The sequence below is a fragment of the Staphylococcus sp. GDY8P119P genome, from assembly GCF_017892075.1.
Classification (GTDB): Bacteria; Bacillota; Bacilli; order Staphylococcales; family Staphylococcaceae; genus Staphylococcus; species Staphylococcus ureilyticus.
The window spans coordinates 403,699-519,041 of sequence record NZ_JAESKJ010000001.1 but is presented as its reverse complement, the minus strand read 5'-3'; the positions used below and the strand labels follow the sequence as shown (position 1 = coordinate 519,041).

Here is a 115,343-nt window from a genome sequence, read left to right as displayed (position 1 = left end):
GATGTTGACGACGATATTTAACACGTTTTGGTAGTAACATTATTATTTTCCTCCTTCACTAGTGTTCTTAGTAGGAAGAACTTCTCCACGATAAATCCACACTTTGACACCTAACTTACCATAAGTTGTGTCTGCTTCTGCGTGTGCATAGCCTATGTCAGCACGTAGTGTATGAAGTGGAACAGTTCCTTCTGAATATTGTTCTGCACGAGCGATATCAGCACCAGCTAAACGACCAGATACTTGTGTTTTGATACCTTTAGCGCCTTGTTTCATCGCTCTTGTAATAGCTTGTTTTTGTACACGACGGAAAGATGCACGATTTTCTAATTGACGCGCAATGTTTTCCGCTACCAATTTAGCATCTAAATCTACTTTTTTGATTTCAATTACGTTGATGTGTACTTTTTTATTTGTTAATGAATTTAATTTGTTACGAAGTTTTTCTATTTCTGAACCGCCTTTACCGATTACCATACCAGGTTTACCAGTGTGAATAGCGATGTTGATACGATTAGCAGCACGTTCAATTTCTACATGAGAAACTGAAGCTTCACTTAATGCGTTATCAATAAACTTACGGATTTTTAAATCTTCGTGTAATAATGATGCGAAGTCTTTTTCTGCATACCATTTAGCTTCCCAATCACGGATTACACCGACACGAAGTCCAATTGGATTAATTTTTTGACCCACAGTGTTCCCTCCTTAAGATTTTATTAAGCTTCTTTAGCTTCTTCTTTACCGTCACTTACGACGATTGTAATGTGGCTTGTACGTTTGTTGATCGCACTTGCACTACCTTGTGCACGTGGACGGAAACGTTTTAAAGTTGGTCCTTCATTAGCATAAGCTTCTTTAACTATTAACTCATCTGTGTTCATGTCATAGTTATGTTCTGCATTAGCTAAAGCGGACATTAATAATTTCTCAATTACTGGTGATGAAGCCTTGTTTGTTAATTTCAAAATCGCTATCGCTTCACCAGCGCTTTTGCCTCTAATTAGATCTAATACTAATCTAACTTTACGAGGTGCGATTCTTATTGTTTTAGCAACCGCTTTTGCTTCCATTCCAATTTCCTCCTCTACCTGTTAGATATTATCTTCTTGTTTTTTTATCGTCTGCAACGTGACCTTTAAATGTACGTGTTGGTGCAAACTCTCCAAGTTTATGACCAACCATATCTTCTGTTACAAATACAGGCACATGTTTACGTCCATCATATACAGCGAATGTATGTCCGATGAAATCAGGGAAAATAGTTGAACGACGTGACCAAGTTTTGATTACTTGTTTTTTCTCGCTTCCGCTTTGAGCTTCAACCTTTTTCATTAGGTGATCGTCAACGAAAGGTCCTTTTTTAATACTACGAGCCATAGTGGCGCCTCCCTTCTTATTATGTGCGTGCAGCGGTTAAGCCGCACACCCAAATAAGTTATTTTTATTTTTTCTTACGTCCACGAACGATAAGTTTATCTGATGATTTTTTACCGCGACGTGTTTTCTTACCAAGTGTTGGTTTGCCCCAAGGTGACATTGGAGAAGGCATACCGATTGGTGCGCGTCCTTCACCACCACCGTGTGGGTGATCGTTAGGGTTCATTACAGAACCACGAACTGTCGGACGGATACCTTTCCATCTTGAACGTCCAGCTTTACCAACGTTAACAAGTTCGTGTTGGATATTACCAACTTGTCCAATAGTAGCACGGCAAGTTGAAAGAATCATACGTACTTCGCCAGATCTTAATCTGATTAATACATATTTACCTTCTTTACCTAATACTTGTGCACTTGCACCAGCAGAACGAGCGATTTGTCCACCTCTACCAGGTTTCAACTCGATGTTATGAATAACAGTACCTACTGGAATATTTTGTAGTGGTAGTGCATTACCTACTTTAATATCTGCTTCTGCACCACTTTCAAGTGTTTGACCTACTTTTAAGTTTTTAGGTGCAATAATATAACGTTTTTCTCCATCAGCGTAAAATAACAATGCGATATTTGCTGAACGGTTTGGATCATATTGAATTGAATCAACTTTTGCTTGGATACCATCTTTGTTACGTTTGAAATCAATTACACGATATTGACGTTTGTGTCCACCGCCATGATGGCGTACAGTCAATTTACCTTGATGATTTCGTCCCGCTCTTTTCGGTAGCGGTTGTAATAGTGACTTTTCAGGAGTAGTTTTCGTAATTTCAGCGAAATCTAAACTAGTCATATTACGACGACCGTTAGTAATTGGCTTATATTTTTTTAGAGCCATTGTCGTTTACCTCCTTATTGGTAATTTTTTAGTTAAATAGATCGATTGATCCTTCTTTTAATTTAACGATTGCTACGCGTCGTTTGTTTGTATAGCCTTGGTAACGGCCCATACGTTTTTTCTTTGGTTTGTAGTTAATAATATTCACATTATCAACTTTTACATCAAAGATTTCTTCTACAGCGATTTTTACTTGTGTTTTATTCGCACGAGTATCAACATCGAATGTATATTTGTCTTCAGCCATTGCAACTGAAGATTTTTCAGTGATTACGGGGCGCTTAAGAACGTCTCTTGCTTCCATTATCCGAGCACCTCCTCAACTTTTTTAGCAGCTGCTTCTGTGATTACGACACTGTCAGCGCTTGTTAAATCTAGAACGTTTAAACCTTGTGCAGTTGTTACTTGAACACCTGGGATGTTACGTGCTGAAAGTGCAACATTTACATCTTCAGATTCAGTGATCACTAACACTTTTGTAGGTTGTTCTAAGTTAGAAAGTACAGTTTTGAATTCTTTTGTTTTCGGAGTTTCAAAACTTAATGTATCTACAATTGTTAAGCTATTTTCTTGTGCTTTGAAAGATAATGCTGAGCGTAAAGCTAAACGACGCATTTTCTTAGGCATTTTGTAAGCATAGCTTCTTGGTGTTGGTCCGAATACGATACCACCACCACGCCATTGTGGCGCACGAATAGTACCTTGACGCGCACGTCCTGTACCTTTTTGTCTCCATGGTTTACGTCCACCACCACGTACTGCTGAACGGTTCTTAACAGCATGTGTACCTTGGCGTAATGAAGCACGTTGTAAATTAATTGCTTCAAAAAGAACGTTGTTGTTTGGTTCGATTGCAAATACTGCATCGCTTAATTCAACTGAACCTGATTTAGTTCCATCTACTTTTAATACATCATAATTTGCCATTATGCATTTCCTCCTTTCGCTCTATAATTATTTATTACCTTTAATTGATGAAGAAATTTCTAAGAATCCTTTTTTCGGACCTGGTACGTTACCTTTTACTAAGATAACTTTGTTTTCAGCGTCAACTTGAACTACTTCTAAGTTTTGGACTGTTACTGTGTTTCCACCCATACGTCCTGGCATTTTTTGTCCTTTGAAAACTTTTGAAGCATCAGATGCCATACCTACTGAACCAGGTGATCTATGGAAATGAGAACCATGTGACATTGGTCCACGTGCTTGGTTATGGCGCTTGATAGCACCTTGGAATCCTTTACCTTTAGATACGCCAGTTACATCGATGATGTCACCAGCTTCAAATGTTTCAACTGAGACTTCTTGACCTACTTCGTATTCATCAACATTGACGTTTCTGAATTCACGAATGAAGCGCTTAGGTGCTGAGCTCGCTTTTTTAGCGTGACCTTCAGCTGGCTTATTAGCATATTTGCTTGATTTGCTTCCTTTTTTGTAAGCTGCTTTATCAGCATAACCTACTTGGATTGCATTATAGCCATCTACTTCTTCAGTTTTCTTTTGTAATACTACGTTTTCACTAGCTTCTACTACTGTTACAGGGATTAAATCACCGTTTTCTCCGAAAACTTGTGTCATCCCGATTTTTCTTCCTAAGATTCCTTTGGTCATCGAAAGTCCACCTCCTAAATTTTTCTATTATAATTTGATTTCGATGTCTACACCAGATGGTAAGTTTAAGCCCATAAGAGCATCTACTGTTTTAGGTGTAGGGTTAACAATATCGATTAAGCGTTTATGTGTACGTTGTTCGAATTGTTCACGTGAATCTTTATCCTTATGCACGGCACGAATTACAGTGTAAACTGATCTTTCAGTCGGTAACGGAATTGGTCCAGAAACATCTGCACCAGAACGTTTTGCTGTTTCAACAATTTTTTCTGCAGATTGATCGATAACTCTGTGATCATAAGCTTTTAATCTGATTCTGATTTTTTGTTTTGCCATAATTTTCCCTCCTTATTCGTCTACATTTAAGTGATAGACTTCTCCACGAAAACTATCTCACACAGCGCCATGGCAAAGCGGCCGGGTGTGTCAGTAACCTTTCGCTTCATCGCGTGTTCTTAAAGTCCAACATTAGATATGTTACATGAAAAGCAGTGATTTATCAAGCTTTTCTGCAAAAGTTTTTACTATTTGCCTAACACATACCTTGTTATTATACTTGAACTACTTATTCAGTTCAACCTCTTTTCGGAAATTTTTGATGTTTGTAATTTTAATTGATTATTTGTTCTTTTTTATTTCTATTTCATTTATTTCGTTTATACTATTATTTAGTTAGGAGTGAATATTAATGAAAAGTGGTATTCGTACAACGCTTATGATTTTGAGTTTAATATTAATTGTTGGTGAGTTTATATATGGTATTCCGTTTTTAGGTGGGAGTATTATTTTTAGTTTTGGTTGGCAACCTTTATTAATCAATGCATTGCTCTACTTTGTAATCGTGATTATATTAGTCGTCGATAAACAAAATTCTATTAAACCAATGTTAGTGATTCCTTTATTAGGTGTTTTTGGTTCCTTTTTAGCATTTGTACCTTTTGTTGGTATGATTGTGCATTGGATTTTATTCTTTTTAATGTTGTTCTTTGTGTTAATTATTTTTTCGACACCACTTTATGTTCCAAACAAACATGCAAAAGTTGTTTATACACAACACAAACAAGAGAATAAGAAGTTTTAAAAATATATAGTTATGATAGCTATATTATAATGAAGAAACACATCCTTTTTTATAAAATTTTTATTAGTAATAAGTGCTTACAAAAAAATCCTTTTGCTGCGATACGAAACGCTGCAAAAGGATTTTTTATTTAGCCGTGAACAAATACAAAATATAATATAAACAATATCATTAAAGCATACATGATTGGGTGGACTTCTTTATGTCTTTTAGAAATCAACATTGTGATTGGATAAAAGATGAAACCACAAGCAATACCAGTTGCGATTGAATAGGATAATGGCATCATAATAATCGTGATAAATGCCGGTACGGCAACTTCGAATTTTTTCCAATCTATTTCCGCAAAGTTGGCAGCCATCAACACGCCCACGACTACAAGCGCTGGTGTAGTCACTGCACTTGTTACTACTTCCATTAAAGGACTAAAAAATATAGCTAATAAGAAACAAAAACCTGTAACAACACTAGCAAATCCAGTACGCGCCCCTACAGCGACACCTGAAGTAGATTCAATATAGGAAGTTGTTGTTGTCGTACCAAAAATTGAACCAACTATCGTTGCTAATGAATCAGAAAATAATGCGCGTCCAGCTCTCGGTAATTTATTATTCTTCATCATACCTGCTTGTGTTGCTACTGCAACAAGTGTACCTGCAGTATCGAAGAAATCTATAAATAAAAACGTTAAAATTACAATTAAAAATTGCACAGTGAACAACTGACCGGGATCTTTGAATGCTTCAAAAGCGGCTCCAAAAGTAGGTTCAATACTTGGTACTTTGCCTACAATGCCACTTGGTGTATGTATTAATCCTGTAAGCATACCTAAAATAGATGTTAGTACCATACCAATAAATATAGCACCAGGTACTCTAACAGCATACAGAATCACTGTTATTATAATTCCAAATATTGTTAACAATACTGGACCATCAGTTATATGACCCAAAGTCACTAATGTAGAATCATTATTAGTAATAATTCCTGAGCTTTGTAATCCTACAAAGGTAATAAACAAACCTATACCCGCTGAAACCGCCATTTTCATTTGATAGGGTATTGCATTAATAATGGTCTCTCTTAAACCTGTCATAGTCAGTATTGCAAAAACTACACCAGAGAATAACACACCAGTCAAACCTACTTGCCATGGAATTCCCATTGTTAACACCACTGTAAATGCGAAAAACGCATTTAAGCCCATGCCGGGTGCTAAGGCAATTGGATACCTAGCTATCAAGCCCATGAATAACGAACCAACAAACGCTGCTAGTGCTGTAGCAACAAAAATAGCACCTTGATCCATTTTCATATTTTCTGAAACACCTTTTACGCCTGCTAAACTTAGTACTTGAGGGTTGACAGCTAAGATATATGCCATTGACAAGAAAGTTGTAAGCCCACCAAGTATCTCTTTCTTATAGTTTGTTTTATGTTTTTCAAACTTGAAATACTTTTTCACGGTTTAGTTCTCCTTTTTTTAAAATACCTACACATTCTAATACCAATTTCACTATTTTACAATAGCAAACACGAACTTCTTGTCAAAATTAATGCTATTCGTTCGATTTATTTAAAATTTCAAACCTTTTAACGCATCTTGAAATGGATTGTTCTCTAAGCCATCATTGTTATTCATATATTTTTTTAAATCTTTTTTGTTTACTTTATCTGATTTTTTATTTTTATGACGTTTATCCATTTGTGCTTGTGTTTCAGTATGTCCGCACACACAACGATATACTGCTTCTTTTCCTTTTCCAAACAACATCATTTTTTTATGGCAATTTGGACAACGCGCATTGGTTTTTCTTTGAATATTCTTTTTAGTTTTACATTTCGGATCCTGACAAACCAGCATTTGTCCATTTTTAGTTTTAACTTTAATCATAAATTTGCCACATGTAGGACATTCCGTTGTGGTTAAATTATCGTGTTTATAATTCTGTTCGCTTTCTTTAATTTCACTGACAACTTCATGTGTGAAATTTTTCATCTCAGATATAAATTGATTGGCATTATATTTACCTTGTTCTATTAAAGATAGTTTTTCTTCCCACTCAGCAGTTAATAGCGGAGATGTTAATTTTTGTGGTGCAAGCTCTAGTATTTGTTTTCCTTTAGAGGTAACTTTGATTTTACCGTCACGTGATTCGATTGCATTCATATTAAATAATTTTTCAATGATATCTGCTCTAGTCGCAACAGTTCCAATTCCACCTGTTTCTTTTAATGTTTCATTATATTTTTTATTGTTTAATTTAAAGAATTTTTGTGGGCTTTCCATCGCTTTTAATAATGTACCTTCATTAAAATATGAAGGTGGCGTTGTTTCATGGTGCTCAATTTTAGCTTGTGTGATATGCAATTTGGATGATTTTGTTAATTTTTCTATTTGCTCGTTTACTGATGCTTCAGTTTCATAAATCGCTTTAAACCCTAATTTTTTAGTAATTTTATCTTTAAATTCGAATTTATATTTCTCACTTACAATTTGGATTGATACAGCCTCGTATTCGTGTGGCGGCATAAGATTTTCTAAAAATCTTTGAGCAATCATCAGATAAATTTTTGTTTCACGTTGGGTTAGTTGATTCATATCTGGACGTACTTCTGTTGGAATAATTGCATGGTGGTCTGATACTTTTTGATTATTTATAAATTTTTCATTTATTGAAAAAGATTGTGTTAATTGTTTTTTTGCAATTTCTTTTAACGATGTGCCCATGATAGCTTGTATTCTATCTTTTAGTGTATTTACCATATCATCAGTTAAATAATTAGAATCTGTTCGTGGGTATGTTACTAGTTTATGTCTTTCATACAAAGTCTGTAAAACATTCAATGTTTCTTTTGGACCAAAGTGATAACGTTTGTATGCCTCTTGTTGCAAATCTGTTAAACTGAACAGTTTAGGTGCATAGGACTTTTTATGTTTTTTATTAATACTTTCAATCAAACCGTCTTTCTCACTGATTTCACTTTTTATCTTTTCAAAAACTGATTTATCATTACTTGTCTCTGGCGTCACACATTGGAATGTAAGCCCCCCAGCAACAATATTCATTTTAAAATAAGTTTGTGGAGAAAAGTGATTAATTTCGTTTTGTCTCATTTGAACGAGTTGTATCGTCGGTGTCTGAACTCTACCGAGAGACAATTGTGCATCATATTTCGTAGTTAATGCACGCGTTGCATTGATACCAACAATCCAGTCTGCCTCACTTCGAGCAAGTGCTGCATAATATAAATTGTTAAATTTACGACCATCTTGTAATTTTGAAAAGCCATCTTTAATTGCTTTTTTTGTTACTGAACTAATCCACAACCTTTTAATCGGTTTCTTATTATGAGATTTATCCAAAATTAAACGCGCAACAAGTTCACCTTCTCTACCGGCATCTGTTGCGATAATAATATCTTTTGTGTTTTTGTTATTGATTAATGATTGTACAATAGAAAATTGTTTTTTGGTCTTACTTATGACAACCGTCTTCATACGGTTAGGTATAATAGGGAGATCGTTAAGTTTCCATTCTTTATAATTATTATCATATTGTTCTGGCGTAGCATTTGTAACTAAATGCCCCAATGCCCAAGTCACAATATATTTATTATTTTCAAAGTAACCATTACGTTTATCATTTATATTCAATGCTTGCGCAATATCTCTACCTACAGAAGGTTTTTCTGCAATAATGAGTGATTTCATAATTTCGTCCTTTCAGTTCAATGATATTCTTATTGTAACATGTATATAGCACATCAAAACTTCCATTTACATGAAAAAGTTCTTATAATTAACTTAATAGTTCATCATATGGAGGTATTATATGAAAACAACAAATCCGAACGATGTCGATCAAATCTTGGAATTTTTGAATAATGCTAACTATCAATCTGCTTCTTATTTGTACAAATTACCACAAATGCATAATGATATTAGGTCTGTTATTACCAATGCAATACAGGATCCTGGTGTATTTGCACAAGTGAACAATCAAGATGAAATTACAATGTTACTTTTAGCTTTAAAGTACGAAGATAATAAATATAAAGTATTAGGCCCATTTATACACAAAAATATTACGCCTACTATCGAAGAAATGACACAACTTTTTGATGCTTTAGCTCAAAGTAAACCTGATACTGCAAATTTTAATTTTTCTTTTGAAGAACATGAACAAGAATACTTGCCGTTTATGAAATCATTAGGTGCATCCTATAGCTTTACTGACTACTATCTCATTTCTACAAAAGATATTGGAAATGTTGGTAATGAACAAAATATTATTGAATATCAACCTGCGTTCTACCCTTATTTTAGTAAATTACATGATCAAACATTTAAACATGATGTAATGACTGCTGCTGAAATTGTAAAATCATTAGATGAGTACCATCGCCTATTTATATTCATGTCTGAAGGATTATTAAAAGGTTATTTATATCTTGAAATCGCTGAAAACAACCATATAGCTGAAATCAAATACTTTTCTTCGCACTCTGATTACAGATTAATGGGGATTGCTTTTGATTTACTATCATATTCTCTACATTTTGCTTTTTCAACTTTTGATATTGATAAGATATATTTTAAAATACGCAGTAAAAATACTACACTTGTTGAGCGTTTCAACGAATTAGGTTTTAACATTAATTATGAATATAAAAAATTCAAGTACGTAGCGGCATACATTTAAATTATAAGTGTTTTATATTTTTACATTTTTAATATCCATGTAGACTATTTTAAAAATTAAAAAGCTGAACTGTAATCTAATATTTTTACTATTCGATACCTTTACTTTAAAATGAGTGTCTAGGGCAATCTTCAGTGATTGTTTTATAAAGGGAAAGTAAAAATAAATAGAGAGTGAGTGAAGCTTAATTATGGATTTATTAATTGCCCTGCTCCCAGCATTATTTTGGGGAAGTGTTGTTTTAATTAATGTACTCGTTGGTGGTGGCCCTTACAATCAAATCAGAGGGACTACTTTCGGTGCACTTATCATAGGTATCTTATTATTACTTACTGGCAATACAAAATTCGATGACCCCATCGTCATTATTGTAGGTTTAATATCTGGTGCTTTTTGGGCATTAGGACAAGGTTATCAATTAAAATCAGTCAGTTTAATTGGCGTATCTAAAACAATGCCAATTTCAACAGGGTTACAACTTGTAGGTACTACTTTATTTAGTGCTATATTTTTAGGTGAATGGAGTACTGGCACACAAGTAATTCTTGGCCTAGTTGCAATGATTTTACTTGTTGGCGGTATTGCGCTTACTTCAATTAAAGGTAAAAATGAAGCTTCAGAAAGTACGAAAAACTTTGGAAAAGCAATTCCTATCTTGTTAATTTCCACTGTAGGTTATGTCGTCTATGTTGTGGTTGCACAAATTTTTGGTGTTGATGGTATGAATGCCCTATTTTTCCAATCTATTGGTATGGCAATAGGTGGATTAATATTATCAGCTAAACATGAAACTACGATTAGAAGTACAGTTTGGAACCTGATACCAGGTGTCATATGGGGTATAGGTAACTTGTTTATGTTCTATTCACAACCAAAAGTAGGTGTGGCGACAAGTTTCTCATTTTCACAATTATTAGTAATTGTTTCTACACTTGGTGGCATTTTCCTTTTAGGTGAACGAAAAGATAAACGTCAGATGATAGGCATTTGGACAGGTATCATTTTAATCGTTATCGCTGCATTTGTTTTAGGCAATATTAAAGCTTAATCAAGTATTATAAAATCTTATTCGACTAAACACTTTAATTCATCAAAATTTATGCCGAATAACTAGGAGGAATCTTAAATGTTTAAAGATTTAGCAGGAAAAGTAGTCATTATTACTGGGGCTGGTAGTGGTATTGGAAAAGCCATGGCAGAGCAGTTTGGTGAAGAACAAGCGAATGTCGTATTAAATTACAGATCCGAACGTCATATGGATGCTATTGAAGCCTCAATTGAATTAATTGAAAATGCTGGTGGCAAAGCATTAAAAGTTCAAGCAGATATCTCTAAAGAAAATGATATTGATCACCTCATTCAAACTACTGTAAATCACTTTGGTACATTAGATATCATGATTAACAATGCCGGATTTGAAAAAGCAATCCCAACACATGAAATGCCTTTAGATGAGTGGCAAAAAGTAATTGATATTAACCTAACAGGTGCTTTTTTAGGTTCCAAAGCAGCAGTTAATCAATTTCTCAAAGAGAATAAAAAAGGTGTTATTCTTAATACTTCAAGTGTACATGATAAAATCCCTTGGCCGAACTATGTGAATTACGCTGCTAGTAAAGGTGGTTTAAAATTAATGATGGAAACAATGTCTATGGAATATGCTCAATATGGTATCCGCATTAATAATATTTCACCAGGGGCAATTGTAACGGAACATACAAAAGAAAAATTTTCAGACCCAACAACACGGGCAGAAACATTAGAAATGATTCCGGCAAAAGAGATTGGCGAAGCAAATGAAGTCGCAAATGTAGCAAGATTTCTTGCCTCTGATTTAGCAAGTTATATTCATGGAACTACCATTTACGTTGATGGTGGAATGACTAATTACCCCGCGTTTATGGGAGGTAAAGGATAAAGTCATCACGCCAATCCAAACACATGCATTTAGTCATTAATACTTATGCTCGATATTTAAGGGTCCGGGACACCATTGATATGTCCCAGACCCTTATTTTTTATATTCAAATCGTTTCATAGTCTTCCAAAAATCAATTAAACAAATAACGCTTGATATACATACAATATAATAATGCTAATTAAAATCGTTAAATTACTCACCATTCCAACGAGTGGCAAAGTCTTATACTTAAATTGAATGGAATAAGGTATAATAGCAACACCTACTGGTAATAACCAAGCAACTTGTAGTGTTGTTTTAATCATATCATTATCAACTGGTAAAAAGAAGTAAACGAGCAATCCTGCGATAATTCCCAATCCATAATGTAAACCTAAATACTTTAAAGCAATAGGCAAGAAGCGTTTATCAATACTAAAGTTGAGCATCAAACCTAATAATATCATTGAAAGTGGCATATTAGCGCCAGATAGTACAGAGAAAAAATTAATTACAGGCTCTGGGAAGTGTATATTAAGCATATTTAATATAAACATAATGATATATGTCATTAAAGGAACCGATTTAAGTAAATTCTTTCCTAAATATTTAAAATCAAAATTATCACCTGCACTACTGAAATAACTGCCAACAAAGTATGTAACACCAAACATAATCATTGCGCCACCTATATCTGCCATTCCAAAATATATCATTCCTGTTTTAGGCCATATCGCTTCTACAAGTGGATAAGCAAATAAACCAATATTTAGCGAAGCTGTCATCATGCCAACTGTGCCACGTATGTGATTGTCATATTTTAAGAAAAACCAAATCACGATGATCTTAGCGATAACACCATACAATATCATCATTATCGGTAATATTGATAGTGACAAATCTAAACTTGCACCATTTAAATTAACAATCACTAAAGAAGGTAATGTTATGTTTAATACGAGTGTTGAAAAGACTTGACTATCGTTAGCTTTAAAGTAATTTATCCGTTTGAGTACATAGCCTAATGCAATGAGTAATATAATAATGATAAATTGTTGGGTCACATTATTCCTTCTTTCATCCAATCATCTGTTTTCATTCTATTTTCATACTTTAACATAAGTGGCAACCATTTTAGAAGCTTTCGAATCCATGTTATAATTCAACTTATATACGAAATGCTTACATTAAACAAAAATGGAGGTAATTGAATGGATTTAAATGATAAATTAGCGGAACTGAAATATGATTATGTTAGATTACAAGGAGACCTCGAAAAAAGAGAATCAGTTAATCAATCTGTGGATCCTTTAATAAAACAACTTGAAAAAATAGAGCAAGAAATGTCAGAGGTACGTTCAGAAATTAGACAAAAAGAAAATAAATAACATCCTAGTAAATCAATAACTTACATGCTAAGATTAAGGGCGAACATAGAAAGGATGTAATAAATGCAACTGTATCTTATATTTTTGCCAGTGTTATATTTAATCGTAAGTTACATAAGTATATTTAAAATGAACACCATTATAACGCGTATTTTACGTATTATTATGTCTTTACTTTTATTATTCGTGGTAGCTATTACAACATTATCGTTCCCAGCAATCAATTGGTGGGTCTTTATTGTCCTACTGCTTATCATAGGTAATGTAGAAATTACAGCTTTCAAAAACGGCAAAAAAGACCAAAAAGCCGTTCAAATTTTAAATATAATGAGCGTTATCTTATTTGTAATTTATGTTATTTTGACTTTAGTTTTATATTAAAAACCACTATTTTAAAATACTGTAACGTCACACATATAAATCAGCCCCGACAAGATTTCTGATTAAAAGAAACTTATCGGGGCTGATTTTATATATTCAAACATGTGCTCATATATATAAGTACGGACATACAAAATCTACAAAAAGCATGTCATCTCGTATGTCCGCATTTTATTTTACTTTCTTTTTCTCAAGATTTTTGACTTTAATGTAAATAATATTTCATATATTACTGGTACAACAATTAAAGTTAATAAGGTTGAAGAAACCAATCCACCTACTACAGTCGCTGCCATACCTTTTGAAATAATAATAGAACTGTCTTGACCAAATAACATTGGCAGCAACGCACCAATCGTTGCTAATGCTGTCATAAGTATTGGTCTGATACGCGTTCCTCCTGCTTCTAACAGTGCCGCTTGCATTGCCATACCTTGATGTTGTTTATTAATCACTCTATCAATTAACACAATTGCATTGGTTACAACAATACCAATTAGCATAAGCATACCAATCATGCTAGGTACAGATATTGTCTCACCAGTCACCACTAATGCAACCACTACACCTATCACTGTATATGGCAATGAGAATAATATGGTGAAAGGTGCCAAGGCGCCTTTAAATGTTAACACAAGTACTAAATAAACTATAATAATTGCTGCTAACATCGCCATAGATAATTGTGTTACTGCATTTCCTATATCTTCATTTGCCCCTCCCATGTTGACGTCTACGTTATTCGGCTTATCTATTTTATTTAACTGTGACAACACTTTCTGTGAAGTCCCGCCAACATCATCATTTGTCACTTTTCCGGAAACTTTTGACGTATAGTCTCCTGCTTTAGTTTCTATTTTGTTTGGCGTCGTTGTTTTTTCTAATTTTGCGATATCACTTAATTCAATAGATTGACCAGTAGCTGTTTGTATTTTAGTATTTTTAAGTTTTTCTTCTGTCCAATCCGTTTCTTTATCTTCTTTAATTTTCACATCTATCGATTTACCATTTTCCTTTACGGTTGTGACACTTTGCTCAGGTGTATTCTGATTTAATGTCATGGCTAATTGTGATGCAGACAAACCATAATTGGAAGCTTTATTTTGATCGACTTTGATATTATATTGTTCGTATGTTTGAGATAAATCAGACTTAACATTAGCAATGCCATGAATATGTTTCATTTCTTTTTCGACTTTATTGACAGTTCCTTTGATAGCATCAACAGATGGACCAGTAACAGTGATTGCTAATTCATTATTTGTACCACCTGTACCCATATCCTGATTTGCCCAATCTCCAGGATGATGATATTTGTTGATATGTTTTAATACTTTATCTGGTTCTTCATCAAAGTTAGGTGTATCACTCTCATATTCAACCATGATAGCCATACTATTTGAACTACCTGTAGGATCCGTTGGCGTTGCTCCACCTACAGAGTATTGAACTGTTTTCACCTTATCTTTAGTGTTCAAGTATTTTTGTACTTGTTCGGCATGTTCTAATACACCTTGCTCTGTCTCACCTGGTTCAGGAGTGTAAGTTAATGCCATGAATTTATCTTCTCCAGTTGAGATAAAACTAGTCCCTAGTTTAGCGGCCCCTAAACCGATACTAGCGATTAAAATGATTGTACTTAAAATCATTACAATCCATTTGTGCGCTAATGACCAGCGGAGTATACGTTTATATCCTCTTCCTACCAGACCTAATGTTTCTTCTCTCTGTTGTTTGACACCTTTTTTGAAGAAAGTAGCACTTAAAGAAGGTACGATGGTAATCGAAACAAGTAAAGAAGCTAGTAAACTAAATGCAATCGCTAATGCAAATGGCCTAAACATCTCACCTACTGAACCATTGACAAACGCCAATGGTAGAAAAACTATAATAGTAACGATTGTCGACGACATTATCGGTTTAAACACTTCACTCGTCGCACTAATAATGAGGTTGTTACCAGTTAATGTTTCTTTTTTATCTGATAAACGTCTATAAATATTTTCAACTACAACAATTGAATCATCAATCACTCGACCTATCGCAACTGTTAACGCACCAAGTGTCAATATATTTAACGACACATCTGTTAATTTCAATGCAACCATTGCAATTAATATAGACATCGGTATCGAAACGACTGAAATTGCTGTTGTTCTAATATTTCTTAAAAATAATAATATAACAATTATGGCAACAATCGTACCGAGTGCTGCTTTTTCAATCATTGTATATAGCGAGTCTTCTATTGGTTTCGCAGTATCCATAACTTTAGTAGCTTTGATATCTTTATTGTCTTTGGTAAATTCATCAATTTCTTTTTTCGTATCTTTTGCTACTTTAACAGTATTGGCATCTTGTGCTTTCGTCACTTGTACATTGACTGCATCTTTGCCATTTGTTTTAGAAATAGATTGTCGTTCATCACCAACTGAAATATTGGCAATGTCTTTGAGTTTAACAGAAGGCATGCTATTTTCGCCGTCTTGATCATCTGAGGTAGGCATTGCTGCTGCCATGTTACCCCCTTGTGATGAACTTTGGTCACTAGTACTTTGACTTGCATTTTCATCGTTGTTACCTTGAGTGCTCATACTTGAAGCTGATAATGGAATCTCAAGTTTTTCCAATGCATCTATTGAAGTAAATTGGCCATCAACCACTACTGACTTTTCAGTTTTACCGAACTGGAATAAACCTAACGGGGTTTCACTTGTGGCACCCTTTAAGAATTGTTCCACACTATCTACAGTCAATCCTCTGTCTTGTAATTTTTCTTGATCAAATTTAATTGAAACTTCTCTAGATGTTTGTCCATTCAATTGTGCATTTTGTACACCATCGATTGTTTGAAGTTTAGGTAGTAACTGATTGTTAACTTTTTTTGTTGTATCTTTTAAATTATTATCCTTTGTGGTAAAAGAATAAGCCACAATTGGAAAAGCATTCATTGAATTCCTTGTTAAGTCGGGGTCTTCCACACCATCATCAAACTTAATTTTATCAAGTTCTTTTTTTAAATCGTTTTCTGCCTTATCCATATCTGTACCATTTTCATATTCAACAGAAACCATAGAAGCATTTTGAATAGATTGTGCATTAACATTTTTCACACTTGCCATTGACCTTATTTGGTCATCAATTTTATCACTAATTTCTTCCTTCACCGTTTCTGGTGTAGCACCAGGCATGGTTGTTTGTACTGTAATCACTGGTGGCTCAACATCAGGTAATAATTCAAGTTTCATTTTTGCACTTGAATACACACCACCTAAAATGACCAGCAATACCATAAGAAAAATTGCAAACTTATTTCCAAGTGAAAACTGTAATAGTTTTTTAATCATATCTTTTCTCCTCTCAACTAGCAATTTAATGCGATACTTCATTTAATTTCATTACGCTTAATTATATATGTATTTTCTAAATTCATAAAAAATGCACGTTATAAAGTTTAAGTTGCATATTAAAACTTTATAACGTGTCTACTTTTTTACAAAATCACAAACAAAACTACTAACGTTTTAATTTACGTGAAAGTTTTATTTTAGCTTTAGTCAATTTAGGTTTAACATTTTCAATAACTTGATATAATGGTTTGTTTAACACATAATCAAATTCACCTATTTTTTCACTTAAATAAGTTCCCCATACTTTCTTAAATGCCCACAATCCATAATGGTCTGATTCCTTATCGGGATCATTATCTGTGCCACCAAAATCATATGTTTTTGCACCATGTGCTCGAGCGTATTGCATCATTGCAAATTGCATGTGATGATTTGGCAAGAAGTCTCGATAATCATTTGATGACGCGCCATACAGATAATAAGATTTATTTCCAGCAAACACAAGCAATGCACCTGATAAATATAATCCTTCTGGGTGCTTAGCTTCTAAAGCTTCCATCTCATTGATAAGTTCTTGCGTTTTTTTCATTTTATTGTCAGCATCGTTTATTTTATTTAATGTCTTTTTATCTTGTTTTTTTTCAGCTAGCTTTTCTTTTTCCTTTTCTAACTGCGCTAAATCTTGGCGTAAATCCTTAAGCACGGGTTTAGGCTCTAATTTCACTAAGAATAATTCTGCATCTCCATCGGGATGTAAAGTATCATATATATTTTGGAAATAGCTAATATCTCTCGTTAAAAAGCCATCTCTTTCACCCGTAATTTTCGTTAATTCGGCAAATGTTTTCAAACCTTCTCTATCAGAACGTTCTACTTTCGTACCACGTTTTAATGCCAATCTAACTTTTGAACGATTACGTCTTTCAAAACTTTGAATTAAAGCGTCATCGTTTTTATCAATCTGTGTTATCATTGTCATTCTTGGTTGGATATAATCTTTCGAAAGTCCTTCTTTAAACCCTTTATGTCTAAAACCTAATGCTCTTAAATGTGTAAGTGCATCAGCACCATTATCTACTTCAACATCAGGGTCGATTTTTATTGCATAAGCTTTTTCTTCTTTTGCTATCTGAATTGCGTATTCTAGTAATGTTTCTAATGCGAGTTTATTACTATAATCTGTTACAAAACCTCTTGAAATATAGCATAGCGTATAAGGCAATTTAGGAACCTTTTTAAATAATAACTGGGCCACTCCTAAAATCTCACCATCTTCACCTACTGCGATACGCTTTGAGTACCAGCCAGTCAATCGCTTTGTTTCTGCCCATTTTGTTAATTGTAATAGATCACCTTGCGGATGCGCTTTAACAAATGCATCATGAGCTTGATTTGTTATATTCATCTTTTCCATAAAAACTGATATCTCCTTTTACCATTACATACTTTGTTATTATACATTGCTTCACACATTCTTTCACATCATTTCCTATTATTTGCTATAATATGATACGAAATGAGGTGTTCTAGTGCGTAACATTATATTGTCATTACTCTTTTTAATCAATTTAATTTTTGTAATCCAAACATTTAGTACAACGTTTAATGTTTCATATCTAAGTTTAAGAATCATTCTCGCTGTTTTTACATTTGTAGCAACAGTGTATTTACTACTTTTATCTAATAAAAATAAATGGGGAACTTACTTAACTATTTTAACACTAATTACTTCTGTGATACACATCATCGTTATTGCACATAGTATGTATGTTTACATTTACTAATCCGCTTCAACTTTGTACTTAAGCCCTCTAATGATTAAAGTGTACGGTGAAGTTGTATGATCGTCTTTCAAAGTAACCGCTTTATAACCTGAATACTCACCATCGTAAATACGATATACAATATCATCGTTTTTCAACTTTAATGTTGTGAACGTTTCTGTATCATTCACGACTTCCATCCCAAACCACTGTTGCCATTTTTCAACCGTATGTGTTCTTTCTGTACTATTAATTTCAATCCCCTTGATACTAAAGGCGTTTTGCCGTAATGATGTTAGCTTTTCTTCTCTTGTTTCAATATTTTCATTCCATTGAATAAAAAATGGCGGTTTAACTCTATAATCTGGATCAGCTATATATAACAAGCGCCATGTAGTCTTTTCTCCTTTAGTATTTTCCCTTTCCATTTCTACAGGACCTATAACATCTATATTTTGTGCTTCAAGTTTTTCTTTTAGTTTAGTAATATCTTGCGTTTGAAATGCTATTGTTTTCAGTCCTTGTTTATACTGATCTTGAACGATTTTTGAAGGAAATGAGACTCGCCCTTCTTCACTTTTGACTATTTTTTGCAATTTTTCTGGTTTATAAATATCCAGTAATTCAATGTAAGCATTATTTAAGTACGCTAAACGATTATATGTGCCTAATTGATCATGCTTACCACCTTGATATAGCGTAAATAAATGGCCTGGGAATTTGAAATTATCTAATTGTTGTACATAATGAACGATATGATCTAATTTTAAATCTTGCAAACCTTGATCCCCCTACTTTTTCTTTATATTTATTCTAACAAATTGTTTAAGCGTTTACTTCTGATAACCTATGATTACGATTTAATTTACTTTTGTGAAATCATATTTATATAGTGATTAAAAATCATATTTTAAAAAATAGCTATTGATTTCCTTGGCAGAATAGACTAAAATATAACTTGTTTAAAAATAAGTTAGCTTTGCTAACTATTTTCGGAGGTGTGCATTCATGCAAAATAAATTTGTCTTTGATAATATCATTGCAATTTATAGACCATATACAAAACTATTCCAACCCATCTTTGAATCATTTGATCTCTATCCTGCGCAATGGCTCGTTTTAAAAGATATTTCCTATAATGCCCCAACCACTTTAGTACAAATTTCAAAACGACGTTCTATTGAAAAACCGACCACAAGAAAAATATTAAAAGTGCTTTCTGAAAAATCTTTATTAACTGTAGAAACAGGTACCGATAAACGAGAAAAATGGCTTTCACTTTCTCAAAAAGGAGAAAATCTTTATAAAAGCATTAGTACTCGCGTAGATAAAGTGCAAGATGAAATCATTAAAAATACAGGTTTGTCAAATTCAGAACTGGAGCATATCACACAATCAATACAACTTATTCACGCGAAAATTTTAGAGAAAGAGGAGTTTTAACATGAATCAATCAGCATCGATGAAGACACCAATTTGGACAAAGAATTTTAATATTAATTTCATAACTAATTTTTTAGTCTACTTATGCATGTATTTACTTATCGTTATCATAGCAAGTTATACAAAATCTGAATATCATGCCTCAGACAGTATGGCAGGACTTGTATCCGGATTATTTATTATCGGGTCTTTAATCGGACGATTTATCACTGGAAAGTACGTTAATAAAATAGGACCTAAACGGATTTTAATCATTGGTTTAATCTTATTAATCATCACACAATTGTTCTATTTTATAGAAGGTGCCTTAGCTATTTTAATGTTCACGAGATTAGTTAATGGTATTGCTACTGGGGTTACTACAACAGCGACAGGAACAATTGCTGCATATGCAACGCCTCAGGAGAGAAAAAGTGAAGGTATTAGTTTATTCTCTTTAAGCTTAGTTATCGGCGCTGCAATCGGTCCATTTTTTGGCCTTTTACTTATTAATACATTCCCAATTCAATTGTTATTTTTACTTTGTTTAATGTGCGGTATCATTAGTTTTATCATTTCATTTTTCATTAAGTTAAATATCGATACAACGCGTGATATCATAAAACCTCAAACTACTGTAAGTAAAAAATTTAATATTAATAACTACATCGCCAAAGAAGCATTACCTGTGGCAATCATAATGCTCCTTGCCGGGTTATCTTATTCGTCTATTCTGACATTTTTACAATTTTTTGCACAAGAAATTAATTTAGTTACAATATCTAGTTATTTCTTTATTTTTTATGCTATTGCATCACTCATCACAAGACCAATCGCTGGTAGAATGATGGATCTCAAAAATGAAAACGTCATCGCTTATCCTGCTTTCATCTTTTTAATACTTACCTTTTTAACGTTAAGTATTACAAATAATAGTTGGTTATTAATTCTTGCGGGATTACTCCTTGGTGCTGGTTACGGAAATATTTCTTCTTGTATGCAAGCAATTGCAATCAAAGTATCTCCACCGGCAAAATATGGAATAGCTACCTCAACTTACTTCATTGGTTTAGACTTAGGACTAGGCTTTGGTCCATATATATTAGGATTTGTAACCTCTGCAGTTTCATTCGCTCAATTATACGCTATTATGGGTGTACTGGTTTTAATTACTGGAGTTATTTATTACTTTGTTCATGGTAGAAAAGTAAAACACATGAACATCTAATCTTTTCATTAAACAATAAACTATATATCCGAAAAAGATTGGTTTTAGCTGTCAACAAAAGTATTGTTGGCAGTTTTTTTACATACTTTATGGATGAAGCGTCAATTCGTCTACATTTTACAATATTTAAAATTGAAATTTGTTTATTTATATTATAATTATTACTGAATTAGGTTTATTCTATATTTCAAATACATAAAAAAAACCAAATGCTATTTTAGCACTTGGCTTATTTCAAATTTATATTGTTGTTATTGATCATCATCTGATTGTAACCTTAATGATTAAGCAACTTTTATGTTTTCGATTTCTGTTATAATATCATCTATTACTTTTAACTGATCATCTGTGTAATAATAGAACACTTGTCTTTCATCTGTTTCTGATCGAACTTTTGAAATCAATTCTTTTTTGTAAATCTTTCTTATAATAACATCTATTTTACTAGTGTCCCATAACATTTCAAAATGTAAGGTATCTCTTAATTCTTTTCCGCTAATTTTATTAGCTTCATAAACCTTAAACAGAACTACAAACTCTTCGATAGATAAACGGTGAGCTGACTTCAACCAATGTTTCAACTGACTTAAAGCCCTCTCAGACGTAATATAAAATGATGCTTTACTTTCCATAAATTTGGCCTCCTCATGATTTACTTTCATTGTTAGTATTGGCTTTATATAATGAATAAGCTTTTAAAATATTATATAACACTTTCTTCATTAAATCTATTATTTTAAAAGAAACAGATAAATAAATTTTACTATTGTAAAGTTTTTATATAGCTACAATTGATTATGGTAATCTTTTTCTATTGTTCATTATCTTTAATCGTTAAAAAATTACTTATGTATAATACATTTTCATATAAAAATATCTTTCCTCATTTTTGAAATCATTTCACATAAGATATGAGTTCAAATTATAAAAAAAATGAGTAGGAGATAATTCAATTGAAATTTGAATTATCTCCTACTCTTAATATATTTTAGAATAACTTCATAAATGAATATAATTTTCGTATTATTAGTTATTTGAACTTCTTAAAAATTTAATAGCTATGAATGTTGTGATAAAAGTGCAATCTCCATAAACTATTGTATTTGATAAGTCAGCCACCAATATAGTTCATATTGATTTTTTTACGTTTTCTATTAGCTACTGTTTGTGCAGTACGTTCATCTGAATATCTATCATCTCTAATATTCCATAAAGCTTTAAATTGTTCAAACAGAGCTTCATCTGACACGCCTGATCGCATAAATGACTTTACATTAAATCCATCTACCGTACTAAATAGACAACCATAAAACTTACCATCTGATGATAATCTTGCACGTGTACATGTTGAACAGAATGATTCAGATACACTTGTGATAAGACCAAACTTAGCACCATTATCTTTATGTCGATAATATTTAGCTACTTCACCAAAATATTTAGGTTTTACAGGTTCTATATCAAATGATGACTCAACCATTTTTAACATTTCATCTTTTGTTACTACTTTACTGAAGTCCCAACCATTATCATTGCCTACATCCATAAATTCAATAAAGCGTATTTCAATATCTTTATCTTTGAAATATTGAATCATAGGTAAAATTTGATCATCGTTCACACCTTTTTGAACAACTACATTTACTTTGACATGAAAACCAATTGAGACCGCATAATCTATTTGCTGTAAAATTGTGGAAGCTTTGATATTCCGGTTGTTTATAGCTTGGAACACTTTGTCATCAATCGCATCTAAACTTACATTAATACGTCTTAAACCAGCATCATATAATCTTTGACCATGTTTTTTTAATAATAAACCGTTGGTAGTTAAACCAATATCCTCTATACCATCAAGTTGATTCAACTCGTATATTAATTTATATAAATCTCTTCGGAGTAGAGGCTCTCCACCGGTAATACGTATTTTTTTGACTCCTAATCGCGTATAAACTTTAGCAATACGGACCATTTCATCAAAAGTAAGTAATTCATCTTTGGGTAGGAAAACAAAGTCATCACCAAATATTTCTTTTGGCATACAATAGTCACAACGAAAATTGCAACGATCTGTAACTGACAATCTTAAATCTCGAATTGGACGCCCAAGTTTATCAGTTATTTGCTCTACCATCTGATCAGCCCCCTATCTATTCTTAATGTCGTGATGTAAATCTATTAAGTCTTGTTGATAGTTAATATTTTTGTACCAATAATCAGATGAACCAATTTCGTGCACATCTAACCAATCACTTTTGACTTTTGAATAGACATTCTTAAGGCTGTAATCACCTGATTCCAATGCTGCCTCTATAAAAGAAAGCGTATGTGGACTATAAAAAGCCATCGTTGGAATGGGCATGCCATCTTCTTGGAAACCGGCGATATCTAGTTGATCTTCTATTAAATGTTCAACCATAAATTGATACAATTTACTTATTGCTTTTTGTGTAATCATCGGTGTATCTACAGAAATCACAAAGAAAAGCGTTTCGTCAGTATGTTGTTTCATGACAGAGTAAATTCCAGCCAGCGGGCCTTTACCTTTGTTTTTAGCATGATCGATAACAATATTATCATAATCAAATTCATGTGCTAATATTTCATTTGTGCTAATAATTATTTCATTAAACATATTTGTAGCTTCTAAAACTTCAATGATACGTTTATAAAACATTTGTGAATGAATCTTTGCAAATGCTTTTGGTTTTCCAAATCTTTCTGATTGTCCACCAGCAAGTATGATTGCTTTCATATTTCCATTACCCTCCACTAACTGGTGGTATCAACGCTACAGTATCATTAGGTTTTACGATATCATCACCTTTGACAAATTCTTCATTAATCGCAATTTGAAACTTTTTGCTATTAATACTAGGATAACGCTCAAACAAATCTGATACAAATTCATCGACGGTAATATCATAACTTAAGTCAATATCTTCTGAACTTTTATCCAATACTTCTTTTATTTCCGCAAAGTATAAAACTTTCATAATTTTTTCCCTCCAACTGCATCCTCATGGTTACCATGTTGATGACCTTGCCATTCAGCACCATCTTCCCAAATTTCTTTTTTCCAAATGGGCACTACCTCTTTAATACGCTCAATTGCATATTCATTAGCACGATAAGCATCTTTTCTATGTGGCGATGATACACTTATCAATACCGCTATATCAGAAATAGCTAACGGTCCAATTCTATGGACAATGGCCGTTTTTGTCCCTGTCCATTTGTTTGAAATCTCATCACCTATTTGTGCCAACTTTTTCTCTGCCATAGGTATATACGCTTCATACTCTAAATACTCTGTTTTAACTCCTTTTGTCCACTCACGTACATGACCAGTGAAAACAACAACAGCACCTTGATGTTCATTGAGCACATATTGGCGATATTGTTCGGTTTCTATTGGCTTATTTGTAATTTCAAATTGTTTCATTTAATCCATTCCCTTTTCGTTAACGAAAGATAATAACCATTGCTCAAATTTTTGAAATGCTAATGGTTGACCAATATTAATATAATACTGAATATTTGTTAATTTATTTAACTGTTGGTAATCAGCATCATCACGATATATAAGCACTTTATCATAATTTGCCTCTTTAAAACCTTCAACTAAAATGATGTCACTGTCTATTGTAACAGATTTATCAATGATTTCATCCAACCTTTGTTTTTCAGTTCGTGTAACTGTTTGTTGTAGATGATGTCCTTGAACAATACTTTGATCTGCACCGGCATTAAAATGTTTCATGTGATCAACAGTATTTGCCTGCAGTTCAATATCTGACAAGTTTAAGTCATGTTGACCGTGGTGTTTAACCGTTGCTACACAAAAGCCATGTGATTTTAAAAATTTCACTGCGTGCGTCATCAAAGTGGTTTTTCCAGAATTTTTATAACCTACGATTTGTAATATCATAGCGTCGTATCCATTTCATATGCTTGTGATTCAGTTAAAATGACATCAACTGTGTGGCCTTTTTGATATCCTCTTGTACCACTTGGTAACACAATCATTGCATTGCTATGCGCAATCGCTACTACTGCGCCGGACTTATTAAATCCTGATGGCACAACCGTCATCTCTTTACCATTAAAAGTCACTGTTGCTCGAATAAATCTAGTAAATGGATTTGGTTTTTTAAAATCTTCCATGAGTGTGGCCTGCACAATTTGTGGATATATCGCTCTAGCGCCCATCATATGCTGTATTGCAGGTTTGACATAGAGTTCAAACCCGGTGAAACAAGCAGAGGGGTTACCTGATAATCCAAATAAATATTTGTTATTTGCAACAGCTACCGTAGTGACACTTCCGGGACGCATGGCGATTTTATTAAACAAGACTTTAGCGTTGACCGCTTCATAAATTTGAGGTAAATAATCGAAATCGCCTACTGACACACCTCCAGTTGTAATGACAATATCATGCTCAACCATTGCTTCACGCATCACTTGAATACTACTATTTAAATCATCTTGTTGAATTTTATATGCATTGACATCTAACTGATATTTTTTTGCTAATGCAGTTATCATAGGACCATTTGAATTACGAATTTTTCCCGGTTCTAAATCTTCGCTAACATCCAACAATTCACTTCCTGTTGCAATCACAGCCACGCTAGGTTTTTCAAAAACTGGAACTTCTGTATAGCCATATGTTGCCAAAACAGCGATTGCACCTGGATTAACACATTGTCCTTTTTCTAATACAATATCGTCAACTTTGGTTTCTTCACCCTTTAACGAAACATTCTCATTTTCGCTAAAAGTTTTTCTTATTGTAAAATCATGTTCACCTTCGACAGTTTGTTCAAGCATAACTACAGCATCGGCGCCTTCAGGTATTTGTGCACCTGTCATAATTCTTACAGCTTCAAATGCTTCAACTTTTTTAGTTGAAACTGACCCCGCTCCAATGTGGTCAATGACTTTAAATTTAACGCGATTGTCACCGCTCGCCCCTTTTGTATCAATACTTCTTAATGCAAACCCATCATATGGTGATTTATCAAACCTTGGTATCTCATGAGTTGCTACAATGTCTTCAGCTAAAATATAGTTTAAACTTTCTGCTAAAGGTAAAGTGATTCTATTCGTAAAAATATTTTGCTTTACCACACGTTGAATTGCTTCACTCACCGGAATCGGATTTCTTTTCTCTACAGGCATCGTAAATCTACTCCTTATAATTAATAATTTCATGATATACTAGAACACGATTAGGAGGGATACTTTGACTGAATTCACCCATATAAACAAACAAGGAAATGCGAAAATGGTAGACGTCTCTGACAAAAACACAACAAAACGCTCAGCTACTGCGCATTCTAGTATTACGGTAAATCCAGCGATTTATAAACAAATCGTTGATCATACTAACCAAAAAGGGAATGTGCTTAATACTGCTCAAATTGCTGGTATTATGGCTGCAAAAAACACATCTGATATTATACCAATGTGTCATCCATTACCTTTAACTGGTATAGATATTACATTTGATTGGCAAGAAAAAACACAAGCATACACTTTAAATATACAAGCAACGGTCTCTACAACTGGAAAAACTGGTGTGGAGATGGAAGCACTCACTGCCGCTTCAGCTGTAGCACTTACGGTTTATGATATGACAAAAGCGTTAGATAAAGGTATGGTCATTGGAGAAACTTATCTACTCTCTAAAACAGGCGGTAAATCTGGTGATTATCAAAGATAGTTGTCTTAAATATTAATATGCAAGAAATAGAGTCCAACAAACTTACAACGTTGGGCTCTAATTTATTTTGTAATCTCTTGCACTAAATGATTCAATTCTGGTTTAATGAGCTTATTTAATGCTAATTTAACCGCACCAGTAGAGCCTGGTATACTGAAAATCAATTTATTATTTACCGTGCCAGCAATTGCTCGAGATAACAACGCACGAGTTCCAACATCTTCTGTATAACTTAGATATCTAAATAATTCTCCGAATCCTTCAATTTCCTTCGTAATCAAACTGGAAACAGCTTCTATCGTTACATCTCTTTGTGCTATACCAGTACCTCCTGTGGTGATAATGACATCAATATCCTCTACTAGCCAACGCTTTAATTGCTCAGTTATTACAGTTTGTTCATCTTTAACAATTTTATAATGTGATTCTGTAATCGTAACGTTTAATGTTGAAAGTAACTCTTTAACTAATTTACCACCTTTATCGGTTTCATAATCTCTTGTATCAGAAACAGTTAATACTGCACATCTAATATTTCTATCAAGCTTTACATTTGTATGCATATTAAACCTCCTTAGCCGAATAATTGGTTGATCAACGTTATCGCTTGTTGTGGATGAGTCATACCATGAATTAATAATCTCCCGCCTTTAAAGCTAACAATTCTATGTTTTTTGTATTCAAAATGTAACATGTAAGGATTACGTTGAAATGGTATTTCTTGTTGTTGTAAAAATGCTTCTAACATTTCCTGGGAAATTTCTGGGTTTTCATATTGAACAGTATCTCTGCCACATAAACTTGCAAATTGTCTTTGTGTTGTATTGAGATAAGGATATGTCGGTTGTGTACCACAAGTTGTACAAGCACTATCATGCAGTTTACTAAAGCCAAATGTAAAGTGTGTACCTTCCCAAATATCACCGTAAGTAACTTTAGTCGCTATTGTTGCGCCAGTTAATATTTTTAATGCATCTCTTAATTGTAAACTGGTCGTCATAGTGACTGCTGGCTGAATAACACCTACTGTATCACAAGTCATATTAATTGCAGGTAACTGTGGAACTAAACAGTTAAAACATGGTGTTTGTTTAGGTATAAATGTTGCTTCCACATAAGTACTCTGTACGACGCCACCGTAAATCCATGGTATGGTATTTTTATAAGCAAAATCATTAATCAATTGTCTTGTTTCAAAATTATCTGTAGCATCTAGTATAAGTTCAACATCTTGCGCATATGTTTCTAGGAATAATCGATCAACATGTGCAATGTGTATGTGCAAGTTCAGATTTTGACGTATTGCCATTAGATTTCGTTCTGCTGCGATTACTTTAGGTAACTTATCTACTGCATCCATTTCTATATACATCGTCTGGCGCTGCAAGTTACTAAATTCAATATAGTCTCTATCGACAATCGTCAACTCACCTACACCAGCTCTCACAAGTCCTTCCGCAAGGTGTGTTCCTAAAGCACCCATACCAATAATTAGCACATGTGCATTCATAATTTTCTCTTGCCCAGATGTGCCTATATGCTTAAATAGCATTTGCCTTGAATAACGTTCTTCATTCACTTTGAAATCCCTCACTTTGCGTCATTATTTTCATTATAAATCTTGGCGTTCTCTGTAACAACGGTTTGAATTCATTAATCAAAAATCATGTACACCACTTTTATTCATATTACCCAAAAGGCAAAATAAAAGAGTAGGTACAAAATCAAAACTAGATATTGATTTCATAGTCCTACTCTTTATCGCAAAACAGTTTCAAAAAATATAATGATACATTTATGGCGATTGCTGATACTTTGATTTTTGGTATTAAAATCACTAATCATTATTTAAATTTGAATTTTCAATCCATCAAATGAAATGGTTGATTTTAAGCCATCTTCTTCTAATCGCTCTTCTAATTGTTTAATTTGTGCCTTCGTTAAACTTTCAGTAGCTTCAATATGAGTAAAATATGTATGCTTAGCATTAATAGTTTTAGCAATAGTCACGCATTCATCGAATGTAACCTCTCCTAAAGCATTTAACATACCTTCTGGATGAATACGTTCATTAGTTATAGGATTAACTTCATTGCTACCAAAAGGTAAAATAGCAACATCAACATTTTTCAACTTCTCCGTTGGTCGAAAGCCTTTAATTTCATCTGGAATAATAAGTATACGTTTGGTATTTGTAGTTAAATAAAAACCAAACGCGAATTGCTCTGCTAATTGAATCCACTCTACTGTTGTGTCTTCAAAACTAATTTCTGCATCATTGTCAACAATTACTAGGTTAATTACGCCTAATGATTCTAAATATTGAACATATTCCCAACGCGCAAAATATGCTTTAAAATCTTCCACTTCTTGAGTTGTAATATAAACCCTTGTCGTTTTGGACTTAGGTACTTTGTGAATAAAATCAAAATTGAGTGTTTCCCATATCCTCATCCCCATCGTGTGATCTGGATGCCAATGAGAATAAATGCCATATTTTATATCATAAATTTTTGATTGTCTTAGTTGTTGAAATATATCTTCCGAAGTGTCGATTAGTAATTGTAAATCATGAATGAAGATACCAGGCCCTGTTCGTTTTTGTGCATCTTTATGCTGTGAAACTGATTGATAAAGTGTTGGTACACCCCCAGAAGTTCCTAAACATTCGATTATCATTGTATCACCCCCTACTTATTTATAAATGTGATCATAATTCTTACGCAACCTCTCATAAATTATAGTTGCATATCATCCGATATTAATAATTTCATGTGCCAGTACTTCTGCTTCATATTGAGAATGAGTAACAAAAATAATAGGTATATTCCATAATTTAAAGATTCGTTTTACTAACAAAATACTTTCTGCTTTTGTTGTATCATCTAAACTAGAAAACGGCTCATCTAGTAACATCAAGTCTGGTTTAGTACTCAATGTTCTAGCTAATGCAACACGTTGGGATTCACCACCAGATAAACGTATTGGAAATTTATCCTTTAAGTGAACAATGTTTAATTGATTCATCAAATTGTCTATATGCTGTGAATACTGTGTCATAAAAGTGATGTTTTGAAACACAGTCATATTTGGAAATAATTGATAATCTTGAAATAAATAACCGATATTGCGTTTTTGAATTTTTACATCAACATTTGAAGTAGTATCTGTCAATATATGGTCGTTAATCTGTATATACGCTTGATCTGGTTGCTGTAGACCAGCAAGCATATTTAAAATTGTTGTTTTACCTATACCTGAAGGTCCTTTAATGGCATAAATTTTAGGTGTAGTATCATCTATTTTTACATGTAATTGTGTACTATTTAAAAGATGATTCAAAGATATATTAAGCATTAACGAACCTCCCGATAACCATCTTTATTCAATAGATTGATTGTACCAATTACAGTGATAGCAAATGCAACTAATACAATCACCCATAACCATGCTTGATTCTCTTTTCCCTGCTCTACTAAAAAATATATTTCTAAAGGTAACGTATTAGTTTTATTAGGAATATAACCTGCTACCATTAACGTAGCACCAAATTCTCCAATTGCCCGTGCAAAACTCATCATTACACCAGCAAGTATTGAGCGCTTAGATAACGGTAAAACTAATTTCATAAAAATTTTATTTTCACTTGCACCCATCGTTCTTGCAGTATTCAACATTTTAGGATCTATACTCCTAAATCCTTGTACAGTATGCTGATACATCAGCGGAAAGCTGACAATGATGGAGGCTATTATGGCACCAGTTAAAGTAAATACAACTGGCAAATGTAATACATCGCTAAAAAATCTTCCAACCACACTATGTGGTGAAAATACAATCAGTAAAATAAAACCCATCACTGTCGGTGGTAACACAATTGGTAAGACAATGAAACTTTCTAAAAGTCTCGTTATCAAGCCACGACGCTTATACAACCATCTTGATATAAAAACACCTAGTATCGTAACGATAATCGTACTGATAATTGCAACCCTTAATGATATCCAAAACGGCGTGACATCTGGCATTTCTGCTACCCCCTATACTTTAAATTTATATTTTTTTAAAATTTCTTGCGCTTCATCTGTTTTTAAAAATTCAATCCACGCTGTTGCTAATTTTTTATCTGAAACTGTCGCTGACTTATATGTGATTGGCTGTTTTAATTTAGCGGTTTGAATTTCTTTTACGTTACTATCACCATTTTTTTGACTTTGATATAAATCTGTTTTATAAACATAACCTAATTGAGCATTGCCTTTTTCAACATAATTTAATACTTGTCGCACGTCTTTTGCAAAAACTAAATGCGGTTTAACATCATCATACAATTGATGATCTTTTAAGTATTGCTCAGCATATTTCCCTGCAGGCACAGATTTAGTCTCGCCGATAGCTAATTTTTCACCTTGTTTTAAATCAGACACATTCTTATATGTACTATTAGTTTCACCTATAAGCACTAAGTCATTTTGTGCGTATTCATATTTATTTTGAGCTTGCTTACCTAAAGCATCTACATCTTTTGTATTTGCAGACATAAATACATCTACAGGTGCCCCTTTTTCTATTTGTTGTCTCAATGCGCCTGACCCACCATAATTAAAGGTGATTTTAGCATTTTTATGTTTTTTGTTAAATGCTCGTTCTAAATCTTTAGTGACATCTGTTAAACTTGCTGCAGCTGAAATATGTATTTCTTTCTTATGATCATCCTGAGTGCTAGCATCTTTTTCGCTCTGCTTCTTATCGCTATTAGAGCATCCAGTTATTAATATACATACCATAATCGTTGCAATCATTAAAAATTTCCAAGTGTTTTTCATTTGATTGTCTCCTTTTTCATATAATTATATGCCTATTTATTTCAAAAAAAAAGAGCGTATACAAAAGTAAAAGGTACTTCGTATAGCTCAATTTTCAAAATATTTATTGTAACGATGCTATAAATGTTTTAAATGCACTTTGGCCTTGTGATGTGTTTTTAAATACACCTGCGTCTTCAAGTACACGTTTGAATTTGAAACCAAGTTCTTTTTCAATAATTTCATTTACGTTTTTCTCATGAATATCATATCGTTGTGTCATGTCTTCTGCCCATGGTTGATGTATGCTTGGCACTTGTTGTTGTTCACCTAATAAAAATGCTTTAACCTGTTGTAATTCTTGTTTTAATCTACCAGGCAAAATGGCAGTCCCCATTACTTCTATTAATCCAATGTTTTCTTTCTTGATATGTTGAACGTCTTGATGGGGATGAAATATACCATCTGGATATTGTTCCGATGTTTGATTGTCTCTTAAAACAATATCAAGTTCATATTTTTGTTCCCTATAACGGGCAATCGGCGTTACAGTATGATGACGCTCACCATTTTTACTGTATGCTCTTATATCTACAGTTTCATCTGAATAACTATTCCATGCTTTTCTAATAAATTCTGCCGCTGCTACCAAATCATTTTTATCTTCACTTTTCAAACGAATAACACTCATAGGCCAATACAATGTAGAAGCCGTTACTGTTGAAAATTGTTTTAAGTTAAAATTGTTCATTTCCTTAGCATTATCCATCGGAAATGTGTGTCTACCCGATTGATAATGATTGTGTGTCAATATTGAACCGCCAACAAGCGGAATATCTGCATTTGAACCAATAAAATAATGCGGAAATTTATCTACAAAATCCAACAGTTGTACAAAAGTTTGCTTATCTATCTTCATAGGAACATGTGATTGAGATAACACAATACTATGTTCTTTGAAATAGGCATATGGAGAATATTGAAATCCCCATTGTTCTTGTCCTAAGTTCAATCTGATGATACGGTGATTTGTTCTCGCTGCTTGTATTACAGACCCTTTAAAACCTTCATTTTCCATGCATAGTGCACATTTAGGATAATCTGTTGCAGGCGCTTCTTTCGCTTTGGCAATTTGTTTAGCATCTTTTTCTGGTTTGGATAAATTGATTGTTATTTCCATATCACCATACTCACTTGCTGTGTTGAAATTTATATTATGCGCAATTGCATCTTCTTTCACATAATGATTGCGTTTGGTTATGTTATAAAAATAGTCTGTCGCTTTCTTTGGACTCTGTTGATATAATTCATAAAACTTATAGTTCAGTACAGATGGTCGTGGTGTGATTAAATCTAATATTTGTGCTTCAATGATTTCTTTGCTATATAAAGCGTCATCTATACATTTCGCATTGATTGCTTCTTGAATCCAATATTGCGTTATCTCAAGCGCTGTAGTCTCAGAATTAAATTTGGAAGATGTTGTGTCCTCTATGCCTGAAGCATTTAAAATACTCAGCAATCTATTTTGAATATAAATGGCATCTTCCACTTCATAATCTCCATGTGCTATAGCGTGAGATACAAATAGTTGGACAGCGTAGTGATTCAATAACATCCATTATACCTCCTGATACCCGTTGGGGTGCTTTTCATGCCATTGCCAAGCAGAACCAATAATATCGTGTATATCATCATGTTTAGGTTTCCATCCTAATACTTCCTGTGCTTTATTACTTGATGCAATTAATTTGCTAGGATCTCCAGCTCTTCTTTCACCAACAACTGCGTTTATTGTTTTACCTGTGACTTTTCTTGCTGCTTCTAAAATTTCAAACACTGAATAACCTTGGCTACTACCTAAGTTAAACGCACCTGATTCTCCACCATTTTTTAAATGTTGAAACGCTAAAATATGCGCATCTATTAAATCAACGACATGTAAATAATCTCGTATGCAAGAGCCATCTTCCGTATCATAATCATCACCAAAAACAGTTAATTCATCTCTTTGCCCTAACGCTACTTGTAATACAATTGGGATTAAATGTGTTTCAGGTCTATGATCTTCCCCTATTATGCCGTGTTCTTTAGCGCCTGCAACATTAAAGTATCGGAGTGCAGCAAAATTCACACCATATGCTTCATGACACCAATGCATCATTTTTTCCATCATTAATTTACTTTCACCATAAGGACTTGTTGGTGTTTTAGAATCATTTTCTGTAATTGGCACAGAGTCAGGTTCACCATATACAGCTGCTGTTGATGAGAAAACAATATGCATGACATCATGGTCATACATCACTTCTAACAATACTTGTAGACCATTAACATTATTATTAAAATATGTTAATGGTTTCTCTACAGATTCACCAACTAATGAGTATGCGCAAAAATGAAATACACCTTCAATATTTTCACTATTAAATACATTTTCTAAAAATGCTTTATCACGAATATCACCTTCGTAAAATTTCGCTTTATTGTGTATTGCTGCTTTATGTCCAGTGCCTAAATTATCTACAACTACAACATCATAGCCTCTATGAATTAATTGGTCTACGGCATGGCTTCCAATATAACCTGCGCCACCTAATACTAATACGCTCATGGAAAAATCCTTTCTTTTTCAAATTTATTTTAAATTGTTTTTACACCATCACTAATGCCCACATGATAAAACGATGGCTCATAGCCGATTTTTTCTATATATTTATTTGAGACTTCATCTTCTAGTGCTTGAATTTGATTTTTGTGCACTAAAGCAATTGCACATCCTGCAAAGCCAGCACCAGTCATTCTTGCGCCGAGTACGCCTTCCACTTGTTGCGCAGTTTCCGCCAATGTATCAAGCTCAATACCTGTTACTTCATAATCATCTTTTAATGAGGCGTGCGAATCATTTAATAAATTGCCAAATTTTTCAAAATCATTAACAGATAATGCTTGATAAGCAAGTTTCGTACGTTCATTTTCTGAAACAGCGTGTTTTGCTCTTTTGCGTTTCACATCATCTTTAATAAGCATTTGATGTTTTTCAAATTGTTCCATTGTTAATTCACCTAAAGACTCAATATTTAATTTTTGTTGTAATGATGACAGTGCAGATTCACATTCACTTCTCCGTTCATTATATTTACTTTCAGTTAATGAGCGACGTTTATTGGTATTCATGATGGATATGACATAGTCTCCAAACTTAGCAGGTACATATTCATAATCTAACGTTGCAGTATCTAGTAATATGGCATGTTCTGCTTTCCCCATACCTATAATGAATTGATCCATAATCCCTGAGTTGACACCCATAAATTGATTTTCAGTACGTTGCCCTATCTTAATAAGCTCTAATCTCTCTAAATTCAAGTTAAATAACTGCTTTACCAACCAACCAGTTAGTAATTCGATTGATGCAGAAGATGAAAGGCTAGCGCCGTTTGGAATATTACCTTCTACCAAAATATCAAAGCCTTGATTAATTTCTGAAAAAGCTTCTACTAAATATTTAATAACACCTTTCGGATAATTCGCCCAATCATGCTCTTTATGAAAATCTAAATGTTCTAAGTCGAAGGAAATCATACCAACCGTTTCAAAATTATTAGAATATAGGCGAACCAATTTATCTTCTCTTTTAACAGCTAAACCATACGTACCTAATTCAATTGCTGCTGGAAACACATATCCCCCATTATAATCAGTATGTTCTCCTATTAAGTTAATTCTTCCTGGTGCAAATGCACTCACTTCAGGCTTCACGTCAAATAAACTTTCGAATTTCTCGCGCATAGCTTCTAACATAACGTCCCACTCCTTTAAAAATCGATATACACAAAAATCAAAACCCTTAGTAAACTTAAATAAAGTTTACTTGTTTACTAAATGTTTTGTCAATACACTTCACTTATTAACTTTAAAAGTCATCCTTTCTTTCAGTTGTGCTTCTGCAATTACATGAATAGCAATTTTCCTTGTTTTATTTATTCTCTCTTCTGCCATTCTTACTGCTATTTTTCCGAAGTCGTCTATCGGTATATGTACGCTACTTATAGAAGGAACCGCATACTGAATCACTTCCAAATCGTTAAAACTTATCAATTTGATATCATCAGGTAAAGTGTATTTTTTTAGTTGTAGTTGTTGCAATATGCCTAAAGCGATCATATCGTTACCTGCGATAAAAACTTGAGGTAGATGTTGATTTTGTAATACTTCGTTTACTGCATTTATACCATCTTCTTTATGCCAACCATTCATTAATACTTTACCTTTTCTTTGGTGCTTATTACACCAATCATTGAATGCGATATACCGTTTATCTTCAAAATTTTGATTATTTAGTGTTGGCATGCCTGCAAGGTTTTTTATTGTATGAGTACCACCTACGTAAACAATATCGTTTAATTCTGAATGATCTATATCATCTAATAGTTGAGTCATTGCATCATATAAATCCGAATACACTGCATCAACTGATTTAGGCGTGTTAGGGTTATTAATAACCACAATATTCTGATTGTAACTCTGCAATTCTAGAATAGCTTCTGCAGCAAAATTACCTACAACAATAATTGCGCCAGCTTTGGCTATTTTAGTAAAATCAATCGCATCATGTTCTCCATCAATGCGAAGTGTTCTTTTTAATGATAGATTTAAACGTTTTACTTCTGCTTCAATAGCTAATCTAATCTCACGATAATACGGATCAGACATTTCTTTGGCTCTTGATGCATAAGTAATAATTTGTATACTTTTATTTTTTCTTTCAGCTTTTTTATATTGAAAATTTTCTGCTATGTCGTATATTCTTTTTCTCGTTTCTTCCGCGACAGATAAGGTGGGATCATTATTTAATACGCGGGAAACCGTTCCTGGACTCACCCTTGCTTCTTTCGCAATATCTCTTATACTAGCCATTTGTCGAATCACCTCTCACTATTGTGTTTACTATAAGTTTACTTCTAAGTTTGGTATATATCAAACAAATATTGCAGTTAAGCTTTTGGATATAAATGCAATTTATTTTTTTGCAACAAAAAATACGCTAAAATAGATAGTGAATAGGAACTGGGGGATAAATACTATGAACGAAGATGTTTTAACAAACCAACATATTGTTAGATATGAAGAAGGTAAACTTATTGAAACAACAGATCACTATGTCACAGAATTCCCACTGACGATTATGGTCAATGGTGAAGAATTTGCAACGGTCATTTGCAGTCCAAATCATATGAAAGAATTAGTACTAGGTTTTTTAGCTTCAGAAGGTGCTATTTTAAAAAGTGATGATTTGAAATCAATCCAAATTGATGATAGTAAAGGCTTTGCACATGTCGAATTAACCAAATCACTTAATGACCGGTTTGAATATTCTACTAAACGGATGATTGCATCTTGCTGTGGTAAGAGTCGTGAATTTTATTTCCACAATGATGCTGCAATAGCTAAAACATCAATGTCTAAAATTAAACTCACCCCTCACCAAGTCCTTAACATGATGACACGTTTACAAAGTGCAAGTAAAATTTTCAAACAAACTGGTGGATTGCATAATGCTGCCATCAGTGATGGAGAGGCATTTTTTGAACATAGACAAGATATAGGTAGACATAATGCCTTAGATAAACTTTATGGTTATTGCATACAACATCATATACCTGTGCGAGATAAAGTATTAATATTTAGTGGGCGTATATCTTCCGAAATCCTTATTAAAGCTGCGAAAATTGGCGTTGGTGTGATTTTATCTAAATCCGCACCAACCACATTAGCTGTAACACTTGCCAATGATTTAAATATTACAGCAATTGGTTTTATTCGGGATGGTAATTTTAATGTTTATAGTCATCCAGAGCGCATAATATCATAATGTGTTAAACGCCCTTTACATCATAAAAATACCAAATTAAAGACAAATCTTAAGTGATGATTCACCTGAGGTTTGTTTTTTTTATCTATTAAATGATGCGCTTTGATAAAAGTATCTACACTCATTCAAAATTAATAATGTATTTAATGTTGGATGTGGGTTAACGCTAATACTTACAAAAAACATCAGCCAAATATTACACCATAAAACAGTACCTTCAGAAAATATGCATAAAAAAATGTCGACAAAGTTAATGGCTTTGTCGACAGTATAGTACGCTCACGTTGCGAGCATATTTTTTAATTAAAGTAAAAATGAGGCTTTTTCAAATATCTTCTTTTACAATGTGATAACAAAAACTGATAAAAACATAACCTTGCTTCACGTACATATCTTTAGCACTATCTTCTCCATCGGCGATCAAAATCAATGGTTTGGGCATGGCTAATTCTGCAGCAAAACTTTGCATCACACTACCGACGCCTTGTCTTTGATGGCATGTTAAAACACCAAATCCATCAATTTCCACAGTTGTCTCATCTATGATCAAATCTAATATACCAGCTGGAACACCCTGCCTATATGCTATAAGACGTGTTTTAGCATCATTAATATATTGATTTTTAATCATATTTGTACTTTCTTTAACATACCCCTCACCATATGGTGCTGCAAATTGACTATGAACACTAATATAATCATCTATAGTATGCGCATCCACTACTTTAACTTCTACTTCAGAGTCTATATACTTTTTGAATTTTTGAGGTTCAATCGCATATAACTCCATGAGTCCTAATTCAAATTGCTCTTGGCTAATTAATCCTAACCATTGTTGGTCTAATGCTACGTTTTCCGGAAAAGTAAAAGTTAAATGATTAGAGTTTTGTTGCTTATGAAAATCAGTTTGTGTAGTTATATCCGCTTTCCATTGTTGAATTGAAGGCATTTGTTTATACACCCATTTATTTGCATCAAATATTAAAGGCATTTGAGGAGTTAAATAAATAGTTTTATATGCATCTTCAACGTAAACATTCCCAGGTTGGAAAATATTACTCAAAGTTATGTTCACCATCATTTCTCCTCCTCTTTGTCTCAATTAATTCTACTTAAGTAATTGCTTGAATCGACTATGGTTTAACATGATATTGCCTATTAAACTAGCAATTAGCGCTTTAATAACATCTCCTGGCATAAAGACAAAAGATAACATGATTGATTTAGAAATTGGCAAATTTGTAATAAGTCCCATTATAATCGTACCCACAACATCTAACAAAACGACACCTATCAATACAGTTGTTATTAATAATACAATAAAGTTGATCTTTTTCAAATATAAGTCTCTTACAAGACCAATAAGATATGTAATAACAGGGTACATAAATAAAAAACCTGCTGATGGTCCTGCAAAAACACCAATACCACCACGGCCACCTGATAACAATGGTAATCCAGCAATAACTAAAAGTAATAAAACAACGACACTCAATGTGCCATATTTACGACCTAATAAAATGGCAGCTAGAAATATACCGATATTTTGTAACACAATTGGTACAGGCATTATGGGTAATGGTATTGCAGGTACAAAACCTAAAACTGCAATAATAGCAGTCATTAAAGCAGTATAAACTAAATATTTCGTTGACATCATCAAACCTCCTTCGATGAAAAAATTATACCACAAATGTAAACTGTTAAAAATAAAAAGTTTACAATTTAAATTTATAATCTTTTTCTAAACAAAAAAACATGAGCTTGAGACATCTTTGCTTTGTCACACGCTCATGTTTTATTTTGGTGATATTTATTTAAATCTCTAAAATACTACTGTAAATAATAGATTATGAATTCGTTTTTAAAAATTTCTCTTTCAAATCTTTTCTCATATATTCCAATGTATAAGGGTCGTTGTACCAATAAGTTTCTGCTTGCACTTCTATAACATGATTATTTTTAACTGCAGATAAGTTGTTCCATAGATCAGTTTTTTTATAACCTGGTTTTGATTTACCCTCACTCGTGGAAACGATATAATCACCAGCATAATCCGCTAGTTTTTCTTGTTTAATTTCAGCCCAGCCTTCTTTTTTAACTAGCTCATTGAGTTTGTTAGGCATCTTTAATCCAAATGCTTGGTACATAACTTCTCCTCCACGTCCCCAGTTAGGTCCGTAAGTGTAAAGTTTTTTATCAAATTCATCAAAAATTGACACTGTTGTATCTTCACCAATTTTCGCTTTGATTGCTTCACCATCTTTTTCAGTTTGTGATTTCCATTTTTCTTCCCATTTTTTTACTTTATCTTCTTTTCCAAGTAGTTTACCTAATTGTCTTTGTTGATCTAAATATTTATGTTTACCATAATCGTAAACAACAGTCGGTGCAATTTTCTTATACTTTTTAATGTTTTTATCTGTAGAGTAAACTACAATCAAATCTGGTTTTGTTTTTGCAACTTTTTCAACATCATTTTCTCCAACTTTTTCAACATCTTTAAATTTATCTTTTAAAATATGACTGTTATCGACTTGCTCATTGACAGCTACAATTTTACCTCCTAAATATTTTATTCCGCCTGCGTATGTAGGTGCAACAACTGCAATACGTTCAGGATTTTTAGGTATATCAATTTTCTTTCCGCTATCTAATGTATAAGCTTTTGTGTCTTCTTTGTTACTATCTGAGCCGCTTTCAGATTTTTTGCCGCAAGCTGCTAATATTAGAACCATTATAATTATTGGAAATATTAATTTTTTCATAAGTCTCCTCCATTGAAAATGATTATCGTTACCATTGAATTATATAATGATTATAAAATTTGTACAATAGAAAACCTAAAATTTTTATTATTTTAAAAAATAAAAAAAGGAATGAGTTAGAAAATCAACTTTAATCATTGATTTCATATACTCATTCCAATATAAATCGTTTATTCAAAGATTTCATTGACTATAAAGACAAGCCATGTTCTCGGCATTTATTTAAAGTGGCCTAATACACTATGCGCAATATTAGTATAGGCCATGTCTTCCATCGGCGGATTATGCAGACCAGCTCGCATATCTCTATAATAACGTTGCAATGGTCGTTCCATTTCTAAACTCTTAGCGCCCACAATTCGCATGGCAATATCTATTACTTCTAAACCTTGATTCATCACCAACACTTTACTTGCTGAAGTTTCATTCCAAATCGGTATCTCTTGTTGTTGGTTGTATAACGCTGCAGTACTCCATAAAAAGTGGCGTGCAGACAATAGTAATGATTCCATTTTACCAACATTTTGCTGTACAGTTGAAATATCGCCAATCACACCATCAATACTTGCAGGACTATAATTTTTTGCAAAATCTACGGCATAATCTCTCGCCGCTTGTGCAATACCTAGATATGTACTAGGGATATGTAGTATCCAGCCATTAGGTTGCTTGCCACCCGCACCTCTTATTTCTACAAAATTTTCTTCTGGAATGAAAACATCATTTAAAATCAAATCGTGACTTTCAGTTGCACGCATGCCTACCATATTCCAATTGTCTGCAATCTCCACACCAGGCGTATCTTCAGATATCAAGAAAAAACCAACAGTATCAATTTCTTCATAATAGGCACTTACAATAAAATGGCTTAATCTTCTACTCATTGAAGTAAAGGTTTTGACCCCATTAATCACAAAACCGTTATCTTTTTTTATTGCATGTGTAGCAGGTCTTGCGCCGCGTGTAGGACTACCTGTTTCGGCTTCACTGACAGCTCTGTTAACTAATGCACCTTTTTTCACTTCTACTGCAAAGCGCTCTAGCATATCTTGTTCCCAAGCATGTTGTTCATATAATTGCCCAACAACACTAAGGTGCCAGCCAACTGAAAGTGCAGTCGCACCATCTATTGCTCCTAAATATGTCTGTAGTACAACCATATCTTCAACAGTCGCACCCTCACCACCATATGCTTTAGGTAACGTTAATAACGTATAACCTTCTTTTACCAACCAATCAATATTTTCATATGGAAATCTTGAATGTTTATCATTATAATCAGCTTTTTCTTTAAACTGCGCTTTGATTGAATCAAATTTATCTATCCACTTTTTTTGTATCTCTGTATGTATTAATGCAGAATAATTCACAGTGTCCACCTCATTTTAGACTTTTCTCTATTAAACTTAGTGTAACACTCGCTTATAACGAATAAAAGCTATTAGATTACAAAATCTTACTTTACCGATAAGGATTAATGTGATACTTTGTACGTATTGATATTCTGGGGGTTTAAAATGATTACAGTTGAACATTTAATACATAAATATAAAAATCATACTGTTCTTAATGGCGTTAGCTTTTCACAAAATAAGGGAACTGTGACTGCTATCATCGGTCCAAGTGGATCAGGTAAAACAACGCTACTTAGAACATTGAACGCGTTAGCGATTCCAAAATCAGGTACAATTCAAATTGGTAATCAAAATTTTGTCGCCGATAAACATTCAAAAAAAGATATTTCACAGTTAAGAAAGAAATCTGCGATGGTGTTTCAAAACTATAATTTATTCAAAAACAAAACAATTCTTGAAAACATTACAGTTGGCTTGATACATGGTAAAAAAATGCCTGCTAAACAGGCAAATGAAATGGCCATTTCTTATTTAGAGCGTTTTAATTTATTAAACCAAAAAGATAAATATCCTTCACAACTATCTGGTGGTCAAAGTCAACGCATAGGAATCATACGTGCCTTAGCGCTTAATCCAGAAGTACTGCTATTAGATGAACCTACGTCTGCGTTAGATCCTGAATCAATTCAAGGCGTATTGTCACTTATCAAATCTATTGCACAAGAAGGCATGACCATGGTAATCGTCACTCATGAAATACAATTTGCTAAAGCAATTGCAGATCAAATTCTATTTATAGATGAAGGTAAAATATTGAAACAAGGTACACCACAATCAGTTTTAGAATCTTCTGATTCTAAAAGAATTAATCGTTTTTTAAACACCGTAGAAATGGAGCGTGACTTATTATGAAAAATAATAAGTTACGCATTTTAATCATTTCATTGTTGATTACGGTGTTATTTAGTGGATGTAGTCAAACACAAGAATCCACAAGTCATAATAATAAAAAAGAAATCAAAGTAGCAATTTCTGCAGAAGTTAATCCGCCTTATTTGTATACAAATAAACAAAATGAGTTTGCCGGTTTGGATATAGACTACCTAAAACTATTAGAAAAAAAGTTACCGCAATATCAGTTTAACTATGAAGTTGGCGAGGAAGAATCTAATCTTGTAGGTATTGGTGCTGGAAAGTTTGATATGGGAATTAACTGGTTTTTCAAAACGCCTGAACGCGAAAAACAATTTCTCTATCAAGACGTTCCTTATAGTTACGCATTGCCTTTAATTGTTGTTCATAAAAATAATTCTGATATACATTCACTCAATGACTTACCTGATAAAAAATTAACACCAATGGCACCGAGTGGCGGATTATACTCTATATTATCTCAGTATAATAATTCACATTCTCCAAAAATTGATATCGATACTATTCAAGAACCTTCTAACGGGGACAATTTAAAAATGGTTAGCAATAACAGACGTGATGCCATGATTTTAAACTGGAACACTTACAATGCGATTCAAAAACAAATCAATGCTGATGTTAAAATTGGCGGAATTATAAAAAAAGAATCATTGCATATTGTCTATAATAAAAAGCATCAAAAATTGCATGACGATATTGATCAAGCTACTCAAGAACTGATAGATGAAGGTGAATTACAAAAACTTTCTGAAAAATATTTTGATATCAATGTATTTGATGATTTGGATGAAATAAACAAGCAAAAAGATAAATTGGAGGTACAATCATGACAAATTCTGTTAACTGGGGTGATTTATTCGGCCAAGTTTTACAACAATTACCCATAACACTATTCATCTTTATATTGTCACTCTTTTTTGCCTTAATACTTGGGTGCTTATTAGCAACCATCCGTATCAAAAAAGTAAAAGTATTATCACCTATCGTCCGTATTTATCTGTCTTTTATTCGAAGTACACCTTTAATTTTACAACTTTTTTTGGCATATTTTGCTTTGCCGCAATTATTATTATTCATCCAAATCGATATCAATCATTTTAGCAGACTGTTTTTTGTAATTTTAGCGTTCACATTGCATACGGGTGCTTATCTTTCAGAGATTATACGGGCAGGATACCAATCAGTAGACTATAGCCAAATTGAAGCAGGACTATCTGTCGGTTTATCTTACCCACGGATTTTAGTAGATATTATAATTCCACAAGCGTTACGCAACAGTATTCCAAACTTGACGACACAAGTGATTGAACTAATTAAAGACACATCTTTAGCTTTTACAATTGGGATTATTGATATGATGGGACAAGTTAAATTAATTATTGGAAATAACTATGGACTAGGTATGTTAGAAGTTTATGTCGTCATATCTATTATTTACTGGATAATCGCTCTTATCATACAAACTATATTTGCACTCATCAATAAACGAGCCCAAAAACCATATCGTGTCTAAGGAGGTAATACTTTGTCATTTATACTTTATACTGTTTCAGAAGTGCTTAAGGGTGTACCAAATACAATTATTATTTCAATTGTAGCAATGATCGTAGGTTTAATTATCGGCACACTATTTGCTTTTATTCAAACTAAAAATGTTCCAATTCTCTCTCAAATTATAGTGATATATAATTCTTTTTTTAGAAGCACACCACTTATTGTCCAATTATTTATTATGTATTATGGCATACCAAAATTAGTGATTTGGAGTAATGCACAATTTACATTGACAATTAATCCTGATATTTTCTCACCATTAGTTATTGCATTTATTGTGTTTTCCTTACATGCTGTTGCATATTTGTCAGAATCTATTAAAGGGGGATTACTTTCAGTCGATACCGATCAAATTGAAGCTGCTCAAACTGTAGGACTTTCAACAATTAGAACTTACAAAGAAATTATATTACCGCAAGCATTCAGCTATGCGCTTCCCAATATTGAAAATCAATTTATAATGCTTATCAAAGGAACTTCTCTAGCATTCGCAGTACAAGTTACTGAGATTATGGCAGTTAGTCATGTTATTGCAAATGAAGGCTATCGTTTTATAACTGTATATAGTGTAGCAGCAATATTTTATTGGTTACTTGCCATAGTACTAGAATTGCTATTTTCTAAAGTTGAAAACCGTTCAGCACAATATATGACTTCAAAAACCACAGCATAAATCACAATAGAACAAAATCATTTTCATATAGACACTTATTTAAATTTTCTGTTTTATCGATTTCCAATACTCCATGTGCTTATCTATAATTTTAACCTTGACACATGTATACAAAACGACTTATTTTTTACAGTTAATATAATAGTTAGTCGTATGTACTGAACATTTATGATGCGTTTTCTTTTCAATCTCACAGTGACAAAAAATCAGCACTCAATATAAAATATGAGTATCAAAAAGGCCCGTAACTACATTATTTCAAAATGTAGTTACGGGCCTTGATATTGATATGGACGTTCCAGTCTTTTTAAGTTTTCATTTATTCCTATAACATTGTCTTTAATAGCTACATTGCTAAACTTTCGGCATACTGTCTTTTTCTTTTATAATAATTCTTAACCTTTTTAGGCATTCTACCATTTTGTAATTCATCTTTAGTTATAATAGGATAATTTTTGAACACAATAGATCCTAAGTAACCACAAACAGCACTTCCTATTGCACATAATAATGCAACGATAATCACAGTCAATGCATTATTAAAGCCAAACATCACCATTAAACCTGCAATTGGCGTTGCAGTGCCTGTTGCTTCATTAACAAGTCCAAACATAGCAATAATAACGCCCGATACAGCACCGCCTACAAAATTTGTAGCATAAACAGGAATTGGATTGGCAGTAACGATATCTGCTTGTGATAACGGCTCAATAGCCACAGAAATCGTTGTTTTACGATCACCGAACTTCATTCGTTTAAACAAAACAAAGTTCATAAACGATGATCCAAAAACTGCCAATGCACCAATTGCCATTGGTGTTCCTGTAAGTCCTAGTAACGCAGTCAATGCCATTGAGCTTAAAGGTGCAGTTGCTACAACTGTTATAATCCCCCCTAGTACTATCCCCATTAGTACTGGGCTTGAAGTTGTCGAATCTTTAATGATATTACCTATTTGCAATAATGTCGCATCTACAACAGGTGCTACACCAATTGCAATAATTCGTGTGATAGGTGCAATGATAATAATTGAACCTATTAAATCCAAACCATCGGGAAATTTTTGTTCTATCCATTTCATACCAAAACTGGCTATGTAACCTGCGACAAAACCTGGTAGTAAATCCATGTTACCGCATGCAACGGCAATAACAAAGGCATATACAGGAGAAACGCCCATTGCTAAAGCAACTAAACCAGCAGCAGCAACCCCGCCTAAGCCACCTGCCGCTTCACCTAACTGGCCTAAAAATGGAATTCCCATTAAATCTCCACCTACATATTTATGAAAGGCTTCGACTAAAAAAGAAGCAATTGCAGCATTTGCTAGCGCTCCCATTGCTTTTCCACCATTTGGTGCCTTACTTGTAAAAAGTGTAAACAAACATAAAACAATACCTAAAAATATAACCCCTAAAAGTAAATTCATAAAAACACCCTTCTAATATTTGTATGCGCTTTCATTTAACAAATATTAGTATATCACATTTAATGTTTTACTCAAATAATATTTTGGTTCAATATATAATTAATAAAATAAAATTACACTTTTCAGAATATTCGTTTTTTTATATATGTAACACGACTCATTTTCAAAAGTGAGTTACTTTAGGTAGTCTTGTAATGTTTTTATCATATGTTCAATTTTCTGACGTTGTGTTTCATTTATATATACAACAACTGTACGTTCGTCAATATCACTTCTCTTTTTACTCAAATAACCCATTTTAATTAATTTTTGCAATGCTTTCGTTAGGTAGTACGGTTTTAACTCTGAATATTGCGCAATTTCTTTTGCGGTAACCTCATAAGATTGACACTCATGTATATAATTCAAAATAAATATTTCTTCATAATTTAATTTGTGATATTTCTTAGTTTCTTTGAAAAACTGTTTCCCTTTTTGATACAAAGTTATTAATTCGTTTAGTTCACTTATTTCTTTTAATTTTTCCATAAAACCACTCCTTATGTTTTTTCATGTTGTTAATATATTTCAATGTGTGCCTGTCTTTATGTAATATAATTTTATCCTATTTATGCTATTGAATTCAATATGGCTTACTATGAAAAATATTAGGTTTTACTACTATTTTTTTAATATCACTTTTTATTATTAAAATTTAGTGCTACATATATCCTTTTTGTTACTAAAAATTCACTAATAGCTTATATAAATTTTTAAAATTATTAGCATTTGCTTTTAATTTAATAAATTGAAGATCACTAAAACCAACTAAAAATACTTCGGCATATCTAATAATAAGCATTGTTATATACGTCAACCAAACAACTATATTAACCAAACAAACTGCCTAATGTCATGGAGCTATGTTGTAGCACTCTCTCATTATAAACACATAAATATCAAATTATCATTTTCAAAGTGTAATGTCGTTTTTAAAACGAAATGTTTCAATTATCACTATTTACAAGTAATTTTCTCATAAAAAATCTGTATAAAAAACAACTTGAGACATTTATTAAAGTCCCAAGTTGTGTTAATTTTCATTTCTTATTTTTCTTTATTTAAAAAGAAACACTTTATCATATTGATATCTAGACGATACCTTAATGAATAATTATTTCTTTTTACAATCTAACGTATCTAATAAGCTAAGCGCTGCTAATCCTGTTAAATCAAGTGCATGTTTTGCACCTGCTTTACCATGTCCAGCTTCAAAGTGTTTATACGCTGCTACACCTAGCACAGTAATCGTCATTAACGAAGCAATACGTGATAATCTTTTACTTGCAAAGCTTAGCACGAAAAATACTGCACTTAATGATTCTAAAGCACCAGCTAAAGGTACTGCATTTGCAGGTAAATTAAATACTTCAGTAAAAGTATCTTTCATAGATTTGTCACCTTTTAATTTAGGTTTCGCTGCACCATATAATTCTTTTGCTAATTTTAAATTTGTTAAATAACGTAATATCATTTTTACTCTCCTTCTATTTGTTTTCAAAATATTTATCTACAATAGGTTTTACCCGCTCACCCAATAATTTAATGGTGTTTATTGTATGCTCATGTGGCATTGAACCTACAGGTGTATGCAACATAAAGCGAGATAAACCTAGTGTTTCAACAGTTTCAATAATTTTATTAGCCACAGTTTCCGGACTTCCAACATATAATGCACCATTCGGGCCTGCTTCACGAATGAAACTATTTTCATCATATAGTGGCCAGCCACGTTCCTTAGCTAATACATCATGGCTTGCTTTTACTGAAGGGAAAAATTCACGAAAAGCTTGTTCATCCGTTTCAGCAATATACCCCCAAGAATGCGTAGCAATCGGTAATTCTTTCACATCATGACCATAGGATTCGGCTATCGATTTATACATATCAATATTTCTGCGGAATCTTTTGGGGTCACCGCCAATTATAGCATAAGTGATGGGTAATCCTAATGCTCCTGCTTTCAATGAAGATTCAGGTGTTCCACCTGTAGCTATAGAAATAGGTAAAATACCATGCTCAACTCTAGGATAGACACCTAAATTTTGTATATTGGGTCTCAGTTGACCGGTCCAATTTACAATTTCATTTTGATTAATTTGCATTAATAATTCAATCTTTTCATTAAATAATTGTTCATAATCATTTAAGTTATACCCAAATAGTGGAAATGATTCTATAAATGAACCTCTTCCTACCATTATTTCGGCACGACCATTTGAAATTGCATTTAATGTTGAGAACCTTTCATAAACTCTTACAGGATCATCTGAGGATAGCACAGTTACAGCACTACTCAATTTAATTTGCTTTGTATTTCTAGACGCTGCAGCTAAGACTGTAACAGGATCAGAAACGGCATAATCAGGTCGATGATGCTCTCCTAACCCATAAACATCAAGACCATAGTCATCTGCAATTTCAATCTCTTCTATGATATTTCTTATTCTCTGAGCATTGCTAATTGCAGATGTTTTACCTTTATCGGTGAAAATTTCACTATTATCAGCAAATGATGTTAAGCCAATCTCAATTTTCATTAATTCACCTCGCTTACCAAGTATATTTTTTATACCTATTATCTTAAAACCTTTCAAATAAACTGTCAATAGCATTGCTCATGAACATTACAGCCTATTTGTATAAATTACTCTCAATTCTTTCAAAAAATAAATAATCTCTAACTTTAGAAAATAATATATTATTTAAATAACTAAATTTTAGCATTTATTAGCATTTGTAATTTTCTGTTATTTTACAGATTTGTAATAAATTAGAGTGCAAGATTACACATGAAATCATTAAAATGTGATAACAATGGGCGCTGAGAACTATATAAAACTAATGTTATTTGTTACATCTAACGATTAATTATTAGAGTTAAATTACAAAATGATAACATTGCACACAAACCGACCATTATCTGATAAAGTATTGCTTGTCGTTAAAAAACAACGAAAAAAAATATTTTAAACTATTGTCATTTAGAGACTGAGATAATAAATTAAATGCTTTATAATTATTAGGAGGATATTTTACAATGAAAAAAATCGCTACAGCTACAATCGCTACTGCAGGAATCGCTACTTTCGCATTTGCACAAAACGAAGCAGATGCTGCTGAAAATAATAATGGTTATAACCCTAATGACCCAACTTCTTATAGCTATTCATATACAATAGATCAACAAGGTAATTACCACTACACTTGGCAAGGTAATTGGAATCCAAGCCAAGCAGACCAAGCTCATTCAAATAACAATGGCTATGCAAGTAATGGTCAAAGCAGTAATTATGGTTCTACATATGGTAACGCTACTCAATCATATACAGCTAATAATAATACAACTGGTGGCGGTGGAGCTGCTTCAAATTCAACTTCAGACCGTAACATCAAAGTAACTACAACAAGCGCGCCATCAAGTTCATCAAGTTCTATTTCTAGCACTTCAGGTTCTTCTAACAACCTATATACTTCTGGCCAATGTACTTATTATGTATTTGATAAAGTCGGTGGTAAAATCGGTTCAACTTGGGGTAACGCTAACAACTGGGCAAGCGCTGCAGCTGCTTCAGGTTACACAGTAAACAATTCACCTTCACAAGGTTCAATCTTACAATCTTCAACTGGTGCTATGGGACACGTAGCATATGTTGAAAGTGTAAACAGCGACGGTTCAATCCGTGTATCTGAAATGAACTATGGTCAAGGTCCTGGTGTTGTTACTTCACGTACAATTTCAGCTAGCCAAGCTTCAAGCTATAACTACATTCACTAAATGTTAGCACATAAAAATAGCTAGACATAATCAAGCAGCAATTTCTATTGAAACGATATAGAAATTGCTGCTTTTTTATTTCACTTTTAGATTTTAACTGGATAATATCACTTACAATTATTCTAGATATATTTAATTAGTATTGTTTTTTCTAATACATACCAATATTAGCGATTTTGCAAAGTGATACGGACTTAGAAGTTATATGAAATTTATATAGTGTGTATAATTACTAAGTTGGAAACCTGTATTTTATCACAAGCCAGCTACATCAACGATCATCAACACATACGCTTTAAAATATAAAAAAACATACTAAGATTAGTTTTGAAGCGATCTTAGTATGTTTCATATCATCTTAGATGACTGTAACTTAGGTCACCATTTGGTACTTTTATCAATTCTAGTCATCTTTTATGTACACTTTTAAAGTGATAAATCTTCAATGATGCATCAGCTTATATCTAACAATTAGCAATATAATACTCACTTGTATCATTGTAAAAATAACATGACTACCATCATAGATTAATTTAATTTAGAGAATTAAAACCATTTAAATTATGGTTTGTGCAAGTATAACTATACATATACCATTTGTGTATTGTTAACATAAATCGGCTTTATACTGTACCATCGCTACAATATACAATATAAAACCGACTATAAAATAGATAATAGAAGGATATTTAAAATCTTTACCTATATTGAAATATTGATGTATTCCTATAACATAAAGTAATATCGCTACAATAATTACTAAATTCAATACGGAACCACCTCATCCATAGTTTTGTTTAGCCGAATTAGCTATCTCATAAACATATTATTAATAATTCCACTTAAATCTATCTAAAAAAGTAGTAATATAAACAAGTTTGCAACTTGAATACATTACTACTTTTTTCTTAATTTATTATCACAATGATACTATGTTACTTTTATTCTTCGCTAACTTTAGCTTTCTTGATGCCAATACCACTAAATCCATAAAATATTGCAAAAAAGACACATAAATAACAAGGCACTGCCCAAATAAAGAATTGATCGACAGAAACGCCTAATTGTTGGGTATAATAAATACCAGATGTTCCCCAAGGTATCAATGGTATAATCATTGTACCTGAATCTTCCAATGTTCTAGATAGATTTGAACGATCCAAGCCCATTTTATTATACATATCCATCATTAATACACCGACCATGATTATCACTACAGAAGCAACGCCTGCAGCTAACACCATCATTAATCCACCTACAACTGTAGCAAGAATTAAAGTCCCTACAGAATTAATATTACTAGATATTTTCTTCAAGATTACATCTAAACATCCTGCTTTTTCCACAATACCAGCAAAAGCATAGCCACAAAAGATCGTGACTACAATTTCTGTCATACTCATCATACCGCCCTGTTCTATTAAATTAATCGCTTTTTCGGATAATGAGCCATGTAAATTTGGTACCATACTTTTATTAAAACCATCAAATGTTGCTTTAAAGCCATCTGTCACTTTAAAACCATTATTAAATGCACCGATAACAATCGCACTGACACTAGAGATTAACATCGATGGCACTGTTGAAATTTTAAACAACAAGCATACAATAATAATGATTAACGGTAACCATACGAAAAAGTTAATGTTATAAATCGTTGATAGTTCCTTAAGCATCGCATTAACTTGTGAAGTATTCGCATTACCTTTAAATTGTAAACCGGCAAAATACCACACAATTAATCCGATGATAGACGCTGGAACCGTTGTCCATATCATCGCTCTTATATGCGAGAAGATATTCACCTTAGTAACTAGTGCTGCTAAATTAGTCGTGTCTGATAGTGGTGACATCTTATCACCAAAAACTGCACCTGCAATAATCGCACCTGCTGCCATACCAGCTGGAATATTTAATTGTGCACTTATCGCCATCAGCGCTATGCCTGCTGTAGATGCTGATCCCCACGCAGTACCAGTAGCAACTGATGTAATTGCACAAATAATAAATGCGGATACTAAAAACAAATTAGGATTTAAAAATTCTAAGCCATAATAAATCAGTGCGGGCACTGTTCCCGAATACATCCAAGTACCCACAATAATACCTACAGATAATATAATATATATCGCTGGCATAGCAGTCGCTAAACGATTAGTAATCCCTTCTTCTAAATCTTTCCATTTTAGACCTACGCGTCTCGCAATAATTGCAGCATAAGCTGAAGAAAGAATAAGTAATGCTTGAATTGGAATATCAAACACAACAAAACCAGTTATTACAATAATAATCATCACTATGATTGTTGAAATAGATTCTAAAAAAGTTGGTTGTCTTTTCATACACATTTCCCCTTATTTATATGAATGAATATTATAATTAGTACAATCCTAACTTATCTTTTCCTAACTCATCTATCGTTAATCCTTCTTCAAAGAAGTCACGTTCTAAAATTGTTGATGCAATAATGATAATCGCATCAATGTTAGGTGTTGGCACATCAATTTCTCTTCCTAAACTTGACCAAAGCACTAAACCATATGCAATATCTTCTGTTAAATAACGATTTTTTACATGATTAGGTCCTTTAATTTGAGAAAATACAGGACTCGTATTAAACAAACGATTGAGTGGTTCATCTTCATCTTGTCTTTCTAGATAACCACGTTCAATTCGAGCTTCTTTTGCAGAAGATAACTCAAATCCTAATTTTCGCCCTAGTGTTAGTCTCTCTAACTCTACTGCATGTAATAAACGCACAGTATGTTTTGTGATTCCCTCTTCATACAACGCAAATTCATCAGCATAATCTATTCTTCCTACATTTAATAATGTTGGTCCTGGATGAACTTCAGGATTACCATTTTCTAAATTTGTTTTCCATAAGCTTTCTTCTTTTACAATATGAGGATATAACTGCTCAATTGTATCAAAGCTATCACTTAACTCTTCTTTATCATATGTTGAAAAATGTACTTTTCTAACATTTAAAGATAAATCGACACGTGCTGCTTCAAAATCGACACGCGTACCATAAGTTAATGTATTTACTTCTGCAAACTTAGGCATTACATCAATATGCATATCTTCTAACACATTCATAAAACGTATTGATCCCATTGCAGCAGCAATATTAAAGAAAATTAACTGATTCGCTTTGATAAATGGCGCCATTGTGTGTGCATAATGTTCAATAAATGATGATGGTATCACAACTTGTATAACATCAGCACCTTCAAGCACGTATTCCATATCATCACTTATGTCAGTAAATTTTACGAAGGTTTCTTCACCTTCATTATTAAATGTAAATCCACCTTGTTCAATGGCTTTGTCAAATTTATCTATAGACTGATTTCTACAATATAACTTGACTTCATGTCCTTTATTAACCATATCAAGTGCTGCAGTAACAGCACCATTACCTGATCCTACAATAGCTATCTTCATAAACACCCTTCTTTCTTTAAACATTGAATTTTTTTCGTATTAAACATTACTCTCATGTATAACCTATTAAGAAAAATGATAAACACTGGTATACAACCTATCTAATTTTCTCAATTTAAAGGTACTTAAGTGCATTTCTATATTTTAACAATATCGCCACTTTGTAAACAGGCTTTTTATAAAATTTTTCAAATAATGTACAACTCATTTTGGGTTTTGTTATAGTAATAGTAAATTAAAAGGAGGAATAATAATGACTGAAGATTACGCAAATCGTGAAGTATTAAATCAAGAACCTAATAGTGATGCAAGATTGATGGCTACATTAATTTATGTGCTTAGTTTTTTCACTACATTTTTAGCGCCACTAGTCATTTGGCTTATTAAACGTGAAGATTCTGCATTTGTTGATAGAGCTGGTAAAAACTATTTTAATTTTCTAATTTCATATGTTATCTGGCTAACCGTTTCAACTATTTTGATGTTTATTCTCATAGGCTTTATTTTATTTCCTATTTTCGCAATTTTAAATTTTATTTTTACAATAGTAGCAGCCGTAAAAGCATATAATGGCGAAGATTATTTACCTCCGTTATCTATTAGATTTTTCAAATAATTTATATCAAAATTTTGTGATTCTTTACACCTTCTGTAATATACAAATTTAGTATATGTGTTGATAATCGTGTTAAACCTTATACTTGTGCAATTTATACTATATTACAACAATATTTGCTTTTGTAACCTCACGTGTTGTTTATTACAACAATATGTGAGGTCTTTTTAATTGTTTTACAAATACGTAACATTCCACACAAAGTGATAATCTTCTGTTATTGTATAAATTGTCGTTGAAACTAACGCAGTAATTATAAAAATAAATTTTATTAAAATAATAGATGAATTAAATTTTGGGAGGACTTTTTTATTATGAAAAAAATAGTAACAGCAACAACATTAACAGCAGGTATCGGCGCAGCAATTGTAGGTTTAGATCACGGAAATGAAGCAAACGCAGCTGAACAATCTACTCAAGCTAACCAAAACACTACTCAAGCTACATCAGGATCAAGTGCAAACTTGTACACTGCTGGACAATGTACATGGTATGTATTTGATAAAACAGGTGGTCAAATCGGCTCTACATGGGGAAATGCAAATAATTGGGCATCTGCAGCATCTTCAGCAGGATATACAGTTAATAATTCTCCAGAAGCAGGTTCTATCTTACAATCTAGTGAAGGTAGCATGGGCCATGTAGCATATGTTGAAAATGTAAACAGTGATGGTTCGGTTAATGTTTCTGAAATGAACTATAATGGTGGACCATTCTCAGTAAGTGAACGTACAATTTCAGCTGGTGAAGCTAGTTCATATAACTATATTCACTTAAACTAATATTGTCATTAAGTCATCACGATTGGGAGTCATACAAAACATAAGGTCTTATACTTATATCATGATTTTATGCGTATGATAAATACAGTTATTTATATTAAAAATGCCAATAACAATCTGTTTTTAATAACAAGTTGTAACTTATATAAGCGTCTGGGACATAAATCCCCATTCTTAAAATAAGAGGACCAATCCTTAATATGGATTGGTCCTCTTTATATTTAAAATTTTACGATTTTGACTGTGCGTAGTTGACTAGGGGGATTGTGCGAGCCTGTCGTCTCTCACTCATATGGATTCCCACGGGCGTTAGTACATAACAAAATCGATACAACTTATATTTTGTCATTCAAAAAATAAGATTTATACGTATCAATTAATAGCCACTATTAAATTAACGAGCGATATATGTATAAGATTATAACTTGACTCTACAAACACTACCAATGGAAACTTCAGTTCATTTTCTCACAAATGATATGTCACAACATATTAATGATTGAAATCGATAAAACAATCCCTGGAAATGTATTCGATGCATTTAAACATCTTGTGGTGCAATATCATACTAACAAGAGGTTAAAAATCACTATATATATGTACACATAATATCATTCTCTAGTCGTAAAATAGAAAAATTGCTTAATGATCGTAGCTGAATGAAGTGACTCTCACAAAATCAACCGCCTTTTTATAAACCAATAAATTATTTTAGAGTAAATCCTAAAACAATTGTCCTATTATAATCATTATTTCTTTATATTAATGGTATTTAATAAAAGAAAAGTAGCGACTCAATGAGCTAATTATAACTAAAACCATATTTAAAAAGGCAATTTCTATATGATTTCAATAAAAATTGACTTTTCACTTGTCAAAGTACTGTATATACCAGACCCTTTTATATTGAATTAACGCTTACATATTGTAGGCTAATTAAAAGTTTGAGAAAATAGTAGCGTTTCATGTAAAAAGGAGGTTAAAGCAAATGCAGTGGTTTAAAGTTATCTTGGCAGGGATTATAGAAATATTATGGGTTACTGGGTTAAACTCTGCTGATTCATTTTTGAGTTGGACCGGTACGATTATTATCTTAATTTTGAGTTTCTATTTAGTCATTTCAGCTTGTAAGTCATTACCTGTTGGTACTGTTTATGCTGTATTTGTAGGTATTGGTGCTATTGGAACAGTACTGGTTGATATGATATTTTTCGGTGATCATTTTAACATTATGAAAATAGCATTAGTTATCTTACTTGTTATAGGAATTATCGGTCTTAAATTAACTACAGAGGAGGCTGAACAATAATGGCATGGATGATACTATTTATGGCAGGTTTATTAGAAGTTGTTGGTGTCATTATTCTAAATGAAATTGCTCGTACTAAAAAGAAACTGTTCGTAGTGCTTTTAGCAGTTGCCTTTATTTGTAGTTTTAGCACACTTAAACTAGCAATGACAATGGGCATACCTATGGGAACGGCTTATGCAGTATGGAGCGGTATAGGTACAGGTGGAGGCACGCTAGCTGGCATGCTTATCTATAATGAATCTAAAAATATCAAGCGTATTTTCTTTATTGTTGTCATTGTTTTAGCAATTGTTGGTTTGAAAATCGTTGGTTAACGTAACTTTTAAATTTAGTACAGTATCTACTAAAATAAAATGCTTATATAACGCTACAATGATAATCACAAGTGATATTTACTTTGTTTGAATTGAGAGCAATGTAAAAGTTTGTTTACTTATATGAAATTTACTATACTTTAAGTAAAGGAAGTGATTATATATGGTAAAAGTATTTATTGCAGGCCCAATACCAGAAGTAGGGTATAACTTGCTAAAAGAACAAGGTTATGAAGTTGATATGTATGAAGGTAAAGGAATTATTGATAAAGAAACATTGATTCAAGGTGTTAAAGATGCCGACGCTTTAATCAGTCTTCTATCTACTAATGTTGATAAAGATGTGATTGATGCAGGCTCAAACTTAAAAATCATCACAAACTATGGTGCTGGTTTCAATAATGTAGACATTAAACATGCACGTCAAAAGCAAATTGATGTAACCAATACACCAAAAGCATCAACAAACTCTACTGCCGAATTAACTTTCGCACTTGTATTGGCAGTTGCAAGACGCATCCCTGAAGGCGATAAATTATGTCGTACAACTGGATTTGACGGATGGGCACCATTATTCTTCCGTGGTAGAGAAGTTTCTGGTAAAACAATAGGTATTATTGGTTTAGGAGAAATTGGAAGTGCAGTGGCAAAACGTGCCAAAGCATTTGATATGAATGTACTATACACAGGTCCTCATCAAAAAGTTGATAAAGAACGTGAAATTGGTGCTAAATATGTTGATTTTGACACACTCATACAGCACTCAGATTTCATTACAATTAATGCTGCATATAATCCAGATTTACACCATCTCTTTGACACAGAACAATTCAAGTCAATGAAACCAACAAGTTATCTTATTAATGCAGCTCGAGGCCCTATCGTAAATGAAGCCTCTCTAGTAGAAGCATTAAAAAATAAAGACATCGAAGGTGCAGCATTAGATGTGTTTGAATTTGAACCTGAAATTAATGATGAACTGAAATCATTAGAGAATGTTGTCATTACGCCACACATTGGTAATGCTACGTTTGAATCACGTGATATGATGTCAAAAATTGTAGCAAATGACACAATAAGTAAACTTAATGGTGATGAACCTAAATTTGTCGTTAATTAATCATTGATAATTTAACAAAATAACAATGCAGCGACATCACTTATTTTTAACTCATGTTTAAACATCAATTTTTATTAAATCAAATATAAATTGCCCTATATCAATGGGATTAAAATAAAAACACTTTCGTAGAATTCATTTAAAATGAACAGTACGAAAGTGTTTTTTCTATTAGCAAAGTTGATGATTCAATAAAAATTTAAAATATTTTTATGTTAGCGGATCGTTCTAGCTGACATAATTGAATCACTAAAAATAACAAACTAGATTATTACCTTAGAAAAGTTATCTAATAATAGTACATTTTGATATTAAAAAGCGTGTAAATATAATTTTTCCGAATTACATTTACACGTTTTGTGATGTTGAGGCTTTGGCCAATGTATATGTTTTACTTTGCTTTCGACTTATAAATAAATTTTGTCTGATTTGAAAGTAATCGATCAGGTAAAATTTTAGCAATTTTATTTCTCGCTTTCACGACGAATTTATTTGTTCTTTGAGCAGTTTTTCCTATTTTTCTAGAACGTTTCACTATTTTTTTTGTATGTTTTACACGCAATTTATTATAGCGTTCTAAGGCTAAATCAAAATCATATGATTGCATACAATTCGCTAAAACAATAGCATCTTCCATCGCTTGGCCAGCACCTTGCCCCATGTTTGGCGTCATTGCATGTGCAGCATCACCTAGAAGTACAACACGTTGATAAACAAACGATTTCAATGGGTTTAAATCATACATATCATGTAATAATATATCTGTTTCACTTTGCTTATCTAATATTTGTCTGACTTCATTAGGAAAATGATTAAATCTTGCCTGTAAATGTGGCTTCGCAAAAGCATGAACCTTAGAATCATGGGCTTTGGCAGAAATTGAAATAAACCAATAAGCTTGGTTATTTAATAATGGTACAATGCCCACTCTACCTTTTGTAGACCAAAACTCTTTAGCAACATTGTTATCTTTTAAATCAATATCATCAACTAAGCCTCTGAATACTGCGTATCCTTGATAAATTGGCTTACTATTTGGCACTATTGCTTGCCTTATGTTTGAATGGATACCATCAGCGCTGATACATAAATCAAATGATTGTGAAGTTTGCTCGGAAAATTGTAAGGTTACTTTCAAATCCCCATTTTCAATTCCTGTCACATTATGATTGGTGAAAATTGCACTATCCGGTACATATGATTTAATCACTTCTAATAAACTTTGACGTGACATCGTTAAATTAACTGTATTTTTTTTCAACTTAAGTTTTGATAATAGTTTGTCTTTATCATCTCGAACTTCCATCATATCGATGACTTGTCCAATGTTTTTAAGTCCTTTTGCCAAATCATGACCATTCAATTTCTCAATGACATTACCACCAATGCCAATACCAGCACCTAATTCAGATACTGTATCCTCTTTTTCAAATACACTTACATCATGACCTTGCTCTATTAATAAAGCTGCTGCAGTTAAACCACCTATACCTGCACCAACGATGGCTATTTTCATCTTTATTCACTCCAACTTTCCCTAATCTTTTAATATTATATTCACATTTGTATCATAACATAACAAAACTTAAATAAAGCTTGTAAAAATTGCGATTGCAATACTCTATAATCCAACTACAAGTAATAATCTTTGTTAATGTCATCTTTTTTAATGCCTAAATTTTTATAAAAATGTTTCATAAACCAAGCGATATTATCATCCCAATCCACATCGCTTGCATATTGATGTTCACCTGGTGTCTTAGGATTCCATCTCATTTGATAAAGTGAGATTTGTTTATTATCAAAGTAATTTTTTCTTACAAATTTGGCCCCACCCATAATTGCTTTTTCAGGTGATGTCCACGATTGTTTCTTTGCAAAACTACTACCAGTATGTACAGCATTTTCATCAAATGCACCTATACCAAAAAAATTATAATACCTTTCACCTTTATCTTTAATGCCTTTAGCTAATTCCGATTTACCATTACCTGTTTCAACTAAGGCATGACTCACTAAATATAAAACATTAACCTCATACTTATCTTGTGCTTCTAGAAAAGTTTTACCTTTCCCTTTTAATACACCTTTATTTTTTAAAATTTTATTTATTTCAGCTTCAGACATAGATACCTTTTCAGAAATATCCATATGGTTTAAATCATCTTGATCACTATTAACCTCCATTGCTTTTTTCACATCTGTAGTAGTAGCTTTAATGAATTTACCTTCCTGTTCTTTCATATTTAATGCGTCTGAACTTACTTGCTTATCTACCGCTTCATTAAAGGTATGTGTTCTTTGTTTTTCAAATAAAGATGTTTCATTTATTATTAATAAAATAGCAAATATAACAATAATTAATATTAATAATATCAACGGTATACGTTGCTTAACACGCTCGTTCATATTTTAAAATCTCCCTGCATTGCATTTTATTGAGTCAATGTGAAATAGGCAAAAATAATCGCAATAAGTACAATTATAAAGGAAACATTAATTGCAATACGCATGCCTTTTCGATTTCTAAACAATGTGTTGAAAATCACTAAGCTAATTGCCAATGAAACAACAAACATTGTAATCGCCATCTCAATATTTAAAGTGATTAAAAATATAATACCAATGACTAAAAATACATTTGAAATAATAGCCATGATTTTAATTAATTTCGGATTGATAAGACTCCACTCCTTGTAATCATATTCTAAGTAAATCATTCTGTTTATTGAAATTGTATCATATTTACTTAATTTTCAATATGTCATTTATCATAGCAAAAAAGCCCTCATGTGAATAAAAATTCACAATAAGGGCTTTTTTCATCAATATATACACTTCATTTTATGATCTAGACATGCCTCTGAGCATATTTAACATATAAGTTAAACTACGATTCATTTCGTCATCTCTCAGTACACTCATTAAGCCAGTGATAGATGTTTTTTGGTTTGGACTAGCTTGATTTGCAACACTTAATCCTTTATTTACTTTATTTAACATAATGCTCAAGTCATTGACATTCAAATCACCTAAAAGGAAAACAAGTGATGCCATATTTGTAATCAATCCTGTGTATTGTTCTTTGTTTAATTCAACTGCGAATTTATTAGCGATAACACCTCGACTATTGACCATACCTGATACTGCATCTAGTATCTTAGCATCGTCCAACGTGCTAATAATGTTAATAGCTTTCATGATACTATCTTTATTTGCTGCAATTGCATCTGTTACTTCTGCTAAACTTTCTTGTTTGATTTGTTCTTCAGACTTTTGCATGCGCTTAATTTTCGTTATTCTCTCAGCCATTATTTATTCACCTGACTTCCTGGGAAAGTGTAATCATCACGTTTCCATTTGTCTTCAACACGTACGCTATATTGTGGTTGTCTTTGTTTATCTACTCGGAAGTTTGTAGGGTTTAATGGTGATTTTCCTCTACGTGTTTTAACTTCCATACGACAACTTGTACGCTTATAAGAAGGTGTGTCTGTATCTTTATCCACATCACTGTTCGTCAATAAGTTAATCGCACCTTGATCACCATTTATCATTGCATTGTTATTAAGTGGAATATAAATTTCTTTGCCTTTTACTCTATCAGTGACATGTGCAATTAGTTCAGCTTCACCACTATCTGAAATCAACTTAACTTCTGCCCCTTCATGAATATCTCTTTCTTGTGCTAGTTCTGGAGATACTTCTACGAATGGTTGAGGGACTTTATATGCAAGACCTGGTACTTTATAAGTCATGTTTCCTTCATGGAAATGCTCTAATAAACGACCGTTATTTACATGTAAATCATATTTTTCATTCACTTTAAAGAAATTATCGAAAGTTAAAGGATAGAAATTCGCTTTACCATCTTCAAAGTTAAATCCATCTAAATACAATGTTGGTTGATCCGTGCCATCTTCAGCCACAGGCCATTGTAAACTATTATAACCATCTAATCTGTCATAGTTCACGCCCGAATAAGATGGTGTCAGTTTAGCAATTTCGTCCATAATTTGACTTGGGTGCGTGTAATTCCAATCATAACCTAGTGTTCTAGCTACATCTTGAATAATGACCCAATCTGGTTTAGATTCGCCTTTAGGTTCAAGGGCTTGATATAAACGTTGGATACGGCGTTCAGTATTCGTAAATGTACCTGTTTTCTCTAGTGAAGGACATGCTGGTAAAACTACATCTGCATATGAAGCAGTGAAAGTGAAAAACTCATCTTGTACGACTAAAAAACCAACTTTTTCTAGTGCAGCTTGTACATAGTTGATATTTGAATCAACAATACCTGTATCTTCACCATATAAATACAATGCGTCAATTTCACCTGCGTGAATACCTTCCATCATTTGGTGATTATCTTTACCAGGAACACTCGGTAATGTTTCACCATATTCTCTTTCAAATTTTGCACGAATTTCATCGTCTGCTACTTTTTGGTAACCAGGGAATTGATCAGGCATGCTACCCATGTCACTACATCCTTGTACGTTGTTGTGACCACGAAGCGGATATGCACCAGTACCTGGTTTTCTATAATTGCCTGTTGCTAATAATAAGTTAGAAATTGCTGTAGACGTGTCACTACCAATATCTTGTTGTGTGACACCCATAGCCCACGCAATTGACACTGTTTCAGCATTAACCATTTGATGTGCAAAATCTATGAGTGCTTCTTTTGAAATACCTGTTGTATCTTCGGCAAATTCCATCGTAAATGGTGCTAAAGACTTATGATATTCATCGAAGCCATTTACCCATTCATCTACAAATGCTTTATCATGCAAGTCATTATCTATAATATATTTTGTCACCGCTGATAACCAAACTAAGTCAGTACCAGGTTTAGGTTGATAGAAGTTGTCAGCTCTTTCTGCCATTTCATGTTTACGAATATCAAAAACATTTAATGTGTTGTTATATAATTTATGTCCACGCTTAATGCGAGAAGCAATGACTGGATGTGCTTCAGCAGTATTTGTGCCTATTAAAACAACCATATCAGCAATTTCAAGATCATTGATTGAACCCGAATCACCACCATGACCTACAGTTCTAAATAATCCCTTTGTCGCAGGTGCTTGACAGTAACGAGAACAGTTATCGACATTATTCGTACCAATTACTTGTCTCGCAAGCTTTTGCATTAAATATGATTCTTCATTAGTTGCTTTTGAAGAAGAAATAAATGCTAGACCATCAGATCCGTGAGAAGCTTTTACTTTGTTAAAGTTTTCAGAAATTACTTGTAATGCTTCATCCCACTCTACTTCTTCGAATTGATTATTTTTACGTACTAATGGTTTAGTTAATCTTTCCTCTGAATCAATGTAATCCCAACCAAACTTACCTTTCACACAAGTTGCAATTTTGTTGGCTGGAGATTCGTGTTGAGGTTGAACTTTCAATACTTCTCTTCCTTTTGTCCATACGTCAAAGGAACAACCAACACCGCAATATGTACATACAGTCTTAGTTTTTTCGATGCGTTCTTCACGCATCGCCGCTTCAGAATCAGATACTGCAAATAGTGGGCCATAGCCTGGTTCTGCTTTTTTAGTTAAGTCAATCATCGCAGCAAGTGAACCTGGCTCTAAATCTGTCATATAGCCTGCGTTTCCTTCCATGTTTACTTCTAACATAGCGTTACAAGGACATACAGTTGCACATTGACCACAACCAACACATGATGAATCGTTAATTGTTGTATCATTATCCCAAATCACGCGTGGTTGTTGACGTTCCCAATCAATCGTTAAAGTTTCATTGACTTGGACGTCTTGACACACTTCCACACATCTTCCACAAAGAATACATTGGTCTGGGTCGTAACGATAGAAAGGTCCATAGTCTTTTTCATATGGTTTTTCCTTATATTCATATGTTTGATGTTCGAGACCCCACTGATCCATTGTATTATGAATCTCACAATCACCATTGTTATAATCACATACTGTACAATAAAGCATGTGTTTTTCTAAAATACGATCTAATGCTTCTTTTTGACTTGTTTGTACATTATCATTTTGTGTATTTACAATCATTGGTCTATCTATCGTCGTACTACAAGCACGTTGCATCACACCGTCTATTTCTACTGTACACGTATCACAAGTTTCAATTGGACCAAGCGATTCGTTATAACATATAGAAGGTACAAACGTATCTTGTGATTTAATAAATTGTAGTAAATTTGTGCCGGGTTCCACAAGATAATCTTTGCCATCTAATGTAATAATTAAATGTTCTTGCATATTATTCACCCCTATTAATTTTATAAAGTCCGTGTTTATGAATCAAAGATGTCTGACAACATTCCATCTTAAAAGCCCCACACTTTTTGGTAATGTTATTTATATTGTATATGTAAATCAATAAAATGTTAAGGCTTTCCACTGATTTTTAACCGTTTAATATAAGTTTTAATTTATAGTGTTAAATATTCTCTCTGAAAATTATTATTTTAGTGACAAAAATAAAATACACGCAACCAATACAATGGTTGCGTGTATTTATTAAATTAGATACCTAAATTATCTTTTATATCGCTTTCTATTTCAGATAATGAACTTTGGCTAGGTACAAAATAATATAGACCATCATCTTGTATGCCACCTTGACCTTCTAATTGATGGCGGTGAACATTATCATTTGCATCTTTATAATTACCTCTAACTTTGTTCAACTCACCTAAAGTCAAATCAGTTTTTACATTATCTTCAACGTGATTCATCAACGAGTTAAAATGCGTAACTGAACTGATACTTGTCAATTTGTTGGCAAGACCTTGTATAACTAATTGTTGACGTTCTTGTCTACCAAAGTCGCCGCCAGCGCCTTCTTCTTTACGACTTCTTATAAACGCCATTGCTTCTTTTCCATCCATTCGAGACTTTTGTCCTTCATTAAATTGGAATCCATCATATGAGAAGGTAGCGTTACTAGTGACATCAATACCTCCAACAGTATCTATCATATCTTTCATTCCATCCATGTCTATCGTTGCATAGTGATCTATCGGCACATTCAATAATTTTTCTACTGATTTCACTGCCATGTCAGGACCACCATACGCGTATGCATGATTTATTTTTTCAGTTGTACCTTTACCTACGATATCTGCTTGAGTATCTCTAGGTATGCTCACAATTTCAGTAGATTTCTTCTCTGGGTTGATAGACAACACCATAATCGTATCACTACGCTGTCCTCCGCCATTAGCAGCTCTTTTGGCATCTGAATCTACACCAAATAAAGCAATCGTAAATGGATCTCCATTATTAAGGTTGGCTTCTTTTTCCCTCAAAGATGACTTATCCCTATCCAATGGATTATGTATTGCACCACCGACAGAAAATATTTTAAAACCTAAATACACAACGGCTAAAATTGCTAAAATTAACAATAAACCCAAAAACCACAAAAATACTTTTGCGGGCAACCCCATTTTCTTTTTATTATATTCGTTAGAACGATTCACCTTTTTCATTCTCCATTCTATATTCGATTTTCTATTTCAATTAATTATAGATTATATAGTAAAATTATTTAATGAACATGGTGCTTAAGACCTATTGTTAAATAATTAATATTTTAAAATAATTATTTTTGATACCCAGATCCTGAATTTAGAATCGTCAACATTTCTTTATGACAAGCTTTGTTACTTATAATAAATGGTCCCGCTTTCGCAAAATCTAAAGTTGAATTATTTAACGTCGTCATTGTCAATCCCAATTCTTCAGCGAATAAAAACTGTGCAGCGATATCCCATGGTTTAGGATTTGTATTTACATGTGCGCCAAATTGTCCTAAAATTACGCGCACAGAATCTAAGCCACATGAACCAATGAAACGATATCCAAATGAAGCATCATTTAAATCATGAATCGTATCATCATTCATTACCAAAGTATTAAATGAAATAATCGCGTCTTCTAATTTTAAATCTTCAGGCTGTTGCAATAATTTACCATTCATATATGCGCCTTGGCCCTTGATAGCTTTATAAAGCTTGCCGTGTGGATAATCATAAATGTATGACAACGTAGGTTCACCATCCACAAAGTAGCCTAATATAATGCAATAATCTTCCTGTTGCTTAACTAAATTTGTAGTACCATCAATCGGATCCATGACCCATACATGACCCTTTTTTGCTTGAATACCTTCATTCGATTTTTCTTCCGCAAAAAGTTGGTGATTTGGAAAATGTTGCTGTAAAAATTGCTCAAAATTTTGTTGAATAGATTTATCTACATTAGTCACTAAATCAAATCGATTTTTTTTCGTTGAAGTAACCATTTGTTTTATTAATTGTGGGATAATATCATCTAATGTTGTTAACCAATCTCTAACTAAATTATCTATATCTAATAATGTTTCTTTATTCATTTGCGACCTCCTCTTTAAGCGAATCACTAAATTTTTTCATTTTAATTATTTCATATGTATAATTTGTTTTATTTTATCATATAAATATAATTACGGTAACAAACTATTCGATTCACTATCGTCCGATAAATGATTTCATTATTCTATACTGATAAGTATGATATTCAATAAAATGATAAGAGGCTGAGACAATTTAATTGCCCCAGCCTCTTATAGAAAGGAAAGTAAGTAATAAATATTGAAGATGTTTGCTTAGTAACTCGTACGAAAAAGATGTTAACAAAACTATATGTAATAGCCTACCCCTTTGTCATCTTTTCGCTACCCCCTTGTTACTAATTATTATACTAACATAAACAACCAAAAAATGTAAGCGTTTTCTATAACTTTTTTTAAAACTTTATAAATGTCGTCATTGTCACTTTTATGCTATAATGAATGTAATATGTAATCATTTGGGAGGTGACTTTCTAATGAATAAACGCGAAAGGCAAAATAAATTGGTACAAGCCATACAACAAAATAAGCAAATTACCGCTTCAGAACTCGCGACAGACTTAAATGTATCGAAACGTACAATTTTAAGAGATATTCAAGATTTAGAAGATCAGGGAGTAAAAATTCTAGCAAAACATGGAAAATTAGGTGGTTATCAACTCCAAGAGACGCCAAATAGTTATGAGCTCGAATTAACTGATAAACAACTCACCGCTTTATTCTTAGTATTGAATGAAAGTCAATCATATACTACACTTCCATATAAAGAAGAGATAAACGCAATTATTAAAAAATGTTTAAATTTACCTTATACGAAAATGAGACGGGCGCTTAAAAAGCTAGACCGATATATTAAATTCAATCAACAAACACATGTTGACTTGCCGCCCATTTTTTCAGAAGTCTTAATCTATTGTACCGAAAGAAATGTGATGGCTATGGAGTATAATAAAAATAATGAGATTATGACTGAAAATGTAATTTTTATAGGCTTATTATGTACAGACGGATTATGGAAAGCAGTTATTTTTGAAATTGGTCTCGGTAAAACTAATGAAATACCTATTGTTGATATCCATGATATTTCATATTCATTTGAGAAAAAAATAAAAACACAAGATATTACTATCAATAACTATCAACAATTTTTAAATCCCACTGAGTCCTAAAAAACTCAGTGGGATTTTTTCAACCTTGTCCATTATGTATATAACGTAATTAGCGTAAAAACAAATGAGATTAAATTATTGAGCATATGAATACTTACACTTGCAATGAGTTTAAAACCTGATTTGATGTATGCATAGACCATAGCAATCGCTAAAATTAAATAACTTCCTATTTCTAATGGAGATTCTGCTCCCATCACATGCATTAGTGAAAATAGAATGGCTGAAATAACCCCCATAACAATAGCATTAAATTTCTTCCCTAATTCACCTATCAGTAAATGTCTAAAAAATATTTCCTCCACTAATGGTGCACCAATTACAATTAACAAAAAAGTAAACGGTAAAAATGACGGCTGATCAAATAAATTAATTAGTTCTAATTCATTTTGAGTTTCATTAAACCCAATACCATTGGGTAACATTTGCATCACCATGTTATAAATTCCACTACAAACCATCATAACAATCGTCACGATGATAAGAAATAAATAATGCTGCTTTATAAATGCTATATTTCTCTTCAAATTTATTTTAAAATCCTTGGTATGTAAAAAATAAAAGCTAAACACAGTAACTACATATGATAGCAGTTGTACAACCACACTTATTTTGATCACTATTTTTTCTGTTAAATGATCTACAAAATTAAAACTAAATAAAATACCAATCACTGTAAAAACAATCATACTTACAATTAAAATCGCAATAAGGAAAAAGTCTTTCCATACAATATCTTTAAAACGATATTTTGTTTTTTCCATTTTTTAATAGCCCCTTTAAGTTCATTTTTAATTTTATAGTGTATATCCTACCATGCTTAACAAAATCAGAAAATCATATTCATCATTTTAAATTTTTTTAAGAAAGGATGCATTTTATGTATAATTTAGAATTTCATCAACTCGCTCAACGCATTAACCAACTATTAAACTTAATTGAAACTTATAAGTTTGCTATCGTTACTCAAAATAAAAAGAAAGCACAGTACAAACAAGATATCCAACAGTTTATTAAAGACGAACTTATCGTGTTTTCAGACATCAGCTTACAACGATTTTCTTTGCCCCATTATAATTATTACCAATTCCTTTTAACCCATGACACCAACCCCATTGAAGAACTCACTATTGGAAATACAATTAAGTACCTTGATACCTTACAAAATCAATTATTGGAAACACAAAAGTTATTACAAGCGTTTTTGTAATAATATTTCAAAATGACATTTTTTTAAAATTAAAATTGTAATACTTTTTCATGTGTTGTAAAATGAAATCGATTACAGCAATATAGGAGTGATAACAATGCATGGCTTTTCTATTTATTTAGGACAACCCATTGATAAATCATATATTAGACGAATGATTGCTTTGGGATATACGACCATTTTCACATCTGTACAAATTCCAGAGGAAGACGAAACATCTAAATATCGCTATTTGGGAGAACTTTTAAATTATTTATCAGACGAACAACTTACGTATATGATTGATATCAATCCTTCATTGCTGGATCAATCTTTTTATGAATTCTTGCAATCATATCATCATGCGCAATTTATGATTCGTATTGATCACAGTACTTCTATAGAAATTATTAATGACATTATCCAACATGGTTTTCACTGTTGCTTAAATGCCAGCATACTTTCTGAATCACTACTTCAACAGCTTTATGAAAAACTAGATGATTTTACACACTTATGCTATTGCCATAACTATTATCCACGGCCAGATACAGGTCTAACAACTGAATTTGTTCATATTCAAAACTCACTAATTTTAAAGTATAATCCAAACGCAACGATCTTCGGTTTTATTCCAGGCACTACAAAACGTGGCCCCCTTTTTAAAGGTTTACCAACCATAGAATCAACGAGAGCACAACACCCTATTGAAAGTGCACAGCTATTATTAGATCATCTGACAACACAAATTTTGATTGGTGATACTAAAATTAGCGCACCACTAGACGAACAATTAATGAATGTATTATGCCATAGAACTTTCACACTCACAATTGATTTATTAGATATCCAAGCAACTAAGATATTACAGCAACCTCACACTGTACGACCAGACAACCCGCAAGATGTAATTCGCTCACAAGAAGCTAGACACTATTGTACAAGTGAAATTAATGCTTATAATACAACAGTTCGAAACACTGGTACAGTTACCATCGATAATAAACTGAACGGACGTTATCAAGGAGAATTACAACTTTTGAAAACTGACTTACCAGCGCATCCTCACGTTAATGTTATAGGTGAAATTTGTGAAGCTGAGCGCAGATTGATTCGTTGTATGAAGCCCAATGATACATTTAAATTTATTATAAAAACAAGGGAGTAGAAATTTATGAGTGATTTAACTACTGAATCTAGAAATAAAGCGACAATGCATTTAGATGAGATGTCTATAACAGAAATTCTTAAAACAATGAATGATGAAGATCAAAAAGTCCCACAACAAATTAGAAAAGTCATACCAGACTTGACTAAAGTCATAGAAATCACTACAAAACAATTTAGAGCTGGTGGTCGAATTATTTATATCGGTGCTGGAACAAGTGGAAGGTTGGGGGTGCTTGATGCTGCTGAATGTGTGCCCACATTCAATACGTCTCCAGATGAAGTCATTGGATTAATTGCAGGAGGACAAAGAGCCATGACTGTTGCTGTTGAAGGTGCTGAAGATAGTACCTCCTTGGCTGAAGAAGATTTACATCATATTCACCTTAATGAAAAAGACGTTTTAATCGGTATTGCTGCTAGTGGTAATACACCTTATGTTATCGGCGGATTAAAGTATGCGAATCACATTGGTGCACATACTGTTTCAATTTCATGCAATTCAAACACTAAAATAAGTAGCATAGCTAAAAATGCAATTGAAGTTAATGTAGGTCCTGAAGTCTTAACAGGTTCTACAAGATTAAAATCTGGAACAGCTCAGAAATTAATGCTTAATATGATTTCAACAATCACAATGGTTGGCGCCGGTAAAGTTTATGATAACCTCATGGTTGATGTAAAAGCTACAAATCAAAAATTAATTGACCGTTCCATACGCATTATACAAGATATCTGCGACATTTCTTATCAACAATCTGAAAAACTATATCATGCTGCAGATCATAACCTTAAAGTTGCTATCGTTATGCATATGTGTGATACATCAAAAGCAGATGCACAACAGCGTTTAGAAAAAAATAATCACATCGTTAAGCAAGCAATCAAAAATTAAACCAAATACTTAAAATAATTTATGTATATAGGAGGGTTTTATGATGTCTAAAGAACAAAAACTTGCAGAAAGTATTGTAAATGCAGTTGGCGGTTTAGAGAACATGGAAAATGTTATAAATTGCATGACGCGTGTAAGAATTAAGGTGCACGATGAAAATAAAGTTAACTATGATAAATTAAAATCGACAGAAGGTGTAATGGGCGTTGTCAAAGACGACCGTGTACAAGTAGTCGTTGGACCTGGCACAGTTAATAAGGTAGCTGCTCATATATCTGAAATGAGTGGTGTGCGTTTAGGTGAAACCATCCCTCACCAAACTAAAGATTATAAAGCAGAAACTGAAGCAAGAGCCAAAGAAAACAAAGCCGCTTTTCAAAGTAAACAAAAACGTGGCAAATTCAATAAATTATTAAAAACAATCGCTAATATATTCATCCCATTGATTCCAGCATTTATTGGTGCAGGTTTAATCGGTGGTATTGCTGCAGTTTTAAGCAACTTACTAGCTGCAGAGGTCATATCTGGCTCATGGATTACGCAACTTGTTACTGTTTTTAACGTAATTAAAGATGGTATGTTAGCATATTTAGCCATTTTCACTGGTATCAATGCTGCTAAAGAATTTGGTGCGACACCAGGTTTAGGTGGTGTTATTGGAGGAACGACATTACTAACAGGTTTAACAGAAGAAAATATGATCACTAATATTTTTACAGGCGAACCTTTACAAGCAGGACAAGGTGGTATTATCGGTGTTATCTTTGCTGTTTGGTTATTGAGTCTCGTAGAAAAGAGATTACATAAAATTGTACCAAATGCCATTGATATTATCGTAACACCTACGATTACTTTGTTTGTTATCGGATTATCAACAATCTTTATCATTATGCCTTTAGCTGGTTTTGTTTCTGACGGTTTAGTATCCGTAGTGAATGGTGTTATTAATATTGGTGGCGTCTTTAGTGGCTTTATTATTGGTGCTTTCTTCCTACCATTAGTTATGTTAGGATTACATCATATATTTACGCCTATTCATATTGAGATGATTAATCAATCTGGTGCTACTTACTTACTACCAATTGCTGCTATGGCAGGTGCAGGGCAAGTTGGTGCTGCATTAGCGCTTTGGGTAAGATGTAAGAAAAATACTACTTTGAGAAATGCAATTAAAGGTGCACTGCCTGTCGGTTTCCTTGGTATTGGCGAGCCCTTGATTTATGGGGTCACGTTACCTCTTGGTAGACCATTCTTTACCGCATGTATTGGTGGCGGTATTGGTGGTGCAGTGATTGGTGGTATTGGACACATCGGTGCTACCGCTATTGGACCAAGTGGTATTTCATTGTTACCTTTGATTTCAGATCATATGTACTTAGGATACATTGCAGGATTAATCGCTGCTTACATCGGTGGTTTCCTCTTCACCTTCTTTTTAGGTACAACAAAATCAATGAGAGAATCTGATAACTTAGGTGGTTAAACTATGACCAACGTACTTTATAAAATTGATAATATATATGAAACTTTTACAAAAAGTGAAAAAAAAATTGCTGATTTTATTTTAAACGAACCTCATCGTATCATTAATATGTCTGTCCAAGACCTTTCAAATGAAATTAATACAAGTACAGCATCCATTGTACGTTTTAGCAAGAAAATAACAGAAAAAGGGTTTCAAGAACTTAAAATTACAATTTCACGTTATTTGCCTGAAGATGCAATCAACAATAATCATATGGAATTAATTGATAATGAATCCGTCGATATTATCAAGTCTAAAATGTTAGCCCGAGCAACAGATACAATGAGTTGTGTTGCTTCACAAATTGAACAACATCACATCGATGACATCTGTGACACATTAAAACATGCGCGTACCATATTTTTATTTGGTTATGGGGCATCACTCGTTATTGTTACAGATTTATATCAAAAATTATCTCGGATTGGTTTAAATGTGCGCTTAATACAAGAAACGCATTTATTAATGACTACCATGGCTACTCATGATGAACAAGATTGTATTATTTTTGTAACCAACCAAGGTAGTCATAGTGAAATGCAATCTATGGCAAAAGTTGCAACTGACTATAATATACCTATCATCACGATTTCAAGCTCGAATAATAATCCTGTAGCTAAAATATCTGATTATACTTTAATTTATGGTCAAACTGATGAGAATGAACTACGCATGGCCGCAACAACATCATTGTTTGCACAACTTTTTACGGTAGATATTCTTTATTATCGATTTATTGCTTTAAATTATCAACGTTCGTTAGACTCAATCACACAGTCTAAAATGGCACTTGATAATTATCGTAAACATTTGTCTAAAATCCAGTTTAAACACTAAATCATTGCTGCCATCACTTTTTAAATAACATCATAAACGAGAACGACATAGTAATCAATTTCTATGTCGTTCTCGTTTTTAATCTATCGCTAACACTATTTATTTGCTAGTTGCTTACTTTACATCGTTTTGAAAAAAGTCGAAAATATTTTTGGCATTATCAGTATTATCAATATTTCCTTTAAATTTATCACTACCAGGGCCATATGCATAAGTATTTACATCTTCTCCTGTATGACCATTAGTAGTCCAACCAGTATTTGATTTGTCATTAATTGGTTTTTGAACAGCATCTTGAACCTTTTGTAATTGACTTTCATATGCTTTTTCATCTTTTTTAAGATCTTTAAGTTTTTTAGCTTCATCTTTTATTTTATTCATTTGATCTTCTGAGACTTCAAAACCGTAACCATCTTTAATGACTTTCTCCACATTTTTGCCTTTGCTAATTTCTTCAGTCATATATTTACCTGAATGTTTCATTTGGTGAATGGCATCTGGGTTCCAAACGTAATCTTTACCTTTCGCAATAGACATACCACCTGTAGAATGATCTGCAGTAGCTACCACAAGTGTATCTGGATTTTCTTTTGCATAATTCATAGCATATTCAAATGATTTTTCAAATCCAGACATTTCTGACATTACCCCAGTTACATCATTTGGATGCCCTGATTTATCTATAGAAGCGCCCTCAACCATTAAAAAGAATCCTTTGTCGTTTTGTTTTAATTTATTTACGGCACTATCAGTCATATCCACTAATTTTGGATTTTTGTCTGGTGCGTCTATCTGTAATGGCATATCATTATCTGCAAATAATCCTAATACTTGTTTACTTTTGGAATTTTGTAGTTCGTTTTTATTTGTAACCACATCGTAACCATCTTTTTTAAATTTGTTTTTTAAATTGCCATTGTCTTTCCCAAAATACTCAGCACCACCACCTAGTAGTACATCGACTTTATGCTTGCCATTAATTTTATCATTGTAAAATTGTTTAGCAATTTCATCCTTTTTATCACGATCATCAACGTGTGATGCGTATGCAGCAGGCGTAGCATCTGTAATTTCAGCCGTAGATACGAGACCAGTTGATTTACCATTTTCTTTAGCTTGTTCTAATACTGTTTTAACATTATTTTTATTAGCATCGACGCCTATAGCTCCATTATACGTTTTTTGTCCTGAACTAAATGCTGTTGCACCAGCTGCTGAATCAGTAACATTTTCTTTTGGATCATTAGGGTTTGTACGTTGACTCCCTATTAGATATTTATCAAAAGCGGTCTGATCCATTTCTTTAGTATCTGGATTATCTGCAAAATAACGATAAGCAGAATTATACGAAGGTCCCATACCGTCACCGACTAAAAAGATAACGTTTTTAGGATTTTTTGTATTACCCATATAAGCTACATCAGCATTCTGATTTGAATCTTTAGACTCATCTTTTTTCCCTGCAGCATAAGTCCCTTGTACACTCCCTAATGATGAACCGGCAATGATTGTCCCTGCAATCGTAGCAGTAGCTAGTTTATTAAGTATTTTCATATAATAACTCCTTTAGATATGTATTATGACCTCAACTTTATTCTAAAGCACGAGTTTTGAGTGAGTATTTTTCTATTGTTAAATTTTTGTAAAAGCATTTATGTAAGTGTACCAACATAATGACGGATATACAAAAAAGTCATAAATGATACAAAAAAATGTATCATTTATGACTACTTAATATTGCTGACAAATTGATGTGTTATTATATTTTTTAAAGTTGCTGATCATCACTTAATTTATGATAGCCTTTTAGATAATAGAACAATGTCATAAAACCTAAGAACACGATACCAATAACAACTGAAACAACTGTTTCTTTATTAAATAGCATGCCGATTAACACCATGATAAAGAACGCCATTGTAATATAATTTGTTATTGCGCCGCCTGGCATTTTAAAAGGATGATTTTTGAGTTCTTCGCTGTGATTTTTTCTGAATCTTAAATGACTAATTAATATCATAAACCACGGTACCATACCTGGTAAAATCGAGGCACTGTATACGTAAACAAAAATACTATCTGCCCCTTTAATAAATAAAGGCAAAATAACATTTAATAACGCACCAACTAAAATACCAATTGCTATTGCAGTAACCGTCCAAATAGGAACACCATTTTTCATAACTTTACGGAAAAATTTAGGTAACATGCCCTTTTGAGATAAGTTCAACGTCATTCGACTAGCGCTAAATATACCAGAATTACATCCTGACATCGCTGCAGTCAAAACTACAAAGTTAATGAGTCCAGCAGCAAATGTAATACCCACTTTTGCAAATGTTGCAACAAATGGACTGCCAATGTTTCCTAATTCATCCCAAGGATAAACAGTTACAATAACGAAAATGGCTCCGATATAGAAAATTAATATACGCCATATAACACCATTAACCGCACTTTTAATATTTTTTTGTGGATCTTTCGTTTCACCAGCAGTAATACCGATTAATTCAACACCTTGATAAGAACCAATTACAATAGAAAGTGCGAAGAAGAAACCAATCCAACCATTAGGCATAAAGCCACCATGTGACCATAAATTAGAAAGACCTATAGCCTCTCCACCATTACCAAGTCCAAAGAAAATCAAACCGAACCCTGCAATAATCATCAAGATAATAGTTACTACTTTTATCATTGCAAACCAAAATTCAAATTCACCAAAAGCTTTAACTGATACTAAGTTAGCACCAGCCAACAATAATACAACTATAATACCTGGTATCCATTGTGGTAAATCAGGAAACCAATAATTCATATATTCTCCAACGGCGATAACCTCACTCATACCTACAACAACCCATTGGAAAATATTACTCCATGCTGTCAGATAACCAGCAACTGGATTTATGTAATCACTTGCAAAGTTTGCAAAAGAACCTGAAGTCGGGTGTAAATATACCATTTCCCCCATAGCTCTCATCACTAAAAATAAAAACAGCCCAGCTATTAAATAGGCAAATATTACTGAAGGCCCTGTCCATTTAATCGTACTTGTCGCCCCCATAAAGAGTCCGACACCAATCGTTCCACCAAGTGCTATCATCCGCATTTGACGTGCACCTAGTCCCCTTTGTAATTCGTTATTCTCATTCATCATTCAAACCCCATCTCATTCAAATATAAGTGAAAATAATTCACTTATTATGACGCTATTATACTATAAATTCTAAAAATTAAAACAATTATTTTTCATTTATGTAAGCCCTTACATATGTTTTTATTTTAGATTACTTTTAGAGAAAACGCAATGTAAATTTCCATTTCAATATGATAGAGAGCAATTAAATACTATATTTAGTTAATTGAGTGTCACTATTTAATTATGATTATTTTGTGATTTATTTCACAAAAACACTGTAACATAGTATACTATTTTTAATTAATAGAAAGTGAGGATAAAGTTTTGAACGAAAAAAATATTAAATGGGATAAAGTTTTTTATGGTAAAGCGTGGGTTCATCATGTCGTAGAGACAATTCGTGCCAAAGATATTTTACAAAGTTTTTATTTAAAACGTTATCTATTACGTGCCATAATGGCTGGTTTTATTTTAGGTGTGATTACAGTTTTTGTATTGCTCATTAAAGCTTCATTAGCCTCTGATATTCCAATGGGCGTTGCAAATTTAGTCGGGGTAATTGCATTTAGTTTTGCTTTAGTGTTAATACTTTTTACAAATTCCGAATTATTAACGAGTAACTTTATGTATTTTACAGTTGGACTGTATTATCGCGTCATTTCGCCAATCCGCGTTTTTAAAATATTTGTACTCTGTTTTATTGGTAATGCCTTAGGTGGATTGGTGTTCTTCTTATTGATTCGTTCCTCAGACATTATGACACCTGAGATGATGCAACAATTAGAAGCTACAATTGATCATAAAACACTATCGGCAGGTTTTGTTGCCATTCTTATAAAAGGTATTTTTGCTAATTTCTTTATAAATATATCGCTTGTCATAGCTATGCAAATTGATGATGTTTTGGCAAAAATGTTTGTCATGATGTTTGGTGTATCCATTTTCGCATTTATGGGTTACGAACACGTTGTTTATAATACCGTATTATTCGCAGGTGGAGTCGTTTACCAAAGTGATGTACTTTCAGCCATGCCTGCTTTAATCAATTTGCTGGGGGCAGGTATCGGCAATTATATCGGAGGCGGTTTAGTAATAGGCTTGTTCTATGCTTATTTAAACGACCATAAGCAATATCAAAAAAGTAAAGTACATTGACTACAACTTGCGTTATTGTAATGATGAGCTAGAGTCTAACGTTCATGAAGTTATAGTTCCTAATTTTATATGATATAATGCTCAATAGATTTTATTATAAAGGAGTTCAATATGAATAAACATCTATTGAAACGTACAATCACAGTTTCAATTATATTTGGTATATTATTTTTCCTAATCAATTATTTTAGCGATAGTGATGTTTCTGCCGGAAATTTAATGCTAAAAAGTTTACTAACGATTGTTGTATTTGGGATACTATATTACTTAATTTTTACTATTGTAAATTCACCAGAGCGAAAATATAAATTTGGTATTACATTACCTATTTCACTACTAATTGCAATCATAATCAGCGCTATGTTTTCTGCTTTAAAAATCGGTATCATAACCGGATTGATTATTGGTATCATTGCAGGGTATATCTGGGAATATATCGATACTCATAAAAATGGTGGTGATAAATCATGAGTATTTTCATTGGTATTGTTGTTATCATTTTACTAAGTGTAAGTTTAATCCCTAATTTAAAAGCTGTAAAAAAATCTAAAGCTGCTGGAGAAAAAAATCCACGTTTTGCAATTATGGTAGGTATTGATTCTATATTACTCGTATTAGTTATTGTGACACTAATACTTCAATTTTTAAAATAGACTATCATTTTTCATTTCGATATTATAAAACCCCTTATTGAAGCATTTTCCAATGTCAAAATAAGGGGTTTTAAATTAAAATTGATTTTGTAAAATAAGATAATATAAGGCTAAAGCTCCCAATAAGTAAATAAGACTTCCGACCATAAATGACCGAAATTGTATTTTTAAGGGGACTTTTTTATTAAAAATAGGTCCTAAAACTAAATTTCCTATTGCTAAAACAATTGGGCCTCCTAAAAAAAATAAAATTAAATAACCATTCATACGTTAGCCTCTACTTTTTTCAAAATATTTTTCAATGATAGCTGTACCTGATATGTCTTTACCTAAATAGGGTATGTTACTAAAATCTTGTTTTTCCGTCATATCATTCGTATTTACAATAACATCTAAACCAGCATTCACCGCTGCAGTTGCCCCATTGACTGAGTCTTCTATAGCTAAACAATTAACAGGATTATAGTTTAATCTTTGAACTGCTGTTAAATACAGTTCTGGACTTGGCTTTATTTCTTCTACATCCTCTCGTCCAACAACAACATCAATATACGCATCTAATCCTAATTGATCAAACGTTGGTTGAATATCGTTTTTAAAACTACTTGTCGCAATAGCCATGGGTATATGGCGCACTTTACAATAATCCATAAGTTGTTTCATATGTGTAACTATCGGTAAATGTATACTCGTTTCATTATGCTCTTGATATATTTTTTCTTTACGTTCTTGTCCTAGTTGGTCTTCTAGATACTGATGCAAATCTGAAGCCAATCCCCCAATAGATTGACGATAAAAATCTAAACTAACTTCTTCCAAACCATAATGATTTAAATGTTTATTTATTATTTCAAACAAGTGCTTTTCTGTATCTATAATTGTACCATCAAAATCAAATATCACAGCACGATACATACATTTCCCCTCCTATAATTTAACAAAATTGAATCAAATTATTGTCAGTGTATCATATTTTATACTTCTCTAGCCTATCAAAGACAGAGATAATATAAACTAAGAGAAAAACACGAAAAAATTAATGTTTTCCTCTTAGTTTAGAACTTCATATTAATTTTATCTTAAAATCAATGATACTTACCTTTTATTCCAGTATTTTGCAAGTATTGGACCTGTAATATTATGTATTAAGCTGAACACGGCTCCCGGAACTGCAGATAATGGGTTAAAATGTACTGTAGCTAAAGAAACTGCTAGCCCTGAATTTTGCATACCTACCTCTATCGATACTGCCTTTTTGTCCGGTCGGTCTAATTTTAGGATTTTGGCAAATGTATAACCAAGTATATAGCCAATCAAATTATGAAGAATGACAACCGCAAAAATAAGCAATCCTGTGGCTAAAATTTGTGCTTTACTACTACCAACTACAGATGCAAGTATTAATGAAATAGCTACAACGGAAACGATTGGTAATGCAGTGGCAGTCTTGTCAGCAAATGTCTTGAACAGTTTTTGCAGTACAAACCCAATGATTATTGGTATTAAAATCACTTGAACGACTGACCAAAACATACTGATAAATGAAACTTGTAACCATTCATGCGCAAATAAATATATTAAAGCTGGTGTTAAAAATGGTGCTAGTAATGTTGAAACACTTGTGATAGCTACTGACAATGCAACATTTGCATTTGCTAAGTAACTCATAACGTTACTAGATGTACCACCCGGACAACATCCAACTAAAATCACACCAATTGCAATTTCTGGAGGCAAATGAAACAGTTTAACAATTAAAAATGCACTTAAAGGCATAATCGTATACTGCAAAACCACACCAATGATTACAGATCTAGGTGCTTGAAATATGATTTTAAAATCTTTGGGGTCTATGGTTAATCCCATACCTAGCATAACAATTCCTAGTAAATAAGGTACCCAATTACTTAAAGTAGAAAGTTGCATTGGAAATATAAAACCAATGACAGCTGCAATAAGCATCCATACTAAGAACGTATTCGTTGCAAACTTACTTACTTTTGATAACATCTAAAACACTTCCCTCTCTGTATTAATAAAGAAGAATGTATCATATTTTGAACATCTAAACAACAGAATTTTCTAAATATTTCGACTTTAAAACCCTAGGAATTTCCAAAAATTTTATACTTCGTTCTAAAGACCTAGTGTCTTCTTTTAAAAAGAGTGGTACAATTTAATAGAATTTAAAACATGTATAATTTTAAGGGCACTAAATATTAATTTTAATATACGTATGTCACTTTATATAGATATGGAGGTATAATATGTTTTTAGATAAAACTGAAACGTTTGTTTTAAACATCAGTGGTTTAAATAAACGTCATATCCGCAAAAATTTGTTAAAACTTTTGAAACAAGTCCACTTTTGTAAATCGTTCAAATTTACTATTTTCAAAAAAAATCATTTATATGCTTTAGAAGTGAATTTACCTAAGCAACAGCTACCATATTTGATTAGTTTTCTTAGCTTCCACAATTATTTAATCTATCAAATTTTAGAAAATAATCATGCACAGGACCTACTAGACTTGGATCATTTACTATTATCATCTAAGCGTTTCGAAATCGCTGTTGACGGCCTTCATGATGCATTTATTAAAGACAAAGTTATCGATATTATGAATTTACTCAATCACACTGAAGCAATTGTTTATACCTTCAATCGAAATACCATCAACGTTTCTTGTTCGCCTACAGTATTCTCTAAATTAATTCACGCTATCGCAACACACAACATTGATGTTTACAGTGCTACCTACCAACCACGTTTAATGCATAAAACGAGAATTTCTTAAAAACATTAATGTACGACATTACTCACATATACAGTAAAATTGATTTAGCTACCATTTCACGATATTTAATCAACATAAATCATGTATACAAGGATCTAGCATCCAATCATAAACGTCTATTCTTATTGTAATTGTATAGAAATGACGTTTTTTTTATGTGGACACTTATAAACAAAATAGAATGTAAGACCCATCTTCGCGCCGTGTATACCATGTCTACTAACAAGCATGCAAAAATTAATTGATGCGTTATTGATAAAAAATTGGACTAATCCATTAATGATTATCATATGGATTAGTCCTTTTTTGTGCATAAGTTTTATATGCAATCTCGTTATTATTTATTTTTTTCTTCAAATACTAAATTTTCAAATGCTTCTCTGACTTGAGGTACAGACATACCTACTACGACTTGCACATTTTTCCCACTTTTCACTAAGCCATGTGCCATTTGTTTATGCGTAAAGTAATCACTATCCTCAACTTTATTGACATCATTCACTGTCAATCTTAAACGTGTCGTACAATTTGTAACGTCTTTAATATTTTCTTTGCCACCTAGACCTTCTAAATAATAGATTGCTTTAGCTTCAAACTCGTTTGCTGACTCAGTTTTTTTAGCAACTTGTGCTTTACCGTCTTTATTTTTATAGTCATCTTTATTATATAATTTCATATCCTTATCGTCTTTTTTACGTCCAGGAAGTGGAATATTAAATTTTATAATTAAAAACTTGAACAAGAAGAAATAAATCGCTGTAAAACCGAAACCTATTGCAATTTGAATAATATAAGTTAACCAGTGATTTTGGGCTAAAGGTATCCAATTCGTAGCAAAGAAATCTAATAATCCTCCACCAAAGTTACCTACTAATCCGAAACCATACATTAACGTATCCATCGTTGCTGCTAAAATTGCATGTAAAACGAATAAATAAGGTGCAATAAATAAAAATGTAAACTCTAATGGTTCAGTGATGCCTACAACAATCGCTGTCAATGTTGCTGGAATTAGTAATGCTGCAATTTTCTTTCTATTTTCTTTTGGCGTCGTTGCATACATTGCTAAAGCAATACCAATTGAACCAAAGACTTTTCCGTTACCTTGTAACATAAAGCCATATGGGAATAATTCTTTTAATGGTTCTTTACTTTTAGCAAATTCATTTACATGTTCGAACCATTCTGCTTTCAATCCATGATTCACAACAACAGGACCTACTTCTATTGGTGCATATATAAAGTGATGTAATCCAGTTGGTATCAATACTCTTTCTAAAAAATGATACAACCACACACCTATATAACCCGAGCCAATAATAAATCCTTGCAGTGAAGAAATACCATTTTGTACCGTTGGCCATATGATGCAAGTAATTAAAGCAATTGGCAACATGACAAAAAATGAAATCGTTACTACAAATGTCAAACCTTGAAATACACCAAGCATTTCAGGTAATTTTTTACTATAATATCTATTATGTATCCATGTGACAATGCTTGAAATAATAATACCGCCTAGGATATTCGTGTCTAATGTTTCTATACCAGCAATCGCTTTTAATCCCGTTACATTTTCTACACCCTTTTCTAAATTTGCTCCGAATGTATGCGGCCATTGCGTTAATATGGCATTGATAAAGGTATTAAACATTAAGTATCCCATTAATGCTGACAGTGCTGCATGTCCAGGTGCTTTTTTAGCTAAAGATAATGGCAAGCCAACAACAAATACCACTTCCATGTGATTAAATATTGTCCAACCACCAGACTCTATCACTGACCATATTTTGAACCAATTTGTACCTTCTTCAGCAATACTCCCCATTATTGAAGGATTTTTAAATAATGTTGCTAAACCGAGTACAATACCAAAAAATGCAAACATCAATACAGGTACAATCATTGCACTTCCAAATCGCTTTATAGCATTCATATAAAGTTCCCCTTTTCTAAATTTCCAAAATAATTCACTTATGATATTTGATATCTCTCTATTCAAATGATTATGGATCAATTTACCATCGATTTTATAGTAAACGCTTACATCAGAACAATAGTTTGACGCCATTACGAACAATTTTGTACAATAAGATTATATTTTCAAAACTTGAAAATATTTTCAAAATTCTGAGGTGATAACGTTGCTTTTAGATGAACGCATAAATAACAATTTTAATAAATTAAATGAAAACGACCTACAAATCGCTCATTTTATAAACACACATATATCAGATTGTAAAACAATGAAAATCCAAGATTTAGCGGCTTATACACATGCATCAAATGCAAGTATTCATCGTTTTACTCGTAAGCTCGGCTTTGATGGCTACAGTGATTTTAAATCATACTTAAAATTTGAATCTGAACAAGTCCATCAATTACCTTCTGACTCTATGAACGCTTTTAAACAAGAAATTGAAAATACCTTCACTTATTTGGAGCGTATCGATTACGACCTAGTTACTGACAAAATATATCAAGCCGAAACGGTATATTTATATGGCACAGGTTTAGCTCAAATGAATGTTGCGCAAGAAGCTCAAAGAATTTTATTGACCATACATAAAAATATTATTGTATTACATGATGTACATGAATTTAAAATGGTATTAAATAAAGCTTCTGATAATGATTTGTTTTTTATTATTTCTTTATCCGGCGAGACCGATCACTTATCCGATATAACGAATTTACTGCAACTGCGTCAAAAGTATTTCATTTCTATTACTACGCTTCAAGACAACACCTTGGCTCAAAAGGCAAATTATAATATCTACGTATCAAGTAACACTTTTTATTTAACAAACGGCATTGATTATTCCAGCTTTATCAGCTACCATATTTTTTTTGAAACGGTACTACGTAAATTTAATGAGCGTATACAATACGGTCAATTCACACAAAATAATTAACATATCAAATAAAAGAAAGCTGGACAAATTAATTGTCTCAGCCTCTTAGTCAACATCTCAATTTATTACACAAGTGGGACTGATACATGAGCTTCTGCCCAAATATGCCTGAGTCCCACTTTTAATTTATTGAGTTAGGTTGTAATGATTTTTTATTGTTCCTCTTCATATTCTTCTAGTGTTGTTTGCAGCTTATCAAATAACATTTCAAAACCATGCGCAGTAGAATCATGATATTCCTTTTTCTTTTGCTTATACTCTAATGATGTCAATCTGCGTTCCCTAGGTACATAAGCTGTATAATTAAAAATCATTTGGGTTATGCCTGGTTCTCTTTCAAACATCTCTACTTCAATTGTATCTTCAGAGTCACTTAATTCAGGCATCCCTATCGTCATTACAATATATTCATTTGGGTTCAAAGTAACGTAAGAACCCTTCACTATATTTTCTTTCCCTTTACGAACATCAATAATTTCATAGCTTCCGTTTTGTACAGCGTCTATCTCTATTGATTTATTCGTTCGTTCAGTTGTCATAAACCATTGTTTAAGAAATCGTTGCTCAGTCCAAGCTTGATATACTAATTCAGGTTCAACTTTAAACAGTCTTTCCAACTGAATTTCTACGTTTTCATTTTCCACATTATATCTAGCCATGATTGTTCACCTACTTTCACTCTTATAACTATTCTAACTCATTATACTAGACTTCTAAACAATAATACTATGAAATTCAACTTTCCTTTATATCCCCTTTAAAAGTGATAACCTATTTATTCTATCGTTATTAATCAGTAAACGTCAAAATTTTCCCTTTTTTAATACTATCTTACTTCTTAAAAAAGAGGACAAACAGTCTATATCAAATAATATAAACTGTTGCCCTTTCTTTTAATCAACTTTTTTATTTTAATCTTGGTAATCTAAAGAAAATTGCAATTAGGCCACAAACACCTAGAATGATCGGATAAATTGAATACGGCATTAATGAAACTGGTGAGATAGACGCAACGCCTGCTGCTGCTATAACTTGCGGACTATAAGGTAATAAACCTTGGAAACAGCTCGCAAATATATCTAAAACACTTGCAGATTTCCTAGGATCAATCTCGTATTCATCTGCAATATCTTTAGCTAAGGGGCCTGCCATTAATATAGAAATTGTATTATTGGCAGTCGAAATATCCGCAGCACTCACAAGTCCAGCTATACCTAATTCTGCACCGCGTTTTGATTTAACCCTATTGCGTACAAAATTTAATAGCCAAGTGATACCACCATTATGTTGTATCAATGCTACAAGTCCGCCAATTAAAAGTGCAATAATCGCAATATCCTCCATACCAACAATTCCTTTTGAGATTGAACTAAGCAAGCCTGACCAGTTGAATGATCCATCAACCAGTCCAATAATCGCAGATAATACGGTACCACCAATCAACACTATAATTACATTTATACCTGCCAGCGCTAAAATCAGTACCAATAAGTATGGAATAACTTTAATAAAGTTATAGTCATATGATTTCGTAGTATCTATCTGAGCACCATGCGTTAAAAACCAAAGTACTATAACAGTAAATAGCGCACCTGGTAATACAATCTTTATGTTCACCTTAAACTTATCGCTCATTTTAGTCTTTTGAGTACGAACAGCGGCAATTGTAGTATCCGAAATCATTGATAAATTATCACCAAACATTGCGCCACCAACGACAGTAGCCATTGTTATCGCTGCAGATACATCCGTCGCCTGACTCAAACCAAAACCAACCGGCGCTATAGCTGCAACTGTACCGACTGAAGTACCCATTGAAAGTGATACAAACATACAAATGATAAATAAACCGACGATAATTAAGTTTTCTGGAATAAAGGATAGTCCTAAATTTACCGTCGACTTGACTCCCCCCATATCTTCTGTAGTTTGAGAAAATGCACCCGCAAGTAGAAATATTAACATCATCAAAATAATATTTGAATGTCCAGCGCCTTTAGTAAATACATCTACTTTTTTAGAAAATGTTTCTTTTTTATTTATCAACAAACCCACAATGGATGCGATAATAATTGCAACATTGAGTGGCATTATTGAAAAGTCACCAGTAATAACGCCCACACCTAAAAATATACCTACAAAAATGATTAATGGCACAAGCGCCCATGCGTTACCTTTTTTATTTTCCGTCATACAAAACCAACTTTCTTTATCATTACTTTTTTAGTCAATCATTCATTTTGCTTACCATAAAAAATAAAAAACTCTTTTCTCATAGAAGAAAAGAGTAAATCGATACATCTTTAATCTTATCTTCTAGCACACTTTATGCTACTGGAATTGGCACACGCATTACCATGTTGCCGAAGTTTCAATGGGCCAGTCCCTCCACTTCTCTAGATAAGCTATTTTATTTATTTTATAACAGTACACTATTCACGCCACTTCGTCAATTATATAATCATAATATGAAATGATATTTTACTTCAAAGGTTATTCCGTTGGCCGAACAATCGTAAATGTATCACCGATCGTGGCATAATCATTTCCAGCTAAACGGCACACGGCTTCTAGTGCCTGTGCATTAATCTTACTGTCTTCAAAATACACGTTTTCATTAATATGAAACATCACGACTTCTCCAATGATTAGATCTGACCCCTCATCAGTATCTCCTAATGATATAATCCGCTCTAATTTACATTCCATACGTATTTTCGCCTGTTCAATACCAGGTACAGTTATCAGTTCTGAGTCGACAAGGGTTAACGTTGTTCGTTCTAATTCATTTTCAGTACGATCCAATGGTGCAGCTGTACGGTTAATTTGCTCTACGTTTGTTTCATCAGTGATATGTACTACAAAATTTTCAGTCTCTTCAATATTAAGTGAAGTGTCTTTACGTTTACCTTCTGAGCGTCCTGTAGAAATCATAATCATCGGTGGTGCACTGTTCACCACGTTAAAAAAACTGAACGGTGCCGCATTTAACTTACCATTTTTATCTTGAGATGTCACAAAGGCTATTGGCCTAGGTATGACACTACCACTCAATAATTTATAGTTTTGTCTTTTAGACAATTCACTTGCTTTAAAATGTTTCACAAAAATTCACTTTCCTTTCATAAATAAAAAGTGGCTATGTCAAAATGTAAGTGCATAACTGTTCATTTAAGCACGAATCACTTTGAAATAGCCATCTATCAAATTAATCTAATTGTGTACCACCTGTAACCCCGTATACTTGGCCAGTAGTGTAACTTGATTCATCAGCTGCTAAATGAACATAAACGCCTGCTAATTCTACAGGTTGACCTGCTCTGCCAAGCACTTCTTTTTGTCCAAATGTTGGAATTTTGGATTGTGGTTGTCCACCTGATATTTGAAGTGGTGACCAAAATGGTCCTGGTGCAACACAGTTAACACGGATGCCTTTAGCTCCTAGTTCTTCAGACAAACTTTTAGTTAGCGATATGATTGCAGCTTTTGATGCTGCATAATCATGTAAAATTGGACTTGGGTTATAACCTTGTACAGATGACGTTGTCGTAATTGTAGCACCTGGTTCAAGATAATCAATCGCTTTTTGTACAGTCCAAAATATTGGATACACATTCGTTTCAAAGGTTTCAGTAAATGACGCTGTATCGAAGCCCTTTAGTGTATCTCTATATTGTTGATGTCCAGCTACGAGTGTAACATTGTCTAATCCACCTAACGCGTGATATGCACGTTCTACTAACTCATAATTGAATTGTTCATTGCGTAAATCACCCGGTATTAGCACAGCTTGTTGTCCTGCCGATGTAATAACTTCTTCTACTTCTTCAGCATCTTCTTGTTCTGATGGCAAGTAATTGATTGCAACATCAGCACCTTCTTTAGCATACGCAATAGCTGCTGCTCTACCAATAGCTGAATCTCCACCTGTTACTAACATCTTTAAACCTTTCAATCTACCATAACCGGTATAAGAAGTTTCTCCACAATCTGGTTTAGGGTTCAGATCTTTTTGTAAACCTGGAACGGGTTGCTCTTGTTTTGGAAAATCTGCATTTGAATATTTCTTTCTAGGATCTTGAGACGCCATGCTTAATCCTCCTCAAAAAATAATGGTTGTAATTATTTTTTACCCAAATTAAATCGCCCATAACACAAGATTATATTTTTAAGTTTCGTTCAATAATTTCTGTACAAATGTTACAAAGTAATCTGGTACTTTTTCTAAAATGCGTTCATCGGGATCATATTTGGGGTGATGTAAATCATAGTCACTATTAGATCCAATAAAAACAAATACACTTGGATACTTGTTGGCAAACCCAGAAAAATCTTCACCAATAGTTAATGGCTGTTCCATTATATTCACATTGTAACCTACTTGTTTAGCAACGTTAATTGCATCGTCTGTTAATTTTTCGTCATTGATTACTGCGCCTGGTAATCGTATATATTGTGTTTCAATTTCAACATCAAATACTTCTGCCAATCCACTCCCAATTTCTCTCAATCTCTTCTCAATGAATGTGCGAATACCTTCATCAAAACTTCTCACTGTACCTTGTACATAAGCTTGATCTGCAATAACATTCCATGTATTACCACAAGATACTTCTCCAATCGTTACGACTGCATTATCAAAAGCAGATAAATTTCTGCTGACGATGGATTGAACACTATTGATTAATTGACCTAATACGATGACTGGATCATTACCTTGTTCAGGCTTTGCTGCATGTGCACCTTTACCCTTAATTTTAAATTCAAAGCGATCTACAGAGGATGTCACGGCACCAGATTTCACTGCCAATGTACCTATATCCATAGTAGGATAATTATGATAACCAAGCACAGCTTTTGTACCATCAATAGCACCTGTCTCAGCTAATTTAACAGCACCATAGCCCAGCTCTTCGGCAGGTTGAAAAATAAAACGTACTCTACCTTTTAATTGATCTTCAATTTCTTTTAATTTTGTAGCTGTTGCTAAAATACTTGCCATATGGATATCATGACCACAAGCATGCATAATACCTTCATTAGTTGATGTAAATTCATGTACAACTTCTTCATTAATTGGCAAAGCATCTATATCCGATCGAACAGCAATAAACGTATCTCCTTGACCTACTTCAGCAATCAAACCAGTTTCCAACGGTATATCTAAAATTTTAATTTCATAACTTTCTAAAATACGTCTTAATCGTTTCGTTGTTTCATATTCATCATCAGACAATTCTGGAAACTGATGAAATGTACGTCTCCATTTTACAAAGTCTTCATATTGTGGCATGACACGTCACGTCCTTTCTAAATTTATAAAACGTTTTAAAATATAATATAGTATTGTTACAATCACAACGCCGAGCGCTAAATTATTAGAGACTAAAATAAGCACCATCGTAAGTATTACCATGAATCCATTTACTAAAGGTGACTTTCGTATAAAGGGTATTGTTCGTCTATCAAATGTATTCAATGAAATTGTAATAAGCACGGTAGCTAAAACAGCCATTGGAATATGTCCTATAATTTCACCAAAAACAAATAAACTTACCAGTAAAAAACTTCCGGTAACAAGCGTCGAAACTCTAGAGTTCGCACCCATTGTTACATTAAAACGCGATTGACCAACAAGCGCACTTCCACCATAACCACCAAATAATCCTACTACTAAATTAGCTATGCCTTGACCTATTGATTCACGATTTTTATCACTAGTTGTAGCTGTTACTTCATCCATCATTCTTGCTGTTAAAGTCGTTTGAACGATTGCAACAATAGCCATCATCAGACCATAAAACAATGCAGTTAGGAGAAAGTTAACATTTAATATTTCAATAGGGATAGTTGGATAAGGTAGTTTAATATGTATTGAAGACAAATCGTGCACATATTTTATATCAGGTTTTAATACCCACGAAAATATTGTCAGTATAATGATGGATGTCAATGGTGCAGGTATAATTTTGATATGTTGAGCGCCCAACCAAATAATAAAAAATGACATGATTGCAACGATATAAGTTGCCATAGAAATACCTAAAATATTCTTTAGCTGAGATGTAAATAATAATATACCTAGTGCATTCATAAATCCAATTACAACACCGACAGGTATCAATTCTAACCATTTATTAATTTGAAAATACCCAAATAAAATTTGGATGATACCCATAAATAACGTTGCTGAAATGACAGCTTGCATCCCATGACTTGCAGCTAAAGGTGCTACGACTAAAGATACACCACTACTTGGTGCTGATACCATCAAGGTTCTATTTCCAGTCAAGCTAAGTACAAGCATCATTAAACCAGTACTTAACATACCGATTGTCGGATTCACACCTGCTATAAATGAAAAAGCAATTGCACCAGGTAACAATGCAAGTGCAAGTAATACACCTGAAAGTGTATTCTGTACTATGTTACCTTTCCATTGTTCAATATACCCAGCATTACTCACACCATACTCACCCCCAAGTCCCTTTAATTACTATACTATCATAATTGTCAAAATATTTTATTAACTTAATTTTTTGCACTTCTAAATTTCTATTTTTAGAAAACTTGAATAAAAAAAATAAGAATAGAGCGAGGACAAATCAACATTTTTGATTCCATTCCTCACCCTATTCATCTCTAATAATCTTATTTTTAATTTTAATTACAGTTTCTCTATTAAAGTTTTACACGATTATCAAAGAGCACTTTACCATCTTTAATAACTCTTTCTGCATGATTAATACCATAATGATATGGAATATATTCATGATTAGGTGCATCCCAAATTACAATATTTGCTTTATCTCCCTCATTGATGGTACCTGCATCAACGTCAATTGCTTTAGCTGCATTGACTGTCACTGCATTCCAAATTTCATTTGGAGATAATTTTAATTTTAACGCTGCAATAGACATCACCAATTGTAAATTATTAGTCACACAACTACCTGGATTGAAGTCAGTAGCTATCGCAATAGCGCCATCGTTATCTAGCATACCTCTTGCATCTGCATAACCTTCCTTATCAAGATAAAAAGTTGTTCCTGGTAATAATACTGCAACAGTATCACTATCTTTCAACTTTTGTTTACCTTCTTCACTAGATGCAACTAAATGATCCGCAGAGATAGCATTTTCATCAATTGCAAGTTCTAAACCACCTAATGGATCGATTTCATCTGCATGAATTTTAACATCAAAGCCTTGTTTTTTAGCTGCTTCCATGTAAGATTTAGATTCTTCCACAGTAAACACGCCTGTTTCACAGAAAATATCGGCAAAATCAGCATATGGTTTAACTTCCGGCAATAAATCTATCATTTCTTGTAAGAAATCTTGGTTAGACTCCGCATCTTTAGGCACAGCATGTGGGCCAAGGAAGGTATGTTTCATGTCTAAATTATATTTTTTTGCTAATCGATTTGAAACACGCAATTGTTTAAGTTCATTTTCTTTATCCAATCCATAACCACTCTTACTTTCAACCGCTAAGACACCGTGTTGTAACATGGTTAATAGATTTTTTTCCGCTTTTTCAAAAAGTTCGTCTTCCGTCGCTTGACGCGTGGCTTCTACAGTAGAAAGTATACCGCCACCTTGTTCAAGTATTTCTAAATAAGACACACCTTGACGCTTGAGTGACATCTCATGTTCACGTGAGCCTCCATGTACAAGATGCGTATGTGCTTCTACCAAGGCAGGTGAAACGACTTTTCCTGAAGCATCTATTATTTCTTTTGCATCATATGCATCAGAATGTTCACCCGCATAAACAATCTTGCCATTTTTCACAACTACTGTACCGTTTTCAACAATATTTAAATCATTTAATTCTTTTCCTTTTAAAGGACGTTCGGTAGCTTTCGGTAAAATTAATTGTTTAATATTTTGAATGATTAAGTCGTTCATTTTTTATCTCCTTTTCTTGTAATCATTGGAATGTGAATGCCTTTTTCATTTGCTACATTAATTGCTGATTCATAACCTGCATCAGCATGTCTTACTACTCCCATACCCGGATCCGTAGTTAATACACGTCCTAAACGTTTATCTGCTCTTTCTGAACCATCAGCAACTACTACCATGCCTGCATGTAATGAATAACCCATACCAACACCACCGCCATGATGGAATGAAATCCAAGATCCACCTGCAGCAGTATTGATTAATGCATTTAAAATAGCCCAATCTCCTACAGCATCTGAACCATCTTTCATACCTTCAGTCTCACGATTAGGACTGGCTACTGAACCTGAATCTAAATGGTCGCGACCAATTACAATCGGTGCAGAAATTTCACCTTCACGCACAAGTCTATTTAACGCTAGACCCATTTTCGCACGTTCTCCATAACCTAACCACGCAATTCTTGAAGGCAATCCTTGAAACGCAATTTTCTCCTGTGCTAAATCTAACCAACGAATAAGTTTTTCATTTTCAGGGAACAACTTTCTCATTTCTTCATCAGCACGTTCAATATCCTTAGGATCCCCACTTAATGCTGCAAATCTAAATGGTCCCTTTCCTTCGCAAAATAGCGGTCTAATATATGCCGGTACAAACCCAGGGAAATCAAAAGCATTTTTTAAGCCATCATTATATGCGACCTGTCTTATGTTATTTCCATAATCAAAAGCGACCGCACCCTGTTTTTGAAATTCTAACATTAGTGATACATGCTTATGCATTGAGGATTGCGATTCTTTCACGTATTGTTTTGGATCTTTATTACGAAGTGCACTTGCCTCTTCTAATGAATACCCTTGTGGTACATAACCATTTAAAGGATCGTGGGCACTCGTTTGATCCGTAATAATATCAATTTTAAATCCTTTATCTAAAATTGCTTGATGTACATCGACCGCATTACCGACCAAGCCAATAGATAATGGCTTGCCTTGTTTGCGTGCATCTTCCGCTAACGTTAATGCTTCGTCTAAATCTCGTGTTTTCACATCACAGTAACGTGTATCAATACGCTTATCAATGCGTGTTTCATCTACATCAACTCCGATGACAACTCCACCATTCATCGTAACTGCCAATGGTTGTGCACCACCCATGCCACCAAGACCAGCAGTTAATGTAATCGTACCATTTAATTTGCCATTAAAATGTTGATTAGCTAGTTCACCGAATGTCTCATATGTACCTTGAACGATACCTTGTGAACCTATGTAAATCCAACTACCCGCAGTCATTTGTCCATACATCATTAAACCTTTTTGATCTAATTCATTAAAATGATCCCAGTTTGCCCATTCAGGTACTAATACAGAATTTGAAAGTAATACACGTGGTGCCTCTTCATGTGTTTTAAATACAGCAACTGGTTTGCCTGATTGAACTAACATCGTTTCATCAGCTTCTAATGAACGCAGTGTGGATTCAATTGCTTCGAATGCTTCCCAGTTTCGAGCTGCTTTACCTATGCCACCATAGACAACCAAATCTTCGGGTCTTTCTGCAACTTCAGGATCTAAATTATTATATAGCATTCGTAATACTGCTTCTTGTTCCCAACCTTTACATTCAATCTCTAAACCTTTTTTTGCTTTAATATTTCTCATGAACAATCTCTCCTTCATCGATTTTAAATTCAACCTTTGTTTTGATATTTAAAATATCCATAATGCAAATGGAATTGTAATCAGTAGTGTGAGTACTACTCTTTCAAACCAAATAATCACAAGTTTTCCTATCGATATTTTAATTTCAGTAGATAATATGACCGGAACAACGCTTGAGAAAAAGATAATCGCTGAAACACTCATGACCGCTACTGTAAATCTTGTTGCTAAATCTGCTGATTGTGCAATCGCAGCTGGTAATAACATTTCAACAATTGAAATCGTTGAAGCCTGTGCTAATACCCCTACATTTTCTACTGGAAAAATGCTGATAAATGGATAAAAGATGTAAGATATATATTCGATTACTGGTGTGAATTCTGCGATTACTAATCCTAGAAAACCAATTGACATGATAGAAGGTAAAATTGCTATAGTCATTACGACACCATCTCTCAAATTTTCAAATACATTGTCAATTAATGATTTAGACTGTTTCACAGCTAATTTTGCTTCTAACCAAGACTCTTTTAACAATGGCATGTTTCTGCGAATCTCTTCTTGATATGGTTGGTCTTTATATGTCGTATGCTTTTCAAATCTGATAGGTGGGAGTTGTACGGTAATAGCAGTAACAATAAATGTCACTGCGAGTGTAAACCAAAAATATAAATTCCAATGCTGAATAATACCTAGTGTGTTAGCTACAATAATCATAAACGTAGCGGAAACCGTAGAGAACCCTGTCGCTACAACTACTGCTTCTTTATGTGTGTAACTACCACTCTTGTAGACTTTGTTTGTTATCAGTAAGCCTATTGAATAACTACCAACAAATGATGCTACTGCATCGACCGCTGACTTTCCTGGTGTCTTAAATATCGGTCGCATTATCGGACGACAAATCACACCGATAAACTCTAACAATCCAAAACCTACTAAAAATGATAAAAAAATCGCTCCTATGGGAATTAAAACACTTAATGGTATGGCTAACTTTTCATATAAAAATGGTCCAATACTTTCTTTTAAAACAAAAGCAGGCCCTATATTGAAAACAACCATGAAAGCGATGAATACCCCTACTACTTTGAATAAGCTAAAAATAATATTTGTTTTCGATTCATTCCACCTTTGATTGAGAAATGGATGAATTGCACCAATAATAATTAAAATCAATACATAATATGGTAAAACTGGTTTCACTATTAGCGTAATCCATTGCACAATATGATCAATCATAATGGTTGATTGACCTTGTATAGTCACAGGAACGAAGAAAAATATAATACCAATCAAGCTATAAATGAAAAATCTCCACATGTACTTCACGCCCCTAACATGAAAGTACGACTCCCTCTATATCTAAAAGTATAATATGTTATTATATAGACTACCAATATCAATAAACTAATTATTAATAGTTTCAAACTATAAATACGCAAATATATAGGAGTGACATTCAGATGAAAATTGTTCAATTAGAATATTTTATTGCTGTCGTTAAATATAATAGTTTTACAAAGGCAGCAGATTTTTTGCATATAAGCCAACCCTCTTTAACTAATACAATAAAAAAAATAGAAGCTGATTTAGGTTATGATTTATTTTTAAGAACGACCAAGGATATCAAAATTACTGAAAAAGGTATTCATTTTTATAACTACGCAATTCAGCTCGTACAAAGTTATCATCAAACGCTAGAAAAAATGTATGATTTAAAAATGGGACATGCACCTAAAATCAAATTTTCTATTCTTGAATCATCAAATCAATGGATATCACAAGTAGTTGCTATGCATCAAAAAGAATATGCAGATCAAACGTATCACGCTTCAGAAGTACATGATCAGAGCACGATATTAGAGCGTCTATTAAATTTTGAAAATCATTTAGGCTTAACCAATGAACAAATTATTCACGAGGATATACACTCTGTTCCTCTATATAAGGAATCTTATGTCCTCATAACACCTAAAAATACCTTTTCTAATAGCAAAAAGGTATCCATTAAATCTTTACCGCTCATTTTACCTACAAAAGGTTCCCAAGTACGTAAGCATTTGGATGACTATTTTAACCGATTAAATATTCACCCAAATATTATTATAGAGGCAGATCGCTTTGAAGCTTCAACGAATTTCGTTCATCGAGGATTAGGCTATGCCGTCATACCACGTGTCTATTACCAATCTTTTAATGCACGAGATTTAGATGCAATTGAAATTAAACCTACACTCAGTCGTACCATTTACATCAATTACCTAAAAAAAAGAAAGCACCCTGAACGAGTACTTTCTTTTATAGATTTATGCCTTTATTATTGGAATATTAAAGAATAAAATGATGTAAAAAATTAGCTGATAGCTTTGCAGTACGATTATCGACATCATATTTAGGGTTTGTTTCTGCAATGCTAATCGTAGAGACTTTGTCATTTGGGATAATACGTTTGGCAAGTTCAAGGACAATATGTGGGAACAAACCTAATACTGCGTTAGCACTTACACCTGGTGCGTATGCGCTATCTATAACATCCATACATATTGTGAACATAATAACGTCATGATTGTGTATAAATCGTTCTACCTTATCTTTTACAGGAGGAGATATTTGATGCAATAATTCCTCAGCATAAACAAAACCGATTTCTTTTTCTTCCGCATAATCAAATAGGCCTTGTGTATTACCGCCTTGTTGTATACCTAATACCAAATAATCTGCTTGATTATCTTGATCTAAAATTTGCCTAAAGCTCGTTCCAGAGGTAGACTGTGACTCTGCTCTGGTATCAAAATGTGCATCGATATTAATGATACCTAAAGAAGCATCAGGATAAACTTCTCTTATACCTAAATACTGGGCATATGCGATATCATGTCCACCACCCAATAAAAACGTCTGTTTATGCCTTTGTATTGATGTCGCAACATATTTTGCGAATTCTTTTTGGGTGTCTTCTAAGTCATCATGATCATGTTCTACATTACCATAGTCATATATCTTGCAGTCACTCAACACAGGTAGATTTGCAAATGCTTTCTTAATTGCGTCGGGACCTTCTTTAGCACCTAATCTCCCTTTGTTCAATTCAACACCCCTGTCAACTGCGTAACCTAATAATCCCACACCTTGGCGTGTCTCATGATAGTCATCTTTGATATTTCTAAAATTCACAGTTTGAAAATGTCTAAATTGAGACTCATCTGATTCGCTATCGACTCTACCTGTCCAGAAATCACGCTGTGCTAATTTATACATAATTCTCCTCCTTTTATAACAATGTTTCATTTAAAAGTATACGCTTACATTGAATTCAATTCAATTTATGCTTTTATTTACCCAAAATTTATCTACTTAATTTTATCAAATGACAATAAATTATTTCATTTAGATGTTAGTTTTGGCATTACTATTACATTTCAATGATAAATACCTAAATTTAATTTATTTCTGATTAATAAATATGTATAATTAGTGATAAATGATTTTCTGAACCCTATTGGAGGTTACATAATGAATAAACAACGTATATCAGGTTTTCAATGGGCAATAATGATTTTTATTTTCTATATTATTGCTTATGCAGCTCCTATTATACTGAAAGACTTACAAAGTACTATTTCACTTAAGACTTTTGTCTTTGACTTAAGTGCTATAGCGCCATTTATTGCTGCGCTTGTTTGTATTATCGTTTTTAGTAAACGTAAGACGCAGTTATCTGGTTTAAAACTAACAATAGATTTAAAAGTGATTGAACGTATTTTACTAGCATTTATTTTACCTTTAATCATTTTCCTGATTGCTATGATAAGTTTTAATATCTTTGCAGATAGTTTTGTATTATTACAAACAGAAGATTTATCTGTTTCAATTACTGCAATTATACTTGGACAACTAGTGATGGCATTCTTAATAGAATTTGGTTTCCGTTCTTATTTACAAAATATTATAGAATCGAAAATGAACACATTCTTTGCATCGATTATTGTTGGTTTATTATATTCCATTTGGAATATAAATATGGCCTTTAGTCTTGAATATACTTTATATGGTTTATTATATACATTTGCATTTTCCATGATTATCGGTGAGTTAATTCGTGCTACAAAAGGTCGCACGATATTTATCGCAACGATATTCCATGCAGCAATGTCATTTGGTCTTGTTTTCTTATTCAATGAAGAACTTGGCAGTGTTTTTGCAATGAAAGTAATTGCACTATCCACATCAGCTGTAGCAGTCGTTTACATTTTATTAAGTATTATTATTCGAGCAATACTTTATTTCTTTACTAAACGTAGTTTAGATGAAGTTGATAGCAATAATTATTTAGATCATGTAAGTGAAGATTCAGAAACTGCTCAAGCAGATGATAGTAATGAAGATACACTCAAATCTGATAATTCAACAACAAATGTACATACACATAGTGGAGACAGTGAGCACAGCGAAACTGCTACATCTCAAACTGAAAGAGCAACAGACAATCATGTCAATTCACATGATGCTGACTCAAAACCATCGACTGAACATGTGAATGACACGGACACTGAGAAGGATCACCGACAAACACAGCACGATGACAGCCGAAACAATATTATTGATGAAAACACGCCACAAACTATAGAGAACCACGATGTCCAAGATGAACGTCAACATGTTGAGACACAGGTAAATGGCGCCGTTGAAAATTCTACTGAAAAAGCACAGGTGGAGACATCATCACCAAAACATGATGATTCTAGTACTTCTGAGCCAACCATACAACAACAAAATAAAAAACGACAACGATCACCTTTTAAACTTAAAAACAAACATGATCATCGTCGCTAATTAACAAAAAGCAGGTTACGCTAATCGTATATTCAGATACAATGAATAAACTTCATGTCTATCTTAATTTATACCGTTAGTTAACCTGCTTTTATTATATTTTGAGTTATGATTTATTTAAAATTTCAACGCCTTTTTGCTTACCTATAATGACTTGATCTGTAACATCAAGAAAATATCCAGTTTCTAAAACACCTACTAAATGAATTAAAAATTCATGCATAGCATAAGGATCGATAGATGAATTCAATGTAACATCAAGGATGTAATTGCCATTATCAGTTATAAATGGGACATCATCCACCATTCGGCGCATCACTTTTAAATTATCGTAAGCTACTATTTTTTTAGAAACTAATAACCAATTAAATTTATCTACTTCTACAGGTAAATTAAAAGTTTGACCTAAGTATGATACACACTTAGATTCATCTACTAAAACAATAAACTTTTCCGCCATGGCATCAATCACTTTTTCTCTAAATAATGCCCCGCCGCCACCTTTAATTAAATTCAAATTGTTGTCTACTTCGTCTGCACCATCAATGGCAACGTCAATTTTTTCTACATCATTGACATCCACTACTCGAATACCTAATTCTTTTGCGATATAAGCAGTTTTATTAGAGGTGCATACACCTGTAATATCAATCTGTTCATGGTCCAACTTCTCAGCTAGTTTTGGGACAAGCAACTCTATTGTCGAACCAGAACCAATGCCCACAACCATACCGTCACTGATTTGGCTTAACGCTTCATTAAATGTACTAATTTTTAACTGTTTCGTATCCATAATGCGTCCCCTTTACATAACTTACTCTCACCTTTATTGTACATGAGATTGAAAAAAATACATAGTTAAAAAATATGTATAAATTTTAAATTAATATATCTTCTTGCATAATTAAATAGCTAGTTTACAATAATAATACATCACCAACTAGGAGGATTGTCATGATTTATCATTTAAAAGCGATTGCTACAGGAAAAATAGAAGATTTACCTTATAGTACTAAAAGACCAATGCGTTCAGCACTTAACAAAACACTTTTCACCGGTAAGATGTGGCTTTCAAAAACCGGTTTTTCTGAAGATGAACAAGAATACAAAGGACATGGCGGGCCCAATAAGGCTGTATGTTTATATAGCGAAAAAAATTACGATCTATGGAAAGATGATGTCACAGATTTACCAGAATATGCAATGTTTGGCGAGAACTTAACGGTAAAAGACTTAGATGAAAAAGATTTGCATTTTGGAGATCAATTTCAATTAGGTGAAGCGATTATCGAAGTTTCAGAGATAAGAGAGCCTTGTTGGAAAATACAAGAAAAGTATAAAATTCCTAATCTTATTAAACGCATGTCCAGTTCATGTAAAACTGGTTGTTACTTTAGAGTAGTTAAGGAAGGCTTTGTTTACGATTCGTCTCATCTTCAGCTCATAAAATTCGGGGAACATGATTCTCTTTTATCTGTATTCGAACTTAATGATATTTATTACAATGACAATAAAAATGTCGTGCGCTTGGCATATGCTTTGAAAAATCCATATTTAACTGAAGAAAGACGACGTAAATTAGAAAAATATCTAAAACGCGCTCAAAAATAAACATTACAATATGGGTGAATATCCTAAACTAATGGCTCAAAAAAAAGATTCTTATACAACAAGAATCTTTAAAAATGATATATTGATATAACTCAGGTTAAGTAACTGACCAAAAATGGTATTAATATAACTGCACTTACCTGAGTTTGTCTACTTAATCTATTTTCTGTAATACATTATTATAAATTGCTACTTACTTATCCATAAGTGGTGTTTGCTTACTTTATATTAATTCAAAACACTTGATACACGCGCAATGATATCATTCTACTTCTTCGCAAGTTTTTTCAGCAATTTTATATGATGTCTTAGAATAAAATGGCTGATTCGCTTCTAAAATTGATGGCGCATCTTCTCCATACAAATTAATATCATTAGGTATGCATTGTGTTTCTAACGTAAATCCTGAATGTGCTTTATAAATATTAAAATCACTTTCCCATTCCGTAGTATCATTAAATGTAAATATCACGACATTGGGCATATCAGTTTCAACAGTCAGTTGAAAATGTTTATTTTCAACTGTCATACCTTGCTCTCCAATCTGAAACGGATGATCTAGACCACCATAACGTTTCATTTGTGATTGAATGTCATGATGCTCACTATTAAAAATATCTTTAAATTGAATGTGATTGCGTGCAAAAACATGTTCTAAATTTAGTGGCTTTTGTTTTGTCACAAAATGATCGTTATCTAATAAATGCATTTTTAATGTTGAACTTGAAATACTATGGTTATCGATAACATTATTATCTCTGTTCAAATTAAAGTAAACATGATTCATAGGATTAAAAATTGTTTTTTCGGTAGTAACGGCTTTATACTCAATTGTCCATTTGTGATCAACGTCATAAGTATGTATCACCTCTAAATCGATATTTCCTGGAAAATAATCATCTGATTGCTGAATTGTAGTGGAAAACACAATTTTCACTTGTCCTACTTGTTCAAATATCTCATAATCAAAATAACATTTATCAATACCGTTAAAACCACCGTGAATATTATTTTTACCATCATTCGTATCTAATCGATACGTTGTACCATCCAAATGAAATTCTGCATTTGCAATCCGTCCACCATAACGGCCTACAGTAGCACCAAAATAAAAAGGATTTTGTTGATAGAATTCATCCGCTTCTACCACATTACCTAATACAATATTGTTATCATCATATTTCCATGACACGATACGAGCGCCATAGTTTGTGAAAACAATCTTAGTTGCTTCATTGTCTATCTTAATTAAATCAATACCATTACTTTGTCTTTCTACTTTTGCAAACATCATCAATTACTCCCTTTCAAACCAAACATATTATGATTCACTTAGACTTTCAGTACTATCTTGAATAAAACTTCAATCACAAATTGAATGTATCGAACCACAGTCATGAACACCATCTTTGTTTTATAAAACAAGACATAGGAGTCCTGGTAGTTCTAAAATTCATTGCTTTTAAAGTGAATGAGACAACATTTAAAAATGAGCTAAGGTCAATACGCACTCAATATCTCCCCAAATTATTGAGCAAAATACTTCATCCACTAAAATTTAAAATTCCAAAATAGCTTACTACTTCCCTTAGTAAATATCTTACTTATCTATAGTGTAACAACTTAACTAATTCATTATCTATACTAATTATTCATTCTATCAAATATTATTTAAAATTGTGATATTTTTTCTATTTTTTATAAATATGTTTTATTTGGCATATTCAACAAACTCGAGGACCCTGTTTTACAATTCATACTTTCATAAAAAAAGTAGGAGTGAAACCATTATGTTGTTTGAGTTTCATTCCCCTACTTATATATTATGATACGGTTTTAAAAGTTATTTGTTCATCTATAACTCATTTCTATAATCATTAACATATGTTAATTTTTTCCGAAAACACGTTTCATAGATTTAAACAGACCTTTATCAAAACTTAAGATGGTATCTTTATAACTTCTTACTGCAATGTAAAGCAAGATAAATATGGTTACTATTGATAGACTCATACTTATTACAATTTCCCAAGTAGCTACATCAGGTGTTGATGCACGTAAAAACATGATAAAGGGAGATAATAAAGGAATAAAACTTGTAATCCTTATGATAGTCGTGTCAGGGTTTATAACACCAAACATTGCCGTATATAATGCAATGATACTAATCAACGTCATTGGCATAAGTGATTGATTAATGTCTTCGATACGTGAAGTAATCGATCCCAAAATAGCTGCCAATATAATATAGGAAAGTATACCTAAAATCAGCGATAGTATACCAACGATGATTAATTGTACTGTTAGATCATTCGGCTGTACATCAAATCCTTTAAGCATATCTCCAATATCAAATAACAGTACACTTATAATACCTACTACAATGAAAATACTAATTTGTGTTAATGCCACAGCAATGACGCCACACAATTTAGCAAGTATGTGTGTTACTGGTGATATGCTTGTAATAATCATTTCAATGACACGTGACGTCTTTTCAGTTGCAATTTCCATCGCTACTTGATTGGCATAATTTATGATAATGAAAAACATGAGCATAATACCTGCATATACGATAATCGTATTAAATGTTTTTTGTGATTCACTTAAATGAGTGCCATTCGCACTATCTGAAAGCACTTGTGAGCTTACTTTACTTTGAGATTGCAATTGCTTTAGCTCATCTTCAGATAGGTTCAAACTAGATGCCACAAGTTTGGTTTGGATAGCTGATAAAGTAGTTTGTAATTTTTGTTCATCTGTTTTCGAAACGGTATCCTTACTTAATATTTCACCAGTCAATTTATGATTATCATGTAATTGAATGACATACGCTTTATCTAAACTTTCATTTTTCACTTGTTGATGTGCTTGTGATTCTGTCATTTTTTTAAATTTCGCATCACTATCAAGATGATCACTTTGTGCTTTAACCCCTTTATATATTGAGTCTTGATTGACTACGATACCAATCTTATCAGGCCCATTATCAAATAGATCAACGATTTTATTAATATTAGCTGCCGCCAACATTAATACAACGACAATTGCTGTGAAAATCATAAATGATTTTGTTTTAACTTTACTTTTATACGTAAGTGAAAAAGTAGCCCAAAATTTATCCATTTACCTCACCTACTTTATCTATAAAAATCTCATTTAATGTTGGTTCTATCACTTGAAATCTTTTTACAAAACCATACTGCACAACGATATGATATATTTCCTCTGCAATAGATTCGTCTTCTATTAATGCTCGTATTTCCCTCTTATTGCGTTCCACTTGGATAACCCCATTGATATCATCTATTTCTGGCATCGTTTGATTGGTTTCAATGATTACGCTTTTATTGCCGTGATTTGCTTTCACTTCACCAATCGGCCCTGAAACAACAAGTTCACCTTTATTCAAAATACAAACATCATCACAAAGCTCTTCTACATGCTCCATCCTATGAGAACTATAAATAATCGTCGTTCCTGCATCATTTAAATCTTTTACAGCTGATTTTAATAATTCAACATTAACTGGGTCTAAACCACTAAAAGGTTCATCCAAGATTAATAACTCCGGATTATGTAACATACTTGCTAATAGTTGTATTTTTTGTTGGTTACCTTTAGATAATGATTCAATTTTCTTGTCCCTATTTTCTTCAATATCAAAACGATTTAACCAATAATCAATGGCTTTAGTTATTTCCTTGGATTTCATCCCTTTTAATGTAGCTAAGTATCTTAACTCATCGACCACTTTCATTTTTGGATGTAATCCTCGTTCTTCAGGCAAATATCCAATTTTATCATATATTGATTGGTCGATTGCTTTATCTTTATACAAAATTTGTCCTTCAGTAATCGGCGTCAACCCAAGTATCATTCTAAATGTTGTTGTCTTTCCTGCACCATTACGTCCTAAAAAACCTAGCATGTTTCCTTGTTCTAAATTTATCGAAATATCATTAACTGCTGTAAAATCCTTATATTTTTTTGTAACATTTGCTATTTTTAAGGACATGACAAGATTCCCTCCCTTAAAGTCTGTTAAGTATATATTGATAATAACATTTCACACCTTAAATATACATTTCAAATTGTCTTATATATAGAAGTTCTCATTTTGGTTCTTTCCAATGTTACAGCATGAGTCACAGCAATGATAGGTACAAATGTAGATGATGCTTTTTCAACGCTACAATATTTTAGATAATGTATTAGGAATACATTATCTAAATTTATCTTATTTAAATGAATAAACTTTATAAAAACCCAAGTATCACGAAGCATATTAACAGCCTAACTCGTATACTTGGGTTTATTTTAATTATTGTTCTCTATACATGTCATCAATCTTAGTATATTGATTTGCATATTTATGGCTCGGACCATATTTATTTGTTTTGCGTTCACTATCCAAACAACTAACGACTAACGCATAAATACCAAAACCTATATAGAATGCGTACATCAATACGATGAAAATTATACTTGCAATATGATTCAAATCTGAATCTAATACAGCTATGATTAAAAATATGATGTAAGAAAATACTGTAATGCCTAAATAAATAAGCGGTAATAACATTGTTCTACCTGTATCATGAAACCTTCTAATAAATATTGCCCAATTAGGTATCAGCGTAGCCAAACCGTACACAACAAAATATATTAAACTGATGATAAGAAAAACTACGCTTATCATAATGACTGTTTCAGATTGAGAAGCAGCAGCGCTGATTAATGCAACCAAAGCAATAAAATATACAACGAACGCTGGTACTAGAAAAATTAAATGCCATAAAACCATATACCAATATTCACTTCTGCGTGCACGGCCCTTGAAGTTAAAATAATTTTTCCAAAATAGTTTTAATGCTTCTCCAAACCCAATTTTTCTTTCCAAATTGCTCTCCCCGTTTCAAGTTCATTTGATATAATGTTTATTTAACTTTAATATAGTCATTGATACTTTAACTACACTTTTTAATTTTTAGTAAACTTATAAGGTTATTCTACCAAAATTTACACATGGTTGTAACACAATTTTACAATTTAATAAAAAAGTTTGAAAAACATTTAATTTCTAAAACTATTATATGGAGGATTAGTAAATGGATTTTTTACAGCGAGATACAGTCACTATCGCCAAAGATTTATTAGGCGTACGTGTCATTTTCGAAGATGAATTACATACGTTTACAGGATACATTGTTGAAACTGAAGCATATGTTGGAAAAAAAGATCAAGCTGCTCACGGATTTAATGGCAAACGCACACCCAAAGTAGAATCTTTATATAAACTGGGTGGCACAATTTATGCGCATGTGATGCATACCCATCTACTTATCAACTTTGTAACGCAATTAGAAGGGGTACCTGAAGGTGTACTGATACGTGCTGTTGAACCAGAAGAGAATATTGAAGCAATGCGCTTAAATAGAAACAAAGACGGCTTTGAATTAACAAATGGCCCTGGAAAATGGACTAAAGCATTTAATATACCAAGACATCTGGATGGTTCACGATTAAATGAAGGCCATCTAAAAATAGATACTAAAAACCGTAAATACCCTAAACATATCGAGGAAACACCGAGAATTGGTATCCCCAATAAAGGTGAATGGACACAAAAACCACTTCGTTTTATCGTTAAAGGCAATCCGTACGTTTCCAGAATATCAAAACGTTCTACGGTACCGCCACAGGATACATGGCGTTAAAAAAGGAAACAGAGCTTTATATTTAATATATGCTCTGTTTCCTAAAATATTATTAAACTATTTGAATTATAATCGCTCATTTTAAATGCTCGTCTATGATATATGTTTTACTTTTCTACGCATTACCACAAACAAACTAAAAATTATTTAGAAAGTTTTTTATCTTTATCAAGTAAACCGAATTGTATCGTAATAACAGTACAAACAACAAATATCACAGGATAAAATGTGTATTTTAAAACTTCTATATAAGAAACATCACCATACTGTTCAACCATTAACATACCACTATCATGTGGCAGCACCATTAAGGCACAACAAGCAAATATATCTAATAAGCTTGCCATACGTTTAGGCGGTACCTTATATTCATCACCAATTTCTTTAGCGATAGGCGCAGAAATTAAAATAGCTAACGTGTTATGTGATAAAGCAGCAGAAAGCACACCAGACATTAAACTAATCACATATTCCGCACTTTTACGGCCTTTTGCTTTCTCTTTCATTGTCTTAATGATCCAATCAATACCACCATAATATCGGATTAAAGCCACCAGTCCTGATACTAAAAACGCCACAAGAAAGATAAGGAACATACTTTCCATACCTTCACCTATAGCTTTCGTAAACTGAAATATTCCCAAATTACCTTGAGTCAGACCAATGATACCTGCCATTATAATGCCAATGATTAGCACTAAAATCACATCTAGACCTGCGATTGCTGCTACAAGTACAAATAGATACGGCAGTATATTGATAAAGTTAAAACTTAAGTCACCTTCTACTTTACCCGTTCCACCCACAACTGCATATATCATTGCAGTAATAAGTGCAGCAGGTAGTGCAATCAACACATTCATCTTAAATTTATCTTTCATTTTAGCACCGACACCATTTGTTGCTGCAATTGTCGTATCTGAAATAATGGATAAATTATCACCAAAATATGCACCAGCAATCACAGCGGCACCAGCTGCTGCAACATTTAAATCCGCAGCTTGTGCTACAGCAACACCTACAGGAATAAATGCAGCTTGTGCCCCCGTAGAAGTCCCTAAGGTTAGTGCAGCAAAACCGCTCATAATAAATATCCCAGGTATAAGTAGACTTGGTGGGATTACAGTAAGTCCCATATTCACCATTGCTGTTTTACCGCCCATTTCCGATGTCACCGTAGAAAAAGCGCCTGCTAATAAGAGAATTAGACCTAGATTAACAATACCGGAGTTACCTGCATGTTCTGTAAATATTTCAACTTTTTTAGTGAATTTTGTTTTTCTATCATAGCATGTCCAAGCAATAATGATGCCAATAAAAATAGCAACATGTCTTGGTAATTGATCAAAAGCATCTTCCTTACCCATTATGGTAAAAGTAATACCTACACCAATGTATAACCCTAAAAATATGACTAATGGCAGAAGTGCTAAAAAACCATATTGCTTATCACTTCTATTAAATTCCTGCATAACACTCCTCCTGATAAACCTAGTAATTTTATATGGCATATAGTATATCAAAAAATGAGTAAACACAGAAATTTAAAATCTCACCACGTCTCATGCTAAAAATAAAATGTGAGCATGAGTCAAAATCCAATTGACTTATGCTCACACACTGTTACTTAATAATTAATCTTACAGATTTAGTTGATTTCAGCATCACCTGTATCTGTTTTAATATGAATGAGATTTGATCCATTTCCTACTTGTTTGTTTTTAAACAAGTGATTGTTAATATCCAGCTCTCCTACGTCACTATCAAATTCTATCCGTGTATTGTTAGGCTGTTTGTCCGTGTAATCCATTGTTATATCGCCCACATCCGTTTTCACTTTAACCGGTTTATCAATTGGCATATCTTTGATATCAATTGAGCCAGTATCACCTTCGAACTCACCCGAATTAAATTGAGTTTTTGTCACATACATATCCGCAACATCAACCTCAGCAATTAAACGATCAAATTTTGCATGACTAATATTCAATTCCCCTACATCCGCATATAATTTAGCATAATCCGCTTTTATTTGATCAACCATAATCGAACCGGATTCAGTATTAACATTTAAATGACTTAATGATTTTGGTAAAGTAATCGTGACATCATTATGCTTAAAATCCATAAATGTGATATCAACATTGCTGTCTAAGGGTTTATCTTTCACATATAACGTTCCGTTTTTCACCGTCGTATCCATATTTATTTTATCGTTGGTGCCTCGTGATTCAACTTTAAGTTGATCTCCTCTTTTTAATTTTATATTACTGTTGCTAAAATCTACATTGAGTTTTTTCACCTCAGCATTATTATCATATACTTTATGATAGTTCTCAGTGACTTCTTTCGATTTTTTACTTTCTACTTGAAACTGATTTACCACACCAATGCCACAAACAATCGTTATAATTAATCCAATTATGAAGAGGATAATTAGTGTTTTCTTCATGAAACCCCACTCCTTTTCACCACGTTTATGTTCCATTTGAGATACTTCACACAAATTAAATAAAATGCTTTAGTAATTAAATACGTAATCACAAATAACATTAATCCCATACCGAACAATGCACCTACCGCATAAACATCAAAAAGTAATATATTTTCAAACCCATTTAAAAACCCTTTCACTAATAACAATATTGGACTTAAAACAAATGAAATTGTAGTGACAATCAATGAAACAACGATACTCAACACGAAAATAAACGGTACTAAAATTACAAAGAAATTTAATATACTTAAACCCATCACTGCAAAAATGGCATTTCCTACGTCACCAAATTTTTTACTGTCAGCAGCTTTTTCTACAGCAGCTGTCGCATTCATTTCTTTAGCTAAAGTTCTAGGATCTCCTAACTCCTCTGAAATTTGTGCTTCTGATTTACCTTCTTTCAGTCCACTATAAAAATGTGTTTCATATTCATTTAAAATATCTTGTCGTTCTGCATCAGAATCATGTTTTAAATGTTTATGCAATTGTTTTAAAAATTCATTTTTAGTCATTCCATTCACTCTCCTTTATAAATATTTCTACAATACTTGAAAATGATCGCCATTCATGTAATAAATCAGCTAACCTGTCATTACCTTGGTCAGTCACTTTATAATACTTCCTTGCTGGTCCTTCTGAAGAAGGTTGGTAGTATGTCGTGAGTTCTCCATTTTTCACTAATCTTCGTAACAATGGATATACTGTTCCTTCTGCAATACTCATATGCCTCGAAATATTTTGAACGAGCGAGTAACCATACTGGTCATCTCTTTTGATTATTAGCAACACAATAAGTTCAAGTGCGCCTTTTTTAAATTGACTATTCATATGTTACCTCCTATGGGAAACCAGTACTATACATTACACAGTAGCTGTCAAACAGAATATAACACACACTACTGTACATTGCAAGGTACTGTGCTATAAATATCCCTGATTAATTCCCCTTTAATTTTTGCGTATCAGACAATAGTATTATTGTCTGAAGATTACAAATAAAACAATCGCTATTTATTCTATTTAGTATTTAATTCCAAACTAGATTTATGCGATTTAAATATGTATAATAGATAGCATGGAGTTTTGTAAGCACTTTCTTCATTGTCATTTTGCACACGACTCCATCCATATAACAAGACACACAGGAGAGTTTCATTTGAAATATAAGGGGGATTGAAAATGCTAGAGCTAGATGCAATTACTACTTTAGCAATCGCAAGTTTGTTATACCTGTTAGGTATATTTATTGTTAATCATGTTTCAATATTAAGAAAGCTTTGTATCCCAGCACCTGTTATCGGAGGCTTAATCTTCTCGATTTTAGTTGCAATTTTACAATCTACGAACATTATAACAATCAAACTAGATTCTGAATTCATACAAAACTTCTTTATGCTTGCGTTCTTTACAACAATTGGATTAGGCGCTTCTTTAAAGTTACTACGTTTGGGCGGAAAAGTACTCATTTTATACTTTATATTCTGCGGTTTTCTTGCAGTCTTCCAAAACCTAATTAGTGTTTCATTAGCAAAAGTATTAAACATTCCACCATTATTAGGCTTAACAGCTGGTTCTATGTCTATGGAAGGTGGCCATGGTAATGCAGCTGCTTATGGGCAAACTATTCGAGACATGGGGTTTGATTCTGCATTGACCGCAGCTTTAGCAGCAGCAACACTAGGCCTTGTAGCTGGTGGTTTAGTCGGTGGCCCTGTAGTAAAATTTTTAATAACTAAGTATAATTTAAAATCAGAACATGCAGAAGAAACAACAACAGACTATGGTAACGTGAAATCTAATGAATACTTACATAATCGCATGAACCCTACTACAATCTTTTTCTTACAATTTACGATTGTAACTATTTGTATGGCAATTGGTTCATATTTAGGAAATACATTCTCTGAATTAACTGGTATCAATATTCCTATATATGTTGGTGCAATGTTTGTAGCAGTTATCATTCGCAATATTTCTGAATATAATAATTTAAATCTTATTGATATGAAATTCGTTGATAAAATTAGTGACATATCACTAAGCCTTTTCTTATCAATCGCTTTGATGAGTATACAACTTACAGAAATATATCAATTAGCTTTACCTTTAATTATTATTGTTTTAATACAAGTAGTATTTATCGTGTTATTCTCAATTTTTATCGTATTCCGCGGTTTAGGAAAAGATTACGATGCAGCTGTAATGATTGGTGGGTTTATTGGTCATGGTCTAGGTGCAACTCCAAACGCTATGGCAAACTTAGATGTTATTACCAAAAAATTCGGTGCTTCACCAAAATCATATCTGGTCGTACCGATTGTAGGTGCATTTTTAATTGATTTACTTGGCGTCCCAATCGTTACTACATTTATCAATCTATTCTAATGCTGAATTTTGATTTTTAACATAGGAAAGATTCTGAGACATAGATCTTAAAAAAAATAGCACTCTGATGATTCAATTCATCGGAGTGCTTCTTAATTTGTTTCTATACTTCATATTGTTGGCTCGCTTTCTTAGGCGCAGCTTCAGCTTGTCCTGTTCCCTCAAGCGACTCGCCAAAATACAACGTATTCATATGTCATTTCACATTAAAATACTCAAAAACAAGGTCTTATATCAACCAAAATGATGTTAAAAATTATTCTACATGCATACAGACAATCTGAATGCTTTGGTCTTGTAACTGAAAAACTGCTTAATGATTGTATCTGAAAGTTGTAGCTCTCACAAAATCAAACACCTTCTTATAAAACAATGAATTGTTTTAGAGTAAATCTTAAATTAGATGTCCTATTAGAATCTTTATTTCTTGCTATTAATAGTATTTAATATGAGAAAAGTAGTAACTCAATGAGCTATTTATAATTAAAACAATATAGACAAAGGCAATTTCTATATTGTTCAATAGAAATTGCCTTTGTCACTTATCCAAGAACTTTATGTCCAAGATTCTTTTAATTTATCTTTAATCATCAATGATTTAATATACGAAAGTTAACACAGTAGTTCATGACCAGATTTACAAAAATAAATTTCAATAAAATCTTAATTATTAATATCGATATTACGCTGCTCTATCCAAGATTGTAATCTAGGGCCAAAAATCAATTTAGCGCGTTTTAAATCATTTATCGTAGGCGCATTTAACATCGTCATAATTTTTCTCATATGTTCAGTAAATTGCTCAGTATAGTTTAATGTTTCTGTAATACCATAATTTTCAACTTGATTTAAAAATGGGCGCGACATACCCACCGCACTTGCCCCAAGCGCTAAACATTTCACAGCATCTAAAGGAGACCGTACGCCACCACTAGCAAGTATATTCATATCTTTTTGATAAGCAGTGCTTTCTAATAATGATTCCACAGTTGTTTGTCCCCACATACTTAAATAGTCCATGTCCTTGTAGGCACGTCTTTCATTTTCAATATCTACAAAATTCGTACCACCACGTCCGCTCACGTCTACATATCTTATGCCAATTTCATTTAAATTTTTGATTGTTTCTTTACTCATACCAAAACCTACTTCTTTGACAATCACTGGAACATCTATCCGCCCCACAATTTGTGCAAGATTGTCCATCCATGTAGAAAAAGTTCTATTACCTTCAGGCATGACTAATTCTTGAGGTGCATTGACATGTACTTGTAATGCTTGAGCATCAAGCAATTGAACTGATTGAACAGCTTTATCAACAGGCACATCGGCGCCGACATTACTAAATATGATACCTTCTGGATTGGCCTCACGCACGATTGTAAATGATGATGCCATATTGCTATTACGTAACGCCGCATGTGTAGAACCTACTGCCATTGCCATACCACTTTCACGTGCCACGATTGCCAATTTTTCATTAATTTGTTTCGTCCATTCGCTGCCACCAGTCATCGCATTAATATAAAGTGGTTGACTGAGCGTGAAATCTTTTAGCGAATGTTCAAGATTAACATCACTCACATCTATACTCGGAATAGAATCATGTACAAATCGAATTTCATCAAAATCTGAGATTGAAGCATCTGTTTGTGCCATTGCAATCTCAACGTGTTCATTTTTTCTTTGTTCTCTTTTTAAATCACTCATTATTTACTCCTACCTCAAAAATTTTTATTTTGTCAGTTTTCAAACTGCTTCATTAATTTCATACCATGAGACTAAAACCATTTTTCTTTTTTAAAATAAATCACACAACCTATACTAATACAAAACATTAGTGCTAAGACAAAATAATAACCATATCGCCATTTTAATTCTGGCATGTTTATAAAATTCATACCATAAATACCTGTAATTAATGTCAAAGGTAAAAATACAACTGACACTAAGGTGAGGACTTGCATAATTCGATTCATTTTATATGAAGCATACGATGTCAAATTATCTTTTATTTCGTTTGTCATTTCTTGACATATTTTCAAAATATTTTGTTGTTTAATCATATGATCGTCAATATGTTGAAGATAAAGCTGGCTCTTATCATCTAAAAATAATTGATGACTTTCTTTTAATTGATTGACTAATTCTGTCATGGGATAAATGACGCGTTTTAATTTAATTAATTCCGAACGTATCTTAAATACATTGTCCATCTCAAATTTCATAGAACCCTTTGTATTTTCACTATCTTCAAATTCATATACCTTATCTTCGATAGCATAAACGAAATCAAAGTAACCGTCTACTAAACAATCCAGCACCAAGATAAATATATGAGTTGGGAGAATGTTATTTGTCATTTGTGTTTTAATAGTAGTTTCAATCTTCTTTAAAATATCAAATGGTTGATGATGGTATGTAATAAGTAAACGATCTTTTATAAAAATATTTAATGCTTTTGCATTGAAATCTTCAGTTTTCACATCATGTACTACAATGTACTGATATGTGTCATAAGCTTTGTATTTAGCTCTCGGTGTCCCGTTTACTGTATCATCAATTTCAAGTTTATTAAAGTTAAAACGTGTTTTTAAAAATGTATTTTCTGCCTCAGTCGGTTGATTAAAATCACACCATATAAACTGCGCTGTTTTCGGAATATCTTCTAAACAATTAGCGCTTGTGAGTCTATTTTCAGACGATAAGTATCTCATTGTGATAGCCATAGGTCACCCCTATAATCATTTTCTTTATTTTATCATGAAATGCTATTTGTGTATGTTATATACAATTTTTAGTAAACTTAGGTTAGTAAAATTAATATATATGCTTAATCTAACAATTAAAGTATTAAAGGAGATGTAACGATGAGCAATCCTTTCACATTTTCCAACAATGTGACACCCGATATGATTGACCATAATGGACATGTACATGATGCAAACTATAATATGGTTTTCAGTGAGGCAATTAATCAATTTAATTATACACATGGCTTATCTTTAGCTGAACGTGACAAGTTAAATTACACATTATTCACTGTTGAAGAACAAACAGCTTATTTATCAGAATTAACAGAAGGTGATACATTTACCATTACAATATACATCTATGATTATAATGAAAAAAGCTTGCATTTCTTTTCCATCATGACAAACCAAGATGGTAGCAATATAGCAACAAATGAAGCAATGATGTTAGGAATTGATCGCACAATTAATAAAACAGCGCCTTTCCCTAAATCATTTGCTGACCAAGTTAGCAATTATTATGATAATCAACAATTAATCGAATGGCCTAAACAATTAGGTCATAAAATCGGTATCTCAAGATAAGGAGTGCTTAAGATGTCACAAAGTATAATCGACGCAATCAAAGTGCAGCTTTATGATTTAAACGATGATATGAAAGCTGGGCTTAGCGAACTTAACCAAAACAAACAGCTAGTTATTAATGGTCCTGATCATCAATTGATTAAGCGCGGATTTGATATCAGTTATTACCAAGGTCAGAAACAAGCGATAGATACGATTCATTCATTAGTCGAACAAATTGATGTAGAAGAAGATTTAGTTCAACGCTACAGAACTTTTGTTCAAGAAGAAAAACAACTGTATAAAAATAATCTCTCAGAATTTAAAAATATGGATGAGCCAAAGCAAGATTTCAATGAATTTATAGCACTCTACTATAAATTAAAAGGGACACAGACTATTTTAACTGTCATTGATACAATAATGAACGAACACTACTAATTCAATGAACTATTTGGGACATATAAAAACAGACGCAAGGCAATATCAACACATTTATGTTTGATGTCTACCTCGCCTCTGTTTTTAATTTTTTATAGGCTTATCATGCTTCTAAAATTCAGTTATATGCTAACGCATTAGCGTTTATCATGAATTGTATTGACGATTTCTTTTACAACTTTATGAGATTCTCTAATAGGTAATAATGCGAATGCATTCACCATTTTTTTAAAGGTATACAATTGTACTGGTTGACGCATATCTTCTAACATATAAGCTATCCTTTTCATATCTGGTAAATAAATCTCTCTTCCACCACCAAATATATATATAGGCGGTAAACCAAATAATTCTCCATAAATTGGTGATAATCTACTATCATTCAGTGGAAGATTATTGGACCATACTTTCATAATTTTTTGTAAACCTTCTATATTTATGATGACATCTTTATCGATTAAATCATCTGTAATATTTTCATTATTCAATTGAGCATCTAACATAGGTGAAAACAAGTACAATTTAGCTGGCAAAGGTTGATTGTTAGATTTTAATTGTTGCACAAAACTCATCGCTAATGCACCGCCAGTACCATCACCCATCACAATAATATCTTCATTACTGCATTCTGTTAATAATTGTTGATACACTTTATGAATCGCAGCATATGTATCCTCAACATGATATTTAGGTGCTTTTGGATAAATAGGCAATACAACTTCGTATAAAGTACTTAATGCAAGTTTATCCATAAATCTCCAATGAAAAGCTGAAGGCTGTAAAATATTATACCCACCATGAATATAAAGTATTTTCTTTTGTTGGCTGTGTCTAAAACGAAATCTGAACAACTGCATATCATCCATCATTTGTTTTTCTAAATCTGATTTTACATTTAATGTTTCAGGCTGTTTGTGCTTTTTTTCATTCATCGTTAATCTTTTTTGTAAAAATTTTTCAAAGCTTTGTTGGTTATCAAATATAATTGAACGATGTGGTAATAAGTATTTATTAACAAATTTTGTTGTTAGTCTTGATTTCATACATAATCATCCCTATCTTTTTGTAACAAATTTTAGAATTATAGAATTTTTGTTTCAATTCAGTATTTAAAATAAATTATATGATAAAATAAAAATAATGACATAAACGAGAAGTTATAATAGATATTGAAATTTTAAAAATATGACAATTCATACTAAAAATTAAAATATTCAACTACATTGGTTAAAATGTAACAGTTATCACATATTATAACAAAATAAAAGTCATAAAATAACTAGATCCCCCCATCTAATGTTATGAAAGGAGTAAGTTATGACCGCAAACAATCACCAATTTAAAGATTTTGAACACACTTTAACGAATGAAACAATGCAACGAGGCACTCGCTATGGAAAAAAGAAAAAATCTTGGGTTAGCCTTATTATACAAGTAATCGTCTTAATTCTAGTTGCAATTTCTGGTT

Annotated in this window: 118 protein-coding genes, 1 pseudogene and 1 riboswitch (2 of these 120 only partly in view); of the genes and pseudogenes, 40 read left to right on the top strand and 79 right to left on the bottom strand. The window is 32.8% G+C overall.

Annotation, left to right across the window (positions count from 1 at the left end):
* From rplP to rpsJ, 9 genes are all read right to left on the bottom strand, one after another.
* Positions 1 to 40, bottom strand: the start of a protein-coding gene (gene rplP / locus KA830_RS02405) for a 50S ribosomal protein L16 (protein ID WP_019468647.1). It extends 395 nt beyond the left edge of the window; the window shows 40 of its 435 coding nt (coding positions 1-40); its start codon is at positions 38 to 40; its stop codon lies beyond the left edge, outside the window.
* 2 nt (positions 41 to 42) lie between these two features.
* Positions 43 to 696 carry a 30S ribosomal protein S3 gene (gene rpsC, locus KA830_RS02400; RefSeq protein WP_019468646.1) on the bottom strand — a complete coding sequence of 218 codons (654 nt, stop codon included), beginning with the start codon at positions 694 to 696 and terminating at the stop codon, positions 43 to 45.
* Positions 697 to 719: 23 nt separating this feature from the next.
* A complete protein-coding gene (gene rplV / locus KA830_RS02395) occupies positions 720 to 1,073 on the bottom strand; it encodes a 50S ribosomal protein L22 (RefSeq protein WP_019468645.1) in 354 nt (117 codons plus the stop codon).
* A gap of 28 nt (positions 1,074 to 1,101) precedes the next feature.
* The gene (gene rpsS, locus KA830_RS02390; protein ID WP_019468644.1) at positions 1,102 to 1,380 is read right to left on the bottom strand and encodes a 30S ribosomal protein S19; all 279 of its coding nucleotides are present in this window, start codon (positions 1,378 to 1,380) and stop codon (positions 1,102 to 1,104) included.
* A gap of 64 nt (positions 1,381 to 1,444) precedes the next feature.
* Positions 1,445 to 2,278, bottom strand: coding sequence for a 50S ribosomal protein L2 (gene rplB, locus KA830_RS02385; RefSeq protein ID WP_046208423.1), 834 nt, complete (start codon positions 2,276 to 2,278; stop codon positions 1,445 to 1,447).
* Between the two features lie 28 nt (positions 2,279 to 2,306).
* On the bottom strand, positions 2,307 to 2,582 hold the full coding sequence (gene rplW, locus KA830_RS02380) for a 50S ribosomal protein L23 (RefSeq protein WP_046208424.1): 276 nt from the start codon (positions 2,580 to 2,582) through the stop codon (positions 2,307 to 2,309).
* Entirely contained in the window at positions 2,582 to 3,205 is a 624-nt protein-coding gene (gene rplD, locus KA830_RS02375) for a 50S ribosomal protein L4 (protein ID WP_046208425.1), read from the bottom strand. The genes rplW and rplD overlap by 1 nt, the downstream gene beginning before the upstream one ends.
* A 27-nt stretch (positions 3,206 to 3,232) precedes the next feature.
* Entirely contained in the window at positions 3,233 to 3,892 is a 660-nt protein-coding gene (gene rplC, locus KA830_RS02370; protein ID WP_046208426.1) for a 50S ribosomal protein L3, read from the bottom strand.
* A gap of 27 nt (positions 3,893 to 3,919) precedes the next feature.
* Positions 3,920 to 4,228, bottom strand: coding sequence for a 30S ribosomal protein S10 (gene rpsJ, locus KA830_RS02365; RefSeq protein WP_194375799.1), 309 nt, complete (start codon positions 4,226 to 4,228; stop codon positions 3,920 to 3,922).
* Positions 4,229 to 4,580: 352 nt separating this feature from the next.
* Between rpsJ and KA830_RS02360 the strand changes: the two genes are divergently transcribed.
* Positions 4,581 to 4,973: a hypothetical protein gene (locus tag KA830_RS02360; protein WP_204180267.1), complete on the top strand. Its 393-nt coding sequence runs from the start codon at positions 4,581 to 4,583 to the stop codon at positions 4,971 to 4,973.
* Between the two features lie 130 nt (positions 4,974 to 5,103).
* Here KA830_RS02360 and KA830_RS02355 read toward each other — a convergent pair whose 3' ends face one another.
* The gene (locus tag KA830_RS02355) at positions 5,104 to 6,438 is read right to left on the bottom strand and encodes an NCS2 family permease (protein WP_046208428.1); all 1,335 of its coding nucleotides are present in this window, start codon (positions 6,436 to 6,438) and stop codon (positions 5,104 to 5,106) included.
* 111 nt (positions 6,439 to 6,549) lie between these two features.
* On the bottom strand, positions 6,550 to 8,688 hold the full coding sequence (locus KA830_RS02350; RefSeq protein WP_204180266.1) for a DNA topoisomerase III: 2,139 nt from the start codon (positions 8,686 to 8,688) through the stop codon (positions 6,550 to 6,552).
* 121 nt (positions 8,689 to 8,809) lie between these two features.
* Here KA830_RS02350 and KA830_RS02345 point away from each other — a divergent pair, with 121 nt between their 5' ends.
* From KA830_RS02345 to KA830_RS02335, 3 genes are all read left to right on the top strand, one after another.
* Positions 8,810 to 9,679, top strand: coding sequence for a GNAT family N-acetyltransferase (locus KA830_RS02345; RefSeq protein WP_073343794.1), 870 nt, complete (start codon positions 8,810 to 8,812; stop codon positions 9,677 to 9,679).
* 190 nt (positions 9,680 to 9,869) lie between these two features.
* Positions 9,870 to 10,727, top strand: coding sequence for a RhaT/GlcU family sugar-proton symporter (locus KA830_RS02340; protein WP_046208430.1), 858 nt, complete (start codon positions 9,870 to 9,872; stop codon positions 10,725 to 10,727).
* A gap of 78 nt (positions 10,728 to 10,805) precedes the next feature.
* On the top strand, positions 10,806 to 11,597 hold the full coding sequence (locus KA830_RS02335) for a glucose 1-dehydrogenase (protein WP_204180265.1): 792 nt from the start codon (positions 10,806 to 10,808) through the stop codon (positions 11,595 to 11,597).
* Positions 11,598 to 11,734: 137 nt separating this feature from the next.
* Here KA830_RS02335 and KA830_RS02330 read toward each other — a convergent pair whose 3' ends face one another.
* Positions 11,735 to 12,643, bottom strand: coding sequence for an AEC family transporter (locus KA830_RS02330; RefSeq protein WP_204180264.1), 909 nt, complete (start codon positions 12,641 to 12,643; stop codon positions 11,735 to 11,737).
* Positions 12,644 to 12,790: 147 nt separating this feature from the next.
* Between KA830_RS02330 and KA830_RS02325 the strand changes: the two genes are divergently transcribed.
* A complete protein-coding gene (locus KA830_RS02325; protein WP_164987263.1) occupies positions 12,791 to 12,967 on the top strand; it encodes an SE1832 family protein in 177 nt (58 codons plus the stop codon).
* A gap of 63 nt (positions 12,968 to 13,030) precedes the next feature.
* On the top strand, positions 13,031 to 13,348 hold the full coding sequence (mspA, locus tag KA830_RS02320) for a membrane stabilizing protein MspA (RefSeq protein WP_046208433.1): 318 nt from the start codon (positions 13,031 to 13,033) through the stop codon (positions 13,346 to 13,348).
* Positions 13,349 to 13,524: 176 nt separating this feature from the next.
* Here the strand turns inward: mspA and KA830_RS02315 are convergent, their stop codons facing one another.
* The 3 genes from KA830_RS02315 to KA830_RS02305 all read right to left on the bottom strand — a co-directional run bounded on the left by KA830_RS02315 (position 13,525) and on the right by KA830_RS02305 (position 19,240).
* Positions 13,525 to 16,695, bottom strand: coding sequence for an efflux RND transporter permease subunit (locus tag KA830_RS02315; protein WP_210122916.1), 3,171 nt, complete (start codon positions 16,693 to 16,695; stop codon positions 13,525 to 13,527).
* Positions 16,696 to 16,864: 169 nt separating this feature from the next.
* On the bottom strand, positions 16,865 to 18,112 hold the full coding sequence (locus KA830_RS02310; RefSeq protein WP_073343808.1) for a lipid II:glycine glycyltransferase FemX: 1,248 nt from the start codon (positions 18,110 to 18,112) through the stop codon (positions 16,865 to 16,867).
* Between the two features lie 366 nt (positions 18,113 to 18,478).
* A complete protein-coding gene (locus KA830_RS02305) occupies positions 18,479 to 19,240 on the bottom strand; it encodes a VOC family protein (RefSeq protein WP_070037659.1) in 762 nt (253 codons plus the stop codon).
* A gap of 229 nt (positions 19,241 to 19,469) precedes the next feature.
* Here KA830_RS02305 and KA830_RS02300 point away from each other — a divergent pair, with 229 nt between their 5' ends.
* Together KA830_RS02300 and KA830_RS02295 are read left to right on the top strand one after the other, a co-directional pair.
* Complete coding sequence (locus KA830_RS02300; protein ID WP_204180261.1) at positions 19,470 to 19,904, top strand: MarR family winged helix-turn-helix transcriptional regulator; 435 nt, start codon at positions 19,470 to 19,472, stop codon at positions 19,902 to 19,904.
* 1 nt (position 19,905) lies between these two features.
* Entirely contained in the window at positions 19,906 to 21,111 is a 1,206-nt protein-coding gene (locus KA830_RS02295; RefSeq protein WP_204180260.1) for an MFS transporter, read from the top strand.
* A gap of 284 nt (positions 21,112 to 21,395) precedes the next feature.
* On the opposite strand, the gene KA830_RS02290 is transcribed toward KA830_RS02295, so the two are convergent.
* From KA830_RS02290 to KA830_RS02260, 7 genes are all read right to left on the bottom strand, one after another.
* Positions 21,396 to 21,743: a SarA family transcriptional regulator gene (locus KA830_RS02290; RefSeq protein ID WP_046208439.1), complete on the bottom strand. Its 348-nt coding sequence runs from the start codon at positions 21,741 to 21,743 to the stop codon at positions 21,396 to 21,398.
* Positions 21,744 to 22,222: 479 nt separating this feature from the next.
* Positions 22,223 to 23,245 carry a GTP 3',8-cyclase MoaA gene (gene moaA, locus KA830_RS02285; protein WP_046208440.1) on the bottom strand — a complete coding sequence of 341 codons (1,023 nt, stop codon included), beginning with the start codon at positions 23,243 to 23,245 and terminating at the stop codon, positions 22,223 to 22,225.
* 12 nt (positions 23,246 to 23,257) lie between these two features.
* On the bottom strand, positions 23,258 to 23,866 hold the full coding sequence (gene mobA, locus KA830_RS02280; RefSeq protein ID WP_046208441.1) for a molybdenum cofactor guanylyltransferase MobA: 609 nt from the start codon (positions 23,864 to 23,866) through the stop codon (positions 23,258 to 23,260).
* 7 nt (positions 23,867 to 23,873) lie between these two features.
* Positions 23,874 to 24,107, bottom strand: a complete 234-nt coding sequence (gene moaD / locus KA830_RS02275; RefSeq protein WP_046208442.1) for a molybdopterin converting factor subunit 1 — start codon at positions 24,105 to 24,107, stop codon at positions 23,874 to 23,876.
* Positions 24,104 to 24,556 (bottom strand): molybdenum cofactor biosynthesis protein MoaE, encoded by a 453-nt coding sequence (locus KA830_RS02270; RefSeq protein WP_204180259.1) that lies wholly within the window; start codon positions 24,554 to 24,556, stop codon positions 24,104 to 24,106. Before KA830_RS02270 ends, moaD begins: the two co-directional genes overlap by 4 nt.
* Positions 24,557 to 25,042 (bottom strand): molybdopterin-guanine dinucleotide biosynthesis protein B, encoded by a 486-nt coding sequence (mobB, locus tag KA830_RS02265; protein ID WP_064209374.1) that lies wholly within the window; start codon positions 25,040 to 25,042, stop codon positions 24,557 to 24,559.
* Complete coding sequence (locus KA830_RS02260; protein WP_204180258.1) at positions 25,039 to 26,298, bottom strand: molybdopterin molybdotransferase MoeA; 1,260 nt, start codon at positions 26,296 to 26,298, stop codon at positions 25,039 to 25,041. The genes mobB and KA830_RS02260 overlap by 4 nt, the downstream gene beginning before the upstream one ends.
* 64 nt (positions 26,299 to 26,362) lie before the next feature.
* Here KA830_RS02260 and moaC point away from each other — a divergent pair, with 64 nt between their 5' ends.
* Positions 26,363 to 26,842 carry a cyclic pyranopterin monophosphate synthase MoaC gene (gene moaC, locus KA830_RS02255; protein WP_046208446.1) on the top strand — a complete coding sequence of 160 codons (480 nt, stop codon included), beginning with the start codon at positions 26,363 to 26,365 and terminating at the stop codon, positions 26,840 to 26,842.
* A gap of 62 nt (positions 26,843 to 26,904) precedes the next feature.
* On the opposite strand, the gene KA830_RS02250 is transcribed toward moaC, so the two are convergent.
* The 10 genes from KA830_RS02250 to KA830_RS02205 form a co-directional block, all read right to left on the bottom strand.
* Positions 26,905 to 27,405, bottom strand: a complete 501-nt coding sequence (locus KA830_RS02250) for a MogA/MoaB family molybdenum cofactor biosynthesis protein (RefSeq protein ID WP_073343824.1) — start codon at positions 27,403 to 27,405, stop codon at positions 26,905 to 26,907.
* Positions 27,406 to 27,416: 11 nt separating this feature from the next.
* Positions 27,417 to 28,421, bottom strand: coding sequence for a ThiF family adenylyltransferase (locus KA830_RS02245; RefSeq protein ID WP_204180257.1), 1,005 nt, complete (start codon positions 28,419 to 28,421; stop codon positions 27,417 to 27,419).
* 269 nt (positions 28,422 to 28,690) lie between these two features.
* Positions 28,691 to 29,521 carry an MBL fold metallo-hydrolase gene (locus KA830_RS02240; RefSeq protein WP_204180256.1) on the bottom strand — a complete coding sequence of 277 codons (831 nt, stop codon included), beginning with the start codon at positions 29,519 to 29,521 and terminating at the stop codon, positions 28,691 to 28,693.
* Between the two features lie 72 nt (positions 29,522 to 29,593).
* The gene (locus tag KA830_RS02235) at positions 29,594 to 30,199 is read right to left on the bottom strand and encodes an ATP-binding cassette domain-containing protein (RefSeq protein WP_046208450.1); all 606 of its coding nucleotides are present in this window, start codon (positions 30,197 to 30,199) and stop codon (positions 29,594 to 29,596) included.
* The gene (modB, locus tag KA830_RS02230; RefSeq protein WP_204180255.1) at positions 30,199 to 30,870 is read right to left on the bottom strand and encodes a molybdate ABC transporter permease subunit; all 672 of its coding nucleotides are present in this window, start codon (positions 30,868 to 30,870) and stop codon (positions 30,199 to 30,201) included. Before modB ends, KA830_RS02235 begins: the two co-directional genes overlap by 1 nt.
* 12 nt (positions 30,871 to 30,882) lie before the next feature.
* A complete protein-coding gene (gene modA / locus KA830_RS02225; protein WP_204180254.1) occupies positions 30,883 to 31,668 on the bottom strand; it encodes a molybdate ABC transporter substrate-binding protein in 786 nt (261 codons plus the stop codon).
* Positions 31,669 to 31,771: 103 nt separating this feature from the next.
* Positions 31,772 to 33,265 carry a UDP-glucose--hexose-1-phosphate uridylyltransferase gene (gene galT / locus KA830_RS02220; RefSeq protein WP_204180253.1) on the bottom strand — a complete coding sequence of 498 codons (1,494 nt, stop codon included), beginning with the start codon at positions 33,263 to 33,265 and terminating at the stop codon, positions 31,772 to 31,774.
* A gap of 3 nt (positions 33,266 to 33,268) precedes the next feature.
* On the bottom strand, positions 33,269 to 34,261 hold the full coding sequence (gene galE / locus KA830_RS02215; protein ID WP_046208454.1) for a UDP-glucose 4-epimerase GalE: 993 nt from the start codon (positions 34,259 to 34,261) through the stop codon (positions 33,269 to 33,271).
* Positions 34,262 to 34,290: 29 nt separating this feature from the next.
* Complete coding sequence (locus KA830_RS02210; RefSeq protein ID WP_204180252.1) at positions 34,291 to 35,451, bottom strand: galactokinase; 1,161 nt, start codon at positions 35,449 to 35,451, stop codon at positions 34,291 to 34,293.
* Positions 35,452 to 35,550: 99 nt separating this feature from the next.
* Positions 35,551 to 36,567, bottom strand: coding sequence for a LacI family DNA-binding transcriptional regulator (locus KA830_RS02205; RefSeq protein WP_046208456.1), 1,017 nt, complete (start codon positions 36,565 to 36,567; stop codon positions 35,551 to 35,553).
* A 166-nt stretch (positions 36,568 to 36,733) separates the two neighbouring features.
* Here KA830_RS02205 and fdhD point away from each other — a divergent pair, with 166 nt between their 5' ends.
* The gene (fdhD, locus tag KA830_RS02200; RefSeq protein ID WP_046208457.1) at positions 36,734 to 37,522 is read left to right on the top strand and encodes a formate dehydrogenase accessory sulfurtransferase FdhD; all 789 of its coding nucleotides are present in this window, start codon (positions 36,734 to 36,736) and stop codon (positions 37,520 to 37,522) included.
* A 325-nt stretch (positions 37,523 to 37,847) separates the two neighbouring features.
* Here fdhD and KA830_RS02195 read toward each other — a convergent pair whose 3' ends face one another.
* The 4 genes from KA830_RS02195 to KA830_RS02180 all read right to left on the bottom strand — a co-directional run bounded on the left by KA830_RS02195 (position 37,848) and on the right by KA830_RS02180 (position 41,660).
* Entirely contained in the window at positions 37,848 to 38,600 is a 753-nt protein-coding gene (locus KA830_RS02195; RefSeq protein ID WP_204180251.1) for a GNAT family N-acetyltransferase, read from the bottom strand.
* A 30-nt stretch (positions 38,601 to 38,630) separates the two neighbouring features.
* On the bottom strand, positions 38,631 to 39,179 hold the full coding sequence (locus KA830_RS02190) for a biotin transporter BioY (RefSeq protein WP_204180250.1): 549 nt from the start codon (positions 39,177 to 39,179) through the stop codon (positions 38,631 to 38,633).
* 193 nt (positions 39,180 to 39,372) lie between these two features.
* Positions 39,373 to 40,290 (bottom strand): ABC transporter substrate-binding protein, encoded by a 918-nt coding sequence (locus tag KA830_RS02185; protein WP_204180249.1) that lies wholly within the window; start codon positions 40,288 to 40,290, stop codon positions 39,373 to 39,375.
* A 218-nt stretch (positions 40,291 to 40,508) separates the two neighbouring features.
* Positions 40,509 to 41,660 (bottom strand): acyl-CoA dehydrogenase family protein, encoded by a 1,152-nt coding sequence (locus tag KA830_RS02180; RefSeq protein ID WP_046208461.1) that lies wholly within the window; start codon positions 41,658 to 41,660, stop codon positions 40,509 to 40,511.
* A 147-nt stretch (positions 41,661 to 41,807) separates the two neighbouring features.
* Here KA830_RS02180 and KA830_RS02175 point away from each other — a divergent pair, with 147 nt between their 5' ends.
* Genes KA830_RS02175 through KA830_RS02160 form a run of 4 tightly spaced genes read left to right on the top strand, consistent with a single transcriptional unit; the run spans position 41,808 to position 44,805 of the window.
* Positions 41,808 to 42,557, top strand: coding sequence for an amino acid ABC transporter ATP-binding protein (locus tag KA830_RS02175; protein ID WP_046208462.1), 750 nt, complete (start codon positions 41,808 to 41,810; stop codon positions 42,555 to 42,557).
* Entirely contained in the window at positions 42,554 to 43,408 is an 855-nt protein-coding gene (locus KA830_RS02170) for an amino acid ABC transporter substrate-binding protein (RefSeq protein WP_107525429.1), read from the top strand. Before KA830_RS02175 ends, KA830_RS02170 begins: the two co-directional genes overlap by 4 nt.
* Positions 43,405 to 44,091: an amino acid ABC transporter permease gene (locus KA830_RS02165; protein WP_046208464.1), complete on the top strand. Its 687-nt coding sequence runs from the start codon at positions 43,405 to 43,407 to the stop codon at positions 44,089 to 44,091. The genes KA830_RS02170 and KA830_RS02165 overlap by 4 nt, the downstream gene beginning before the upstream one ends.
* 12 nt (positions 44,092 to 44,103) lie before the next feature.
* Complete coding sequence (locus KA830_RS02160) at positions 44,104 to 44,805, top strand: amino acid ABC transporter permease (protein WP_046208465.1); 702 nt, start codon at positions 44,104 to 44,106, stop codon at positions 44,803 to 44,805.
* 346 nt (positions 44,806 to 45,151) lie between these two features.
* On the opposite strand, the gene KA830_RS02155 is transcribed toward KA830_RS02160, so the two are convergent.
* The 4 genes from KA830_RS02155 to KA830_RS02140 all read right to left on the bottom strand — a co-directional run bounded on the left by KA830_RS02155 (position 45,152) and on the right by KA830_RS02140 (position 48,813).
* Positions 45,152 to 46,234 (bottom strand): PTS sugar transporter subunit IIC, encoded by a 1,083-nt coding sequence (locus KA830_RS02155; protein WP_046208466.1) that lies wholly within the window; start codon positions 46,232 to 46,234, stop codon positions 45,152 to 45,154.
* Positions 46,235 to 46,408: 174 nt separating this feature from the next.
* Positions 46,409 to 46,762, bottom strand: a complete 354-nt coding sequence (locus tag KA830_RS02150) for a transcriptional regulator, SarA/Rot family (RefSeq protein WP_204180248.1) — start codon at positions 46,760 to 46,762, stop codon at positions 46,409 to 46,411.
* A 625-nt stretch (positions 46,763 to 47,387) separates the two neighbouring features.
* Positions 47,388 to 47,747 (bottom strand): DoxX family protein, encoded by a 360-nt coding sequence (locus KA830_RS02145; RefSeq protein WP_046208468.1) that lies wholly within the window; start codon positions 47,745 to 47,747, stop codon positions 47,388 to 47,390.
* Positions 47,748 to 47,760: 13 nt separating this feature from the next.
* The gene (locus tag KA830_RS02140) at positions 47,761 to 48,813 is read right to left on the bottom strand and encodes an LLM class flavin-dependent oxidoreductase (protein ID WP_046208726.1); all 1,053 of its coding nucleotides are present in this window, start codon (positions 48,811 to 48,813) and stop codon (positions 47,761 to 47,763) included.
* A 500-nt stretch (positions 48,814 to 49,313) separates the two neighbouring features.
* On the opposite strand from KA830_RS02140, the gene KA830_RS02135 reads away from it, so the two are divergent.
* Positions 49,314 to 50,051, top strand: a complete 738-nt coding sequence (locus KA830_RS02135) for a CHAP domain-containing protein (protein WP_046208469.1) — start codon at positions 49,314 to 49,316, stop codon at positions 50,049 to 50,051.
* 607 nt (positions 50,052 to 50,658) lie between these two features.
* Here the strand turns inward: KA830_RS02135 and KA830_RS02130 are convergent.
* The 3 genes from KA830_RS02130 to KA830_RS02120 form a co-directional block, all read right to left on the bottom strand.
* Positions 50,659 to 50,820 (bottom strand): hypothetical protein, encoded by a 162-nt coding sequence (locus KA830_RS02130; protein ID WP_155390677.1) that lies wholly within the window; start codon positions 50,818 to 50,820, stop codon positions 50,659 to 50,661.
* A gap of 172 nt (positions 50,821 to 50,992) precedes the next feature.
* Positions 50,993 to 52,393, bottom strand: a complete 1,401-nt coding sequence (gene nhaC, locus KA830_RS02125; RefSeq protein WP_046208470.1) for a Na+/H+ antiporter NhaC — start codon at positions 52,391 to 52,393, stop codon at positions 50,993 to 50,995.
* 37 nt (positions 52,394 to 52,430) lie between these two features.
* Positions 52,431 to 53,501 (bottom strand): NAD/NADP-dependent octopine/nopaline dehydrogenase family protein, encoded by a 1,071-nt coding sequence (locus KA830_RS02120; protein WP_064209363.1) that lies wholly within the window; start codon positions 53,499 to 53,501, stop codon positions 52,431 to 52,433.
* Positions 53,502 to 53,754: 253 nt separating this feature from the next.
* On the opposite strand from KA830_RS02120, the gene KA830_RS02115 reads away from it, so the two are divergent.
* The 5 genes from KA830_RS02115 (at position 53,755) to KA830_RS02095 (ending at position 57,645) form a co-directional block, all read left to right on the top strand.
* Positions 53,755 to 54,117, top strand: coding sequence for a DUF4870 domain-containing protein (locus KA830_RS02115; protein ID WP_046208472.1), 363 nt, complete (start codon positions 53,755 to 53,757; stop codon positions 54,115 to 54,117).
* A 314-nt stretch (positions 54,118 to 54,431) separates the two neighbouring features.
* Positions 54,432 to 54,899 carry a CHAP domain-containing protein gene (locus tag KA830_RS02110; RefSeq protein ID WP_046208473.1) on the top strand — a complete coding sequence of 156 codons (468 nt, stop codon included), beginning with the start codon at positions 54,432 to 54,434 and terminating at the stop codon, positions 54,897 to 54,899.
* Between the two features lie 988 nt (positions 54,900 to 55,887).
* Complete coding sequence (locus KA830_RS02105) at positions 55,888 to 56,208, top strand: DMT family transporter (protein ID WP_107365489.1); 321 nt, start codon at positions 55,888 to 55,890, stop codon at positions 56,206 to 56,208.
* Positions 56,208 to 56,525, top strand: coding sequence for a DMT family transporter (locus tag KA830_RS02100; protein WP_046208475.1), 318 nt, complete (start codon positions 56,208 to 56,210; stop codon positions 56,523 to 56,525). Before KA830_RS02105 ends, KA830_RS02100 begins: the two co-directional genes overlap by 1 nt.
* A gap of 163 nt (positions 56,526 to 56,688) precedes the next feature.
* Positions 56,689 to 57,645 carry a 2-hydroxyacid dehydrogenase family protein gene (locus tag KA830_RS02095; RefSeq protein ID WP_046208476.1) on the top strand — a complete coding sequence of 319 codons (957 nt, stop codon included), beginning with the start codon at positions 56,689 to 56,691 and terminating at the stop codon, positions 57,643 to 57,645.
* A gap of 391 nt (positions 57,646 to 58,036) precedes the next feature.
* On the opposite strand, the gene KA830_RS02090 is transcribed toward KA830_RS02095, so the two are convergent.
* The 7 genes from KA830_RS02090 to KA830_RS02060 all read right to left on the bottom strand — a co-directional run bounded on the left by KA830_RS02090 (position 58,037) and on the right by KA830_RS02060 (position 66,051).
* Positions 58,037 to 59,161: an FAD-dependent monooxygenase gene (locus tag KA830_RS02090; protein WP_046208477.1), complete on the bottom strand. Its 1,125-nt coding sequence runs from the start codon at positions 59,159 to 59,161 to the stop codon at positions 58,037 to 58,039.
* 116 nt (positions 59,162 to 59,277) lie between these two features.
* Positions 59,278 to 60,054 (bottom strand): N-acetylglucosaminidase, encoded by a 777-nt coding sequence (locus KA830_RS02085; RefSeq protein ID WP_064209361.1) that lies wholly within the window; start codon positions 60,052 to 60,054, stop codon positions 59,278 to 59,280.
* A gap of 26 nt (positions 60,055 to 60,080) precedes the next feature.
* Positions 60,081 to 60,365 carry a hypothetical protein gene (locus KA830_RS02080; protein WP_204180247.1) on the bottom strand — a complete coding sequence of 95 codons (285 nt, stop codon included), beginning with the start codon at positions 60,363 to 60,365 and terminating at the stop codon, positions 60,081 to 60,083.
* Between the two features lie 124 nt (positions 60,366 to 60,489).
* Complete coding sequence (locus KA830_RS02075; protein ID WP_019468329.1) at positions 60,490 to 60,957, bottom strand: helical membrane plugin domain-containing protein; 468 nt, start codon at positions 60,955 to 60,957, stop codon at positions 60,490 to 60,492.
* On the bottom strand, positions 60,957 to 63,911 hold the full coding sequence (gene fdhF / locus KA830_RS02070) for a formate dehydrogenase subunit alpha (protein WP_075100115.1): 2,955 nt from the start codon (positions 63,909 to 63,911) through the stop codon (positions 60,957 to 60,959). Before fdhF ends, KA830_RS02075 begins: the two co-directional genes overlap by 1 nt.
* A gap of 266 nt (positions 63,912 to 64,177) precedes the next feature.
* Positions 64,178 to 65,146: an LCP family glycopolymer transferase gene (locus KA830_RS02065; RefSeq protein ID WP_225792135.1), complete on the bottom strand. Its 969-nt coding sequence runs from the start codon at positions 65,144 to 65,146 to the stop codon at positions 64,178 to 64,180.
* A 113-nt stretch (positions 65,147 to 65,259) separates the two neighbouring features.
* Positions 65,260 to 66,051, bottom strand: coding sequence for an inositol monophosphatase family protein (locus KA830_RS02060; protein ID WP_070037580.1), 792 nt, complete (start codon positions 66,049 to 66,051; stop codon positions 65,260 to 65,262).
* 473 nt (positions 66,052 to 66,524) lie between these two features.
* On the opposite strand from KA830_RS02060, the gene KA830_RS02055 reads away from it, so the two are divergent.
* The gene (locus KA830_RS02055) at positions 66,525 to 67,217 is read left to right on the top strand and encodes a helix-turn-helix transcriptional regulator (protein ID WP_046208482.1); all 693 of its coding nucleotides are present in this window, start codon (positions 66,525 to 66,527) and stop codon (positions 67,215 to 67,217) included.
* A 32-nt stretch (positions 67,218 to 67,249) separates the two neighbouring features.
* Here KA830_RS02055 and KA830_RS02050 read toward each other — a convergent pair whose 3' ends face one another.
* Positions 67,250 to 67,981, bottom strand: a complete 732-nt coding sequence (locus KA830_RS02050; protein WP_210134064.1) for a CPBP family intramembrane glutamic endopeptidase — start codon at positions 67,979 to 67,981, stop codon at positions 67,250 to 67,252.
* Positions 67,982 to 68,097: 116 nt separating this feature from the next.
* Here KA830_RS02050 and KA830_RS02045 point away from each other — a divergent pair, with 116 nt between their 5' ends.
* The 5 genes from KA830_RS02045 to KA830_RS02025 all read left to right on the top strand — a co-directional run bounded on the left by KA830_RS02045 (position 68,098) and on the right by KA830_RS02025 (position 72,830).
* Entirely contained in the window at positions 68,098 to 68,427 is a 330-nt protein-coding gene (locus KA830_RS02045) for a hypothetical protein (RefSeq protein WP_046208484.1), read from the top strand.
* Positions 68,428 to 68,524: 97 nt separating this feature from the next.
* Positions 68,525 to 69,574: a MupG family TIM beta-alpha barrel fold protein gene (locus KA830_RS02040; protein WP_064209357.1), complete on the top strand. Its 1,050-nt coding sequence runs from the start codon at positions 68,525 to 68,527 to the stop codon at positions 69,572 to 69,574.
* A gap of 6 nt (positions 69,575 to 69,580) precedes the next feature.
* Positions 69,581 to 70,468 (top strand): N-acetylmuramic acid 6-phosphate etherase, encoded by an 888-nt coding sequence (murQ, locus tag KA830_RS02035; RefSeq protein WP_046208486.1) that lies wholly within the window; start codon positions 69,581 to 69,583, stop codon positions 70,466 to 70,468.
* 43 nt (positions 70,469 to 70,511) lie between these two features.
* Positions 70,512 to 71,951 (top strand): PTS transporter subunit EIIC, encoded by a 1,440-nt coding sequence (locus KA830_RS02030; protein WP_070657915.1) that lies wholly within the window; start codon positions 70,512 to 70,514, stop codon positions 71,949 to 71,951.
* A 3-nt stretch (positions 71,952 to 71,954) separates the two neighbouring features.
* Positions 71,955 to 72,830 carry a MurR/RpiR family transcriptional regulator gene (locus KA830_RS02025; protein ID WP_046208488.1) on the top strand — a complete coding sequence of 292 codons (876 nt, stop codon included), beginning with the start codon at positions 71,955 to 71,957 and terminating at the stop codon, positions 72,828 to 72,830.
* Positions 72,831 to 72,944: 114 nt separating this feature from the next.
* Here the strand turns inward: KA830_RS02025 and KA830_RS02020 are convergent, their stop codons facing one another.
* A complete protein-coding gene (locus tag KA830_RS02020; protein ID WP_046208489.1) occupies positions 72,945 to 74,384 on the bottom strand; it encodes an alkaline phosphatase in 1,440 nt (479 codons plus the stop codon).
* A gap of 214 nt (positions 74,385 to 74,598) precedes the next feature.
* Positions 74,599 to 75,987 (bottom strand): amino acid permease, encoded by a 1,389-nt coding sequence (locus KA830_RS02015; RefSeq protein ID WP_046208490.1) that lies wholly within the window; start codon positions 75,985 to 75,987, stop codon positions 74,599 to 74,601.
* A gap of 309 nt (positions 75,988 to 76,296) precedes the next feature.
* Here KA830_RS02015 and KA830_RS02010 point away from each other — a divergent pair, with 309 nt between their 5' ends.
* The 3 genes from KA830_RS02010 (at position 76,297) to KA830_RS02000 (ending at position 77,780) form a co-directional block, all read left to right on the top strand.
* Positions 76,297 to 77,127 (top strand): formate/nitrite transporter family protein, encoded by an 831-nt coding sequence (locus KA830_RS02010; RefSeq protein ID WP_210134063.1) that lies wholly within the window; start codon positions 76,297 to 76,299, stop codon positions 77,125 to 77,127.
* 111 nt (positions 77,128 to 77,238) lie between these two features.
* Positions 77,239 to 77,598, top strand: a complete 360-nt coding sequence (locus tag KA830_RS02005; protein ID WP_046208491.1) for an SND2/TMEM208 family protein — start codon at positions 77,239 to 77,241, stop codon at positions 77,596 to 77,598.
* Positions 77,595 to 77,780: a hypothetical protein gene (locus KA830_RS02000; protein ID WP_046208492.1), complete on the top strand. Its 186-nt coding sequence runs from the start codon at positions 77,595 to 77,597 to the stop codon at positions 77,778 to 77,780. The genes KA830_RS02005 and KA830_RS02000 overlap by 4 nt, the downstream gene beginning before the upstream one ends.
* A 75-nt stretch (positions 77,781 to 77,855) precedes the next feature.
* On the opposite strand, the gene KA830_RS01995 is transcribed toward KA830_RS02000, so the two are convergent.
* The 3 genes from KA830_RS01995 to KA830_RS01985 all read right to left on the bottom strand — a co-directional run bounded on the left by KA830_RS01995 (position 77,856) and on the right by KA830_RS01985 (position 79,790).
* Positions 77,856 to 78,047, bottom strand: coding sequence for a hypothetical protein (locus KA830_RS01995; RefSeq protein WP_046208493.1), 192 nt, complete (start codon positions 78,045 to 78,047; stop codon positions 77,856 to 77,858).
* 3 nt (positions 78,048 to 78,050) lie between these two features.
* Complete coding sequence (locus KA830_RS01990; RefSeq protein WP_204180277.1) at positions 78,051 to 78,695, bottom strand: HAD family hydrolase; 645 nt, start codon at positions 78,693 to 78,695, stop codon at positions 78,051 to 78,053.
* A 180-nt stretch (positions 78,696 to 78,875) separates the two neighbouring features.
* The gene (locus KA830_RS01985; protein ID WP_046208495.1) at positions 78,876 to 79,790 is read right to left on the bottom strand and encodes a bile acid:sodium symporter family protein; all 915 of its coding nucleotides are present in this window, start codon (positions 79,788 to 79,790) and stop codon (positions 78,876 to 78,878) included.
* A gap of 257 nt (positions 79,791 to 80,047) precedes the next feature.
* Between KA830_RS01985 and KA830_RS01980 the strand changes: the two genes are divergently transcribed.
* Positions 80,048 to 80,578: a hypothetical protein gene (locus KA830_RS01980; RefSeq protein ID WP_204180278.1), complete on the top strand. Its 531-nt coding sequence runs from the start codon at positions 80,048 to 80,050 to the stop codon at positions 80,576 to 80,578.
* A 337-nt stretch (positions 80,579 to 80,915) separates the two neighbouring features.
* Here KA830_RS01980 and KA830_RS01975 read toward each other — a convergent pair whose 3' ends face one another.
* Positions 80,916 to 82,514 carry an alpha-glucoside-specific PTS transporter subunit IIBC gene (locus KA830_RS01975; RefSeq protein ID WP_070037567.1) on the bottom strand — a complete coding sequence of 533 codons (1,599 nt, stop codon included), beginning with the start codon at positions 82,512 to 82,514 and terminating at the stop codon, positions 80,916 to 80,918.
* 208 nt (positions 82,515 to 82,722) lie between these two features.
* Between KA830_RS01975 and KA830_RS01970 the strand changes: the two genes are divergently transcribed.
* The gene (locus KA830_RS01970) at positions 82,723 to 83,493 is read left to right on the top strand and encodes a MurR/RpiR family transcriptional regulator (RefSeq protein WP_046208498.1); all 771 of its coding nucleotides are present in this window, start codon (positions 82,723 to 82,725) and stop codon (positions 83,491 to 83,493) included.
* A gap of 152 nt (positions 83,494 to 83,645) precedes the next feature.
* On the opposite strand, the gene KA830_RS01965 is transcribed toward KA830_RS01970, so the two are convergent.
* The 9 genes from KA830_RS01965 to KA830_RS01925 all read right to left on the bottom strand — a co-directional run bounded on the left by KA830_RS01965 (position 83,646) and on the right by KA830_RS01925 (position 94,391).
* Complete coding sequence (locus KA830_RS01965; RefSeq protein WP_046208499.1) at positions 83,646 to 84,152, bottom strand: SRPBCC family protein; 507 nt, start codon at positions 84,150 to 84,152, stop codon at positions 83,646 to 83,648.
* A gap of 247 nt (positions 84,153 to 84,399) precedes the next feature.
* The gene (locus tag KA830_RS01960) at positions 84,400 to 85,686 is read right to left on the bottom strand and encodes a Na+/H+ antiporter NhaC family protein (protein ID WP_064209352.1); all 1,287 of its coding nucleotides are present in this window, start codon (positions 85,684 to 85,686) and stop codon (positions 84,400 to 84,402) included.
* Between the two features lie 113 nt (positions 85,687 to 85,799).
* Positions 85,800 to 85,900: riboswitch (SAM riboswitch) on the bottom strand.
* Positions 85,901 to 85,986: 86 nt separating this feature from the next.
* Entirely contained in the window at positions 85,987 to 86,598 is a 612-nt protein-coding gene (locus KA830_RS01955; RefSeq protein WP_070037561.1) for a flavin reductase family protein, read from the bottom strand.
* Between the two features lie 103 nt (positions 86,599 to 86,701).
* Complete coding sequence (locus KA830_RS01950) at positions 86,702 to 87,583, bottom strand: SDR family oxidoreductase (protein ID WP_070037559.1); 882 nt, start codon at positions 87,581 to 87,583, stop codon at positions 86,702 to 86,704.
* Between the two features lie 78 nt (positions 87,584 to 87,661).
* Entirely contained in the window at positions 87,662 to 88,786 is a 1,125-nt protein-coding gene (locus KA830_RS01945) for an amidohydrolase (protein ID WP_073343923.1), read from the bottom strand.
* Between the two features lie 6 nt (positions 88,787 to 88,792).
* Positions 88,793 to 89,959, bottom strand: coding sequence for a SulP family inorganic anion transporter (locus tag KA830_RS01940; RefSeq protein ID WP_204180279.1), 1,167 nt, complete (start codon positions 89,957 to 89,959; stop codon positions 88,793 to 88,795).
* 215 nt (positions 89,960 to 90,174) lie between these two features.
* The gene (gene hutI, locus KA830_RS01935) at positions 90,175 to 91,407 is read right to left on the bottom strand and encodes an imidazolonepropionase (protein WP_204180280.1); all 1,233 of its coding nucleotides are present in this window, start codon (positions 91,405 to 91,407) and stop codon (positions 90,175 to 90,177) included.
* Positions 91,404 to 93,068 (bottom strand): urocanate hydratase, encoded by a 1,665-nt coding sequence (hutU, locus tag KA830_RS01930; protein WP_046208506.1) that lies wholly within the window; start codon positions 93,066 to 93,068, stop codon positions 91,404 to 91,406. The genes hutI and hutU overlap by 4 nt, the downstream gene beginning before the upstream one ends.
* Positions 93,069 to 93,116: 48 nt before the next feature.
* Positions 93,117 to 94,391, bottom strand: coding sequence for a YjiH family protein (locus tag KA830_RS01925; protein ID WP_046208507.1), 1,275 nt, complete (start codon positions 94,389 to 94,391; stop codon positions 93,117 to 93,119).
* Positions 94,392 to 94,534: 143 nt separating this feature from the next.
* Between KA830_RS01925 and KA830_RS01920 the strand changes: the two genes are divergently transcribed.
* Positions 94,535 to 95,410: a LysR family transcriptional regulator gene (locus tag KA830_RS01920; protein WP_046208508.1), complete on the top strand. Its 876-nt coding sequence runs from the start codon at positions 94,535 to 94,537 to the stop codon at positions 95,408 to 95,410.
* Here KA830_RS01920 and hutG read toward each other — a convergent pair.
* The gene (hutG, locus tag KA830_RS01915) at positions 95,400 to 96,329 is read right to left on the bottom strand and encodes a formimidoylglutamase (RefSeq protein ID WP_204180281.1); all 930 of its coding nucleotides are present in this window, start codon (positions 96,327 to 96,329) and stop codon (positions 95,400 to 95,402) included. The genes KA830_RS01920 and hutG overlap by 11 nt on opposite strands.
* A 255-nt stretch (positions 96,330 to 96,584) precedes the next feature.
* Between hutG and sdpC the strand changes: the two genes are divergently transcribed.
* The gene (sdpC, locus tag KA830_RS01910) at positions 96,585 to 97,904 is read left to right on the top strand and encodes a peptidoglycan release complex CPBP-like subunit SdpC (RefSeq protein ID WP_204180282.1); all 1,320 of its coding nucleotides are present in this window, start codon (positions 96,585 to 96,587) and stop codon (positions 97,902 to 97,904) included.
* A 106-nt stretch (positions 97,905 to 98,010) separates the two neighbouring features.
* Here sdpC and KA830_RS01905 read toward each other — a convergent pair whose 3' ends face one another.
* Complete coding sequence (locus KA830_RS01905) at positions 98,011 to 98,700, bottom strand: ribose 5-phosphate isomerase A (RefSeq protein WP_046208511.1); 690 nt, start codon at positions 98,698 to 98,700, stop codon at positions 98,011 to 98,013.
* Between the two features lie 158 nt (positions 98,701 to 98,858).
* Here KA830_RS01905 and KA830_RS01900 point away from each other — a divergent pair, with 158 nt between their 5' ends.
* Positions 98,859 to 99,515 carry an MOSC domain-containing protein gene (locus KA830_RS01900; RefSeq protein ID WP_046208512.1) on the top strand — a complete coding sequence of 219 codons (657 nt, stop codon included), beginning with the start codon at positions 98,859 to 98,861 and terminating at the stop codon, positions 99,513 to 99,515.
* A gap of 262 nt (positions 99,516 to 99,777) precedes the next feature.
* On the opposite strand, the gene KA830_RS01895 is transcribed toward KA830_RS01900, so the two are convergent.
* From KA830_RS01895 to KA830_RS01880, 4 genes are all read right to left on the bottom strand, one after another.
* Complete coding sequence (locus KA830_RS01895; protein WP_198644448.1) at positions 99,778 to 100,806, bottom strand: aldose epimerase family protein; 1,029 nt, start codon at positions 100,804 to 100,806, stop codon at positions 99,778 to 99,780.
* 596 nt (positions 100,807 to 101,402) lie between these two features.
* Positions 101,403 to 102,641 carry an ABC transporter permease gene (locus KA830_RS01890; protein ID WP_070657926.1) on the bottom strand — a complete coding sequence of 413 codons (1,239 nt, stop codon included), beginning with the start codon at positions 102,639 to 102,641 and terminating at the stop codon, positions 101,403 to 101,405.
* Entirely contained in the window at positions 102,634 to 103,533 is a 900-nt protein-coding gene (locus tag KA830_RS01885; protein WP_070657927.1) for an ABC transporter ATP-binding protein, read from the bottom strand. The genes KA830_RS01890 and KA830_RS01885 overlap by 8 nt, the downstream gene beginning before the upstream one ends.
* A gap of 306 nt (positions 103,534 to 103,839) precedes the next feature.
* A complete protein-coding gene (locus KA830_RS01880) occupies positions 103,840 to 104,418 on the bottom strand; it encodes a DUF805 domain-containing protein (RefSeq protein WP_064209343.1) in 579 nt (192 codons plus the stop codon).
* Between the two features lie 208 nt (positions 104,419 to 104,626).
* Here KA830_RS01880 and KA830_RS01875 point away from each other — a divergent pair, with 208 nt between their 5' ends.
* The gene (locus KA830_RS01875) at positions 104,627 to 105,235 is read left to right on the top strand and encodes a DNA-3-methyladenine glycosylase (RefSeq protein WP_046208518.1); all 609 of its coding nucleotides are present in this window, start codon (positions 104,627 to 104,629) and stop codon (positions 105,233 to 105,235) included.
* A gap of 143 nt (positions 105,236 to 105,378) precedes the next feature.
* Here KA830_RS01875 and KA830_RS01870 read toward each other — a convergent pair whose 3' ends face one another.
* From KA830_RS01870 to KA830_RS01855, 4 genes are all read right to left on the bottom strand, one after another.
* Positions 105,379 to 106,707: a Na+/H+ antiporter NhaC family protein gene (locus tag KA830_RS01870; RefSeq protein ID WP_070657929.1), complete on the bottom strand. Its 1,329-nt coding sequence runs from the start codon at positions 106,705 to 106,707 to the stop codon at positions 105,379 to 105,381.
* Positions 106,708 to 106,883: 176 nt separating this feature from the next.
* Positions 106,884 to 107,687 carry a DUF4097 family beta strand repeat-containing protein gene (locus tag KA830_RS01865; protein ID WP_204180284.1) on the bottom strand — a complete coding sequence of 268 codons (804 nt, stop codon included), beginning with the start codon at positions 107,685 to 107,687 and terminating at the stop codon, positions 106,884 to 106,886.
* The gene (locus KA830_RS01860; protein ID WP_107365313.1) at positions 107,684 to 108,244 is read right to left on the bottom strand and encodes an HAAS signaling domain-containing protein; all 561 of its coding nucleotides are present in this window, start codon (positions 108,242 to 108,244) and stop codon (positions 107,684 to 107,686) included. Before KA830_RS01860 ends, KA830_RS01865 begins: the two co-directional genes overlap by 4 nt.
* On the bottom strand, positions 108,237 to 108,560 hold the full coding sequence (locus KA830_RS01855; RefSeq protein WP_046208522.1) for a PadR family transcriptional regulator: 324 nt from the start codon (positions 108,558 to 108,560) through the stop codon (positions 108,237 to 108,239). The genes KA830_RS01860 and KA830_RS01855 overlap by 8 nt, the downstream gene beginning before the upstream one ends.
* A 351-nt stretch (positions 108,561 to 108,911) precedes the next feature.
* Between KA830_RS01855 and gltS the strand changes: the two genes are divergently transcribed.
* Together gltS and KA830_RS13650 are read left to right on the top strand one after the other, a co-directional pair.
* Entirely contained in the window at positions 108,912 to 110,117 is a 1,206-nt protein-coding gene (gltS, locus tag KA830_RS01850) for a sodium/glutamate symporter (RefSeq protein WP_046208523.1), read from the top strand.
* A gap of 240 nt (positions 110,118 to 110,357) precedes the next feature.
* A pseudogene (locus KA830_RS13650) lies at positions 110,358 to 110,558 on the top strand (IS5/IS1182 family transposase); the annotation flags it as partial.
* A 222-nt stretch (positions 110,559 to 110,780) separates the two neighbouring features.
* On the opposite strand, the gene fni reads toward KA830_RS13650, so the two are convergent.
* Together fni and corA are read right to left on the bottom strand one after the other, a co-directional pair.
* Complete coding sequence (gene fni, locus KA830_RS01845) at positions 110,781 to 111,827, bottom strand: type 2 isopentenyl-diphosphate Delta-isomerase (RefSeq protein WP_070657932.1); 1,047 nt, start codon at positions 111,825 to 111,827, stop codon at positions 110,781 to 110,783.
* A 71-nt stretch (positions 111,828 to 111,898) separates the two neighbouring features.
* Positions 111,899 to 112,846, bottom strand: a complete 948-nt coding sequence (corA, locus tag KA830_RS01840; RefSeq protein ID WP_070657933.1) for a magnesium/cobalt transporter CorA — start codon at positions 112,844 to 112,846, stop codon at positions 111,899 to 111,901.
* Between the two features lie 141 nt (positions 112,847 to 112,987).
* On the opposite strand from corA, the gene KA830_RS01835 reads away from it, so the two are divergent.
* Complete coding sequence (locus KA830_RS01835) at positions 112,988 to 113,455, top strand: thioesterase family protein (protein ID WP_046208526.1); 468 nt, start codon at positions 112,988 to 112,990, stop codon at positions 113,453 to 113,455.
* A gap of 12 nt (positions 113,456 to 113,467) precedes the next feature.
* On the top strand, positions 113,468 to 113,875 hold the full coding sequence (locus KA830_RS01830) for a hypothetical protein (protein ID WP_070657934.1): 408 nt from the start codon (positions 113,468 to 113,470) through the stop codon (positions 113,873 to 113,875).
* 137 nt (positions 113,876 to 114,012) lie between these two features.
* Here KA830_RS01830 and KA830_RS01825 read toward each other — a convergent pair whose 3' ends face one another.
* A complete protein-coding gene (locus tag KA830_RS01825) occupies positions 114,013 to 114,918 on the bottom strand; it encodes an alpha/beta hydrolase fold domain-containing protein (protein ID WP_070657935.1) in 906 nt (301 codons plus the stop codon).
* A 274-nt stretch (positions 114,919 to 115,192) separates the two neighbouring features.
* On the opposite strand from KA830_RS01825, the gene KA830_RS01820 reads away from it, so the two are divergent.
* Positions 115,193 to 115,343, top strand: partial view of a hypothetical protein gene (locus tag KA830_RS01820; protein WP_204180285.1) — the 5' end (the start) only. 485 nt of this gene lie beyond the right edge of the window; 151 of the gene's 636 nt are visible here — the first part of the coding sequence; the start codon lies at positions 115,193 to 115,195; the stop codon falls past the right edge of the window.

Excerpts from the sequence above, each read along its gene's own strand:
- KA830_RS01825 (WP_070657935.1), bottom strand. The coding sequence starts at position 114,918 with ATGAAATCAAGACTAACAACAAAATTTGTTAATAAATACTTATTACCA.
- KA830_RS02310 (WP_073343808.1), bottom strand. The coding sequence starts at position 18,112 with ATGGAAAAGATGAATATAACAAATCAAGCTCATGATGCATTTGTTAAA.
- galE (WP_046208454.1), bottom strand. The coding sequence starts at position 34,261 with ATGAGCGTATTAGTATTAGGTGGCGCAGGTTATATTGGAAGCCATGCC.
- KA830_RS02175 (WP_046208462.1), top strand. The coding sequence starts at position 41,808 with ATGATTACAGTTGAACATTTAATACATAAATATAAAAATCATACTGTT.
- KA830_RS02105 (WP_107365489.1), top strand. The coding sequence starts at position 55,888 with ATGCAGTGGTTTAAAGTTATCTTGGCAGGGATTATAGAAATATTATGG.
- KA830_RS02110 (WP_046208473.1), top strand. The coding sequence starts at position 54,432 with ATGAAAAAAATAGTAACAGCAACAACATTAACAGCAGGTATCGGCGCA.
- rplW (WP_046208424.1), bottom strand. The coding sequence starts at position 2,582 with ATGGAAGCAAGAGACGTTCTTAAGCGCCCCGTAATCACTGAAAAATCT.
- KA830_RS02135 (WP_046208469.1), top strand. The coding sequence starts at position 49,314 with ATGAAAAAAATCGCTACAGCTACAATCGCTACTGCAGGAATCGCTACT.
- moaA (WP_046208440.1), bottom strand. The coding sequence starts at position 23,245 with ATGGTAGAGCAAATAACTGATAAACTTGGGCGTCCAATTCGAGATTTA.
- KA830_RS02340 (WP_046208430.1), top strand. The coding sequence starts at position 9,870 with ATGGATTTATTAATTGCCCTGCTCCCAGCATTATTTTGGGGAAGTGTT.
- corA (WP_070657933.1), bottom strand. The coding sequence starts at position 112,846 with ATGGCTATCACAATGAGATACTTATCGTCTGAAAATAGACTCACAAGC.
- KA830_RS01975 (WP_070037567.1), bottom strand. The coding sequence starts at position 82,514 with ATGAATGCTATAAAGCGATTTGGAAGTGCAATGATTGTACCTGTATTG.
- KA830_RS01875 (WP_046208518.1), top strand. The coding sequence starts at position 104,627 with ATGGATTTTTTACAGCGAGATACAGTCACTATCGCCAAAGATTTATTA.
- KA830_RS02300 (WP_204180261.1), top strand. The coding sequence starts at position 19,470 with ATGCAAAATAAATTTGTCTTTGATAATATCATTGCAATTTATAGACCA.
- KA830_RS02060 (WP_070037580.1), bottom strand. The coding sequence starts at position 66,051 with ATGAATAAAGAAACATTATTAGATATAGATAATTTAGTTAGAGATTGG.
- KA830_RS02005 (WP_046208491.1), top strand. The coding sequence starts at position 77,239 with ATGAATAAACATCTATTGAAACGTACAATCACAGTTTCAATTATATTT.
- KA830_RS02290 (WP_046208439.1), bottom strand. The coding sequence starts at position 21,743 with ATGGAAAGTAAAGCATCATTTTATATTACGTCTGAGAGGGCTTTAAGT.
- nhaC (WP_046208470.1), bottom strand. The coding sequence starts at position 52,393 with ATGAAAAGACAACCAACTTTTTTAGAATCTATTTCAACAATCATAGTG.
- murQ (WP_046208486.1), top strand. The coding sequence starts at position 69,581 with ATGAGTGATTTAACTACTGAATCTAGAAATAAAGCGACAATGCATTTA.
- KA830_RS01985 (WP_046208495.1), bottom strand. The coding sequence starts at position 79,790 with ATGTTATCAAAAGTAAGTAAGTTTGCAACGAATACGTTCTTAGTATGG.
- KA830_RS02295 (WP_204180260.1), top strand. The coding sequence starts at position 19,906 with ATGAATCAATCAGCATCGATGAAGACACCAATTTGGACAAAGAATTTT.
- KA830_RS02045 (WP_046208484.1), top strand. The coding sequence starts at position 68,098 with ATGTATAATTTAGAATTTCATCAACTCGCTCAACGCATTAACCAACTA.
- KA830_RS02240 (WP_204180256.1), bottom strand. The coding sequence starts at position 29,521 with ATGATAATCGAATGTTTAGGAACTTCTGGGGGTGTACCAACACTTTAT.
- KA830_RS01925 (WP_046208507.1), bottom strand. The coding sequence starts at position 94,391 with ATGTGGAGATTTTTCATTTATAGCTTGATTGGTATTATATTTTTCTTC.
- KA830_RS02190 (WP_204180250.1), bottom strand. The coding sequence starts at position 39,179 with ATGTCAACGAAATATTTAGTTTATACTGCTTTAATGACTGCTATTATT.
- hutU (WP_046208506.1), bottom strand. The coding sequence starts at position 93,068 with ATGAGAAATATTAAAGCAAAAAAAGGTTTAGAGATTGAATGTAAAGGT.
- KA830_RS02090 (WP_046208477.1), bottom strand. The coding sequence starts at position 59,161 with ATGAAAATAGCCATCGTTGGTGCAGGTATAGGTGGTTTAACTGCAGCA.
- hutI (WP_204180280.1), bottom strand. The coding sequence starts at position 91,407 with ATGAACGACTTAATCATTCAAAATATTAAACAATTAATTTTACCGAAA.
- KA830_RS02040 (WP_064209357.1), top strand. The coding sequence starts at position 68,525 with ATGCATGGCTTTTCTATTTATTTAGGACAACCCATTGATAAATCATAT.
- KA830_RS02080 (WP_204180247.1), bottom strand. The coding sequence starts at position 60,365 with ATGATTTACTTAGAATATGATTACAAGGAGTGGAGTCTTATCAATCCG.
- KA830_RS02350 (WP_204180266.1), bottom strand. The coding sequence starts at position 8,688 with ATGAAATCACTCATTATTGCAGAAAAACCTTCTGTAGGTAGAGATATT.
- mspA (WP_046208433.1), top strand. The coding sequence starts at position 13,031 with ATGCAACTGTATCTTATATTTTTGCCAGTGTTATATTTAATCGTAAGT.
- KA830_RS02000 (WP_046208492.1), top strand. The coding sequence starts at position 77,595 with ATGAGTATTTTCATTGGTATTGTTGTTATCATTTTACTAAGTGTAAGT.
- KA830_RS01835 (WP_046208526.1), top strand. The coding sequence starts at position 112,988 with ATGAGCAATCCTTTCACATTTTCCAACAATGTGACACCCGATATGATT.
- KA830_RS01950 (WP_070037559.1), bottom strand. The coding sequence starts at position 87,583 with ATGGCGTCTCAAGATCCTAGAAAGAAATATTCAAATGCAGATTTTCCA.
- KA830_RS01980 (WP_204180278.1), top strand. The coding sequence starts at position 80,048 with ATGTTTTTAGATAAAACTGAAACGTTTGTTTTAAACATCAGTGGTTTA.
- KA830_RS02325 (WP_164987263.1), top strand. The coding sequence starts at position 12,791 with ATGGATTTAAATGATAAATTAGCGGAACTGAAATATGATTATGTTAGA.
- rplB (WP_046208423.1), bottom strand. The coding sequence starts at position 2,278 with ATGGCTCTAAAAAAATATAAGCCAATTACTAACGGTCGTCGTAATATG.
- KA830_RS01900 (WP_046208512.1), top strand. The coding sequence starts at position 98,859 with ATGATTTATCATTTAAAAGCGATTGCTACAGGAAAAATAGAAGATTTA.
- modB (WP_204180255.1), bottom strand. The coding sequence starts at position 30,870 with ATGCCAGATGTCACGCCGTTTTGGATATCATTAAGGGTTGCAATTATC.
- rpsJ (WP_194375799.1), bottom strand. The coding sequence starts at position 4,228 with ATGGCAAAACAAAAAATCAGAATCAGATTAAAAGCTTATGATCACAGA.
- KA830_RS02195 (WP_204180251.1), bottom strand. The coding sequence starts at position 38,600 with ATGGTGAACATAACTTTGAGTAATATTTTCCAACCTGGGAATGTTTAC.
- KA830_RS02115 (WP_046208472.1), top strand. The coding sequence starts at position 53,755 with ATGACTGAAGATTACGCAAATCGTGAAGTATTAAATCAAGAACCTAAT.
- fdhD (WP_046208457.1), top strand. The coding sequence starts at position 36,734 with ATGAACGAAGATGTTTTAACAAACCAACATATTGTTAGATATGAAGAA.
- KA830_RS01890 (WP_070657926.1), bottom strand. The coding sequence starts at position 102,641 with ATGGATAAATTTTGGGCTACTTTTTCACTTACGTATAAAAGTAAAGTT.
- rplV (WP_019468645.1), bottom strand. The coding sequence starts at position 1,073 with ATGGAAGCAAAAGCGGTTGCTAAAACAATAAGAATCGCACCTCGTAAA.
- hutG (WP_204180281.1), bottom strand. The coding sequence starts at position 96,329 with ATGTATAAATTAGCACAGCGTGATTTCTGGACAGGTAGAGTCGATAGC.
- KA830_RS01830 (WP_070657934.1), top strand. The coding sequence starts at position 113,468 with ATGTCACAAAGTATAATCGACGCAATCAAAGTGCAGCTTTATGATTTA.
- KA830_RS02095 (WP_046208476.1), top strand. The coding sequence starts at position 56,689 with ATGGTAAAAGTATTTATTGCAGGCCCAATACCAGAAGTAGGGTATAAC.
- KA830_RS02085 (WP_064209361.1), bottom strand. The coding sequence starts at position 60,054 with ATGAACGAGCGTGTTAAGCAACGTATACCGTTGATATTATTAATATTA.
- KA830_RS01855 (WP_046208522.1), bottom strand. The coding sequence starts at position 108,560 with ATGAATAGTCAATTTAAAAAAGGCGCACTTGAACTTATTGTGTTGCTA.
- KA830_RS02065 (WP_225792135.1), bottom strand. The coding sequence starts at position 65,146 with ATGAAAAAGGTGAATCGTTCTAACGAATATAATAAAAAGAAAATGGGG.
- KA830_RS02315 (WP_210122916.1), bottom strand. The coding sequence starts at position 16,695 with ATGATTAAAAAACTATTACAGTTTTCACTTGGAAATAAGTTTGCAATT.
- KA830_RS02205 (WP_046208456.1), bottom strand. The coding sequence starts at position 36,567 with ATGGCTAGTATAAGAGATATTGCGAAAGAAGCAAGGGTGAGTCCAGGA.
- KA830_RS02345 (WP_073343794.1), top strand. The coding sequence starts at position 8,810 with ATGAAAACAACAAATCCGAACGATGTCGATCAAATCTTGGAATTTTTG.
- KA830_RS01865 (WP_204180284.1), bottom strand. The coding sequence starts at position 107,687 with ATGAAGAAAACACTAATTATCCTCTTCATAATTGGATTAATTATAACG.
- sdpC (WP_204180282.1), top strand. The coding sequence starts at position 96,585 with ATGAATAAACAACGTATATCAGGTTTTCAATGGGCAATAATGATTTTT.
- KA830_RS02210 (WP_204180252.1), bottom strand. The coding sequence starts at position 35,451 with ATGTTAGAAGCTATGCGCGAGAAATTCGAAAGTTTATTTGACGTGAAG.
- KA830_RS02075 (WP_019468329.1), bottom strand. The coding sequence starts at position 60,957 with ATGGCTGAGAGAATAACGAAAATTAAGCGCATGCAAAAGTCTGAAGAA.
- rplD (WP_046208425.1), bottom strand. The coding sequence starts at position 3,205 with ATGGCAAATTATGATGTATTAAAAGTAGATGGAACTAAATCAGGTTCA.
- KA830_RS01870 (WP_070657929.1), bottom strand. The coding sequence starts at position 106,707 with ATGCAGGAATTTAATAGAAGTGATAAGCAATATGGTTTTTTAGCACTT.
- mobB (WP_064209374.1), bottom strand. The coding sequence starts at position 25,042 with ATGATATTACAAATCGTAGGTTATAAAAATTCTGGAAAAACCACTTTG.
- KA830_RS02260 (WP_204180258.1), bottom strand. The coding sequence starts at position 26,298 with ATGCCTGTAGAGAAAAGAAATCCGATTCCGGTGAGTGAAGCAATTCAA.
- fdhF (WP_075100115.1), bottom strand. The coding sequence starts at position 63,911 with ATGCAAGAACATTTAATTATTACATTAGATGGCAAAGATTATCTTGTG.
- KA830_RS02185 (WP_204180249.1), bottom strand. The coding sequence starts at position 40,290 with ATGAAAAAATTAATATTTCCAATAATTATAATGGTTCTAATATTAGCA.
- modA (WP_204180254.1), bottom strand. The coding sequence starts at position 31,668 with ATGAAAAACACTTGGAAATTTTTAATGATTGCAACGATTATGGTATGT.
- rpsS (WP_019468644.1), bottom strand. The coding sequence starts at position 1,380 with ATGGCTCGTAGTATTAAAAAAGGACCTTTCGTTGACGATCACCTAATG.
- KA830_RS02150 (WP_204180248.1), bottom strand. The coding sequence starts at position 46,762 with ATGGAAAAATTAAAAGAAATAAGTGAACTAAACGAATTAATAACTTTG.
- KA830_RS02165 (WP_046208464.1), top strand. The coding sequence starts at position 43,405 with ATGACAAATTCTGTTAACTGGGGTGATTTATTCGGCCAAGTTTTACAA.
- KA830_RS02335 (WP_204180265.1), top strand. The coding sequence starts at position 10,806 with ATGTTTAAAGATTTAGCAGGAAAAGTAGTCATTATTACTGGGGCTGGT.
- KA830_RS02120 (WP_064209363.1), bottom strand. The coding sequence starts at position 53,501 with ATGAAGATAGCTATTGTAGGATCAGGTAATGGTGCTGTTACTGCAGCA.
- KA830_RS02055 (WP_046208482.1), top strand. The coding sequence starts at position 66,525 with ATGAATAAACGCGAAAGGCAAAATAAATTGGTACAAGCCATACAACAA.
- KA830_RS02020 (WP_046208489.1), bottom strand. The coding sequence starts at position 74,384 with ATGAAAATACTTAATAAACTAGCTACTGCTACGATTGCAGGGACAATC.
- KA830_RS02100 (WP_046208475.1), top strand. The coding sequence starts at position 56,208 with ATGGCATGGATGATACTATTTATGGCAGGTTTATTAGAAGTTGTTGGT.
- mobA (WP_046208441.1), bottom strand. The coding sequence starts at position 23,866 with ATGAAAGCAATCATACTTGCTGGTGGACAATCAGAAAGATTTGGAAAA.
- KA830_RS01990 (WP_204180277.1), bottom strand. The coding sequence starts at position 78,695 with ATGTATCGTGCTGTGATATTTGATTTTGATGGTACAATTATAGATACA.
- KA830_RS02360 (WP_204180267.1), top strand. The coding sequence starts at position 4,581 with ATGAAAAGTGGTATTCGTACAACGCTTATGATTTTGAGTTTAATATTA.
- galT (WP_204180253.1), bottom strand. The coding sequence starts at position 33,265 with ATGTTATTGAATCACTACGCTGTCCAACTATTTGTATCTCACGCTATA.
- KA830_RS02155 (WP_046208466.1), bottom strand. The coding sequence starts at position 46,234 with ATGAATTTACTTTTAGGGGTTATATTTTTAGGTATTGTTTTATGTTTG.
- KA830_RS01960 (WP_064209352.1), bottom strand. The coding sequence starts at position 85,686 with ATGACGGAAAATAAAAAAGGTAACGCATGGGCGCTTGTGCCATTAATC.
- KA830_RS01945 (WP_073343923.1), bottom strand. The coding sequence starts at position 88,786 with ATGCCACAATATGAAGACTTTGTAAAATGGAGACGTACATTTCATCAG.
- KA830_RS02270 (WP_204180259.1), bottom strand. The coding sequence starts at position 24,556 with ATGAAACAATTTGAAATTACAAATAAGCCAATAGAAACCGAACAATAT.
- KA830_RS01965 (WP_046208499.1), bottom strand. The coding sequence starts at position 84,152 with ATGGCTAGATATAATGTGGAAAATGAAAACGTAGAAATTCAGTTGGAA.
- KA830_RS02145 (WP_046208468.1), bottom strand. The coding sequence starts at position 47,747 with ATGATATTACGTTATTTAACAAATTTAAAATTAGCAAAAGAATTATAT.
- KA830_RS02250 (WP_073343824.1), bottom strand. The coding sequence starts at position 27,405 with ATGCATACAAATGTAAAGCTTGATAGAAATATTAGATGTGCAGTATTA.
- KA830_RS02015 (WP_046208490.1), bottom strand. The coding sequence starts at position 75,987 with ATGAATGAGAATAACGAATTACAAAGGGGACTAGGTGCACGTCAAATG.
- KA830_RS01895 (WP_198644448.1), bottom strand. The coding sequence starts at position 100,806 with ATGTTTGCAAAAGTAGAAAGACAAAGTAATGGTATTGATTTAATTAAG.
- KA830_RS02170 (WP_107525429.1), top strand. The coding sequence starts at position 42,554 with ATGAAAAATAATAAGTTACGCATTTTAATCATTTCATTGTTGATTACG.
- KA830_RS01995 (WP_046208493.1), bottom strand. The coding sequence starts at position 78,047 with ATGAATGGTTATTTAATTTTATTTTTTTTAGGAGGCCCAATTGTTTTA.
- fni (WP_070657932.1), bottom strand. The coding sequence starts at position 111,827 with ATGAGTGATTTAAAAAGAGAACAAAGAAAAAATGAACACGTTGAGATT.
- KA830_RS02140 (WP_046208726.1), bottom strand. The coding sequence starts at position 48,813 with ATGAAAATTGAGATTGGCTTAACATCATTTGCTGATAATAGTGAAATT.
- KA830_RS02030 (WP_070657915.1), top strand. The coding sequence starts at position 70,512 with ATGTCTAAAGAACAAAAACTTGCAGAAAGTATTGTAAATGCAGTTGGC.
- moaD (WP_046208442.1), bottom strand. The coding sequence starts at position 24,107 with ATGAAAGTTTTATACTTTGCGGAAATAAAAGAAGTATTGGATAAAAGT.
- KA830_RS01920 (WP_046208508.1), top strand. The coding sequence starts at position 94,535 with ATGAAAATTGTTCAATTAGAATATTTTATTGCTGTCGTTAAATATAAT.
- gltS (WP_046208523.1), top strand. The coding sequence starts at position 108,912 with ATGCTAGAGCTAGATGCAATTACTACTTTAGCAATCGCAAGTTTGTTA.
- rplC (WP_046208426.1), bottom strand. The coding sequence starts at position 3,892 with ATGACCAAAGGAATCTTAGGAAGAAAAATCGGGATGACACAAGTTTTC.
- KA830_RS02235 (WP_046208450.1), bottom strand. The coding sequence starts at position 30,199 with ATGCTTAATATATCTTTGAATCATCTTTTAAATAGTACACAATTACAT.
- KA830_RS01860 (WP_107365313.1), bottom strand. The coding sequence starts at position 108,244 with ATGACTAAAAATGAATTTTTAAAACAATTGCATAAACATTTAAAACAT.
- KA830_RS02025 (WP_046208488.1), top strand. The coding sequence starts at position 71,955 with ATGACCAACGTACTTTATAAAATTGATAATATATATGAAACTTTTACA.
- KA830_RS02050 (WP_210134064.1), bottom strand. The coding sequence starts at position 67,981 with ATGGAAAAAACAAAATATCGTTTTAAAGATATTGTATGGAAAGACTTT.
- KA830_RS01885 (WP_070657927.1), bottom strand. The coding sequence starts at position 103,533 with ATGTCCTTAAAAATAGCAAATGTTACAAAAAAATATAAGGATTTTACA.